The organism is Mycobacteroides saopaulense, from assembly GCF_001456355.1.
Lineage (GTDB): Bacteria > Actinomycetota > Actinomycetes > Mycobacteriales > Mycobacteriaceae > Mycobacterium > Mycobacterium saopaulense.
In genome coordinates, this window is record NZ_CP010271.1 from 284,342 (window position 1) to 394,263 (window position 109,922).

Below are 109,922 nucleotides of genomic sequence, written 5' to 3' on the forward strand. Positions count from 1 at the left end.
TGGCGTTTCCGCGGTTCGCGGTGCCGGGCAGCGTCAGCGACATCGGCAGGCTGATTCCGCTGGGGCCGTAGATGCGATCATCGTCGAACCACCAGTCCGGATCGGGCCGGGAGAAGTCGGTTCCCGTGCTGTACCAATGGTTTCCGTCGCGGACTATGAGCTCGCCGCTGCGCGGACAGCTCACCGAATCACCGGCCCAGCCGCCCCCGGCCGCCACCCAGACGACATTGGGGCTGTCGTACGCGGCCGACGTCATCAGGACGTCATCGCAGTTCGCGACGATCACCGCGTCGCGGTGCCGGGAAAGGCCCTTGCGCAGTGTGCGTTCGATGTTGTTGATCTCACCGACGCGGTCCAGCTGATCACGGCTGAGGTTCAGCAGCACGATGGCCGCGGGGGCGACCGCGTCCGCGACGTGTGGCACGTGCATCTCGTCGACTTCGAGTACGGCAACCTCGGCGTCCCGGGTGCCGGCCAGCGCGGCAACCAGACCGGCATCCATGTTGGAGCCTTCGGTGTTGGTGGCCACCGGTCCCACGGTCGCCAGTGCTGCCGCGGTCATCCGGGTGGTGGTGGACTTGCCGTTGGTGCCGGTGATCAGCACGGTGCGACGTCCGCGGCCCAGCTGTGCCAGCACCGAGCTGTCCAACTTGAGCGCGACCAGGCCGCCGATCATGGAGCCCGCGCCGCGACCGCTGATCCGGGACGCCCAGCGTGCCGAGCGTCCGGCGGCCAGTGCGATCCGGCCACGCAGCGATAGGTGCTCGATGGGCATCCGCGCAGTTTATTGGAGCGGCCGGGACCGCTGCCCGTGCGGCCGGACGAGATGGCCACACGGGCAGTGCGCGATGCCGTTTCTAGGCCAGGGCGCTCTGCAGCGAGCGCTTGACGTCGGTGACCGTGGCCAACAGAGTGGCGCTGGCCTCGGCCAGCTTCTCCTTCTGCTCGTCGGTGCCGGTGACGGCGATGACGCGCGCAAGGCCGGCGATCTCGGCCAGTCCCGAGCGCAGTTTGAGAACGTTGACGAGCTTCGGGAAAACCTTGGCGCGGAGTGCCTGCGCGGTCTGGCTGGTGATGCCCCGCTTCGCGAGCACGTTGCGGCCGAAATCGGTCAGGGTGGCCACGCCGTCCTCGGTCTTGACGACGCCGCGATGTGCCAGCCGCTCGAGAACACGCTCCACCACGGGTTCGGGCAGCAAGATCTCGCCCTCGGTCGCGTCGGAGACACGCTGCACGATCTGCGCCGCGCTGGCCGGCCCGTCAAGCAGTAGCGAGCCGGTGACCGCGCGCTTGATGCGGAAACCGAAGCCGCCCGGTCCGCCGCCGGGGCCGAATCCCGGTCCGCCGAATCCGGGGCCACCGAATCCGGGGCCGCCGAATCCGCCGAAACCAGGGCCACGTCCTTCGAAGCCTGCAAATGAATCAGACATCCAACTCTCCCTTTCTGGTGATCAGGCAGCTAGCCTGTCGCCGGCTGAACCCGTATCAACTTCCTTGATACCTGCGCCCAATCGGACATGTCAAGGTTCTTGATATGAGTATCCTGAGAATCTGCCGCGCAGTGGTAATCCATTGCACGGCAGGGGCTCACCGGGCCGGGCATCTTTGGCTTCGGGGAATGTCTCGACAGGCATGGCGAATCGCCCGGATCTACTGTGGGGTACTGCGGGCCTAAGAGCCGAGAGCCCGCGCAGGTCCTGAGAGGTTCATGCCAGGATGCTTGCGATGAGCCAATCCGATGAGGTCGAGCCGCTGGGCTACCTGATGTTCAGGGCGGGCGCCGTGATGCGTCCGCAGGTCCTTGCCGCGCTACGGCCCCTCGGGCTCGGCATGCCGGAGTTCATGTGCCTGCGGATGCTCAACGAAAGTCCCGGGCGCACCAGCGCCGAGCTGGCACGCGAACACAATGTGTCGGCGCAGGCGATGAATCAGGTTCTCAACGGGCTGCAGAACGAGGCGTTGGTGTCCCGGCCAGCTGCGCCTGCCTCGGGGCGGGCGTTACCGGCGCGGGTCACCGCCAAGGGCAGGGCACTGCTCAAACGCGTGGAATCGGCGATCTGGGCGGCCGAGGACGAGATGTTCGGCAGGCTCGGCGCCGACGATCGACGTGAGCTCAGGCGGATACTCGGGCGGCTGATCGACGCCGGTGGCGAAAACGCGTGAGCATCTCCCCAGCCAACCAGTCGGTTGGGTGGGCGGCTAGGGTAACGCGTGTGTTCCGGGCCACAGCTGAGACGACGCCACAGGACTGGGCCGCGCTCTCGGCCTGGGTGGCGCGGCAGGGACACGCTCTGGACGCCTCGGCGGCGCGACAATTCGCTGGTGGCAAGGCCAATCTGAACTATCTGGTGGCGCTCGACGACCGACCGGCGGTGTTTCGGCGCCCGCCCGCGGGCCCGATCGCCGAGGGCGCCAACGATATGGCCCGCGAATGGCGGGTGCTGTCACGGCTGAACGCGTGCTTCGCGCTGGCCCCGCGAGGGCTGCTGTACTGCGATGAGCTGGACATCGTGGCCGCGCCCTTTCAGTTCCTGGAGTACCGCGAGGGCGTGGCGATCGGGGGCGAGCTGCCGCCCGGATTGCCTGACGACGCCCCGGCTCGGATCACCGATACCCTGATCGCGGCCATGACGGCCTTGCACCGGGTGGCACCAGAGGCCGTGGGTCTGGGCGAGCTGGGTAAGCCGGAGGGGCTGCTGGAACGTCAGCTCACCGGTTGGACACGCCGCGCCGCTGCGGTCTGGCCGGACGGCCTGCCTGGGGTCGTCACGGACCTGATCTCACGTCTGCGGCGGCAGATCCCCGAGCCCGCGGGAGTTTCACTGCTGCACATGGATCTCAAGCTCGACAACATGCTCGTCGATCGGGAGACGTTGTCGCCCAATGCCATCATCGACTGGGACATGACCACCCGAGGCTGTCCGCTGTTCGATCTGGCGATTCTGGTGTCGTACTGGATGGAACCGGGCGACCCGGAGACAGTGCGCGCTATCAATCAAATGCCCACGACTGCAGTGGGATTCGGTAGCCGACAAGACGTCATCGAGGCCTATTTCGCTGCGACGGGAACCGCGCCGCGCCCGCTGCATTGGCATGTGGCCTGCGCACGGCTCCGGCTGGCCGTCGCGTGGATGCAGTTGTATCGCAAGTGGCAATCCGGCGACTTGGTCGGTGCGGATTACCCGGAGTTCCAGAACATCGCCATGGCCGTACTGGATTGGGCGGCAACACAATTCACCGAGGGAGAAATATGATCGACTTCAGCATTCCGGAAGAGCTGGCCGCCAAGGCGCAGCGGGTTCGCGAGTTCGTCACCGAGACCGTGATCCCTTACGAGCGTGACCCTCGTCTGACCGCGCACGGACCGACCGACGAGCTGCGCGACGAACTGGTCGGCAAGGCTCGCGAAGCCGGACTGCTAACCGTGCAGGCGCCGGAATCTCATGGTGGCTGGGGTCTTTCACACATCGGACAGGCGGTCATCTTCGAGGCGGCAGGCTGGTCGACCCTGGGCCCCATCGCCATGAACTGTGCGGCGCCCGATGAGGGCAACATGTTCCTGCTCGGCAAGATCACCAACGAGGAGCAGGCGGAGCGGTTCCTCAAGCCCGTCATCGAGGGGCATCAGCGCTCGGCGTTCGCGATGACCGAACCCGACGGAGCCGGATCGGACCCCTCGCAGCTCAAGACCTCGGCCATCTTTGACGGTCAGAACTTCGTCATCAACGGGCGCAAATGGCTCATCACCGGGGCACGCGGCGCCAAGACGTGGATCATCATGGCCAACCTGGAGGCCAACGACCATCTGCCGGAGGGGCCCACGCTGTTCCTGTGCGATGGAGACGCTGGGATTTCCGCAGGCGGGATTGTGATCGAACGAATCATGAACACGATGGACCGCAACTACGCAGAGGGCCATGCGGTCGTGCGATTCGACAACCTGACCCTGCCGCGTGAGGCACTGCTCGGGGAGACGGGCCAGGCATTCCGGTACGCGCAGTTGCGGCTGGCCCCGGCGCGATTGACGCACTGCATGCGTTGGCTCGGCGCCGCCTCTCGCGCTCAGGACATCGCGGTCGATTACGCGCGCACCCGGACCTCGTTCGGCAAGACCATCGGTGAGCACCAGGGAGTCTCCTTCATGCTCGCCGACAACGAGATCGCGCTGCATCAATGTCGTCTCACCATCTGGCACGCCTGCTGGATGATGGACAACGGTGCCAAGGGACGTCACGAAAGCTCGATGGCCAAGTCGTTCGTCTCCGAGGAACTGTTCAAGGTGACCGACCGGTGCGTCCAGGTGCTCGGTGGCATCGGCATCAGCGACGAGACGCCGGTGGAGATGATCTTCCGGGACATGCGTGCGTTCCGCCTCTACGACGGGCCCACCGAGGTGCACAAGTACGCCATCGGCCGGCAGGTGCTGCGTATCCCGCGCGCCTAGAGCGGCTTGTCGGTCCTACATGTCATCCTTCAGTCATGCCGATCTGGGGGCAGACGCCCGACCACAGCCCCAAGTGGGTCGTGGTTGACCTGGAGACTTCCGGCTTTCAGCCCGGTCGGGCGCGTGTCATCAGCGTCGCCGCACTGGCGCTGGATGCGGACGGAACCATCACCGACAGCGTGGTGAGCCTGCTCAATCCCGGTGTCGATCCGGGCCCGACGCATGTGCACGGTCTCACCCCGGAGATGTTGGAGGGGCAGCCGGAGTTCGCGGATATCGTCCCCGATCTCATCGCACTGCTGCGGGGGCGGACCCTGGTCGCCCACAACGTCGGATTCGACTACTCGTTCCTGGCGGCCGAGGCCGAGCTGGCCGGCGCCGAGCTGCCCACCGAGGCGGTCATGTGCACCGTCGAGCTGACCCGGCGCCTGGACCTGGACACCCCGAACCTGCGCCTGGAAACCCTGGCCGCGCACTGGGGTGTCGAGCAGCTCAAGGCCCACGACGCCTACGACGACGCCCGGGTGCTTGCCGAGGTGCTGCCGAAGGTGCTGGACCGGGCACGCGAACGCGGCACCTGGCTGCCGATCCGCGAGACCACGCGCAAACGCTGGCCCAACGGCCGTGTTACTCACGACGAGCTGCGTCCGCTGAAGACGCTGGCGTCCCGTCAGCCGTGTCACTGGCTCAACCCCGGACCGTATACCTCCGGGCAACCGCTGGTGCAGGGCATGCGGGTGGCGCTCAGTGCGGAGGTCGCCCGCACACATGAGGAACTGGTCGAACAGATCATGCAGGCCGGCCTCGCCTACGCCGACGCGGTCGACGAGGACACCTCGATGGTGATCTGTAATCATCCGAACCCCGAGCAGGGGAAGGGCTTTCATGCCAGATCTCTCGGTGTGCCGCTGGTGGACGACGAGACGTTCATGACGTTGATCGGCCGTGTTGCCGGGGGTACCGATATCGAGCAGTTCACGGTTCCCAGCCGCGCCGGAGCTCAATACTCACTGTTTTGATGAGCCCCGCCTGATGCGTCGAATCCTCGCTGCAGCGCTGACTGTTGCGCTGCTTGTCAGCGGCTGCGGGACGCGCGCGACCATCACCGCCGCGGACCTGGATGCGCCGACATCGGCCCGGCTCGATTCGGCGATCAACGAGGTGCTGAAGAGCGCCGGCGTCCCGGGGGCGATCGTCGGTGTGTGGGGTCCCAAGGGCAAGTACGTGCGCACGTTCGGAGTGTCGAACGCCGCCACTCACGCGCCGATGCAGACGGACTTCTATCACCGGATCGGTAGTGTGACGAAAACCTTCACGGTCACCGCATTGCTGCAGCTCGTCGACGAGGGCAAGCTGGGGCTCGACGATCCGATAGCCAAGTATGTGGACAAGGTCCCGAACGGGAACAAGATCACGCTGCGTGAACTCGCCCGGATGCAGAGTGGACTGTTCAACTACTCGATGTCCCTGGTCTTCAGCCGCGACCTGGAGGCCGACCCGCGTCGCCGCTACAGCACCCTGGAACTGCTGGACTACGCCTTCGCCCAGCCGCCGAATTTCCCGCCCGGGCAGGGCTATGAGTACAGCAACACCAACGCCGTGCTGCTGGGGCAGGTGGTGGAGAAGGTCAGCGGACAGACGCTGCCGGTTTTCGTGCGCGAGCACATCACCGAGCCACTCGGCATGAGCCACACCAGCTTTCCGGACACCAACATCCTCCCGGATCCGCACGCGCAGGGTTACACACAGCTGACGCCCACCGGGCCGATCATCGACAGCACCGACTGGAACCCATCGTGGGCCTCCTGGGCCGGCGCGATGGTCTCGACGCTCGATGACCTGAGGGTGTGGGTGCCGGCGTTGGCGACCGGCAAGCTCCTCGAGCCCGCAACTCAGGAACAGCGGTTGCAGACCGTGGCGATGCCTCCCGTACCCGACGACATCCGCTATGGCTTAGGGATTTTCGATGCACACGGATGGATCGGTCACAACGGCAGCATCCCCGGCTATCAGACGCTGGCCATCTACGCACCCGCCGAGCAGACCACGGTAGTGGCCCTGCTCAACACCGATGTGGCCAAGCAGCCCGCGCAGCCCAGCACGCTGTTCGGTACGGCCATCACCAAGGTGATCAGCCCGGAGCACGTCTTCCTGCTGGAGAACGCGATTCCGCAGCCTCGGTGATATCAGGCGTAGGGCAGCAACGCCATCTCGCGCGCGTTCTTGATCGCGTTGGCGACCTGCCGCTGTTGTTGCACGGTCAGGCCAGTCACCCGACGCGAACGGATCTTGCCGCGCTCGGACAGGAACAGCCGCAGGGTGTTGGTGTCCTTGTAGTCCACCGAGGAAACTCCAAGTTTGGCAAAGAGATTCGGCTTGGCGGGCTTGGTGTCGGCGAGTTTGACGCGACGATTGCGTGTGGGCTTGGTGGCCATCACCAGCTCGCTTTCCGGACGCCGGGCAGCGACCCGTCGTGCACGAGTTCACGAACTCGCACTCTGGACAAACCGAACTTGCGCAGGTAGCCGCGGGGGCGACCATCGACGGCGTCGCGATTGCGCAGCCGCACCGCACTGGCATCGCGCGGCTGCCGGGCCAGCTCGGCCTGCGCGGCCAGGCGCTGCTCGTGACTGCTCGACGGTTGGCGAATGATCTCCTTGAGCTCTGCGCGCCGTTCGGCGTAGCGCTCGACGATGACGCGGCGTTTCTCGTTCTTGGCGATCTTTGACTTCTTGGCCATCTCAGCGCTCCTCGCGGAAATCGACGTGCTTGCGCACTACGGGGTCGTACTTGCGCAGCACCATCCGGTCCGGGTCGTTACGCCGGTTCTTGCGGGTGACGTACGTATAGCCGGTGCCCGCGGTGGACCGCAGCTTCACGATGGGGCGGATCTCGTTGCGGGCCATCAGAACTTCCGTCCCTGTGCGCGCAGGCGTGCCACCACGGCCTCGATACCGTCGCGATCGATCACCTTGATGCCCTTGGTGCTGACCCGCAGCTTGATGCGGCGGTCCTCTGAGGGCAGGTAGTACGTCTTGAGCTGGATATTGGGTGACCAGCGGCGACGGGTGCGGCGGTGCGAGTGCGAAACCGCGTTACCGAAGCCCGGCGACCGTCCGGTCACCTCGCAATGCGCGGACAAGGGACCTCCATTCATTCCCGTTTGATAATGGGAATCGTTTTCGACAAGTGCTGTCCGGGACTGTACCGTGAAGCTCGTAGTAATGAAAATCGTTTGCATTTAGCTGTACGGAACCAAAGGGAGAGTCATGCGCACGCCGGTGCTACTCGTGTCCGGACAGACCGATACCGACGCGGTGGTGCAGGTCTTGGCCCACGACCCGGGAACGGTCGTCGTCACCCACAGGTTCGACGGACACATCGTGAAGCGGACCGTCACCGGCATCCGCGGCACCTCTGAAACCGTCCTGGAGCTGGCCCACGGCTGCGTGTCCTGCACGATTCGCGACGATCTGCTGGTCCTGCTGCGCAAGTTGCATCGCCGGGATGAGGTGGGCCGCATCGTGCTGCATCTGGAGCCCTGGCTGGAAGCCGATCCGATCTGTTGGGCGATCAATACCGTGCCCGTGCGGGTTGGGCCCGGATATGTCGACGGACCGGCGGCACGCGATGTCGAAATCGCCGGAGTGGTCGCGTGCATCGACAGTGCGCATTGGCTGGAGCAGGCGCTCGGAGACGACGAGCTTGCCGACGGCCGGACGCTGGCGCAGGTCGCGATCGGTCAGGCCGAGTTCGCCGACGTGCTGGTGGTGCGCAACCCCGAACCCGAGGTGCTTTCGGTACTGCGCCGTCTGGCGCCACGGGCGCGCATCACAGCTCGGATCGGCCGCGTCGAGCAGGCCCTCGACCATCTGGAGGACGACGCGCGGTGCGGCCGCGCCGATGATCCGCACGGCCCGCTGCTGGCGGGTCAACCGTCCCTGGCCGTCGACGGCCGGGTTGCGCTGGTGGAATTCAACGCGCGCAGGCCCTTTCATCCGGAACGGCTACACGCCGCGATCGACTTGCTGCTCGACGGCGTGATCCGAACCCGGGGCAGGTTGTGGCTGGCCACCCAGGATGAGCAGGCCATGTGGCTGGAGTCTGCCGGCGGTGGACTCCGAGTATCTGCTGCCGGGAAATGGCTGGCGGCAATGGATTCAGCCGAAGTTGCACGAACCGACCTGGAACGCAGGGCATTCGCCGATCTGATGTGGGATTACCGGTTCGGGGATCGCCACAACGCGATGACGGTGCTGATATGCGGCGCCGACAGTGCAGAGGTGCTCGACGCATTGCGCGGCGCTCTGCTCACCGATGCCGAAATGGCAAGCCCCGCATGCTGGGACAAGCTCAGCGATCCGTTCGGTGATTGGCACGAGGATCCCTGCGAACACGTATCCGAACTTGAGGCATTCCTTTCCTACGGCGACCACAACACAGAAGGAAACCACTGATGAAACCCGGAATTCACCCCGACTACCATCACGTCGTCTTCCAGGACGCCACCACCGGCAAGATGTTCCTGACCCGCTCGACGGTGACCAGCGCGCGCACCGTCGAGTTCGAGGGCCAGGAGTACCCGCTGATCACCGCCGAGGTGACGGCCGACTCTCACCCGTTCTGGACCGGTGATCGCCGGATCGTCGACACCGCCGGACAGGTCGAGAAGTTCCGGCGCCGTTACGGCACGCGCTAGGCGCGAGCAGCACGGTTGACCGCCGACACCACTGCCCGCAGTGAGGCGGTGGTGATCGACGGCGCGATGCCGACGCCCCATACGGTCTGGGCCTCACCGCCATGGGGGCCGACGACCATGGCTTCCACGTACGCGGCAGCCTGTGCGTCGTCGCCGGCACTCATGGCGTGCTCGGAGTAGTCCAGGACGTTCACGGTGTAGCCCACGGTGGACAACGCGTCTACGAACGCGGCCAGCGGGCCGTTGCCGCTGCCGTTGACTTCGGTTTCCTTGCCGTCGATCTTCACCACGGCGGCAATCGAATCCGTGCCACCGTCCTCCTCGGAGGCGGTCACCTTCTGGCGGATGCGCTCCAGCGGGATGATCGGTGCCAGGTACTCCTCGGCGAAGACGTCCCAGATCTCCTTGGGATTCACCTCGCCACCCTCTCCGTCGGTGATCCTCTGAATCGACTGCGCGAACTCGATCTGCAGGCGGCGCGGCAGCACCAGTCCGTGGTCGGACTTCATGATGTAGGCGACGCCACCCTTGCCGGACTGCGAGTTCACGCGGATCACGGCCTCGTAGTTGCGGCCGACATCCTTGGGGTCGATGGGCAGGTACGGGACCTGCCACAAGATGTCGTCGACGTCCGAATCGGCATCGTCCGCATCGCGTTTCATCTGGTCCAGGCCCTTGTTGATGGCGTCCTGGTGGCTGCCGGAGAAGGCGGTGTAGACCAGATCGCCACCGTACGGATGGCGCTCGGGCACCTTCAGCTGGTTGCAGTACTCGACGGTGTGCCGGATCTCGTCGATGTTGGAGAAGTCGATCTGCGGGTCCACGCCGCGGCTGAACAGGTTCAGTCCCAGCGTCACCAGGCAGACGTTTCCGGTGCGCTCGCCATTGCCGAACAGGCAACCCTCGATGCGATCCGCACCGGCCTGGAAGCCCAGTTCGGCTGCCGCGACAGCTGTTCCGCGGTCGTTATGCGGGTGCAGACTCAGGATCACCGAGTCGCGACGAGCCAGATTGCGGCTCATCCACTCGATGGAATCGGCGTACACGTTGGGGGTCGTCATCTCCACCGTCGACGGCAGATTGAAGATGATCGGGTTCTGCGGTGTCGGCTCGATGACGTCGCCGACCGCGTTGCACACTTCCAGTGCGTACTGCAGTTCGGTGCCGGTGTACGACTCCGGGGAGTACTGGAAACGCCAATGTGTATCAGGGTATTTCGCCGCTTCTTCAATGCACTTGCGGGCACCGTCGGTGGCGATCTTCTTGATCGTCTCCCTGTCGCCCCGGAACACCACGCGCCGCTGCAGAATCGACGTCGAGTTGTAGAAGTGCACGATCACGTTCGCGGCACCTTCGCAGGCCAAGAAGGTGCGTTCGATCAGCTCTGGACGGCACTGCGTCAGCACCTGGATCGTCACGTCCTCGGGGATGGCGTTCTCACTGATCAGCTCGCGGATGAAGTCGAAATCGGTCTGGCTCGCCGACGGGAATCCGACCTCGATCTCCTTGAAGCCCATCCGGATCTGCATGTCGAACATCCGGCGCTTACGGGCCGGACTCATGGGGTCGATCAGGGCCTGATTCCCGTCACGCAGGTCCACGGCCGCCCACTGCGGTGCGCGAGTGATCACCTTGTCGGGCCAGGTGCGGTCGGGCAGCTCGATCTTCTCGACTTCGTCGGCGAAGGAGCGATACCGGTGCACCGGCATCGAGCTGTTCTTCTGGGTGTTCCACGCGGGCTGGTCGGCCGGGATAGGCCCGTTCGGGGTGACGATGCTGCGCGGGGTGTAGTTGAACTCGTCTGAGGAAAAGCTGGTCATGGGAAGGCTCCGGGAGTTTGAGTGGTATCTCGACCGGCACGCCAACAACCCGCGACAGGAGGCCGGTCTGGATCAGACCCTGTCGCGGCGTCGGAGGAGGAGCGCCCGCTGCACAGACGGGACTCTACCAGCCGCGAGAAGCCCGATCATCTGGCAAGCTCGCAGAGCATGTGGGTACGCAGGGGGATGGCGGTGCTGGCGATTCTGCTGGCGGCCACCGGCTGCACGCGCACCCTTGCCGGGCAGGCACGGGGAAGTGAACCCGCGCCCGGAGCCGACTCGTTCTTCCACGGCGATCAGCCGGATTACGGCCAGAAGCTCAGTGCCCAGGAGAAGGCGACGCTCACCTATGCGCGCGCATTGCGGCGGATGGACCCCTGTGGTTTCGCGGCGAGCCTGAAGGAGTACGGAGATCCGGGTCAGGTCGTCGGTGACTTTCAGATCTGTTATGCCAGTGTCAAGATCACGGGTGATCCCGGTCTCACCGAGGTGTCCTACGAGTACTCCATGCAGGACAAGCGCACGGCACCCGAGTCGTTCCGGGTCGGTTCGGTTCCTGTCTACGAGACCGGGGAAGAGTGCGCGTACGAGGTTCCGCTAGAACTGGAGCGGCTGCCGGGAGCTCCGCCGAGTCCCACATTGCAGGCCGTGTTGTCGGTGAGTGCGTACCTCTATGGTTCGGACGAGTACTCGGACCCGGACTGTCGACTTGCCAAGCAGGTGGTGACGGCGATTGCCAAGCAGCTGCCTGCTGGATTGCCTGCGCGCTCCGCGCTGAGCGCGTATCCGATCAAACTCGCGGAACGTGATCCGTGCGAGATCCTCGGGGAGTACCCGGGAAAGGCACACGAGGTGTCCATCGACCTGCTGGGAGACCCCTTCGGTTGTGACTTCGCGCTTTCGGATTCCGGCATCGACTACACCGTGCAGCTCACGAGCAGTGTCGACGACTTCCCGGATGAGTACACCAGATCCACACGCGACGGCGTGACGTATTTCCACAACGAGGACCCGAGCCAACTGACGGGATGTCATGCGCTGGCACTGGTAGGAGATCCGTTGTACCCCAAAGACATCGGTGGCGGTGCGATGAACACCGATGCTGAGGCGTACTCCCCGGCGGTGGTCGCCAGTGCCTTCACCGAGGAGGGGCGCACCGACTGCGGACAGATGCGGGAGATTCTGGACAAGGCGGTGCGACTATTCGCAAATTCCGCTCGGTAGCACTGCTTCTGGTCGCCTTGCTGGCGATCGCAGGCTGCACGAAGGTCGTTTCTGGCAACGCGACAGGGCGCTCGCCCGCCCTCACCGGTCAGGCATTGTTCGCCGGTGAGCTGCCCACGTACGGTCAGACCTTCACGGCGAAGGAGGCCACGCTCCTGGCCTACATGCGCGCTCTTCGGCGGGTCGATCCGTGTGGTCTTCTGTTGATGCTCAAGGGTATTGGCGCGCCCACCTACATCTCGGGCGATGTGGGTGGCTGCTTCGGGTCCATCAAGGTCACCGGTACCGCCAACGCGTCGAGCGTCGGCCTGTCCCTGATACTCGGTGACTACTCACGCGAGAAACCCGAATTCACCGTCGGCCAGACGCCGGTTTATCACACCGCGGGCACGTGCCTCTACGAGTTTCCGGTCGCCATGGGCAAGCTCCCGAACGCTCCGAAGCTGACAGGGGCAAGCACGCCCGCCCTGCGGGTCGTGGTCGTCGACGGCGCGCGGAGTGCACTGGCGGCGAATTGTAAAATGGCACAACCGGTTATCGGGGTGCTGGCCACATTGAATCCAGCCGACATGCCCGTCCGTGACGCGCTGAGCGCATACCCGATCAAGATTGCCGAACGTGATCCGTGTGAGATTCTTGGTGAGTATCCGGGTCGGGCGGGTGAGGTGCGACCGTCGCTCTTCGGCGATCCATTCTCGTGCCGATTCTCTTTGCAAGACAACGAGAATCAATTCGAACTGTCCATCAGGTCGGGTGTTGATCCGCCGTCCAAGCTGCGCGGGGAAGTCCGAGACGGCGTCGAGTACTTCCATGGCCAAGACGGCAATTTGTGCACCAGCATGGTGCGCCTGGGCAAGCCGCTCTACGCCCGGGACGTTCCAGGGGGTGCGACGCAGGAGAACAGCACCCCGGAGCGAGTGTTCATCGAGGTGCTCAGCTTTTCGCTGAAGAGCGGCGACTGTGGGTCCACCCGCGCGATGATCGACAAGGCCGTACGGATCTACCGCGGTTCGTTCGACTGATGCGCGAGTCGCGACACAATGACCGGATGGACATCGGCGAGACCATGTGGGCGAGTGATGTCGTTCACGGTCGACTGACAGGAGCTCTGTGATGCCTTACGTCGAGTCGGCGCAGCGCACCCGGGAGGCGGTCACCGCCGCACGTGTGGTGCTGATGCGGGAGGGAGTGGGCCGCACCACGATGCGCGCGGTTGCGGCCGAGGCGGGTATCCCGCTGGGCACGCTCCAGTACGTGTTCCCCAGCAAGCAGGGGCTGCTCAAGGCGGTCATCGAGGACATCGTCGAAGAGATCGCCGGGGTGCTGCGCACTGCCGCAGGAACCGAGGCCGGTCTGGACGACGCAATTCGTTATGGCGTGCGGAATTTCTGGTCAAAGCTGGTCGCCGAGCACCGCAATCTGCAGCTGGTTCAGTATGAGCTCGTCACCCATGCACTTCGGGCACCCGGTCTGGAGGATCTCCCGGCCTGGCAATACGAGCGATACACCCAGGTTGTCGCCCACTGGTGCCAGGAGGCGGCGCGACGGGCCGGAGAGCGTTGTGCGGTGTCTTTCGAACGGTTGGCTCGAGTGCTTGTGGCCGGAATCGACGGGCTGATCCTGCAGCATGTCGTCAGTCCAGACCCGGCCCGTTCCGCCGAAGACCTCGATTCTCTGACCACGATGTTGATTTCACTCGCGGCGGTAACGCCCGCCTAGCGGCTCCCTTGCCCGGATCTGAACACCGCCCTATGACTAAATCAGTCATACGACTGACTTAAATAGGAGATGGCATGGCGGATGTGGATGTCGTGGTGGTCGGCGCCGGTCGGACGCACTGGGCCGGAGCTGAGGTGGCGCAACAATGGAGCGGATACATGGAACGGTGCCATCCGGTCGGGCAGGCCGCCGACGAAATTCTCGCCGAAGTGTGAGAGCGGTTAGCCGCCGAAACCGTTGCCCCAGCGCTTGGTGAACGCGATGTCGCCGAGCGCGGGTCGCTGTCGTGGAGCGTGGTCGCGTTCGACGGTCGACTCCTCGGCACCCGCGTAGCTGTTCAGGACCGGGCCGATCGCGACGACGGCGATGGGCCGCACGTTCTCGGGGATGTCGAAGACGGCGGGAGCCTCATCCACGCGAAAACCTGCCATGGGGTGGGTGTGCAGACCGTGGGAGCGTGCCTCAACCCCCAGCTGGGCGATGGCCAGGCCGGCATCGACCGCCGCGTAGACGGCGGTGTTGTCGTCATCGCCCAGGTCGGTGCTCACCAGGACGAGTGCCGCCGCAACTTTTGCATAAGAGTTTCCCCGATTGAGCAGCTCGGCCAGCGCCGCGTAGGTGGCATCGCCGCGCAGACCCACGATGTATCTGACAGGGAAACGCTTACCCCAACTGGCGGCCCAGCGACCCGCTTCGAGCAGGGCCGTCAGGGTGTCCGGGGCGAGGCTCGCATGGGGATCGAAATGCCGCGGACTCCACCGCGAGGCGATCAGCGGCTGGATCGGAACCGAGGTGATGGCGGTACGGTCGGTCGGGTTGCCCATACGGGCCAGGTTATCGAGTTGTCGTAACCCCTTATCCTGATGACTGGATCTCTCCCGACCCTGGCCGAACAGCAGGAAGGTATGACGTGGCGCTCGTCGTCCAAAAGTACGGCGGATCGTCGGTCGCAACGGCCGAACGCATCCGCAGGGTGGCCGAACGCATCGTCGAGACGAAAAAGAATGGCAACGACGTGGTCGTTGTCGTCTCGGCCATGGGTGACACCACCGACGAGCTGCTTGACCTGGCCCAACAGGTCTGCCCGGCGCCCCCGCCGCGCGAGCTGGACATGCTGCTCACCGCCGGTGAGCGGATGTCCAATGCCCTGGTCGCGATGGCCATCCACTCGCTGGGAGCCTCGGCGCGCTCGTTCACCGGCTCGCAGGCCGGCGTCATCACCACCGGCAAGCACGGCAGCGCCAAGATCATCGACGTCACCCCAGGCCGGCTGCGCACCGCCCTCGACGAGGGCCAAGTGGTGCTGGTCGCCGGGTTCCAGGGCGTGAGCCAGGACAGCAAGGACGTCACCACGCTCGGACGCGGTGGTTCCGATACCACTGCCGTCGCGCTGGCCGCCGCCCTGAACGCCGATGTCTGCGAGATCTACACCGATGTCGACGGGGTGTTCACCGCCGATCCGCGGATCGTGCCGAATGCGGCCCGACTCGACAAGGTCAGTTTCGAGGAAATGCTGGAGATGGCGGCAGCAGGGGCAAAGGTGCTCATGCTGCGCTGTGTGGAATACGCCCGGCGATACAACGTTCCGGTTCACGTGCGCTCGTCGTACACCGACAAGCCCGGCACGATCGTCAGCGGATCAATGGAGGACATTCCCGTGGAAGAAGCAATTCTCACCGGTGTCGCACACGATCGCGGCGAGGCCAAGGTCACCGTCGTCGGGATTCCCGACGTGCCGGGCTACGCCGCCAAGGTCTTCCGTGCGGTCGCCGATGCCGAGATCAACATCGACATGGTGCTGCAGAACGTCTCCAAGGTCGAGGACGGCAAGACCGACATCACCTTCACCTGCCCCAAGGAGAACGGCCCCACCGCGGTGGAGAAGCTGGACTCGCTGAAGAACGAGATCGGGTTCTCGCAGGTGCTCTACGACGACCACATCGGCAAGGTGTCGCTGGTGGGTGCCGGGATGCGCAGCCACCCGGGCGTCACCGCCACCTTCTGCGAGGCGCTGGCAGAGGCCGGCGTCAACATCGAGCTCATCTCGACCTCCGAGATCCGAATCTCGGTGCTGGTCAAGGATGACGAGCTGGATGCCGCGGTGCAGGCCATCCACAATGCCTTCGATCTCGGTAGTGACGAGGCGGCCACCGTGTACGCGGGGACCGGGCGCTAGGGCGAGCGAAGCGACGGGAGATAGATATGACTTCCATCGGTGTTGTCGGCGCCACCGGTCAGGTGGGCGCCGTCATGCGGAAACTGCTAGAAGAGCGTGACTTCCCGGCTTCCTCGGTGCGGTTCTTCGCCTCGGCTCGCTCCGAGGGTAAGAAGCTGACATTCCGCGGTCAGGAAATTGAGGTCGAGAACACCCAGACGGCCGATCCGTCCGGGCTGGACATCGCGCTGTTCTCCGCCGGGGCCACCATGTCCCGGGTGCAGGCTCCGCGCTTCGCCGAGGCCGGCGTCACCGTCATCGACAACTCCTCGGCCTGGCGCAAGGACCCGGACGTGCCGCTGGTGGTCTCCGAGGTCAACTTCGATCGCGATGTGCGCGGGGTGAAACTGCCGAAGGGCATCATCGCCAACCCAAACTGCACCACCATGGCCGCGATGCCGGTACTCAAGGTGCTGCACGATGAGGCCGGCCTGCACCGTCTCATCGTGTCGACCTATCAGGCGGTGTCGGGCAGTGGCCTGGCCGGGGTGGAGGAGTTGGCCACCCAGGTACGCGCCGGTGTCGACGGTAGTGAGCAGTTGGTGCACGACGGCTCCGCGGTGACTTTCCCGGATCCGGTGAAATACGTTGCACCCATTGCCTTCAACGTGATTCCGCTGGCCGGTTCGTTGGTAGACGACGGCTCCGGGGAAACCGACGAAGACCAGAAGCTGCGCAACGAGAGTCGCAAGATTCTCGGTATTCCGGAGCTTTTGGTGAGCGGAACATGTGTCCGAGTGCCTGTCTTCACCGGGCACTCGCTGTCGATCAACGCCGAGTTCGAGCGTGAACTCACGCCGGCGCGGGCCACGGAGCTTCTCGGCGCGGCAGCGGGAGTCACTCTTGCCGATGTGCCCACGCCGTTGGCCGCCGCGGGCGCCGACGACTCGCTGGTGGGCCGGATCCGTCAGGACCCAGGCGTTCCCGGCAATCGCGGTCTGGCGCTGTTCATCTCCGGAGACAACCTTCGGAAGGGTGCGGCGCTCAACACGATTCAGATCGCCGAACTGCTCGTCGCGGGCTGACTCACAGGAACTTCACGGGTTTTCCCGGGGCGAGACCCAGGGTGGTTGGGCCATGCTCGGGGTATGACAACACCCGATACCCCAACAGCACCTGTGCCCGCGCCTCCACCGCAGCCGGCACCGCGTTCGGCAAGTAACACACTGCTGGTCAAGGTCGCTGCCGTCGTCGGCATCGTCGCGGGCGCTTTCGTGATTCTGGGCGTCACGTTCGGCCTCGGCGTCCTGGCCGGCTCGCAATGCGGCCACCATGGTGGCCCCGGCGGTCCCGGTGGCCCTGGCGGCCCCGGTGAACGCGGTCGGCACATGATGTTCGACCGCGGCGACCAGCCGCCGATGATGTCGCCCGGTGGGTCGGTCATCATCGAGCGCGGCCCCGGTTTCATCCCGCCACCGCCGCCCGAGCGGCAGGAACGGCGTGACCAGCCGCCACCGCCTGCGCCGCCAGGGCCGTCGTCGACGGCCACCCCACGCCCCTAGCGGGTCCATAGCGATCCAGCCGAGCGGCGCCACTGGCTACCCTGTCCAGGGATGGTCGGTGGCGCCTTGGCGTCGGATAGGAGAAGAGGCGTGCAGCGTGTCAGGGGCGGCACAGTCCTACTGATCGCGCTCATGGCCCTCGTGGGCGGCCAATTTGCCTATGGCCCTGCCGCATTCGCCGATCCGTTACGGCCAGCGGCCCCACCTCTCGATCCCGGTGAGGTGGTGCGTATCGGGCCGGTCGCGGGCACCGGCACCGCGACCTCCGAATACAACCTGGGCGCAACCGATCTCTGCGAGTTCATGGTCTTCACCGGCGGCATGTTGCAGATCTGTGGCGACAGCTTCGCCGGCCAGGGCGTGGGCTACGGCGGCTGGTACTCCCCGGTGGCGTTACGCGTCGATACCGAGTCCGTGCCGGATGCTTCGGGTGTGCGTCACTCCGGAGTGTTGGGTACCGACCGCCCACTGCTGGAAGACCCGACCCCACCGGGGTTTTCCCAACTTCCTTCGGGCGTCATCGATGTCAACGGAACCAATTGGCTGTTCATCGCCGTCACCAAGAATCTGATTCCGCAGTCGACACGGCTGGTGAAGCCCGACCCCTTCCGCGCCGGGTGGCCGACCGTGCCGGGTTCGGTGCGCCCCGGCGACTATGCGGGCGGCCAACAGACACAGATCAGCGGCTATTACGACCCATTGTGGACCCCGGAGTCGCCGAAGGGCTGGGTGTACATCGTCAGCGACGCGTTCGATCGTTCGCTGCCGGCGGTCCTCTACCGGGCCAAGCCGGACACCTTCACCGACCGCGCGACCTGGCAGGGCTGGGGTGCCGATGCCCACGGGAAGTGGGCATGGGGTACGGCGGTGACGCCATTGTGGGGCGATCATCTGGGTGAGCTGAGCATGAAGATGGTCGACGGACAGGCGGTGCTGTCCTACTTCAACCAGAGCACGGGCAACGTCGAGGTACGGGTGGCTGACCGCCCGACGAGACTCGGTGCGGTGCCCGCGACCACCGTGGTGAATGCCGGCGCGTGGCCGGCGGTCGCAGACGAACTGCCTGAGTCTTGGGACAACACGTTGGCCCAGCCGTATGGCGGGTACATCGGGCCCGACTCGACGCTCGACCGGCTCAGCATCTACGTCAGCCAATGGAACACCGAGTCGCGTGACCATGCGCCCTATCGGGTGATCGAATTCGCGGTGAATCCGTTGCGGGCCGATGTGGGCTAACTAACATCCCCTTGTGACCAGAGTTGTCGACGCACGTATGAAGGCTGGTTAGGATAGCTGGCAATGATTGCTAGCGGAACCCTGATCGACATGGCTGCGGGTGAGTGGATAACCGGTGGGCAGGGTTCGCGTACCTTCGTTTGTGTGGACGCTGATGAGCTGGCAACTCGCGCGAGCGAGGCTCTGGCGTCCGGAGACGATGGTGAGGCACTGCGTCTCGCAAACGATGCGTTGGAGCTGGAGCACAAGAACTCCCTGGCTTGGCGCATCCTCGCGTACTGCCTCGGCAGCATGGGACGGCACTTCGATGCGATCGACTGCGCGCTCTCCGCGGTGCGGTACGGCAGCCACGACGCCATCAACCACTACACCCACGCATGGGCCCTCAATGGAGCCGGCAAACCGAACGAGGCGCTGACGGCGATCGGCGAGGCGCTCGATATCAAGCCGGATTTTCCCGATGCGTTGTCGATGCGCGCTATTCTTCGCCGCGAGCTCGGTGATCTTGAAGGGGCCATCGCGGACATGCGCCAGGCGAACAACTTCGACGGCCGTCTTCGCTGAGCGCGAATCATCGCTGGGGAGGGGATCTGGTGGCCGATGACGCCGTAATCGCCGAAATGCTGTCTGCCGTTGAGGCGAGCCCCGAGGTGCTCGCGCTGCGGCTGCGTGTCATCGAGCTGTTGGTTCAGCGTCGGCGCTTCGCCGAGGCTCTGAACCATTGCACCCTCGCGTTGCAGCAGGCACCGGGGGATGCCAGGGCACTGCAACTGCTCGCCGAATGCTCGGCGGGTTTGAATGCCCCGGCGCCCGAGCCCGGTGTCGCTGCGGAAGGCTTCGACTGGTCGGCCGCCGAAGACCAGGTGTCCGATATCGTCCGTCCGGCGTTCGTGGACGACGACCCCGAGCCGTTGGGGCCGGACGATGTCGGCGCGTTGGAAAAGTCCGATGTGCGCCTCGCGGATGTGGGCGGAATGGCCGATGTGAAACGGCAATTGGACCTCTCTCTGTTCGGGCCACTGCGTAACCCCGATTTGGTCAAGGCTTTTGGTGTTTCGGCCAGGGGCGGCTTGCTGCTGTACGGGCCTCCGGGATGCGGTAAGACCTTCCTGGCCCGTGCGGTCGCCGGTGAATTGGGGGCCAATTTCTACCCCGTCGGCATCTCCGATGTGATGCACCCGCTGTTCGGGCAGAGCGAGCAACGGATGCGCGAGATCTTTGAGATCGCCCGGCGGAATGCGCCATGCGTGCTCTTCTTCGACGAGCTCGATGCGCTGGGACATCGCCGTTCGCAGCTTTCGGGAAGTTCAGGCCTGCGGCCGCTGGTGAATCAGCTGCTAGCCGAACTCGATCCGGCCACGGAAAGCAACGAGGGACTCTACGTGCTGGGTGCCACCAACCACCCGTGGGATGTGGATGCAGCGCTGCGCCGGCCCGGGCGGTTCGACCGCATGATCCTGGTGACATTGCCTGACGAGGAGGCCCGCGCGGCCATCGTCAAGTATCACCTGAGGGATCGGCCGCTGGAGGGGATCAACCTCAAGGCGATCGCCAAGCGCACGGATGGGCGCTCCGGAGCCGACCTTGCGCATATCTGTAACACCGCCACGCAATTCGCCATGGCCGACTCGATCAGTAGCGGTCAGGTACGGCCGGTGCGCATGTCGGATATCGACACCGCGATCGCCCAGGTAGGGCCCAGTGCCGGCAGCTGGTTTGACACCGCGCGCAATGTCGTCGAGTTTTCCAATTCGGACGGGACCTACGACGAGCTGGCAAAGTATTTACGACACAGGCGATCTCGATGACCGCGGCCGGCGACACACCGCTGGCCCGTGCGTTGATGATTGAAGAGTTGATCGGAATAGGAAAGTACGACACGGCCGGCGCGCATCTCGGCGAGGCCTTGACGGCATGGCCGGACGCTCCAGATCTGTTGGCCACCGGCGCGTATCTGGATCTCAAGCGCGGACACTACCCAGGGGCGATGTGGTACGCGGACAATGCGTTACGTTTCGATCCCGCCAACAGCCAGGCGCAGCGGATCCGTATTTCGGTACTGCTGCGCAGCTGGAACAAGGGGCCGGCGATGGCGGCGGCCCAGCACTTGGTGCAGACTCACCCCAATCAGGCATCGAGCCACTACATGATGGCGGTGGTGCTGTACACCAGAAGACACAAGCGTGCCGCGTTGGCGGCCATCGACGAGGCATTGCGCATCGCGCCGGATGATTCTTCCTATCGAAACCTCCGCGGCCAGATCATCGGGATGCGCAGATGGAAAGGTAAGGCGCTCAAGGAATTCCGATTGGCACTGCGCGCCGACCCCGATAATGCCCATGCCATGGAGAACGTGGGCAAGGCGCAGTCGAGCCGGTGGAGGCTCTCGAGTGCGCTACGGGCCTATCTGGATCTGGCTGCCATGGACGTTCGCAGAGCCGACGATGTCCGGGCCGGTGTTTCCGAAGTGTTCAATCGAGTGGTCAAGGTGATGACCCCGGTGAATTTCCTGGCGTTGGTGATCCTCGGCGCCTCTGCCGCGATCGCCACACGGTACGGGAACCATCAGCTGCCCATCCCCGCGAGAGTGATCGCGGCGTTACTGGCGCTCGCCGCGGTCGTGCTGCCGGTCTGGCTGGTGCTCACCGTCCCACGGCGCTCCGCGAGGGCGCTGTGGTCCAGCCTGCGCCGATCGAAGCTGATCAGTTTCTGCGTGCTGCTCGGCATGGCCATCGGGCTGTGTTTGGCTGTCGTCGCACTCATCGGTTCTCAGGCCTTCACCGAGTCGGCATTGTCGCTCGTCGCGTTACCCGTCATGCTTCTGGTCGCGCTGCGACTGGTCGCGGACTTCGTGGGCTAGCCCTCCAGCGGGTGCCGCTTGAGGAACTCGTCGATCAGGGCATTGACCTCATCGGGGCGTTCCAGTGCGGCCAGGTGTCCGGTGTCCTCCATGATGACGAACTCTGCCCCGGGAATCGCCTCGGCCATGAGTTCGGTCTCGGCGACGGGAAAGGTCGGATCCTCGCGTCCGGCCACGACAAGGATCGGTGTGGTGATGCGACCGAGCAGCTCGCGCTGGTCGGGGCGCGCCGGAACCACGCTGTTGACCGCCCAGTACACGGAGTCGACGTTGAGGCCGCGCAGTTCCGCACGGATGGACTGCTCGACCTGAGGCCGTTCGCGCATGATGGTGGGCCCGACGAAGGCCTTGACGGCACGAGTGGTGAGCGGTTCACGGAATCGGCCGAGAATCCGGACGATCTCGGTGAGCAGTCGAAACTCGACCGTCTGGCGCATATTGGCGCGGGAGGCGGTGGCGTTCATCAGCACCGATGCGGCGGCCCTGTCGGGGTGCAGCGCTGCGAAGGTGCCGCCGATCATTCCGCCCCAGGAATTGCCGACGACGTGGGCGCGCGCGATGCCGAGGGAGTCCAGGATTTGTTCGATGCTGCGGGCGCAATCCTCGAAGCGGAACATGCGACTGAGCGCTTGGCTGTCGCCGTGCCCGGGCGGGTCGACGAGGATCACGGTGTACCGGTCGGCGAAGTATTGTGCCTGTTCAGACCACATGGACCCGGTCATCAGCAGGCTGGGCCAGAAGAGGATTGCGGGCCCTTGGCCGCCGACCCGCACGTGCAGGCCGCCGAGGCAGCTCTGGATGTACCGGTCGTGTAATGCCGCGGCGCCCATGCGCAGCAGGCTAGCGGCTGTGGGCAGTTGACAGGGAAGATCTACAGAATGTGGACATGCTGACCGCCCGGTTGTTGCCGCCAGTGCTACTCATCTGCTCGAACGTCTTCATGACGTTCGCCTGGTATGGCCATCTGAAATTCAAGGATCACCCGTTGTGGGTGGTCGTACTGGTCAGCTGGCTGATCGCATTCTTCGAGTACTGCCTGGCCGTTCCCGCGAATCGCCTTGGTAGCGAGGTGTATTCAGGCGCCGAACTCAAGGCCATGCAAGAGGTCATCACTTTGACGGTGTTCCTCGGCTTCGCGGTGTGGTATCTGGGTGAAAAGCTCACGCTCAATCACCTCGTGGGGTTCGTGTTGATCGCCGTGGGCGCCTATTTCGTGTTCAACGGCCCTTTCGGATGACGGATACCTGCGCCCATAGCCCTTCCGTATGCTCGACCTATGTCGAATGAGGGGCGGCAATATCGCGGTGAGGGTCGCACCAGGCGTGTGATGCGTGCCTCGGCCGGTGTTTCGGCGCTGACACTGGCGTTCGCGCCGCCCGCGCAGGCGGTAGGTCCCGAGGCGCTGGATACCGTTCTGCAGAAGCCCGCGACGGTGAGCAGGATGGTCGGTGCCGAACTGTCGGCATCGCAGACCTTCCACGCCCCGACAGCCGGAATTCAGGTGAGTGAGCCGAGTTGCGCGGACTTCGCCGATGTCGGCCTGGATCAGGTGTTCAACGGAAACCCGGGCACGCTCGTGGCGTACCGGGGCCAGTCGTCGCAGAAGTCTGCATCGGATGCGCGGTACTCGGTGAAACAGGCTGTGGGCGTGTTCAACAGCCCGATGGCAGCCGTCGATCCGGTGGTGGCGTTGATCTTCATGTCGGACTGTTACGGGCATCCGATCACGGTCACCGATGGCCAAGGTGTAACGGACACATGGACATTCACCCAGGAAAGCTCCAGCGACGGCGCCGCCGGTTGGTCGATGACCAATGAGGCGAACGACCGCACCTGCTATGTCGAGATGCGGGCGCGACAAGAAGTCATGTTCCAAGTAAAGGTGTGTTCGCCCAGAAGCGGAGAGCGAGCAGCGGCACGTATTGCCGACGCGATGGAAGCTGGTGTGTGATGGGTGTGATGGGTACGCCTCGAATTGTGCTGACGGCGGTGGCGGTCGCGGCTCTGGGGCTGACACTGACCCCGCTGGCGGGCGCCCGCCCGTCTGATCCGGGTGTCGTCAACTATGCCGTGCTTGCGCGTGGTTCGGTGAGCAATGTCATCGGTGCACAGCTGGGTTCGCACAGCGAGTTCACGCAGCCGTTCCAGGCGTTCTCGGTGGACGTTCCGGAGTGCAACAATTGGTCGGACATCGGGTTGGACGAGGTATACGCGGATCCGGATCTGGCCTCTTTTCGTGGCGCGACAACGCAGGATTCCGCCACGGATGCAACGCATTTGGTGAAGCAATCGATCGGGGTGTTCGCCAATAGCGACGCCGCCGATCGTGCGTTCCATCGAGTGGTGGATCGCACCCAGGGATGTTCCGGGCAGACGGCCACCTTGATCCTGAACGACGGCCGCCGTGAGGTGTGGACATTCACGGGACCGGCCGCCGGCGCTGCCGACGCCGCGTGGATGAAGGAGGAGGCGGGCCTTGACCGCCGCTGCTTCACTCAGACGCGCAAGCGTGAAAACGTGCTGCTGCAGGCCAAGGTCTGCCAGCCCGGCAACGGCAGCCTCGCGGTGAACGTATTGGCCAACACCATGCAGAACGGCCTGGGCCAGTAAGGGGTAGTTATGGGGGGATTGCTTCTTTTTCTGGGGTTGATCGTCGTCCCGTTTTTGTTGTGGTCGATTTTTGATCCGAAGAGCCAGTGGCAGGTGCTGTCTTCCTGGAAATACCGAAACCCCGAAGCCAACGAGCCCAGCGAGGCCGCCTACGCGATGACGCGGATCGGTGGTGTGGTGGGCCTGGTCGTGCTGGTGGTGGTCGGGTACAAGATGGTGCAGGCGGACCGCAAGTATCGAGAGCTGACGCCGCCGGCCAGCTCTGCGTCGATCACAAGCCCGCTGGACGGTCGAGCGTGCGGATCGTGTCGATATCCGGCCGGAAAACGACACGATCCGCACACTCGATCGGTCTTTACACCGACGCGGCAGCCTCGTTGAGCTCATTGAGGGTGTTGGTTGCCTCCAGGTACTCCTGCACCCAACGCTCGATCACCGCGGCTGACTTCTCCACCTTGGTGAACTGGCCGACGACCTGGCCGATGGGGTTGAAGGCGACGTCGATCGTCTGGTCAGGGAACTTGTGCGTGGCGGCGACGGCCATCCCGGAAACCATGTACTGCAACGGCATTCCCAGCGGCTCCGGGTTGCCCTCGGTCTGCCAGGCCTCGGTCCAGTCGTTCTTGAGCATCCGGCATGGCTTGCCGGTGAAGGACCGGCTGCGCACGGTGTCGCGGCTGGTGGCCTTGGCGTAGGTCTCCTGCTGCACCGCGGTGTTCTCGGCCTCTTCGACCATGAGCCACTGCGAGCCGCTCCAGGCACCCTGCGCGCCCATGGCCAGTGCCGCAGCGATCTGGTAGCCGCTGCCGATGCCTCCGGCGGCCAGCACCGGCACCGGGGCGATCTCCTTGACCACCTGAGGCCACAGCACGATCGAGCCGACCTCACCGCAGTGGCCACCGCCTTCACCGCCCTGGGCGATGACGATGTCCACCCCGGCGTCGGCGTGCTTGCGGGCCTGTTTCGGCGAGCCACACAGCGCCGCGACCTTGCGGCCGGCGTCGTGGATGTGCTTGATCATGTCTGGCGGAGGCGTGCCCAGCGCGTTGGCGATCAGCGTCATCTTGGGGTGGCGCAGCGCGATCTCCACCTGCGGGGTCGCGGTGGCCTCGGTCCAGCCCAGCAGCTGCAGGGCGTTGTCGTTGCCCTCTTCGACGGGCACTCCGTGGTCGGCCAGCAGCTTGCGGCCGAAATCCAGGTGTTCCTGCGGAACCATCGACTGGAGCATCTTGGTGAGCTCCTCGGCCGACATGTTCGCGTCCATGCCCTCGTATTTGTTGGGAATGACGATGTCGACGCCGTAGGGGTGATCGCCGATGTGCTCGTCGATCCAGTTGAGTTCGATCTCAAGCTGCTCGGGGGTGAATCCGACGGCGCCCAAGACGCCGAAGCCACCGGCCTTGCTCACCGCGACGACCACGTCGCGACAGTGGGTGAAGGCGAAAATCGGGAACTCGATACCGAGCTCGTCGCAGATGGGGGTATGCATGGCCATTCCTTGGGTGGGGCGGGTGATGGAGTGAAATGCTACGTCAAAAAACTGGAACGTGTTCTAGTTTAGCTGAGGTTGTGCGCACGCGAGCGGTGGCTTCCCTACACTCACGCTGACCTAATCGCACGAGCCGGGAGTAGCCAGCGCATGTTTCCGCATATGGGAGTGCCGGACGCGGCCAATACCGCCTGGGTGCTGACGAGTGCCGCACTGGTACTCCTGATGACCCCGGCGCTGGCCTTCTTCTACGGCGGCATGGTGCGCGCCAAGAGCGTCCTCAACATGATGATGATGTGCTTTTCGGCCGTTGCCGTCGTGTGGGTGCTCTGGGTGGCTTTCGGATACTCGATGGCGTTCGGTACCGATATCGGCGGCGGCCTGCTTGGCGATCCGTTCCAGTTCGCCGGGCTGCAGCACCTCTTCGAGGGCGATTACAAGGCACCCTCGGTGCCGCTATGGGGCCCGACCAACATCCCGGCACTGGTCTTCGTCATGTTCCAGGCCGGGTTCGCCATGGTGACCGTGGCGCTCATCGCGGGTGCGGTGGCCGATCGCATGCGCTTCCTGCCCTGGATCGCCTTCACCGCGTTGTGGGCCACCCTGGTGTACTTCCCGGTGGCGCACTGGGTGTTCGCGGTTGCGGGCACCACCGCCGACAAGGGCGGGTGGCTGGCCAATCTCGGCGTCATCGACTTCGCCGGTGGTACCGCGGTGGAGATCAATTCGGGTGCCGCCGGTCTGGCGCTGGCCATCGTTCTGGGCAAGCGGCGCGGTTGGCCGCGCGAGGCGATGCGTCCGCATAACCTGCCCGCCGTCATGTTGGGTGCCGGGCTGCTGTGGTTCGGCTGGTTCGGGTTCAACGCCGGATCGGCGTTGGCGGCAGACGGCGCCGCGGCGATTGTCATCGCCAACACCCTCGGTGCCGGAGCCATGTCGATGGCGGCGTGGCTGGTGGTCGAAAAGGTCCGCCACGGCAAGCCGACGTCATTCGGTGCGGCCTCGGGTGTGGTCGCCGGTCTGGTCGCCATCACGCCCTCGTGTGCGGCGGTGACCCCGATCGGCGCGCTGGTCGTCGGTGCGGTGGCCGGCGCGGTCAGTTCTCTTGCGATCGAGTTGAAGTACCGGCTGGGATACGACGATTCGCTCGATGTGGTGGGCGTGCATTTGGTCGGCGGTGTCATCGGGACGCTGATGATCGGCATCGTCGGCAGCGCCGCGGCGCCCTCGGGTGTCGATGGATTGCTGTATGGCGGTGGCTTGCACCAATTCTGGCTGCAGCTCGTGGCCGTCGCCGTGGTCCTTACCTACTCGGTCGCGGTTACCGGGCTCATCGGGCTGGGCCTGAGGCACTCCATGGGAATCCGGTCGCATCCGCAGCACGAGTCCGATGGTCTCGACGATGCCGAGCACGCGGAGTCTGCCTACGAGCTGGCTACCACGCGCGGCGGTGGGCTCATCAACCCTGGGCGTTGAACCTGCCGATACCCGGCACGAAACGTCCGACTTGGGCGCCGTACTCGCGATAGGCCGCGCCGTGCGCCGCGAGCAGGTAGGGTTCCTCGACCACGCGCACCTGTAGCTGGATGGATACGAGGAGCAGCGCAAAGCCGCTGAGGGCCAGGGGGTTCGGAGTCATCAGGGCAGATCCGGCGGCGAACGTCAGCATCGCCGTGAAGATCGGGTTGCGCACCCGGCCGAAGACACCGGTGCTCACCAACGCGGTGGTCTCCCGGGTGTCGACGCCCACTCGCCATGACTCGCCCATCGTCTGCTGGGCCCCGATCGTCGCGACGATTCCCGTGACCGCGAGCGCGATGCCGGTGAGCTGAATCGGCCGATGATCAAGGGTGCCAACGGGTGCGACGAAGCCGGCCAGCTGCAGGACCGGTGCGAGCAGGGCGGCCACCATCGCGGCGATAAACCCCACACCCGCCAGCCACTCGCGTGAGCCGGGCCGTCCGTGGAATCCGCGGAACCCGGTGGAGCCGGTAGCGCGCCATTGCCGATAGCTCTTCCAGCCCAGCCCGGCGGCAATGAAGACCAGATACAGGACGAGCGCTGCCACGGCCATGGACTCCCTCTCTATAAATGCATACATTCGCATAGAACAATATTTGAGATAGGTTGTCAATATCCTGGCGGGACGTACCCGCTGCTCGTCTAGGCTCTTGCGCTTATGAGGTTTGTTCCGGGGGTGGCGGTATTCATCTGTGTGCTGGCGATGACCGCGGCGTCTGCGGGTACTGCCTCGGCAAATCCCGACGAACTGCCGGTGCAGACAGAAGCATTGCCCAGTCTGATGCTTGAGCCCGCGGACGCGAGTCCCGTCATGGGGGCCAGCATGTTTGTGTCCGGGGATTGGGCCGTGCTGGCATCGGATCGGACAGACAGGCCCGAATGCGGGAGTGTGGTTTTCGCGTCGGCGGCGAGCTATGAATCGTCCAATTACTTGTCCGGCCGGTTCCGGTCGTTGACGGACAACCCGAGTTGGACGCGCCTGGTGGAACAGAGCATGGTGATCTTTCCCGAGTGGTCGGATGCGACGGACTTCGCGCTCGGCGAGGCGGATCGTTGGCGCGCCTGCGAGAACCAGCGGGTCACTTCGCTCTTGCTGCAGCCGGACGGAAGCACACGCCGCGAATGGGTGCAGCTGCGCAAGATCGTCCAGGTGCAGGAGGTTCTGGTGGTCGGCTACACGTGGCCGACGGATTTCGGCGGAGTCATCTACTGCCAGCACGCGCTTGCGCCGTTGCGCAATGTGGCTATCGACGTGCGGGCGTGCGCGGAACGGGACGGTAGCCGCGCCCTCGATCTCATCCTGGGCCTGCTGCCTCGGGTGGCTCGGGCATAGCTGCGGCGAAAGACGCTGCGAGAAAACCGGTCTCGATCGAGTACCCTCAAGTTCGTGCCCGACAGAGACGGACTCATTGTCTGCGGCGAGACGTTGGTCGATGTCGTGCCCGCGGCGGACGGGCTGTGGCGCACGGTGCCAGGAGGCGGCCCGTACAACACCGCGATCGCCGCGGCCAGGCTTGGCACCCGGACCGCCCTTCTGACACAGGTCTCCCGCGACACATTCGGGCGCCAGTGCGTGCAGAACCTGCTCAGGGCGAGCGTCGACGAGTCGTTGGTCATGCGCCATGATGTTCCGGCGACCTTGGCCGTCGCCGACCTCGACGAACACGGAGCCGCCCAGTATCAGTTCTATTGGCAGGGAACCGTCAATGATGTTGCGCTTCCGCCACTTCCCGATCCGGTGTGCGCGCCGGCGGCGATCTGGGCGGGCTCGATCGCCAGCGTGCTCTGGCCGGGACGCGAGGCGCTGCGCGCGTGGATCGTGCTGCACTACGCAGATATTCCGCTCACCTTCGATGTGAATGTGCGCCCGACGCTCATCCCCCATAGGGAGACCTACGTGGAACGCCTCGCCCCGTGGTTGTCCCTCGCGCAAGTGGCACGGGCCAGCGTGGACGACCTTGAGTTCTTGTATCCGGGTGCACCGGTGGAGAGCGTGGTCGAGGCGTGGTTCGACGCGTACTCACGCATCGAGATCGCGTTGATCACCTGCGGTGCGGCGGGTTCGCTGGCCTTCCGGCGGGGTGAATCGTCGACGCTGAATGTTCCCGCCCACGAGATCACCGTCGTGGACACTGTCGGGGCCGGTGACTCCTACACCGGTGCCTTCCTCGACGGGTTCTATCAGCGCGGGCTCGATCTTTCCGAGGCGTTGCATCGCGCGGCGGTGGCGGCGGCGATCACCTGCACCCGGCCCGGAGCCCAGCCGCCCGATGCCGCGGAGCTGGCCAACGAGCTGCGCCGCACGACGTCCTAGAGTTCAATACACAGGAATCGGAGGGCCGAGGCGAGGGGAACGCATGCGATCGGTGGCGGGGGCACTGCTGGTGACTCTGGCTGCCACGACACCGGCCGTGGCGGCCGCCGACCCGTCGCCCGATGTGCCGCCCTCGGCGATCGAGCGTCTGATGTTCACCCAGCGGGAGGCCGAGCGCGTCATGGGTGTGGGGCTGCCCAATGTGCAACGGCAGAGCGCCACCTTCGCCCTGGATACCGATCGACCGGACTGCGGAAGCGTCGTGCTGGCATCGGTGTCGAGCTACGACCGGGCGCCCTATACGGCCGCGCACTCGCAGGCGCTCTGGGATCACCCCGGCTGGTTCACCTTGGTCGATCAGAGTGTGGCGGTGTTCAGCACCGCCGAGGAGGCTCGCGACTTCGCGCGCGGCGAGGCCGACCGTTGGCGCAAGTGCGAACATCAGTCGATCAACGTCTCCGAACTGGCCATGGACGGCACCACACTTGAGGCGACCGTGGACATCCGTGAAATCACGCAGGCCGACAACGTGCTGGCCGTCAGCTACGGAAGAAATGATTCGGCGTATGCGTCCTGTCAGCATGTGCTCCTCGGGGAGCGCAACGTAGCCATCGATATCCGCACGTGCTCAACGGTTTCCAAGAACAATGGCGAGCGAGCGTTCGAGTTGATGAAGATCGTCGGTCCGCGGGTGTGGGAGGCATAAACCATGAGGATGCCGGCAATGATGATCGCCTTGACGGCGGCATTGACGATGGCAGCGCCCGCTGCTGCCGAGCAGGGTTCGCCGATACCGCCCGCCGCGATCGACGATCTGATGGTGACACCGCAGGAGGCGTCGTCCGTGATGCGGACAGACTTCCCGATCGTCGACCGGTTCAATGCGCTCTCAGATCTCACGACGGACAGGCCGGACTGCGGCAGTGTGATTCGCCCGTCAATCGCCACCTATGACCGAGGGCCGTACACGGCCGCGCACGAGCAGTACCTACTGGACAGTTCGCCGTGGAACGTCCAGGTGGTACAAAGCATCGCTCTCTTCCCGACGGACGACGAGGCGCGCGACTTCGCCTCCACCGAGATGAACATGTGGTTGAAGTGTGCGAAGCAGACGGTGCACGACTCCTCCCAGTGGCGGTACGTCATCGGGTCGTTGCACCGCGACGATGACGCGGTGGTCGGCTCGTACGTGATGATTACGAACGACGGAGTGCGCATGTCCTGCTCCCGTCTGCTCGCGAGAGTGCGCAACACCGCGACCGATCTGCGTGCCTGCTCGGCCGGTCCCGAAAGCTATCAGCGGCTGCTGGGCATCACGAAGATCATCGGGCCCCGGTACGACGCCGCCTAGATGCCCACCGCACGACGGGGATTGACGGAGGTTTGACGGGTGGCCACCTGCAGGTCGGCGTGTGCCACCGCGAACCGATACAGCTCGGCCATGCTCGCCGTGCTGCCCGCGATCGTGCCATCGGGCAGCCGGGCCTCGCCGCAAGTGACGGTCACCGGGAGCTGCCCCAATTGATAGGCACCGTCCGGCATCCCGGCCGCACACATCGCGTCGGTGACCAGTGCGATCCGATCCGGGCCCACCGCCGCCAGCACCATGCGATAGATCGCGGGATGGATATGCACGCCGTCGGCGATCAACTCGATGGTGACCGCGGGGCTCTCCAGCAACGCTGGAATGGGACCGGGCTCGCGGTGATGGATCGGCCGCATGGCGTTGAAGAGATGGGTGGCGACGGTGGCGCCTGCCGAAATCGCATCCAAGGTCTGCTCATACGTGGCATCGGTGTGTCCTATCGCAGCCACCACGCCCCGCTCGACCAGCAGTTCGATGGCCGGTATCGCCCTGGGTAGTTCGGGCGCGATCGTGACCATCCGAATGTGCCCGGCCCCGGCGTCGAGCAGTCGCTCCAACTCGCCAAGGTCCGGTTCGCGCAACAGCCGCGGATCGTGCGCACCGGCGTATCGCGGCGAAAGCCAGGGGCCTTCGAGATGAATCCCGGCGATACCCGCCGTGCCCGCCATGTCGGCGAGCACCTCTACGGCGCTGAGCATGTCGTCGGGCGCGAGGGTCACCAGACTGGCCAGTAGGCCGTCGGTGCCGTGGGACCGGTGCCAGTCCGCGGCAATCCGGTTGGCCTCCGGATCGTTTCCGAATGACGCGCCGCCACCGCCGTGCACGTGCATGTCGAAGAACTCGGCAGCAGCCACGTCAAGGCCTCACAGTGTTTCGGTCACCTTCGACAAACCACGTGGCACATCCGGGTTTTCGCCACGCCCGATCGCCAGCTGCATGGCAAGAAGCTGCAGCGGAATGATCGCGAGCATCGGGGAAAGCTCCTCAAGCGTGGGTTCGAGCGTCACGCCCAATCCCGTCGCTGCCACCGCATCCGCCGATCCGATGCAACACACATCGGCGCCGCGGCCGGCCAGCCGGTGCAGCACATCGTTCATGGCCCGGCCACCGACTCCGTCGGGCACGATCGCGATCACCGGCACCTGCGGATCGACCATCGCCAGCGGCCCGTGTAGCAGATCCGCACCCGAGAATGCTTGAGCAGAAAGATAACTCGTCTCCATCAGCTTGAGCGCGGACTCGCGTGCCGTCGGGTAGGAGTAGCCGCGTCCGGTGGTGACCAGGCGCGAGGCGAAGCGGTAGCGGGTGGCCAGCTGTTGCACGACGGCGCTGTGCAGGACCTCCTGGCCGCGTTCCGGCAGCAGGTCGGCTGCGGTGTTGTCGCGGCCCGCCACATCGGTGAGCAGGAGGTATAGCGCCAGCAGTTGCGCGGTGTACGACTTGGTGGCGGCAACGGCGAGTTCGGGTCCGGCGAGTATGTCCACATGGTGCTCGGCCGCCGTCGCCAGCGGAGACCGAGCCGCGTTGGTCACCGCGACCGTGAGGGCGCCCTGCTGGCGTGCCACGGAAAGCGTCTGCACCAGGTCCGGGGAACCTCCCGATTGGCTGACGCCGATTACCAGCACACCCGAAAGATCGGGCCGTGCACCGTAGGTCGTCATGGTCGAGGGCGAGGCCAGCCCGGCGGGGACCTGCCAGATGATCTCGGTGAGGTACTTGCCGTACAACGCGGCGTGGTCGCTGGTCCCGCGCGCGACGAAGAGCACGAAGCGGGGCTGGTACTCGATGATCTTGGCCGCCACTTCCGCGATCGCGGACCGGCCGTCGGAGAGCAACCGACTCCATACGGTCGGCTGTTGGCGGATCTCGTCAGCCATATGCGTTCCCGCGGTCATGCCTTCTCCAATCCCTCGACGTCGACCCCGGCCAGGGCCAATGCTCCGAACACCGGTTCACGTTGCAGCACAGCGATATCCGTAACACCTGTGGTGCGTGTTCGTTCGATGATATCGGCGACCAGGCCCGGTTGGTTGACCAGCAGGCCACCGCCGAGCACCACCGGCAGCCCAGGACCCAATCGTAGGCAGACACCCTCGATCAAAGCGGCCAAGTCGATGGCTGTTTGCCTGGTGATCACCTGCGCGGCCTCGTCCCCGGTCGCGGCGAGGTCGAAAACGAGCCCTGCCATCTTGGCCCAGTACCGCCGCTCGGAGTGGGCATAGAAATGGTCGAGCAGTTGAGCGGGTTCGGTCACACCGCATTCGGATGTGAATCTCCGCGAGAGAGCATCAGGAGGATCGCCCCTGTCAGATAAAGAGAGAGCATGCCGCACAGCAGATCTCGATACTCCGTAGCCGCTGCCGTCATCCCCCAGTAAATATCCCCAACCGCCGACTCGCGCGGTGGTGCCGTCGGCGCGCTTTCCCCACGCCACGGACCCGGTACCGGAGATCACGGCTATGCCCGCGGACAAACCACCGGCCGCCAAGATCAGCTGCGTGTCGTGCACGGCGGTGATGTGGGCGTGCGGCGCGTACGGTCGCAGCAGCCGGACAAGGGTCTGCGCTCCCGCTGCGGTGTCCACTCCGGCAGATCCGGCGCTCACTCGGGAGATGTCGTCCCGGTTCAGTTCGGAAAAGATGTCGGCGAAAGCGGTTTTCGCTTGTGCCTCGGTCACCGATTGAAGGTTCGCGCTGCCGGCCAGTGCCTCGCCGATCACTTTGCCGTTCGCGACGGCCAGCGCGCGGGTCTTGGATCCGCCGATGTCGATCCCGACTATCACGTCTCGGGCCACTTGCCCCCGCTTTCCCAGAAGTGCCGGATCTCCTCAAGATTGCGCCCCTTGGTCTCCGGGGCCAACAGGTAGACGAACACGAGGGCCACCAGCGCGAGGATTCCGAAGACCCCGAAGGCCGCGACACCGCCGAGCGTTGTCAACAGCGTCAGGAAGTACATGGAGACAACGGCGTTGGCCACCAGGTCGGACGTCAGCATGGCGCTGGCACCGTAGGAGCGCAGCCGTGCGGGGAAACTCTCCCCGGCGTACACCCACACCAGTGACCCGAATCCGAAGGTGAAGCCGACTGCGATGAGCACGATTCCCAGGAACCCGAGAACCGTCAGCACGCCACCGAATGATGATCCGCCGACCGCGAATACGCCGACCAGCAGCGCGTCGGCAACGATCATGATGCTGATACCGATCATGAGGATGGGGCGGCGGCCCATCCGGTCGATGGTCGACATCGAGATGAAGACCGCTAGTAGTGCTGCCACCTGAACAAGTGCCGGCAGACCGAGCTTGGCGAAGTACCCCGACATACCCATCGCCTCGAAGATGCGAGGGCCGTAGTAGACCACTGCGTTGATGCCGGTGATTTGGATGAAGAACCCAAGGCCGACAACGAAGAAGGTCGCTCTGCTGTAAGGCGCAGTGACCATCTCCTTCAACCGTGCCAGCACGGAGCCGCCGCCTTCGGCCTGTAGCGCGTCGGCGATCTCGTCGAGCTCGTGCTCGACGTCGATGTCGGGATCCACCGTGGCGAGGATTTCGCGCGCCCGCGCACGATCACCACGCATCATGTACCAGCGTGCGGTATCGGGAAGCTTTCGCAGCGCGATCAGCACCAGCACGGCCGGGATGGCGGCCAGGCCCAGCATCAACCGCCAGCTGCCGGTGGATGCCAATGCCCAGGCGATGAGATATCCGGCGATGATCCCTGTCACGCAGGCGAGCTGGTAGAGCACCAGCATCGAGCCGCGGATCTTGGTGGGGGAGGACTCGGCGACGAACACCGGGACCACCACCACCGAGATACCTACCGTCAGGCCGAGCAGGAATCGGGCGGCGACCAGGGTGTTCAGGTCCACGGCAAGCGCCGACAACAGCGAGAACAAGCCAAATGTAGCTGCCACCAACACCATTGACCGTTTGCGGCCGATTCGGTTGGACAGCGGCCCACCGATGAGCGCACCCACGATCTCGCCGATCACCACCGCGGTGGCGGCCACCTGTTGATCCTGGGTGGACAGGTGCAGGTCCTCGGTGAGGAACAACAGGGCTCCGGCGATGTTCGAGGAGTCGTAGCCGTAGATGACTCCCACTGCCGCCGCGGTCACGGCCACCATCACGCCCAGACGCGACGTCGACCGGAGGTCGGTGATCAGACTCATCCCACGTATTAGACACTGATGAGCGCCTGCGTGAAGAAGATTAGACACTGATGAGCGCCTGCGTGAAGAGGATTGGAACCGAGCGTGCGGCGGGTACGGGTTCATGGGAGGTGGATGTGCAGATCGGCGTTGTGGCTCCGGTGGAGCTCGGGGTGACCGCGGAGCCTGACAAGATCCTCGAATTCGCGCGTGCCGCAGAGCGGCTGGGATTCAGCGAGATTTCCGTGGTGGAGCATGCCGTCGTCATCGCAGACACGCGGAGCGTCTATCCCTACTCGCCGACCGGGCAGTCTCATCTGCCCGATGACGTCGACATCCCCGACCCGCTTGAGCTGCTGGCCTTCCTCGCCGGTGCGACCGCGACGCTCGGGCTGTCCACCGGCGTGCTGGTGCTGCCCGACCACCACCCGGTGGTGCTGGCCAAACGCCTGGCCACGTTGGACCGGCTGAGTCGTGGGCGGTTGCGGATCTGCCTCGGCGTCGGATGGATGCGTGAGGAGATCGAGGCGTGCGGCGGTGACTTCGATCGCCGGGGCCGGGCCACCGACGAAGCAATCGCGGTGATGCGGGCCCTGTGGTCCGCCGACGGCCCCGCCGCGTATGACGGGGAGTTCTACCGGTTCCAGAACGCCTACTCGTACCCCAAACCTGCCCAATCGCAGGGTGTTCCGCTGTACATCGGCGGACATAGCAAGGCGGCGGCACGACGGGCCGGGCGACTGGGAAGCGGATTCCAGCCGCTGGGCCTGGCCGGTGAAGACCTGACGGCCGCGGTCGGCGTCATGCGAGCGGCAGCAGCCGATGCCGGCCGTGATCCCGCGAGCGTCGATCTTGTGCTCGGGCATGGTCTGCATCGGGTGGACCGTGCGGTACTGGATCACGCCGAACAGACGGGTGCGGGGCGCATGCTGCTCTCCGCGTCGCGACGCGCCACCACGCTCGAGGCCGTGCTCGACGAGATGGCCCAGTGCGCTACCCGACTCGAACTGGCCGGTCCTCGCTGAACACCACCACGGGCTCGCGGCGGGTGAACACCCATCCTGCGGGTCCACGCTCGTAGTCGTCGAGATACCGCACCGCCATCGTGTTATCGCGGTACTCGTCGCCGCGAAGGTAGATGTGATGTGCCATGCAGTAGACCTCGCCGCTGGCGGTGTCGCCGTCGACCTCCGCGGTCTGTTGCCCGATGAGGTGATACGTCGCGTGCAGCGGCTTGAGCGCGGTGACGATCGAATCCGCGATGGCCTCGCGGCCCTGCAGGGCCGCCGCATCGCCCTTGCGTAGCAGTGCAGGCGGGCGCACCAGCTCGGCGTCGGCGGAGAACAGGGCGACCAGGGCATCGACGTCACGGCGGTCCGCCGCACTGGCATACCGGGCGACGAGATCTTGGATGGCGAGTCGGTCATCGGTCACGGGTACAAAGCCTATGGGGCCTCGATCTCCCAACCAACCGATCGGTTATGGTGCGGCTCATGGATATCAATGGTGTGTCTGCAATCGTCACGGGTGGCGCCTCGGGTCTTGGTGCCGCAACTGCTCGCCTGCTCGCTGAGCAGGGCGCCAAGGTCGTCATCGCCGACGTTCAGGACGAAAAGGGCGAGGCTTTGGCCAAGGAACTCGGTGGCGCTTTCGTGCACACCGATGTCACCAGCGAGACCGACGGCATCGCCGCCGTCGACGCCGCCAAGGAACTCGGCCCGGTACGCGTCCTGATCAACTGCGCGGGCGTCGGCTGGCCCGGCCGCACCATCGGCAAGGACGGTCAGTACGCCTCGGCCCACTCGCTGGACATCTTCTCCAAGGTCATCGGCATCAACTTGATCGGCTCGTTCAACCTCATCCGCCTCGCGGCCACCGCCATCAGCCAGGAAGAGCCGGTTGACGAGTTCGGTGAGCGCGGCGCCATCGTCAACACCGCCTCGGTTGCGGCGTTCGACGGCCAGATCGGACAGGCCGCCTACTCGGCGTCCAAGGGCGGCATCGTCGGCATGACCCTCCCGATCGCGCGCGATCTGTCGGTCGTCGGCATCCGCGTCAACACCATCGCACCGGGTCTTATCGATACTCCGATCTACGGCGAGGGCGACTCCGCGCAACAGTTCAAGGACCGCCTGGCACCGAACGTGCTGTACCCGCAGCGCCTGGGTAACCCCGAAGAATTCGCCTCGCTGGCTCTGGAGCTTGTCACCAACAGCTACATGAACGCCGAGACAATTCGCATCGACGGTGGGGCCCGCCTCCAGCCGAAGTAGCGGTACTTGTCGGTGGCCTATGGAACATTGGAGAGATGGCCACCACTTCGACAGTGGAGACGCTGTCGAACGCGGACGAGGCTGCCGAGCACATTGCTCGGCAGGCCTTCGCCGACGCACAGGTAGGCACGGTCGGGCTGGAGTTGGAATCCCACACCGTCGAGCTGACGGTTCCCCATCGCAGGGTCGCCTGGAATCGGCTCGGTGAGATCGCGGATTCGGTTCCCGATCTCCCCGGTTCCAGCGCGATCACGTTCGAGCCCGGCGGTGCCGTGGAGCTTTCCGGTCCTCCGCACGCAGACGTATGGTCCGCGATCTCTTCGATGCGGGCCGACTATTCGATCCTGACCTCGACGTATCGTGCCGCCGGGGTCGCGCTTGCCAGCCTGGGCACCGATCCGTTGCGCGCACCAGAGCGCGTCAATCCCGGAGCCCGGTATGCGGCGATGGCCAGCCATTTCGGTGCTCTCGGGTTCGGCGAGACCGCGCTGCAGATGATGACGTGTACGGCCTCGCTGCAGGTCAACGTGCAGGCCGGGACGCCGGGCCAGTGGCGGGACAGATTCGCGCTGGCGCAGCAGCTCGGTCCGACCATGGCAGCGCTGTCGGCCTCGTCACCGATGCTCGCAGGGCGCCGTACCGGCTATCGGAACACCCGGCAATGGATTTGGGACAACTTGGATCCGGGGCGCTGCGCTCCGGTCGAGATCGGCAACGACCCGACGGAATCCTGGGTCAGATACGCCCTGCGAGCACCCGTGATGCTGGTGCGAAACAAGGAGGGCGCGGATGCGGTTGTCACCCATGTGCCGTTCCAATCCTGGGCCGACGGGTCCGTACCGCTCGGCGGGCGTGCTCCGACCACCGAAGACCTCGACTACCACCTGACCACGTTGTTCCCGCCGGTCCGGCCCCGCCGCTGGCTGGAGTTGCGGTACTTGGACGCCGCGCCCGATTGGTGGTGGCCCGCGCTGGCGTTCACGGCGGTTGCCGCGCTCGACGATGTGCGCGTCGCCGACATTGCCGCGGAGGCGGTTGAACCGGTCGGTGAGGCATGGGATGCGGCGGCTCGGATCGGTCTGGAAGATTGTGCCCTGCATGCGGCCGGGCACCGCCTGGTGTCGGCGGCCTGTGCGGTGGCGCCGCCAGAGTTGGCGGCGGACATGGCATTCCTGTTGGAGCGTGTCGAACAAGGCCGATGTCCGGCAGACGATTTCATCGACAATGTCGCGGAATACGGTGTGGAGAAGGCATTTTCGGGAGCATCGCAATGAGTCGGGAAGAGTTGGCGCGCGACCTGGAAGCCGCGCGCGTGCGCACGCTGACGATCACCGACCATGACGACACCGAACTGCATCGTCAGTACGACCCGCTGATGAGCCCACTGGTATGGGACCTCGCACATATCGGGCAGCAGGAAGAACTGTGGCTGTTGCGCGGCGGAGATCCACGCAGGCCGGGCATGCTGCCCGGCGAGATCGAGTCGCTGTACGACGCCTTTCGTCACACCCGGGCCAGCAGGGTGCAACTGCCGCTGCTGTCCCCGGCACAGGCGCGCTCCTTCTGTCACGAAGTACGCGGCAGGGTTTTGGATCGGTTGGAGGCGTTGCCCTCCGATGGTTCTGCGCGTGCGGACGAGTTCATCTACGCCATGGTGTTGAGCCATGAGCATCAACACGACGAAACCATGTTGCAGGCCTTGTCGATTCGCCGCGGCGCAGCGCTGTTGGAGCACGTCGACTCGTTGCCGTCGGGACGGTCCGGCGTAGCGGGAACCTCTGTGCTGGTGCCCGAGGGTCCGTTCGTTCTCGGCGTCGATCCGGTCGACGAGCCGTTCTCGCTCGACAACGAGCGACCGGCACACACCGTGCACCTCAAGAGTTTCCGGATCGGTACGGTTCCGGTGACCAACGCCGAATGGTGGGCTTTCATCGCCGGTGACGGCTATCGGCGCCAGGAATTCTGGACCGAGGCCGGGTGGACGCACCGATGCGCGGAGAACCTGACCGCGCCCATGTTCTGGAACGACGGTGGAACGCTCACCCGGTTCGGGCGTGAGCTGGAGATCATGCCCGACGAGCCGGTGCAACACGTCACCTTTCACGAGGCGCAGGCGTATGCGGCCTGGGCTGGTGCGCGGCTGCCGACCGAGGCCGAGTGGGAGAAGGCCTGCGTCTGGGACCCGGAAATTGGTGCGCGGCGGCGCTTTCCGTGGGGCTCGGATTCCCCGAGCCGCGACCGGGCCAATCTTGGCGGTGGTGCATTGGGGCCCGCCCCAGTGGGGGCCTATCCGAAGTCTGCGTCGGCCTACGGTGCCGAGCAGATGCTCGGTGATGTGTGGGAGTGGACGACGTCTCCGCTGCGGCCCTGGCCCGGTTTCACCCCGATGATCTACCAGCAGTACAGCGAGCCGTTCTTCGAGGGCTCCGGGGCCGGTGATTACCGCGTGCTGCGCGGCGGCTCCTGGGCGGTGGCGCCGTCGATCATGCGGCCCAGCTTCCGGAACTGGGATCACCCGATCCGGCGACAGATCTTCAGTGGCCTGCGTCTGGCCTGGGACGTCTAGCATGTGTCGTCATCTGGGCTGGCTGGGTGAGCCTCGGAGCCTGGCGTCGCTGATGCTCGACCCGCCGCACGGCCTGCTGGTGCAGTCGTATTCGCCACGGCGCCAAAAACACGGCCTGGTGAACGCCGATGGATGGGGTGCCGGATTCTTCACCGACGGCGCACCGCGCCGGTGGCGTAGTGCGCGGCCGCTGTGGGGCGATGCTTCCTTTGCCTCGGTGGCTCCCGTGCTGCGCAGCGGATGCGTCGTGGCCGCAGTTCGATCGGCCAGCGTCGGGATGCCCATCGACGAGTCTGCGGCCGCTCCGTTCACGGACGGGACATGGATGTTGTCGCACAACGGAATCGTCGATCGCGCCGCGGTGGGCGAGGTGTTCGGCGCCGAATCCGTGGTGGACAGTGCGGTGCTGGCGGCACGCGTGTTCGCCTCCGGGCCGGAGAATCTGGGGGAGACGGTGCGGCAGGTCGGTGCTGCCGATCCGGGGGCTCGACTGAATATTCTGGTGGCCAACGGACATGAGTTGATCGCTACGACCTGGGGTGACACCCTGTCGATTTTGGAGGCCGCCGACGGTGTGGTGGTGGCGAGCGAGCCGTACGACGACGACCCGTCTTGGGTCGACATCCCGGACCGGCAATTGGTGCGGGTACGCGATGGGAAGGTGGAAGTAGAAGGATTATGACTCCATTGTCTGCCCTGACTCTCGAGAATCACCTGGCTTCCGGCGCGGCGGCAGCAGCCCTACGGCGTGATGTGCGGCAGGGTTTGACGGCAGAGGCGAAATCGCTTCCCCCTAAATGGTTTTACGACGAGGTAGGCAGTGATCTGTTCGACGAGATCACCCGACTCCCGGAGTACTACCCCACACGTACCGAGGCAGGCCTGCTGCGCGTGCACGCCGCAGATATCGCGGCGGCCTCCGGAGCCGACACCTTGGTCGAGTTGGGCAGCGGCACCTCCGAGAAGACGCGGATGCTGCTGGATGCGTTGGGCCCCAGCACCTTCATTCCTTTCGATGTGGACTCCGGGGTGCTGCGTGCGGCGGGAGACGCGCTGGTCGCGGAGTATCCCGGAATGCGGGTTCGTGCCGTATGCGGTGACTTCGAGAAGGACCTCGGGCAGATTCCCCGGGACGGCCGGCGCCTGGTGGCCTTCCTCGGGTCGACGATCGGGAATCTGACCACGCAGCCGCGGGCACGCTTCCTGGCCGATGTCGCGACCACGCTGCGACCGGGTGAAATGCTGTTGTTGGGCACGGACTTGGTCAAGGACACCGCACGGCTGGTGCGTGCCTACGATGACAGTGCCGGTGTCACCGCCGCCTTCAACCGCAATGTGCTGGCCGTGATCAATCGTGAGCTCGACGCAGATTTCGACCTGGACACCTTTGAACACGTCGCGTTGTGGAATGACGACGAGGAGCGCATGGAGATGTGGTTGCGTTCGACATGCGATCAACAGGTCAGCATCGAAGCATTGGACCTGACGGTGCACTTCGATACGGGGGAGATGATGCTGACCGAGGTGTCGTGCAAGTTCCGGCGCGAGGGCGTGGCCCGGGAGTTGGCGGCAGCGGGCCTGCATCAGACTCACTGGTGGACTGATGATTCCGATGACTTCGGGCTGTCGCTCGCGGTGAAGCGGTGAGCCTGGGAGACCAGTGGCGCCAGGTCCGGCCGCCGGTCCTCGGTGTGCACCTGGACTCGGCGGCATGTTCACGACAGAGCCTCGAGACCATCCGGGCGGTGGCTCAGCACGCCGAGCATGAGGCGCAGATCGGTGGATACGTGGCGCAGGAGGCCGCGACGCCGGTGCTGGACGCCGGGCGCGCGGCGGTGCGCCAGTTGACGGGCATGCCCGAGGCGCAGGTGCAGTTCACCACCGGCGCGGCAGACGCACTGCGCACGCTTCTGCAGGGATGGCCCGCCGACGCCGGACGCACTATCGCCTGCCTGCCAGGTGAATTCGGTCCGAATCTGATGCTCATGCACCACTTCGGATTCACTCCGGTGTGGCTGCCGGTCGATGGGGACGGTCGCGCCGATCTCGAGGGGATCGAGGTGTTCCTGCGTCGTGAAAAGATCGACCTGGTGCATGTGACGGCCCTCGGCAGTCACCGCGGCACGGTGCAACCTGCCGCCGAGATGGTGGCGATGGCGCGAGCGGCCGGAATCCCTGTCGTCGTCGACTCCGCGCAGGCCCTGGGGCATATCGACTGCACCCATGGCGCCGATGCCATGTATGCGCCGTCGCGTAAATGGTTGGCCGGCCCGCGCGGGGTGGGCGTACTCGCCATCAACCCGTCTCTGGCGCATCTGATTCCGCAATGGGCGGGTCATGTGGAGGCCCACGTGGCGGGCTGGGTGGGGCTGTCGGTCGCGGTCGGTCGGCATCTGGCTGCCGGTCCCGAGCAGGTTCAGGGCGCATTGGCCGAGCGTGGTCGATCTGCCCGAAAGATACTGGGAGAACTCAAGGACTGGCGGGTGGTGGAAGCAGTCGACGAGCCCAGCGCCATCACCACGATCGAGCCCGTCGGCGACATCGACGTTGTCGCGGTGCGCGCAGGCCTGATCGAGGAACACGCGATCGTGACGACCGCTGCCGAGACGATGCGTGCGCCGTTCGTCATGACCAAGCCGGTGCTGCGGATCAGCCCGCACGTGGACGGCACGGACGAGGAGCTGGAGTTGTTGGCGAAGGCGTTGGCCCCCCTTCGCCGAGCGTAACGGCACGCAGAGAATCCGGACGAATTGTCTGCGTGTGGTTACGTTCGCGGCCTCTAGATCAGTTCCCAGGTGTGTACTGGCTCGTTGGAATGCATGTGTTCGCAGTACATCCGGAGCATTTCGGTGAGCGCTGCCCTGCGGTTCGCCCCGCGTTCCTCCAGCGCGCCGACGGTTCGCGTCTGCCAGGCCGCGCCATTGATGCCCGACTTCGCCCGCGCCTCGATGACGCCGAGATAGCGGTCTCGCACCTCCGGGGCCACGCCCCAGCGGCGCAGTCCCTCGTGCGCCATAGGTAACAGGTGCCGCAGTGTGAGTTCGTCGGCGGTGATCTCGCCGACCCCGGGCCAGTAGATTCTGGCTTCCGTGCCGTGGCGTGCTCCTTCGAGGAAATTGTCATGTGCCGCAGCGAAAGTCATCTTCGTCCAGACCGGGCGGTCATCTTCGGACAAGGCCCGCAGTGCACCGTAGTAGAACGCGGCATTGGCCATCACGTCGATGACCGTCGGTCCGGCGGGCAGCACCCGGTTCTCCACGCGCAGATGCGGGGTGCCGTCGACGACGTCATAGATCGGCCGGTTCCAGCGATACACGGTGCCGTTGTGTAGACGCAGTTCCTGTAGCCGAGGCGCCCTGCCCGCCGCGAGTTCGGCAACCGGGTCCTCGTCGGAGATCTCCGGCAGTAGGGACGGGAAGTAGAGAACGTTCTCCTCGAACAGGTCGAAGATCGAGGTGATCCAGCGCTCGCCGAACCACACGCGGGGGCGGACCCCTTGCACCTTGAGCTCTTGTGGGCGGGTGTCGGTGGACTGGGTGAAGAGTTCGATCCGGGTTTCCGCCCACAGGGACTTGCCGAAGAAAAAAGGTGAGTTGGCGCCCAGGGCCAGCTGCGGACCGGCCAGCAGTTGGGCGGCGTTCCAGTTGGCGGCGAAGTCGTCCGGTGCCACCTGCAGGTGCAACTGGATGCTTGTGCACGCCGACTCCGGTGCGATCGAGGGAGATCTGATGCTCAGGCGCTCCGGACCGGCGATGTCGATCTGCATGTCCTCGCCGCGTGCGGTGAACACGGCGTCGTTCAGGGCCCGGTAACGAGACGACGGGCTCATCCACGCGCCGTCCAGATGGCCGGGCATCACCGTCGGCAAGATGCCGATCATCACGATGTGCGCGCCGCGATCGCCGGCCCGTTGTTCGGCGGCATTGAGGCTGGCTCGCACGTCTTCCTCGAGTTCGAGGGCCGCCGAGCCGGGAAGCGCGCGGGGCGGCACGTTCAGTTCGATGTTGTAGGCGCCCAGTTCGGTCTGAAAGGCAGGGTCGGCGATCGAGGCGAGGACCTCGGTGTTGGTCATCGCCGGTTGGTAGTCGCTGTCGACGAGGTTGAACTCGATTTCCATGCCGGTCAGTGGCCGTTCGAAGTCGAATCGGGACTCCGAGAGCATGGTTTCGAAGACGTCCAGGCAGTTCTGCACCTTGGTGCGATAGGCCCGGCGGTGCTCACCGGTGAACTGGGTGCGTGCGACTTCGTCGCCCATGGGTCGTATTGTTCCCCAACTGGAGCCCAGGACCTGGTGATTTATCCGCACCTGGCCTGGCGGGATTCGGCAAAAAAAGTTCAAAAACATGGAACCAAATCGGCACCAGTGCCGTCGTATCTGATCAGAGGCACATTCCGGCGATGAACCGCGCCGTCACGTGCGCGCGGGACCGGTTCCTTGGGGAGGTATCTATGAGCGACACCATGAAGGCCAACGGTGCCGAGATGGCACGTCTGGCCAGTCGCGTGGCAGGACGTGCGAAGGACGCATTCCCTGAGGTCGACTTCGAGGCGGCGGCCAACGCGGTCGCCGGTACCGAGTTCGCCGAGGTGCTGCGCGCGGTCAGCGCGGCACTTAAGCGGGCCGGGGGCGGTGCTTCCGAGCGCATCGAGAGCATCTCGAACTTTGTCCAGAACAGCTCGGGGTCGTTGACGGGCCAGGATGCCGTCAACGGCAAGCAGGTCACGAGGGCCGGGGAGGTCAGGCTGTGAGGCCGACGATTTCGCAGCTGCGCGGGTGGGACGTTGCCAACCTGGACGCCGCCGCAAAGGCAATCGAGGACGCCAGCAAGAACTTGGATCTGTCGATCGACGGGGTGGTTCGCGACCTGGACTCGGCAGAGTCGTTTTGGAAGGGCAAGGCCTTTCAGTCCGCCTACGATCAGGCCTCGAGTGAGCAGTCGTCCACGAACCGGCTCTCGTTCGCGATCAGCAGCGTCGCCGAGGCGGTTCGCGGCGGGCACTCCTCACTGACCGCGGCGCGCGACAAGGTGTTGGCACTGGTGGACGAGGCCTACTCCAAGGGCTTGCAGGTCGCCGACGACGGCACCGTCACCGCTCCAGAGGGCAACCGGGATCTGCAGGCCGAGGCTCGGCGACTGACCGACGCGATTCGGCAGGCACTCAAGTCGCTTGAAGAGGCCGATCGCACCTCCTCCAACGATCTGCGCAAGGCCTCGGCGAACGTCGACGCCGAGCACAACGCCGCCAGCACCCAGCCCGCGGCGTTCACACCGGCCAGCACCGGGGGTGCGGCAGCCGGTTCCATGAGGGCGGGCAGCGGTGGATTCGGTGGCGGCAGCGGCGGCGGAGGTTTCGGCGGTGGCAGTGGGGGCGGCCACGGCGGTGGTGGGTTCGGCGGAGGCCATGGTGGCGGTGGAGGCCACAGCGTGCCCGACGGCAGCTACTCCAACACGGGTGCTCCGTCGCTGCGCCCTTCGGGCCCGTCGGTATTCATGAATCTCGACGCAGGCCAGATGGAAGTCGCCCGCAAAATCATCGAAGAAGGTCTGCGGCGTGGGCTTTCTCCCGAGGCGATTCAGATCGCGTTGGCGACCGCGCTCACCGAGTCGGGCCTGCGGAGTCTCGCGAACTCGTCGGTGCCGGACTCCATGATGCTGGCCAATGATGGTGTGGGACATGATCATGACTCGGTGGGTCCGTTCCAGCAGCGTCAAAGCTGGGGAGCCACAGCCGATTTGATGGATCCGACGAAGTCGGCCGGCAAGTTCTATGACCAACTGGTCAAGGTGTCGGGGTGGCAGGACATGAGTGTCGCCCAAGCCGCGCAGTCGGTTCAGCGCTCAGCGTTCCCCGATGCGTATGCAAAGTACGAGGCACAGGCCGCGCAGATCTTCCACCAGGTGACCGGCCGATAGCCGCTTTCCGGCTCGTCTGACTGTGGTGCAATGTGGGCATGCCCACGCCGCGACGCACTCAGGAGGAGCGTTCGGCGGCGATGCAGGCCCGGTTGCTTGAAGCGACCATCGACTGCCTCGTCGAGTTCGGGTACTCCGGCACCACCACCTCGCGCATCGCAAGCCGGGCCGGTGTCACCCGCGGCGCGTTGATCCATCATTTCCAGTCCAAGTCGGAGCTGATGGCCGAATCGGTGCGACACCTCGCATTCAAGCGGACCCAGGCCGTGCTCGAAGAGCTGATGGCGATGGACCAGTCCGCCGACCCGATCGAGCGCTATCTCGACGTGCTATGGCGGATTCATCAGGGGCCGCTGTTCGTCGCGGTGGTCGAATTGCTCATCGCAGCGCGGACCGAGCCGGATCTGCGGGTGCACCTGGACCAGTTCGAAAAGATGGTGCTGCACAATCTGTCGGCGCTCAACGTGCTGGACGATGACGACCCGATCTCGTCCAAAGATCGGCGTGACTTCGGCCTGCTTGCCATGGACATCATTCGCGGTCTGTTGATCAGCAGCCTGACCGCTTCCCAGGAAACTCGTGATCGCCGCTGGTCCCGGGCCAAGGAGATGCTGGAGCTGCGGCTTCGCGGCCCGGCCCCCGCTGCGCAGAAACAAACTGCACTGTAGGTAAATGCCCCGGGTGTTCCGGGTGAGTTTGACGCGCGTTCACCATGCACATCGTTGGGTGTTTAGGCACTTCTGCGCTATCGCAATACATTTGTACCGCACCCTTACATTCAGGATAGAACGTATGTTACGTTGGCGAAGCCCCCATCGAAGTGTGTGCAAAAGGAGCTTGCAACCATGCCCCCAAAGGGATCGTCAAAGGTTTTGGAAAAGGTCTACGTCATCGGCGTCGGGATGACGAAATTCGAAAAACCCGGACGACGTGAGGGCTGGGATTACCCGGCCATGGCCAAGGAGTCGGGCACCAACGCGCTGAACGACGCCGGCATCGACTACGACAAGGTGGAAGCCGCCTATGTCGGGTACTGCGCGGGAGAATCCACCTCCGGTCAGCGCGCCGTCTATGAGCTCGGTATGACCGGCATCCCGGTCACCAACGTCAACAACAACTGTTCGACGGGGTCGACCGCGCTGTTCAACGCGGCCCAGGCCATTCGCGGCGGACTTGCCGATGTCACGCTTGCCCTGGGGTTCGAGAAGATGCAGCCCGGCTCACTAGGTGCCACCTTCACCGACCGCGAGCAGCCGATGCAGCGGCATATCGAGGCGCTCGCCGGGTTGTTCGACTTCGCTTTCCCGCCCGCGCCCTGGATGTTCGGCGCGGCCGGGCGCGAGCACATGCAGAAGTACGGCACCACCGCCGAGCACTTCGCCAAGATCGGCCACAAGAACCACAAGCATTCGGTGAACAACCCCTACGCGCAGTTCCAGGAGGAGTACACCCTTCAGGACATCTTGGACGCCAAGGAGATCTACGCGCCGCTGACCAAGCTGCAGTGCTCGCCGACCTCGGACGGTTCGGGTGCGGCCATCCTGGCCTCGGAGCGGTTCGTCGAGGAGAACGGGCTCGGTGACCGTGCCGTGGAGATCGTGGGCCAGGCCATGACCACCGACATCCCGGGCACCCTGGAATCCAAGTCGGCGATCACGCTGGTCGGGTTCGACATGGCCAAGCTCGCGGCGCAGAAGGTCTATGAACAGGCGCAGATTTCAGCCGACGACGTCGATGTCATCGAGTTGCATGACTGCTTCTCCGCCAACGAACTGATCACCTATGAGGCGCTCGGGCTGTGTGCCGAGGGTGAGGGCGGCAAGCTGGTCGACAACGGCGACACCACCTACGGTGGTCGCTGGGTGGTCAACCCCTCGGGCGGACTGATCTCCAAGGGGCATCCTCTCGGTGCCACCGGCCTGGCGCAGTGTGCCGAGCTCACCTGGCAGTTGCGCGGCGACGCCGACAAGCGTCAGGTGGTCGACGCGAAGGTGGCGCTGCAGCACAACCTCGGCCTCGGTGGCGCCTGCGTGGTCACCGCCTACAAGCCGGCCAATCGCTGAAAGGGGTTGGCTGATAATGGCTGATACCAAGTACCCCTTCAACAACGACGGCCTGGATCAGTGGGGCGCCGAGGAAACCATCGAGGTCGACAAGGACCGCCTGATCGCCTACGCCGAGGCCACCAACGACCCGATCGAAGAACACCGCAAGGGCGAGGTGGCGGCTCCGGTCTTCGCGATCGTGCCCATCTTCCAGTCCCTCGTCGGTACCACCATGAGTGTCGTTCCCTACCAGCTGATTCCGCGTGTGGTGCACGGTGAGCAGTTCTTCAAATTCCACCGGCCGATCAAGCCGGGTGACGCCTTGGTGGCCAAGTCGAAGATGACCGGCTACGAGGGTATGGAGAACGGCACTCGCGGCACCGTGTATGCCGAAACACGGGATGCTGCGGGTGATCTGGTGAACGAGCAGTACGTCACGTTCTTCTTCCGCAAGTACGACGTGGGTGAGACGCGCGGCGAACTGGGCCCGAATTTCGTGCTGGACGAGTCGGTCAAGGCCAACTCGCCCACCGCGTCGTTGACTCAGCACGTCGATGACGACCAGACCTTCCGGTACGGGCCGGCGGCCGGTGATCCCATGCCGATCCACCTCGACAACGACGCCGCGGTGGCGGCCGGATTGCCCGGCATCATCGCGCATGGCTTGTGCACCATGGCATTTACTTCATGGGCGGCGCTGACCGAGTTGGCGGACTCACGCACCGAACGTCTCAAGGAGCTTGCGGTGCGCTTCGCCAAGCCGGTGCTGCCCGGGCAGGACATCACCACCAACTTCTGGACCAACGGTGCCGCCGGCACCTTCTCGTACGAGACCAATGTCGGCGAGGACCTCGTCATCAAAAACGGCCACGCCGTAATCGCTTAGCAGCACAGGAAGGGAATCAACATGGGACAACTTGACGGTCGGGTCGCGGTCATCACCGGTGCCGGACGTGGCATCGGCCGTGAGCACGCGCTGCTCTTCGCCAAGGAGGGCGCATCGGTGGTCGTCAACGACCTCGGTGGCGCCAACGACGGCTCGGGATCGGATGCCGGGCCCGCGCAGGAAGTGGTCGACGAGATCACTGCGGCGGGTGGCAAAGCCGTTGCCAATACCGACAACATCTCCACCTGGGCCGGTGCCTCGAACCTGGTGAACCAGGCCGTGGAGACCTTCGGTCAGCTGGATGCCGTCGTGAACAACGCGGGTATCCTGCGGGATGGATTTGTCGCCGGCCTCGAGGAAGACCAGTGGGACGCAGTTATCCAGGTGCACCTCAAGGGACACTTCGCGGTGCTGCGCCACGCGGCCGAGTACTGGAAGGCGCAGTCCAAGGCCGGTGCGGATGTCAAGGCAACCGTGGTCAACACGGCATCGGATTCCGGTGTGACGCTGCCGAACCCGGGACAGGGCAACTACGGCGCGGCCAAGGCCGGTATCGCGGCGCTGTCCTGTGTCGCGGCCGCCGAGCTGGAGCGGTACGGGGTCAAGGTGAATGCGATCGCCCCGGTCGCGCGTACCCGCCTCACGCTGGCCACCCCGGGCATGGGCGCGATCTTCGCGGCTCCGGTGGATGAAGGCCAGTTCGATATGTTCAGCCCTGCCAACATCTCTCCGCTGGTGGCGTACCTGAGCACCGAGAAGAACCCATGGACCGGCCAGGTGTTCAAGGTGACCGGTGGTTCCATCCAGCGGCTCAAGGGCTGGTCGGTGACCGATACCGCCGAGACCGACGGACCGTGGAGCATCGACCTGGTGCGCGAGAGCGTCGAACCCTGGAAGTAAGGACGTCTGTCGCAGGCGGGTCGCCGATCAGGCGGCCCGCCTTGTCGGTTTGTCCCGATGCCATCGGCTCCGCGCGGAATGATGCGCCGAGAAGCCCTCATTCGGGTGGGTTCCCAGCCGACCTTCGGGACTGTCGAGCTGCGTAAAGACGTCGAAATCCTCTGGTGACAAGCTGAAGTCGAATATCTGGAGGTTCTCGGTCAGCCTATGAGGTGAGCAGGTTTTGGGGATTACCACGTGACCGAGCTCGATATGCCATCGCAAGATCAGCTGCGCTGTTGTCTTGTTGTGCTTGGCGGCCAGCGCGGTCAGGGGGGAGCCTTCTTCCGTGCCGATGCCCTGGGCCAGCGGACTCCACGCCTCGGTCACGATCTCGCGTTCGGCGTTGAACTGCCGTAACTCTCGCTGCTGGAAGTACGGGTGCAGCTCCACCTGGTTGACGACGGGCAGCACGCCGGTCTCGTCCACGATGGCGTGTACATGCTCCGGCTCGAAGTTGGATACCCCGATGGCGCGGATCGCGCCGGAGAGATACAGCTGCACAATCTTCTGCCAGGCGGTCACGTATTGCCCGTGATCCGGTGCGGGCCAATGGATGAGGAACAGGTCGACGTAGTCGGTGCCAAGGGCCTCCAGGCTTCGGGTGAATGCCCGGGCGACATCATGGAAATCCTCCACCCACAACTTCGTGGTGATGAAAACCTCTTCCCGGGGCACGCCGGAACCGGAGATCCCGAGACCAACGCCCCGTTCATTGCCGTACCTGGTGGCGGTGTCGATATGCCGGTATCCGGCATCAATAGCTTGTCGGACAACGATTTCCGCGTCGTTCTCGGGTATGGCGGCAACGCCCAGGCCTAACTGGGGGATGTCGACGCCATTGTGGAAGCGGACGTGCGGAACGGTGCATGGTGACACGAGGGGACTCCAATCACTCTGCGATCAAGGGAGCAGTGGAATTGATATCCGGGTGCGACACAGCCTTGTGACAGTTGAAACTGTAGAACTGCCAGTTGAAAAGAGCACCTGTAACCGTGCTCACAGAAATGCTGTGAGGTAGCTGAAATAGCTGAATAGCAAGGGTTTTCGGTGTGCGGACGAGCCGGGGGTTTACACGATCCTTACGTGACTCGTGGTGATGCGGTATTCCAATTCAACGTGTTATTAACTGCCAGGCGCCAATTCGCGAGCTCGGTGGCGCGGGTATCGGCGGCCAGACGAGGTGTCCATTGGCCCGCGCGGTGGCCGTGGCGGCGCAGCTCTTCCTTGTCCTTCCAGAATCCGACCGACAGCCCGGCGGCGTAGGCGGCGCCCAGCGATACGGTCTCGGCGACGGTGGTGCGCAGAATAGGGACGTCGACCACGTCAGCCAAGGTCTGCATCAGCAGGTTGTTGGCGGTCATCCCCCCGTCGACCTGCAGGCTGGATAGCGAGACTCCGGCATCGACCTGCATCACGTCGATGACATCGTGCACTTGCCACGCGGTCGCTTCCAGCACGGCACGTGCGAGATGCCCCTTGGTGACATAGGCCGTCAGCCCGGCGATCACGCCGCGTGCCGCGGGCTCCCAGTACGGCGCGAACATTCCGTAGAAGGCCGGCACGATGTAACAGCCCCCGTTGTCGGGAACACTGAGGGCAAGCGTCTCCACCTCCGAGGGGACGTTGATCAGTCCGAGGCCGTCGCGTAGCCACTGCACCAGCGACCCGGTGGTGGCGATGGATCCCTCCAGCGCGTAGACCGGCGGCTCGTCGCGGATCTGATAGCCCACCGTGGTGACCATGCCGTTGCCCGAACACACCGGTGCATCACCGGTGTTGAGCAGCACGAAGCCGCCGGTTCCCAAGGTGCACTTGCCTTCCCCGGGTAGGAAACATGTATGCCCGAACAGGGCGGCCTGCTGATCGCCGATCATGGCGCCGATCGGGATTCCCGGCGCGACCGTGCGCGTTTGCCCGAAATCGCTAACGCAGGGCCGTATTTCGGGGAGCAGTGAGCGGGGAATGTCCATGATGGACAGCAACTCATCGTTCCACTGCAAGGTTCGCAGGTCCATCAGCATGGTGCGGCTGGCGTTGGTGACGTCGGTGACGTGTGCGCCGCCGTCAGCTCCGCCGGTCAGGTTCCATGCCACCCAGGTGTCCATCGTCCCGAACATCAGCTCGCCGGCATGAGCTCTGGCCTTGAGCGCCGGATCGGAATCCAGCAGCCACCGGATTTTCGGGCCGGAGAAGTACGTCTCGAAGGAAAGTCCCGATAGCTCGCGCACCCGGTCGCCGTGCTCGGAGGCGAGCTGCCGTACCAGGGTCTCGGTGCGCGCATCGGTCCAGACGATGGACCGTGCCACGGGCCGCCCGGTTTCACGGTCCCACAGCACCGTGGATTCCCGCTGATTGGTGATGCCGAGGGCGGCGATATCGGCCGACTCGGCGTCGGCGGTAGAGATCGATTCTTCCAGAACACGTTTGGTGGTGCGCCAGATCTCCGACGCGTCGTGCTCAACCCAGCCGGGGCGCGGGTGATGTTGGCGATGCTCGTACTGCGCTACCGAAACCAGCTGTCCGTCGTGGTCGAACAGGATGCAGCGTGTCGAGGTGGTGCCCTGGTCGATTGCCGCGACATAACGCGTCATCGAGGCACCCGGTATCCGAAGTTGGCCGAGATCACCCGCGCCACGCGCGTCACCTCCTGCACCAGTCGGGATCTGGGTGCGAGCCGATGATCACAGACCCGCTCGATCGGCCCGCTGATCCCGATCGCCGCGACGACCAAACCGCCGCGCGCCCGGATCGGTGCGGCGATACCGGCGTCGTCGACCCACAGCTCGCCGACATCGCAGGCCCATCCCGATGTCCGTGTCGCGGTCAGTTGACGGCTCAATTGTGTTGGTGTACTGACGGTTCGATACGTCATGGGCTCAAGAGATGCAGCCAGGGCTGCATCGGCCGCCGCGGGCCGAAATGCCAGTAGCACCTTGCCGAGCGCACAGGAATAGGCGGGCCAGCGGGTGCCGACTTCCACGGTGTCACGGGATGCGTTGGGGCCGAACACGTGATGAGCGATCACCGCGTCGGTGCCGTCCAGCACGGCGACATGCACGGTTTCCGACGATCGGGCCGCCAGGGAGTCGGCGTAGTTCAGTGACTGGGCCCGAATCGCGCTGGCGCTGTGCTCGACGGGCAGTCCGGCGATGACCCCGGACTGGAAGTACCGGCTGGTGCCCGGATCCTGACCGACGAATCCGACCTCGTAGAGCGTGCGAATCAGTCCGTGGGCGGTGGGCTTGGGCAGCCCCAGCGCACGCGCCACCTGGCCGACACCCAGTGGTTCGGGGCTATCGGCCAGCACTCGCAGGATCGCCGCCGCTCGCTCGACTGCCTGCACAGAACCGGGCATCGATGCCCAGGCTAGCCAGAAATCGGCAAGATCGTTCGACAATGCCGAATGCCGTCTATTGTGACCCGTGACACCTGCTCTTAGGTTCGGTGACATGAGGCACATGGGCCAGCTGGCCGCGGAGTTCGTCGGCACGCTGATTCTGATCTTGTTCGGGGTCGGTGTGGTGGCCCAGGTGGTCACGGCGGGTGACCAGGACTACGGCAATCACAACTCCATCGCCTGGGCCTGGGGCATCGGCGTCACCCTGGGCATTTTCGTGGCCGCCCGGGTATCCGGTGCCCACCTGAACCCGGCCGTCACCGTGGCATTGGCGGCCTTTCGTGATTTCCCGGGGAAGCAGGTGTTGCCCTTCATCGCCGCCCAGACCGCCGGAGCATTTGTGGCGGCGCTACTGGTGCGGTGGAACTACGGCAGCGTGCTGACCGCCGTCGATCCGGAGCACACCATGGCCACACAAGGTGTGTTCTCCACGCTGCCGGGTAACGGCGCGCTCGATGTCAGTCTGTGGGGTGGCCTGCGCGACCAGATCATCGGCACGGCCATCTTGTTGTTTCTGATCTTCGCGATCACCGACAGGCGCAACATCCGGATGCCGGAGAGCCTGGCACCGTTCGCGATCGGCGGTGTGGTCGTGGGGCTCGGCATGGCGTGGGGGTCGATCGCCGGGTATGCGATCAACCCGGCCCGCGATTTCGGACCGCGACTGGCGTCCTATCTCACCGGATTCGATACTGCGTTTGTGGACCAGCACGGCGCGCAGTACTGGTGGGTGCCCATTGTCGGACCGCTCATCGGCGGTCTGCTGGGGGCCGCGCTGTACCGATACCTGGTGCAACCGTTCCTGCCCGCAGACGACGATTTTCTCGCTCAATCCCCATCGCACACAGAGGAGTTTGCCAATGGCTGATTTCGTGGCATCGATCGATCAGGGCACCACCAGCACGCGTGCCATGATCTTCAACCACGCCGGCGAGGTGATGGGGCGCCACCAGCTGGAGCATCAGCAGATCTTGCCGCAGGCAGGTTGGGTGGAGCACAACCCCGTGGAAATCTGGGAGCGCACCGCTTCGGTGCTGACCACCGCGTTGAACTCGACCGGCCTCGGCTCCATCGACCTTGCCGCGCTGGGCATTACCAATCAGCGTGAGACAACGCTGGTGTGGAACAAGCACACCGGTCGGCCGTACTACAACGCCATCGTGTGGCAGGACACCCGTACCGACCGCATTGCCTCGGCGCTGGATCGCGACGGCCGCGGCGACGTGATCCGGCGCAAGGCGGGGTTGCCACCCGCGACATACTTCTCTGGCGGCAAGATCCAGTGGATTCTGGAGAACATCGACGGGGTGCGCCGCGACGCGGAGAACGGGGAAGCCATCTTCGGTACCACCGATAGCTGGCTGCTGTGGAACCTGACCGGGGGAGTCGACGGCGGGGTGCATGTCACCGACGTCACCAACGCCAGTCGCACCATGTTGATGAACCTGGAGACGTTGGACTGGGACGACGAGCTACTAGGCTTCTTCGGGGTGCCCCGGCAGATGCTGCCGCAGATCCGACCTTCGTCCTCGCCTGAGCCGTATGGCGTTACCCAACTTTCGGGCCCAATGCGGGGCGAGGTGCCTCTCACCGGCGATCTGGGCGACCAGCAGGCGGCCATGGTCGGTCAGGTCTGTCTGGAGGCCGGGGAGGCGAAGAACACCTACGGCACCGGCAACTTCCTGCTGCTCAACACCGGCGAGGATCTGGTGCGCTCCAAGAACGGGCTGTTGACCACGGTGTGCTACCAGTTTGCCGACAACAAACCCGTATACGCCCTGGAAGGCTCGATCGCGGTGACCGGATCTGCCGTGCAATGGTTGCGCGATCAGCTGGGGATCATCAGCGGCGCCGCCGAGAGCGAGGATTTGGCGCGGCAGGTGCCGGACAGCGGAGGCATGTACTTTGTCCCCGCATTCTCGGGATTGTTTGCACCGTACTGGCGTTCGGACGCACGCGGGGCCATCGTGGGCATGTCGCGGTTCAACACCAATGCGCATCTGGCGCGTGCCACCTTGGAAGCGATCTGCTACCAGAGCCGCGAAGTGGTCGAGGCCATGGAGGCCGATTCGGGTGTCCACCTCGAGGTGCTCAAGGTCGACGGCGGTATCACCGCCAACAAGCTCTGCATGCAGATCCAGGCCGATACTCTCGGTGTGGATGTCGTCAAACCCGTTGTCGCCGAGACCACTGCGCTCGGTGCGGCCTATGCGGCGGGTCTGGCGGTCGGCTTCTGGAAGGACGCCGACGACCTGCGACAGAACTGGCTGGAAGACGAGCGGTGGAGCTCGTCGATCACCGAACAGCAGCGTGCCGAAGGGTTCTCGGGTTGGAAGAAGGCCGTCCAGCGCACCCTGGATTGGGTTGATGTCTCATGAGCGACAAAATCGAACCGTTGAGTCCGGCAGGCCGCGCGCAAGCGCTGGCTCGGCTGGAGGCCGAGGAGCTGGACATTCTCGTCATCGGAGGCGGAGTCACCGGATCGGGTATTGCGCTCGATGCGATAACCCGGGGTTTGACAACAGGTTTGGTCGAGGCGCGGGACTACGCGGCGGGTACCTCCAGCCGTTCGTCGAAGCTGTTCCACGGCGGTCTGCGGTATCTCGAACAGTTCAACTTCTCGCTGGTGTTCGAGGCTTTGCGCGAGCGTCAGTTGGTGCTCAAGACCCTGGCGCCGCACCTGGCGCACCCGGTACCGTTCCTGTACCCGCTGTCGGCGACGGTGATCGACAGAGCGTATGCGGGGCTGGGTATCGGGGTGTACGACATCATGGGTGCAGGCCGCGGGGTGCCCTCGCACATGCGGCATCTGGGTCGGCACAAGACCATCGAGGCGTTCCCGTCGGTCAACCGGGCGAACGTGCGCGGTGCGATCAAGTTCTACGAGGGCCAGGTGGACGATGCCCGGCACACCATGACTCTGGCGCGAACCGCCGCCCGATACGGTGCGGTCTGCGCGACGAGCACCCGCGTGATCGGCTTTCTGCGCGAGCGGGACGAGGTTGTCGGTGTTCGGGTACGTGACCTGGAAAGCGGTCGTGAGTTCGAGGTCCGCGCCCGGCAGACCATCAACGCCGCCGGTGTGTGGACCGACGAGATTCAGCAGATGGTCGGTGGCCGAGGGCAGTTCAATGTGCGGGCCTCCAAGGGTGTGCACATCCTGGTGCCCAGGGCCCGCATCAACTCGTCGGCGGGCATCATCACCCGCACCGAGAAGAGCCTGCTTTTCGTCATCCCGTGGGGCAGTCATTGGATCATCGGAACCACCGATACCGACTGGGATCTGGACCTGGCGCACCCCGCGGCCAGCCAATCCGACATCGACTACCTCCTGGAACATGCGAACACGCTGTTGGCCGACCCACTGGATCGCGATGACGTGGTCGGTGTGTATGCCGGTCTGCGCCCGCTACTTTCGGGTGAATCCGATTCGACGAGCAAGCTGTCACGTGAGCACGCGGTGGCGAGCCCGGTCAAGGGTCTGACCATGATCGCGGGCGGCAAGTACACCACATACCGCGTGATGGCCAAGGATGCCGTCGACCATGCCGTGCACGGTCTGGAGCGGATGGTGCCACCATCGATCACCGAGCGGGTGCCGCTGTTGGGAGCCGAAGGCTATGGCGCGCTGTGGAACGCGCGCGAGCGGGTGGCGGCACGCAACGGCCTGCGGGTGAACACCGTCGAGCATCTACTCGGCCGATATGGATCGATGATCGACGAGGTGCTCGGACTCATCGACAGTGATCCAAAGCTGGGCATGCCGATGGACAGCGCCCCGTCGTATATGAAGGCTGAAATCGTCTATGCCGCGAGCCATGAGGGCGCCCTGCATCTGGACGATGTGCTTGCCCGCAGGACACGGATATCCATCGAGACGTGGGATCGTGGCGATGCCGCGGCCCGGGAGGCCGCCGAGTTGGTGGCTCCGGTCCTTGGCTGGGATGCGACCGACATCGACCGCGAGATTGAGCATTATCAGAAACGCGTTGCCGCCGAACGTGAATCGCAACGTGCACCGGATGACAGAACCGCCGACGCGGCCCGCCTCGGCGCCCCCGATGTACGGGGGGCCGTGACGGGCCACGTGGGTTGAGCTCTTAGGCCGGTCTCACTCCGTTTCTCCTAAGATGCCGTAGATCTGCTTGCGGGCAGAGTTCACGATCTCGATGATCCGCTGCTGCTGTTCGGGGGAGGCGGCGTGCGCCGACTGCGCGACCGCGCCCATCAGCTGACCGAGCGCCGAGCGAAGGTCGAGCACCGATGGATCGGCGTCCTCGTTGATCTTCTCCCAGGGCGGGGTGTCCAGCTTCTCCGCGGATTCACTTCCCTCAGCAGTGAGTTCGAACTGCTTGCGGCTGCCGCTGCCCTCGGTTTCGGCGATGAGGCCCTCGTCGACGAGCAGTTGCAGTGTCGGGTAGACCGAGCCGGGGCTCGGCCGCCAGATGTTGTTGCTCCGCTCGGCGATCTCACGGATCATCTCGTAGCCGTGCATCGGGCGTTCGGTGAGCAGCGCCAGGATGGCGGCCCGGACGTCGCCGCGTTGGCCACGTCCACGTCCGCGTCCACGCGGTTGATCACCGAAACCAAACCCGAAACCAGGTCCGAAGCCACGGCCGAAACCGGGCCCGAACCCGCGGTCCATGAACGCGCCGGGCCCGCGACGGCCCGCCCAGGCCTGTTCGCGGAATTCGCCGCGGGGGTCGCATTCGTGCTGACGGCCGCCGTGGCGGCGGCCTCTTTGACCTGGTCCGCGCCGTGTCGGGTCGAAACCGAAGCCAAAACCAAAGGGTGTGTCGGGCCGGAACTGTCCGGCCCTTTCCTCGTGGGAAGTCATGTGTGCTCCTTAGTGCTCAGGGGAGGCGGTATCGCCTCTCGATAGATAACGATATATCGGAATCGATCGTGATGCAACGAAAACTTTCGGGACCGATTCGAAGGGCTGTTCCCCGCTGCGCGTCGTAGGGTGACCGCCATGACCGTGAAGTGGCTGGAAGCGCCCGAGGACCATGACTACGCGGCGGCCGTCGACTACCTGTCCCTGGTCGGTGAGGCCGATACGGTGAAGCGGACCGTCAAGGCGCTACGCAACGCAACCCTGGAGTATCGGAAGGCCAAGGACATCCTGCGCGCGGCGCATCTGGAGATGCTGCCTAAAACCAACGCGCATGTGGCCCGCGACCTGGCGAAGATCGCCAAGGACAAGTCGTTGTCCCCGATCCTGCTTGTGCGTGGTGACGCCCGCAGCGGAGCCCGCCTGGAAATCGCGGACGGGTATCACCGCGTCTGTGCCAGTTACATATCCGACGAAAATACCGATATCCCTTGCCACCTGGTGTCCTGGCAGTGATTTCATGAGCGGCTTCGGGTTTCCGACCCTGGCGATTATCGTCGTCGTCGGGCTGATCGGACCGCTGCTGGCGCTCAATACGCGGCTGCGGATCCCGGTGGTGATCGGCGAACTGATTGCCGGAATCGTGATCGGGCGTACCGGGTTCGGCTGGATCGACGCTTTCGATCCGACGTTCAAGATGTTCGCCGATGTCGGCTTCGCGCTGGTCATGTTCGTCGCGGGCACGCATGTGCCGATACGTGACAAGACCATGGTGGCCGCGCTACCTCGGGCGGCGCTGCGCGCCATCGTGGTGGGTGCGGTGGGGGCGGTGCTGGGTGTATTGCTGGCCAATGCATTTCACACTGGGCACGCGCCGCTGTACGCGGTGCTCATCGCGTCCTCGTCGGCGGCGCTGGTGCTGCCGATCATCGACTCGTTGAGTCTTGAGGGCCCCAAGGTGCTGAGCATGACGGCCCAGGTGGCCATCGCCGATACCGCATCAATCATCTTGTTGCCCTTGGTGATCGACCTCAAGCACGCGCCCCGGGCCGCGGTCGGGGCCGTCGCGGTGGCCGCGTGCGCGGGCCTCGTCTTCGTGATCTTGCGCGCTCTCGACCAAGCGGGGCTGCTCGATCGGTTCCACGACTATTCGAAGCAACGCCGGGTGGCGATGGAGCTGCGGATCAGCCTGGCCATCGTCTTCGGCCTCGCGGCGCTGGCCGTGGCGACCCACGTGTCGATCATGTTGGCGGGCTTCGCCCTGGGTTTGGTCGTGGCGGGTATCGGCGAGCCGCGCCGCCTGGCCAAACAGCTCTTCGGATTCACCGAGGGCTTCTTTTCGCCGTTGTTCTTCGTCTGGCTGGGCGCGTCCCTGCACGTGCGTGAGCTCGGTGAGAACCCCAAGCTGATGTTGTTGGGGCTGGGCTTGGGCGCGGCCGCCGTGCTGGCACATCTGGTTATCCGGCTGCTGGGCCAGCCGGTGTCACTGGGAGCACTGGCCTCGGCGCAGCTGGGTGTGCCCATCGCGGCGGCGGCGATCGGTGAGCAGCAGCAGTCGTTGATGCACGGTGAGGCCGCGGCGCTCATCCTCGGCGCCCTGGTGACGATCGTCGCGGCGACCCTGGGCGGTTCGATCTACGCGAAAACCGCGGCTGATGCTCAGCCGGGGGTGGCGAAACCCGAAGGCGATTCGCAGGATTCCGGGGCTGCCGGAGCCGCCGGTGGTGCGGCCGAGGGTGGCAACGGCGTCGGCGGATAGGCGGGCTGCATCTGTTCCAGCGCGCGGTAGTGGCGTTCGGCAAGCACCGCCGCGAGCATGAACTGCGGAGGAGTGCCCGGCGGCGGAGGAGGTTCGATGCTGGCGAGCACATCGGTGGAGATCTGGTAGAGCATCTGTTCCCGGGTATGCGGTGCCAATTGTCCTGCGCGATTGAGGAACTGGCGAGCCAGATTGGCTTGCTCGGTAGTGAGTCCGGACAGTTGCAGGGTCTGTGCCCAGGCCGCGAGCGGCGGCGGCATCACCGGCGGCGGGGGGAGCTTGGGGCCTCGCTCGCTGATCACCATGGTGCCCGCGAAGATGTCCCCGAGGCGCTTGCCCTTGGACGACACCAGGCTGGTGATCACGGCGGGTGCACCCATGAACATGTAGATCTCCACCACGGCCGCCAGGGCGCGGATGACGGCCTGGCGGAGGCGTTCCGGGCCTCCGTCGTCGGATACCACGCGCAGCCCCATGATCATCTTGCCCAGGGAGCGGCCCCGGGTCGACATCTCCCAGACCACCGGATAGCCGACCAGAGCCAGCACCGAGTAGACGATGCTGAGCGCTCCGGCCAGGGCCTCGTCGAACTGCGAGAGTGAGAACGCGACGACGAAGATCCCGGCGTACAGCACGATCACCTGGACGAAGATATCGATGAACGCGGATACCACCCGCACCGGAAGCTGGGCCACCTTGACGTCCAAGACAACCGCATCGCCCGTCACCAACTCCGACATGATCCGAGACTACTAGTATTTGCCAGATGGACGTGGACGCATTCGTCGCCACTCATCGGGGGACATGGGACCGGCTGGAGGAGCTGGTCAAGCGCAGGCGGAGCTTGAGCGGGCCCGAGATCGATGAGCTGGTCGAGCTGTACCAGAAGGTGTCCACGCATCTGTCCACCGTGCGCTCGGCATCGGGTGATCCGGCCTTGGTGGGGCGGCTCTCGATGTTGGTTGCTCGGGCACGTTCGGCCGTCACGGGAGAACATGCCCCGTTGTGGCGCCACTTCATCCGCTTCTGGACGGTGTCCTTTCCGGTGGTCGCCTACCGCAGCTGGCGGTGGTGGCTGGGTGCGACGGTCGGGTCGATGGCGGTGGCGATCGCGGTCGGCATCTGGGTGATGCATTCGCCGGAGCTGCAATCGGTGATCGGTACACCTGACGAGATCGCACACCTGGTGAACGAGGACTTCGAGAACTACTACAGTGAGCACCCTGCCGCGGCCTTCGCACTGCACGTCTGGATCAACAACTCCTGGGTGGCCGCGCAGTGCATCATCTTCGCCGTGCTGCTGGGCATTCCGATCCCGCTCGTGTTGTTCCTGAACGCGGCGAATGTGGGCGTGGCCGGCGGATTGATGATCGCCGCCGGGCGCGGCGATGTGTTCTTCGGTCTCATCCTTCCCCACGGACTGTTGGAGCTGACGGCCGTCTTCCTGGCCGCCGGTGCCGGAATGCGGTTGGGGTGGAAGGTGATTGATCCGGGCGACCGGCCCCGTGGCCAGGTTTTGGCCGAGCAGGGCCGGGCCGTCATGTCCGTGGCCGGAGGGCTGGTCGGGGTGCTGCTGGTCAGCGGGCTCATCGAGGCGCTGGTCACTCCGTCGCCCCTGCCGACCTTCGCCCGCATCGGAATCGGTGTGATCGCCGAGGGCTTGTTCCTGGCTTACGTCGTGATTCTGGGCCGGCGCGGGGTGGCCGCCAACGAATCGGGCGACATCGAGAACGCTCCCGACTACGCGCCGGCCGTCTGAGCGCTACAGCCGACCGGAGGCCTTCAGCGACAGGTATCTGTCGGCAAGCGCGGGGGCGATTTCCTCGGGTGGTGCGTCCACAACCTCGACACCCTGGCGGCGCAGCAGTGTGACGATCCGGCGTCTGCCCTCGCGGGTGCGTTCGGCCGCTGCCGCGTCATACACCTGCTCGACATCGAGTGACCTGATGTTCCCTGGCCCCGTCGACTTCTCGGGCATCACCATGTCCTCGACCCGCGGATCGCTGACCGCGGCGACCAACAGGTGGTGATGGGTGGTCAACTGAGGAAGCAGCGGCAGCAGGCCCTCTTCCAATGCGGCGGGGTTCAGGTCGGTGAGCAGCACGATGAGCGACCGGTGACGGGACCTGCGGCGGATGGTCGCCACGAGATCGCGGGCATCGGACTCGATGAGCGAGGGCTCTAGGGGCGCCATCGCGTTGACCACCAGTGGCAGCAGCTCGTTACGCGAAGCGCCGGACACCTGGGAGCGCACCACGCGGTCGTGCGCCAGGAAATCCACGCGGTCGCCGGCGCGAGATGCCAATGCCACCAACAGCAGTGCGGCGTCCATGACCCAATCCAGCCGAGGCCACCCGGACGGATCCCCCGAGGTCGGGTCGACACCGATGCGGCCCGCCGAGGTACGGCCGGTGTCCAACACGACGAGGATGCGCCGGTCCCGCTCCGGGCGCCAGGTGCGCACCACCACGTCGTTGCGACGGGCGGAGGCACGCCAATCGATGGACCGGACGTCGTCACCGACCACATACTCACGCAAAGAGTCGAATTCGGTGCCCTGGCCGCGGATCAGCACCGGGATGGCACCTTCCAGCTCACGCAGTTTGGCCAGCCGGGACGGCAGATGTTTGCGACTGAGGAACGGTGGCAGCACCCGTAGCTGCCACGGCACATCGTGGCGTCCTTGACGGCCGGCCAGGCCCAGCGGGCCGACCGTGCGTGCCGTGACGGTCGCCGGCTTGTGGTCGCCACGACGCAAGGGACGCAGGGAGGTGACGACTTGGGTGCGTTCACCTCGGCGCAGATCCATCCGGTGCGCGCGGGGCGTGGCCCGCATGCTCGGTGCCCAGCTGTCGCGCACCCAGCCGCGCACCCGGCGGCCCGGGTTCTGGATCATCAGCGCGATGTCCGCGGATTCGCCGAGTCTGATGGAGTCGGGTCCGGAACGGGTGAAGGCGAGCCGTCGTGGACTGGCGGCGGCGGCGATGTCGAGGACAACCAAGACCGCGAGGGCAAGTAGTAGCAGCCAGAACAAGCGAACCGGCCATGGGGACACCAGGATCAGCAGCGCGCTGAGCAGCGCGACCAATGCCGTACGCCCGGTCAGAATCACTAGCGCGGCACCGGAACCGTGACGAGGATGCCGTCCAGAACCCGGTCGGAGGTGGCGCCCTCCAACTCGGCCTCGGGACGCAGTCCGATGCGATGGCGCAGGGTCGGACGCGCCATGGCCTTCACGTCGTCGGGCGTCACGTAGTTGCGGCCGGAAAGCCACGCCCAGGCGCGCGATGTCGCCAACAGTGCCGTCGCCGCGCGCGGTGAGGCGCCGAGCTGAAGTGAGGGTGATTGCCGGGTGGCACGGATGACGTCGACCACATAGGCGAGCACTTCGGGGGCCACCAACACGCGGCCCACCGCGGCCCGGCCTGCCTCCAGGTCTGCTGCCGAGGCCACCGGCGTCACATGCGACAGGTTGCGGGGGTCGAAGCCGTGTGCGTGTCGCTCCAGGATGGCGATCTCCTGATCACGCTCCGGCAGCGAGACATTGAGCTTCATCAGAAAACGATCCAGCTGCGCTTCGGGCAGCTGGTAGGTGCCCTCGTACTCGATGGGGTTCTGCGTCGCAGCGACGATGAACGGATCCGGCAATGGACGTGGGGTGCCGTCGACGGTCACCTGTCGCTCCTCCATGGCCTCCAGTAGCGCTGCCTGAGTCTTGGGCGGAGTGCGGTTGATTTCGTCGGCCAGTAGCAGATTGGTGAACACCGGACCGGCGCGGAATTCGAAAGCCGCCGTGCGTGCGTCGTAGACCAGTGACCCGGTGACGTCGCCGGGCATGAGGTCGGGGGTGAACTGCACCCGCTTGAACTCCAGGGAAAGCGCGGCCGAGAGTGTACGTACCAAAAGGGTTTTCGCGACACCGGGCACACCTTCCAGCAGCACGTGCCCGCGGCACAGCAGCGCGACAACCAGCCCGCTGACCACCGAATCCTGTCCGACGACCACGGTGGCGATTTGTTCACGCAACGCGGCCAGCGCGTTGCGTGCAGCGTCCTCGGTGGTAGTTGCCTGTGTCACGATTCGCGTACCTGCCTTTCCAGAATGTCAAGCTGCTGAGTCACATTGGTGAGCTGTTGGTCATCCGACGGAACGGGGCCGAACAGCAGATGGTGAATCTCCGCGGGGTCACGCCCGACACGTTGCGCCACGGTGGTGGCGATGACCTGTGGTGCTCCGTCGATGGGCAGGCCGAGCCGGCGCACGATCCGATACCGCGCAGCCTCGCGTAACGCATCGGAGGCCAGGTCGCGCGCGCGACGCGACCGGTACAGCCGACCGCGACCCTCGGTGGTTTCCGAGGCGCGCACGATCACCGGAAGTTTCTCGGCGACAACGGGGCCCAGGCGCCGGCCGCGCCAGATGGCCAGCAGCAGCACGACGATGCAGAGCTGCCAGATGGCCATGTTGACCTGGTCGGGGATCAGATCACCCATTGATTTCGGCTGGGCGCTGGTACCGACCTTCGGCCGCTCGGGGATGTACCAAACCAGGTGCGAGGATCGTCCGGCGAGGTTCATGGCGAGGGCCGCGTTGCCCTGTTTAGCCAGTTGCAGATTGGTCAGCAGGGTGTCATCACCGAGCACGGTGACGGTGCGGTTCCCGTCCCGATAGCGCATCAGCGCGCCTCCGTAGCAGCTGATCTGGCCCGGTCCGGGGTTGGTGTATGCGTAGGTGGGGCCGATGTACGTCTGAATTGCGCCGGCTCGCTGAGCTTCTCGCAGACCGCAGTCCGGCTCGACGACCTTCTTGCTCTGATAGGAGGTGATGCGTACCTGCGCGGCCAACCGCTCCCGGGTGTCGGAATAGGGCGCGAGCAGCAGGCGGTCCCCCGGCAGTCCGACAAGGACATCCAGTATCTCGCTGGAGATGTTCCCGTTGTCCAGCACCATGAGCTGGCTGCCGGGGCGTGTGGCCGCGCGGACCTCGTCGATCGTGGTGGCCCGTATCACCGTGACATCGCGGTCGCGAAGTAGTTGAGCCAATGCGTGCCCGCCGCGCTGGGTGACGGCTTCTGGATCGAGATAGCCTTCGGGCCGTGGCGATTTGGTGACAAGTAGGGCGGTGACGACGATGCCGACCAATGCGGCCAGTATCCACCCCCAGGTTCGCCAGCGGTCCCGTAGGCGCGGTGAGGTCGCGGTACCGGTGGTCACCGCACCGTCTCCCACCCCGTCGTGACACCGGACTCCGTGGATGCCTCCGGGATCGGCGCCTCGCGAATGTGGTCATCCAGGTCGGCGATCTGCCGATAGGACTGTTCGGTACCGGGTCGCTCGCCGTAGCTCACATCGTTGAAGATTTCCGCGCCGGACCGGAATTCCTTTGCCAGTGAGGGCAATTCCTTTCCTGCGTCGGCGGCCAGCTCGTTGGCGGTTCGGCCCGGCACCGGGGTGAGGATCGTGCGTTCTTCGAGCTGACGTGCCACGGCCCGCAGCCGGTGCCGAATGGCCGAGGACCAATCATCCTGGGATGCGGCGCGTTCGGCTGCCGCCCGATGCTCGGCCGCGGTGAGCTCCCCGGATTCGAACAGACCGAAGTCGGCACCACCCGCCGTCCGGACCGCGCGGCGGGCGATACGGACCAACAGCACCACGGTGGCGATCACGATGAGCGTGGTCACCAGAATGGTGAACCAGCCGCCGGGAAGCGAGCTGGCGCGGAACTCCAGGTCGTCCAGGCGTTCGATGATCCAATTGACCAGCCGGTCGAGCGGCGAAGGATGTTCGTAGATCGGTTTGGCCAGCTCGCGTTGGGCAGCGTCGGCCGCCGAGTCGCGATCGATGTCGACGGCCGGCATTACACCTGAACCGGGGGGCGGGTGGGCAGCCACAACTGATCGGGGTCGATGCCCGGCTGGCCGAAGCGTTCTCGGGTTATGGCCTCGGTCTGCAAGACGAGATCGAATGCCTCCGTACGCATCCGCTGATCGGTGTACAGCAACACGTTCACCGCGGCGTTGAAGGGCAGGGTGATGATTTGGGCGACCATGACACCGACGGTTGTCAGCGCCAGACCGAGGATCATCGACGTAGCGCTGCTGTGTGAGGTGCCCATGCCCATGGCGATCTGCCCGCCGATGCTGAAGGGCATGCCCAGGATGCCTGCCACAACGCCGACGATGATCGATGTGAGTATCAAGATGCCCAGCAGACGCCAGTAGCCCTTGCGCACCAACGACATTGATCGGCCCAGCGCCCCGAAGACAGTCTGGCGTTCCAGGATCAGCACGGGTGAGGCCAGGGCGAAGACGGGAATGAGATAGAAGTACAGCGCCAGGAAGGCGAACGTCAGCGCGAAACCGGCTGGCACTGCGGCCATCGGCCCGACGGCGAGCGCAAGCCCGACGACGACGGCGATACCGGCCGCCAGCGGCATGGCCAGCAGCAGTCCCGAGATGACCGCGAGTCCGATGAGGGCCCAGATGCGCGGCTTGGCGCGCTGCCATGCCGCTTGGGGGGTGGTCTGTTCGCCGAAAACGGCGCGCCCGACGGTCACCGTCAGCATGCCGCTGAGCACGATGGTGACCAGCATGGTGACCACGTAGCCGATGACTGCCCCGCCGACGTAGCCGATGCCGAATGCGGCGGCGAATGCGTCGTCGCTATTGGCGTCGAAGCCGCCCACGCCGCCGAGAAGCGCGGCAATGGGACCTGCTTGCAGCGCGAAGTTCAGCAGCTGGCTGATGACCACGACGACGGCAGTGAGGCCGACGGTGGCCTTGGGGTTGGCGCGGATGGCGGCGACGGCCCCGTTGTAGAGAGCGGACAGGTCCAGCGGCCGCAGTGGGATCGCGCCCGGTTTGAGCGCCGGTGGCTCCCGTGTCACCCAGTAGGGAACCGGTGGTGGCTGGTAGCCCGGTGGCGGCGGCTGATGTCCGAAGCCCGGCGGCGGATATCCCTGCGGCGGGGGAGGGTAATAGCCAGGGGCAGGAGGGGGGTAGGCCGGCGGCGGTCCTGGGGGTAGCGGAGCGGGATTGACGCCCCCCTCGTCGTTGCTCATTTTACCATTTTGGCGGTTGGGAGCGTTCCTGGCAATTGCCTCCTCATTTCCATGTCAGTTCCCTTGACATATGTCAGGCGAATTGACATTATGGAGTCATGACTGAGAAGACTGCCAGCGAGGAATCCGATCTGATGTTTGAGGCCGCATATCGCGGCGAGCGTCCCGACGGTTTGGGTGCCCGGCCGCCGTGGAGCATCGGTGAGCCGCAGCCCGAGATCGCGACACTGATCGCCGAGGGCAAGGTGCGTGGAGAGGTGCTCGACGCGGGCTGCGGTGAGGCCGCGACCTCGCTCTACCTCGCCGAGGTGGGGCACGTCACCGTCGGGCTGGACTCCGCGCCCAAGGCCATCGAATTGGCGAAAGGCTATGCGGCCGAACGGGGGCTGACGAATGCCAGCTTCGCGGTCGCGGACATCTCGGCGTTCACCGGATACGACGGGCGCTTCGACACCATCATCGATTCGACACTGTTTCACTCGATGCCCGTCGAACTGCGCGAGGGTTATCAACGTTCCATCGTCCGCGCCGCCGCGCCCGGTGCGCGCTACTACGTCTTGGTGTTCGATCGCGCCGCGTTCCCGGATGAATCACCGATCAACGCCGTCACCGAAAACGAACTGCGGGATGTGGTTTCGAAATACTGGGCCATCGACGAGATTCGTCCGGCGAAGATCTATGCGAACTTCAACGGATTTGAATCAGGTGTCGCACGCGGCTTCGCGCGGCATCAGGTCGAGCCCGATGGCCGGGCGTCCGTTGCGGCGTGGTTGCTTTCGGCACATCTGGCGGGCTAGAAGCCCGGGGTGAACCGTTCGGGGCGGTGGTAGTCGTTGGTGCGGGACTGGCCCGTGTCGAGGTGCGGCGGCGGAATCCACTCGGTGAACCCGTCGCTTCGGCGTTTTCTGGTGCTCCAGCCCTGTTGGAGTAATCGGTGATGCGGACCGCAGGCGAAGGTCAGATTGTCGATGTTGGTGGGTCCGTCGTCGCACCAGTCGTCGACGTGATGCACCTGGCAGAGGTAGCCGGGCACCGTACACCCGGGCGCGGTGCAACCGCGATCCCTGGCATGTAAGACGATTCGTTGATCGGCAGTGGCGATCCTTTTGGATCTTCCCAGATGGAGGGGACGGCCGTCGTCGTCAAATATTGCGAGGTAATGCAAGGCATGGGCGGCCATCCGGATCAGGTCGGGGATGGGCACCAGGTTGCCGCTGCCCGAGACCGCATGGCCAGAAGCGCGCTGCAGCTCGCTTAGCGTCGTCGAGACCACCACCGTGACGGGCAGTCCGTGGTGTGAGCCCAGCGTGCCGGAGGCCAGGGTGCCGCGTAGGCACGCACGCAGTGCGTCGTGGTTACGCTGGGCCGCCGTACGTGCGTCTCTTTCGGCGGCCACCGAGTCGGGTTCGCCTTCTGTAATGGGGGATTCGTCGCGGGGATCGCACATGCCCGGCGCCGCCAGCTTGCTCATTACCGCGTCCAGGTAGGCCCGGGTCTCTGGATCTAGAAGACCGCTGATCGGGCTCATCCCGTCGGTGCCCGGGCGTCCGATCGATAGGTAACGCCTGCGGGCGCGATCGATGTCGGAGAACTGACCGTCGGGATTGATCAGAGCCGCGATCCGATTGGCGCCAGCACGGAGTTGTTCCGGGCCGAACTCAGTTCCCATCGATGCCAGCTGCTCCTCGGCGGCCTCACGGGTGTTGGTGTCGACCGTCGCGGGTAGTCCGTCGAAGAATCTGCGAATGACCCGTATGTGTTCGTCACCGAGACGGCCTTCATGCAATGCGCGCGCAGTGTGCGGAAGTAGAGGGGGCAGAGGCTCGCCCGTGAATGCGCGCCGGGGACCGAGGTGCGCAGCATCTGCCAGGCGACGACGGGCGGTCGCAGTGCTTATCGATACATGCCGTGCCAAGACGTCGGCGAATGACGTTCCGCCCAGCGCGACGGGTGATCCGCGTTCGACCAGCCGCGCCAGTAGCGAGTGCGAAGCTGCTGTGATCTTGCGCTGTGCGATTTCCAGTTGTCTTAGCGCCGAGAGTAACTCGGGGATGTTGAGGTCATCGAACGACGATTCGACGACAGCGGCGGCCGTCATCAGTAGATCGTCGATCGAGTACATGTCTGAAGGTTATGAATGAAGACCGACAGCTGATCGAGGTTATCCACAACCGCGACTGCATCCACAAAGTTAGGCGAATCCCTTGTGGAATATCAGAAGTTGCGGTAGTCGCGCACCGGCATCCGCGATCCGCGCCGGGCGGGTTTCGGGGCGAAGAGCTCGATGAGCCGGATGACTCGATAGCGTTGCCCGGCATAGGGTTCCAGAAGCTCGAGCATGCCGGCGTCGTCGGTTTTGTGGCCGGTGAGTGTGAAGCCGACCTGACCGGCGATGTGGTAGTCGCCGACAGGGACGGCGTCGGGATCACCGAGGGCGCGTATTCGGATCTCGGCTTCGGTCCACGGCCCGATGCCGTGAATGGCGGTCAGATGCTCGGGTTTGGTTTCCACGTCGATGTTGGCGGCCGCGCGGATGGTGCGCATGCGTACCGGTTCGGCGCCGGACTTGTGCCATTCCCAGGACGGTATGTCGAGCCATTCCCGTTGAGGCGGAGGCACCTTGGCGCCGCCAAGCTCGATACCTACCCGGGTGATGAGATACCGCCAGGCACGCCAGGCTTCCGCGCCGGGCACCTTCTGTTCCAGCACGGCCGGGACAAGGGCTTCCCAGACACGGTCGGTCGCCCCGAGACGCACGCCCTTGGCGCCCTGGACCAACGCGGTGACCGCGTCGTGTCGGGGTGTCAGTGCCTCGGGTTCATCGTCGGCGCCAAGCAGGCGGGGTAGGCGGTCAAGCAGCCATTCGCCGCCGTCGCCGTACGCGCGGCCGACGACCGTCTTGTCTTCGCGCGAGATCGTCAGCACCCCAGGGCCATCGGGCGTGTACGAGCCGCGGATAATGGATCCGCCAGGGGACACCCGGTAGGTCGGGTCGGTCGATCCGCGGCGGTGGATGCCGAGGGTTCGGCGAATATCCAACGGCCACGGTGGAATCCACTCGCGGATTAGTGGGGCTGCTAGGCCGCCGGGCAGAACTTCCAGCCGCCGGTCTCCTTCTTGAACTCGATGTCGTGCTTGCCCTTGGCGTCGGTGATGTGGATTACGGCGGTGTCGCCGTTGATGTCGAGGCCGGTGATCTTCGACGGGCCGTTATCGGCCTTGGTCAGGGAGTTGAGGTCGGGGGCCTGGCCGCTGCCGGCGATGTCCTTGAACGCCTCGCGGTATTTGGCGCAGAAGAAGGTGAGCATCTTCTTGAAGTCGTTGGCCTTGGCGGCCTCGGCCATGCCGGAGATGGTCTGTTTGATGGCCTTGACGTCCTGCTCGTCGGTGGAACCGGAGGAGTGGGGCGATTCGACGATCTGGTCGCCGGCAGACGTCCGGGTGCTCTGGGTGCTGGAGTTGGTGGTGGTCAAGCCCAGGACCAGTAGGGCGATGAGGAACAGGCCCAGGGAGCCGCCGACGATGGCCAGCGCCTTCTGCTGTGGGGACAGGGGCGGCCGGGGTGGCTTCGGGGCGGGCGCGTAGCCGCCAGCAGGGGTGCCGTACGGGCTGGGCTGGGGATATCCGGAGAACTGCTGCGGCTGAGTCTGCTGGAACTGGCCGTGGGGGTACTGCGGTTGCGTCATCTGTGTATCTGTCCTAGCGCGGCTTCGGTCATGGCGTTCCCTGCCAGTGTGCCGGATGGGGCGGCCCAGGTGGGGTGATAGTGACCGGCTGACAAGGCCCCACGCGCCTTCCCGGCAGCTCCGAGATGCAGGCTTTGGCAGCGTGCGCTGTTAGTCTCCGAAGAACGCCGGAATTGGGTCGCGGGGAGGCGTGCTCGACCGGTTGATCGCAATGAAGCGCGAAAGAGCTGGTAGCGAGCTTGACGGAGAGAGTTGTGCGCGGCGGAGAGATCAAGGCCTTAACGGGACTTCGGATCATCGCCGCGTTCTGGGTGGTCCTCTTCCACTTCCGCCCTCTGCTGGAGCAAGCGATCCCCGGATTCCGCTCCGCACTGAACCCGATCCTCAACTGCGGGGCACAGGGCGTTGACCTCTTCTTCATCCTCAGCGGATTCGTGCTGACGTGGAATTACCTCGACAGGATGGGCCACCGCTGGTCCACCCGCGAGACCCTGCACTTCCTGTGGCTGCGGCTGGCCCGGGTGTGGCCGGTCTACCTGGTCACCATGCATCTGGCCGCGCTGTGGGTCATCTTCACGATGCACGTCGGGCATGTGCCCGAACGCATCGACACCTTTGATGCCACCAACTACGTGCGCCAGCTGTTCATGGTGCAGCTGTGGTTCCGTCCGTACTTCGACCTGTCCAGCTGGAACGGTCCGGCCTGGTCGATCAGCGCCGAATGGCTGGCTTACCTGCTCTTCGGCGGCCTGGTCCTGGTCATTTTCCGGATGGCGCACGCCACCCGCGCCCGCAGCCTGATGGTGCTGGCCGTGGTGGCCTCGCTGCCGCCGGTGATGCTGCTGCTGCTGACCGGGCAGTTCTACACCCCGTGGAGCTGGCTGCCGCGCATCGTCATGCAGTTCACCGCCGGTGCGCTCGCCTGCGCGGCGGTGAGCCGGTTGAAGCTGTCGCACCGTTCCCGCCACATCGCCGGCTACGCGGCGCTGCTGATCGTGGCGGCGATCGTGGGCGCGTTGTACTTCCTGGACGCACACCCGATCTCCGGGGTCGTCGATAGCAGTGGCGTGGTGGACGTGCTGTTCGTGCCGCTGGTGATGGCGCTGGCGGTCGGCATCGGCCCGCTGCCGACCCTGCTGTCCACGCGCATCATGGTCTACGGCGGACAGATCTCCTTCGGGCTGTACATGGTCCACGAGCTGGTGCACGTCTCCTGGACGTGGGCCACCAAGCAATTCGAACTCTCGTTACTGGACCCCGGCGGCGGCTGGATCGTGCTCGGACTGCTGGTGCTGGCCGTGGTGTTGTCCATGGCGCTGTACCACTGGGTCGAGGAACCCGGGCGCCGGTGGATGCGCCGGATGATCGGCGTCACCAAGCCCGCGATCACCGACCACCATGCCGAGCACAACGGGCATAGACATCGCGTGCCCGAGAACCTGACCGAGCCTGAACGGGAACCGGTCGCCGCAAGTTCCGCAGGTGTAACGGCTCGTTAGTTTCAAACGAATAACGCTGTGCCACAGCCGGGTTTGAGTGCCCGTAAAATGCTGGGGACAGTGGAGGTAGCAGTGGTCCGTCTGGCCGCGTTCGTCGTCGCGTTTGCGTTTCTCTTTGGTGTGGCTGCCGAGCACCCGCAGCCGGTGCGGCCATACCGGCTGGCCTACTCCGGGTCGGGTCTGAACCACGTCGCGGTCGTCAGCGATTCGTACACCACCGGCACCAAGGAAGGTGGGCTGGGCGCCAGGTCATGGACCTCGCTGGCCTGGCGCATCTTGAACCGTGAGGGCGTGCGGGTCAGCGCCGACGTGGCGGCCGAGGGCCGCGCGGGATATGGGGTGCGTGGCGACCACGGCAGCGTCTTCGCCGACCTCACTGGCCGGGTGGTGCATCCCGACGACGAGTTGGTGGTGTTCTTCGGCTCGCGCAACGACCAGGGTGTCGACCCCGACGCGTACGCCGAGGCGACGCGCAGCACACTCGAGTCGGCCCGGCGCATGGCTCCGGCGGCCAAGCTGCTGGTCATCGGGCCGCCCTGGCCGACGGCCGACGTTCCGGAGGTCGTCAGCCAGCTGCGCGACATCCTCTACACCCAGGCGCGCGCCGTGGGAGCGTCCTGGGTGGATCCGCTGGCCGAGCGCTGGTTCGTCGGGCGCCCCGACCTGATCGGCTCGGACGGCGTGCACCCCAACGACGCCGGGCATGCCTATATGGCCGACAAGATCGCCCCGCTCATCGGCACCCGACTGACTCGTCGGCTCTGAGACTGGAGGTCGCTGGTAGCGTGCCGGAATGACGCGAATTGCAGTGTTGGCTGGTATTGCCTTGTCGGCGTTCGTTTTTGCGAGTTGCGGCTCGACACCCACGGAGCAGACGCCCGTACGGACACCGTCGGCGCTGCCCGAGCCTTCGCACAAGGTGGTGCCGCCCGGCGGCGTCTACTGGAACCCGGTCACCCAACAGCCGGAGGACAAGCCCACCGAGATCGTGCTGACTCCCGCCGATGCCGGCGACATGCTGGTGGACATCACCTGGGACAGCTGGACGCAGCAGCGGGCCAGCGGGAAGGCAGTCCGCGCGACCAAGGACTGTGTGCCCGACTGCGCGACGGGCGGCACCACCCGCCGCGACGTGACGCTGGAGTTCAACGCTTCGCAGTCGCTGCCGGATGACAGCGGGTGGTGGCAGTTCACCAAGCTGGTGATCACCGGTCGCGACGGCAAGTCCGAGACGATCGACATGCCGGTGACCGCGCGGTAGCACCCGACCGGTCTAGTCGGCGATCACGTCCAAGGTGCCGAACAGGGTGAGCCCCGCGGCCTGAGCCAGCGCGCTGGACGCCGCGTTGGTCACTTGGCATCGGTACTGCGGTTCGTAGCCCTGCGCGCAGGCATGGCGGAACACGGTGCGCACCAGTCGACGGGCATGCCCCTTGCCCCGGAAGATCGGCAGCGTCAGTACCCCGAGATCCATGATTGCCGCGTTCTCCCACTGGTAGATGCTGGAGACGGCGACCAGCCGGCCGTTGTCGAAGGAGCCGAACACCGCCCAGTGATCCAGTTCCACCTGGGCGTTGTCCAAATCCTGTTCTGACGCAGCCGATTCGAAGGCCGCGAAGATGGCGTGATCGTCTGCCGTCAGCCGGCGGATGTCTCCGGTCGGAGTCTCGGCGACAAGTGCGGCACGAGCATCGTCGCTGAAGTAGAACAGATTGTCTGCGCCGTGCATCGACATGCCCGCGTTGTCGAGGTGTGCCCTGAAGGCAGACTCCGAAACAGCCTGGGCACCTTCGATTCCCACGCGCTCGACGAGATCCGGGACGAGCGCGACGCTGGTCGTGCCGGAGACGGTGCGGAGCACCATCAGTCGGCTGTCCTCGTCGAGGTCGGGACAGACCGCGAGTTGGAAGTCATCGGCGCTTTGTAGGACGGTGCCGCGACCGAGGTAGGTGTGCCAGAAATCGGTGATGATGGGAGAGAAGTCAGGCATCGGTTCTATCTTGTTGGCGGTAATCGGTTATGGCGCAGCCGACCTAGCGGCAAAGAATCAGGCCGCCTGGTCCGGAAAGGACGCGGGCGGCCTGATCTGTTGAGAGTTACTGGCGCGTTAGCCCATCAAAGATGTGAGCAGAGGGTTGCCCGAGGTCTCGGCACGCTTCTCGGGGTCGGTGCAGTCCTTCCACTTGCCGTTCTCCTGCACGAATTCGCGCTGCTGATTGGCGGTCACGTCGTGGCCCTGCGCGGTTACCCCGGCGGTCGCCGTGGAGCCGGTGACGTTGATGTCGTGGACGTCGTAGGTGACGCCGGACAGCACCTCCTTGGCTGCTGCGCGGAACGACGAACGGTAGGCCTTTTCGTCATTGTTCTGGATCGCGGTGGTCAGCGCCTGAGTGGTGGGAGCGGAAACCCCGGCCGCGGAAGCGACGGCGTTGATCATTCCCGGGCCGTACCCGGCGACCTGACCGATCGGGGGGATCTGGTCGTCTGCGGACTTCGAGGCAATCGTGCCGCGGTACTTGTCGCAGAAGAATGTCGAGAGCGTGGCGTTGTCGAGCGACTTGATGGCCGAAGCCTCGCCCGAGATGATCTGCCGGATCTGCTGGTCGTCGGCAGGTGCGGCGGCGGCCAGTGCCGACCCGCTGAATGCAGCGGCCAGTGCGATCACACCGGCGCCCACAAGGCGATTCTTCATGTAGAGCTCCCATTCGTCGGGTTTTGACAAACCTTACCGAAAGAAATGTCGTGTGCTTCCGCTTAGCCGTTACCGGTACATGGCGACCAGCAGCACCACCGCTGCGAGCAGGCCGATCAGCATGACGGCCTTGCGCAGCTTCCAGAACAGAAGCAAAGCGATGGCAATGGCCGCGAGGGCGACAGGGTTCGACGCGAGTTCGGAGACGGCCATGCATCCACCATGTCACGGCGCCGGGAGTGTGAGCCGGTCCGCCATACGGACGAAAAAGGCCCCGACCTGGTTATCCCTGGTCAGGGCCTTACTTCTAGCGGCGGGGTATTCGGCGCTGTGCGCCTCCTACCCTCTCCCTCGCCTCAAGTGAACGAGCAAGCTCACTCACCTCTCAGCTCAGTCGGGGTGGCGGGATTCGAACCCACGACCTCTTCGTCCCGAACGAAGCGCGCTACCAAGCTGCGCCACACCCCGCTTTGAAGCCACGCAAGGGTATCGCATCGGGGCCGTCGGTCGCGAATGCGTTGATCGGCAGGCCTCTGACCGGCATGACGTGTCGCCGAACCTGGGGGTTCAGACCCAGAGACCGGTGTCCTCGAACTCGGCCAGGCGTACCGAAGGACCCGACAGGTCGAAGCCCTGTTCGGCGACCCATTGGTCGTCGAAGTAGGTGTCGGAGTACCGCTCACCACTATCGGCCAGCAGCGTCACCACCGAGCCGCCCACACCGGTGGAGACCATCTCGGAGATCAGCCGGAACGCGCCGCCCAGATTGGTTCCCGTCGACGCACCGACCCGGCGTCCCAGCACCGCGCTGGCGTGCCGCGTGAGCGCCACCGAGGTCGTATCGGGTATCTGCTCCATGCGGTCCACCACGGTCGGCAGGAACGACGGCTCCACGCGGGGCCGTCCGATGCCCTCGATGCGCGACGAAACCCCGGTCACCACATCGCGTCTCTCAAGATATGAGGGGTAGAAGGCCGAATTCTCGGGATCGACCACGCACAGTTGGGTGGGATAGCGCCGATACCGGATATAGCGGCCGATGGTCGCGCTGGTGCCGCCGGTGCCCGCCCCGACCACGATCCACGTTGGTAGCGGATGTTTTTCGTGCTGCATCTGGGTGAAGATCGACTCTGCGATGTTGTTGTTGCCGCGCCAGTCGGTCGCCCGTTCGGCGTTGGTGAACTGGTCCAGGTAATGCCCGCCGGTCTCGTCGGCAAGCCGCTGCGCCTCGGCATACACCTGCTGTGCCTCATCGACGAAATGGCAACGGCCACCCTGTGATTCGATCAGAGCGATCTTGCTGGGGCTCGTCGACGCCGTCATCACCGCGATGAACGGCAATCCCAGCAACTGCGCGAAGTAGGCCTCGGAGACCGCGGTCGAGCCGGAGGATGCCTCCACGATCGTGGTGTTCTCGCCGATGAACCCGTTGCACAGCGCGTACAGGAAAAGCGAACGCGCTAAACGATGTTTGAGGCTTCCGGTGATGTGCGTGGACTCGTCCTTGAGATACAGCTGTACGTCCACGCTGTCGGCCCAGGCCGCAGGCAGCGGGTAGCGCAGCAGATGGGTGTCGGCGCTGCGACGGGCATCGGCCTCGATCAGCCGGACCGCGTTATCGGCCCACGCGCGGCTCACGTCACTGCACGGTGGCGCTGGGCGACCGGTCGCCGGACTTGGCGTCGGACCCCTGGTCGCCGACGCGGGCCGGCACCAGGGTCAGCAGCGTCGCCTCCGGACGGCAGAAGAAGCGCATCGGGGCGAACGGAGAGGTCCCGATACCCGCCGACACGTGCAACTGCATGTGCGAACCCCACCGCGACGGACCCTTCACCCGGGAACGATCCAGCTCGCAGTTGGTGACGATCGCTCCATAGAACGGCAAGCACAGCTGCCCACCGTGGGTGTGACCGGCCATCACCAGCTGGTAGCCGTCCTCGGCGAAGCGGTCCAGCACCCGCGGCTCGGGTGAGTGGGTGAGCCCCAGCCGCAGTGTCGCCAGCGGGTTGGGCATGCCGGCGATGGTGTCGTAGCGATCCCGGTGCAGATGCGGGTCGTCGACGCCCGCGGCCGCGATCCGCACCCCGGCCACCTCAAGCTCGTGGCGGGTGTGGGTCATGTCGTGCCAACCACGCTCGGTGAACGCGGCGCGCAAATCCTGCCAGGGCAGGGGTTCGCCGTGCTTGCGCTCGTCGCTCTTGTACAGGTACTTGGCCGGATTCTTGAGCCGCGGACCGAAGTAGTCGTTGCTTCCGAAGACGAAAAGCCCTGGCACTGAAAGCAAATCGCCGAGCGCCTGCACCACCGAGGACACCGCCTTGGGGTGGGCCAGGTTGTCGCCGGTGTTGACCACCAGATCAGGCTGCCACTGGGCCAGCTCACGCAGCCAGGCCTGCTTGAGACGCTGCCCGGGCCGCATGTGGATATCGCTGATGTGCAGCACCCGCAGCGGGGAAGCGCCGGGATCGAGTACATCCATCGTTGCCTCGCGGACCGTGAACGCGTTGCGTTCGATGATCGACGCGTATCCGATGCCAAGCGCGGCCGAACCTGCTGAGTACGCGGCCGCCCGCTTGATAACCGTGTTCAGTGACGCGGAAGACGTGCTCATCATCCGAGAGTAACTCCGAAAGCTGAGCGACCCCTGATCACCAGCGCAAAACGTGGCGAATTTCTCCTCACGGAGGAGCCCAGCGCGAAGACCGCGAGCTAGATCACGGGGGCGGGGCCAGCACCGGCACCGTGATCGGCGGCAGGCCGGGGATATTCACGATGGTGGTGGTCATTTCACCGCCGCCAACAGGCGGCAGGCCCGGAATGACGATGGGCGGTGGGGCCGGCGGGATGCCGTTACTGAGCAGGATGGTGACGATGGACCCGGGGATGGTGGTTCCGGACGGGCTGGTGCCGACGACCTCGTTGAACGGTGCCGTGCTGTTCACCGTGCTGGCTTGATCGGCGACCCGGAATCCGGCCTTTTTGAGAACGTCACGTGCCTCGGGTTCGCGCAGTCCGTTGATGCTGGGCACCTTGGAACCCGGGCCGCCCTCCACATACCGCGGTTCGGTGGGCGGCAGGGCCGTGGGGCCGTAGTTCTCGGCGATCGGTTTCATCGCCTCGAACCAGGCCCGGGCCGGCTCGTTACCGCCGTAGAGGTTTCCGTCCCCGCACTTGCGCAGCGGGAAGGAACACAGATCGCCGGGGGCCGTCGAATCGTCGAAGATGTAGCTGGCTCCGGCCAAGTTGTTGGTGAATCCGAGGAATGCCGAAGACCGATGCGCTTCAGTGGTTCCCGTCTTACTGGACAGCGGCAGGTTCCACCCGACCGATCCCGCCGAACCCGCGGCAGTGCCGCCGGGCTGATCGTCCTTACTCAGGGCATTGGCCAGGGTGTTGGCCAGGCCCGGCGGCACCACCTGCTCGCATGCCTCGGTGGTCGTCGGCACCTCTTTACCGTGCCGGTCGAAGACCTTGTCGATGGGATTGGGTGGGCACCATTTGCCGCCGGAGGCCAGAGTGGCTGCCACATTGGATAGTTCGAGGGCATTCACCTGGATGGGTCCCAGGGTGAATGAACCAAGGTTGTACTTCTTGATGTACTCCGCCAGGCTTTCGTCGCCCTCGGGGTCATAGGGCTTGGCGGTACCCGCTTGAGCGTAGGAGCGCATGCCCAGCTTGACGGCCATATCGACGGCCTTCGAGACGCCGATCGACTGAATCAGCTTGGCGAACGCGGTGTTCGGCGAGGTGGCCAGCGCGTCGGTGACGCTCATCGGGGACCGGTAGTTGCCGACGTTCTTGACGCACCAGTTGTCTTTGGGACAGCCCTTGGTGCCGTCGCTGCTGCCCAGGCCCTTGGCTGAGAAGGTGGGCGGCACGTCGAGCACGGTGTTGATACCCATGCCCATATCCATGGCCGCGGCGACCGTGAAAATCTTGAAGATCGATCCGGCGCCGTCGCCAACCAGCGAGAACGGTTGCGGCTGCATGGTCTCGTTGGCCGCGCCGTCCAGTCCATAGGTGCGACTGGAGGCCATGGCCATGATGGGGTGGGCGGTCTGTCCCGGCTTGATGACGCTCATGACGTCGGCGACACCGTTGAGACCAGGGTCGGCGACGTGGGAGACCGCCTGTTTCACCGAGTTCTGCACATCGGGATCCAGGGTGGTGCGGATGAGATATCCGCCCTTCATCACCTGGTCCTTGCTGATGCCGGACTTGGCCAGGTAGTCGAGCACGTAATCGCAGAAGAACGCGCGATCGCCCGCGGCGATGCAGCCGCGCGGCAGCTCGTTGGGCTGAGGCAGCACCCCGAGGGGCTGCGCCTTGGCCGCCAGCAGCTCGCCCTTCTTTTCCGGGGCGTTGGCGATCATGGTGTCGAGCACCAGGTTGCGGCGCGCCAGCGCGCGCTCGGGGTTCACGTAGGGATTGAGGCCGGAGGTGGACTGCACCATGCCCGCCAGCAGCGCCGCCTGCTGCCAGTTCAGGTCCTTGGCGTCGACACCGAAGTAGGTCTGCGCGGCGTCCTGCACACCGAAGGAGTTGTTACCGAACGACACCAGGTTCAGGTATCGGGTCAGGATCTCCTGCTTGGTGAAGGTGCGGTCCAGGCGCAGCGCCATGCGGATCTCGCGCAGCTTGCGCGCGGGAGTGGTCTCGATGGCGGCCTTGCGCTCCGCGTCGGTCTTTGCCACCACCAGCAGCTGGTAGTTCTTCACATACTGCTGCTCGATGGTGGAACCACCACGGGTGTCCTCGTCGCCGGAGGCGTAGCCGGCCAAACCGCCCAACGTGCCCTTCCAGTCGACACCGTTGTGCGAGGTAAAGCGCTTGTCCTCGATGGACAGCAGGGCGAGCTTCATGGTGTCGGCGATCTGGTCGGCCGGCACCTCGAAACGTCGCTGTGTGTACAGGTAGGCGATCTTGTTGCCCCTGGCGTCTTCCACGGTGGTGACCGCGGGCACCTCGCCCTCGAGCAGCTGAGTGGAGCCGTTGGCCACCACATCGGATGCGCGATTGGATGCCAGCCCGAATCCACCCGCGAAGGGGAACATCAGTCCGGCCAAGATCACCGCCGCGATGAGAGCGCAGCCCCCGAGCTTCGCGAGAGTCACGGAGGGGGGTATCTGGGGGGACAGCCGTTCTGGCATAGGCACAGGGTACGTGGCGTGCTCACAGGTGTCTGCGGGGTCTGTGATTGGTAACGCGAGGCCGCCGCGGGGCGATGAAAAGACGTTGTCGGCACAACCGTCCCAAAAAATTCGGACTAGATGTTGCGCTGGAGACCCCTGACCACTAACTTGATCTCACGGTGTGATTCAAGTTACACACTGAGCGGACTGTGGCCCACGCCTCTCACCGGGGCCACGTGTGACAGAAGGGATAGCCAGTGTCAGCTTCACGGCCAGCCACGAGTGCATTGCATACAGCGGGATCGATCGATGGTGGAGAAGCGCGCATTGCATGGGTTTCCCAGGCCAGATGCAGACAAGGCGACCCCGATGAACTGTTCGTTCGCGGAGCGGCGCAGCGTAAGGCCGCGGTCATCTGCCGGCACTGCCCGGTGATGATGGAATGCGGTGCCGACGCGCTGGACAACCGGGTGGAGTTCGGTGTCTGGGGCGGACTGACCGAGCGGCAGCGCCGCGCAATGCTCAAGGCTCACCCCGAGGTGGAGTCCTGGGCGGACTTCTTCGCCGCGCAGCGCAAGCACAAGAGCGCGGTCTAGTTCCTTTTCGTCGAGTGTCGACTTGTCGGGGAGTTCTCTCGAACTTCTACCCGAGAAGTCGACACTCGACGTGTATCTGGGCTAAGACGCGACGCCGGTGATCTGATCGGCGATGGCGCGCAGCGCGTCCACGTCGGAGACGTCGAACGGAAGCGACGGCACCCCGACGATCGGGACCGTCGGATTGGCGCTGGTGAATCGTGACAACAGCCGGATCTCGCGCTTGGCAGTCGCCGCACGCTCCGCGTGAATCCGCAGCACCGCTCCGGGCAGGCTGTACTCGCCCGATTCCTCCAGATTGTCGGCGACGTCGACGGCACGCTCCACGGTCAGGCTCGACAGCGTGGGATGGGTCCGGTTGAGGATGAGTCCGGCCAGCGGCATGCCCTCCTGGGTCAACCGCTCGACAAAGAACGTGGCCTCGCGCAGGGCATCGGGCTCGGCGGCCGACACCACGACGAACTGGGTGCTGCGCCTGCGCAGCAGTTCATAGGTGCGGTCTGCCTTCTCGCGGAAACCGCCGAACGTGGAGTCCAGGGACTGCACGAACATCGAAGCATCGGAAAGCAACTGCGAGCCGAGCACCGTCGACAGCGCCTTCATCGCCAGCCCGACCGCGCCGGTGACGATGCGCCCCAGACCCCGGCTGGAGCCCAGCAGCATCTTCCACAGGCGTCCATCCATGAAGCTGCCCAACCGCTTTGGCGCGTCCAGGAAGTCCAGCGCGTTGCGGGAAGGGGGTGTGTCCACCACGATCAGGTCCCACTTGTCTTCATGGAGGAGCTGTCCCAGCTTCTCCATGGCCATGTACTCCTGCGTGCCCGACATGGAGGTGGCGACCGTCTGATAGAACTTGTTGTCCAGAATCGCCTGTGCGCGTTCGGTTCCCGCGTGCTGGATCACCAGCTCGTCGAAGGTGCGGCGCATATCCAGCATCATGGCGAACAGCTCGCCCTTGAGTCCGTCCACCTGTACCTGCTGCGGCACGTTGCCCAACGCCTCGATGCCCAGCGACTGCGCCAGCCGGCGCGCGGGGTCGATGGTCAGCACCACGACGGTGCGGCCGTACTCCGCCGCGCGCAGCGCCACCGACGCCGCGGTGGTGGTCTTGCCGACGCCGCCTGCGCCGCAGCAGACGATGACGCGATTCTTACGGTCCTCCAGGAGAGCCGCCATGTCCAAGACGGCTGGTGTGTTGCTCATCGGACTCCCTGTTCTGCCAGGCTCTCGGCCAACTCGTACAGGCTGCCCAGGTCGACACCGTCGGCCAGGGTGGGCAATTCCAGTCGCGGGACCTGCAACTCACCGAGCAGATCCTCACTCTCGGCGCGCGCCTGCATCCGGGTGGCGTGTTCGATGGTCTCGGTGAGTAGACCGGCGAAGTCGGCGTCGGAGAGGGTTACGTTGTTCTCGCTCAACGCCGTCCGCACCGCGTCGGCGTCCACCACTCCCTCGGCGGCCTTGGCCAGGTCGTCGGCGGAAAGATGCTGCTCCACGGTCCGGTTGACGATGACGCTGCCCACCGGCAGGCCCATCTCGCTCAGTTCGGCGATGGCCTCGGCGGTCTCCTGCATGGGCAGCGCCTCAAGCAGGGTCACCAGGTGGATGGCCGTCTGGTCCGAGTGCAGCAGCCTGCGCACTCCCTCGGACTGTGAGTGGATGGGTCCGCCCTTGGCGACGTCGGACAGTGCCGAGGTCACATCCAGGAAGCGGGCGATCCGCCCGGTGGGCGGGGCGTCGACCACCACCGCGTCATACACGTGCCGTCCGGACTTGTCGGTGCGGACGATGCACTCCTTGATCTTTCCGGTGAGGATGACGTCCCGGATTCCGGGCGCGATCGTGGTGGCGAATTCGATCGCGCCGATCCGCTTCATGGCACGCCCCGCCAGCCCGAGGTTGTAGAACATCTCGAGGTATTCCATGAACGCCGTTTCGATCTCGATGGCGAGTGCGTTCACCACTCCGCCGCCCTCGGCGGTGGCGATCTTGAGCTCCTTGGGGGCCAGCGGTGGGACGTCGAAAAGCTGGGCGATGCCCTGCCGGTTTTCGACCTCGACCAGCAGCACCTTGCGGCCGCCCGCGGCCAGCGCGAGGGCCAACGCCGCGGCGATGGTGGACTTTCCGGTCCCACCCTTGCCGGTCACGAAGTGCAGTCGTGCACTCGCGACTCGGGCGGGCCAGGCGTTGGCTGGAGTCCCTGCGTCGTTGTCAGGGGAAGTGTTGACCACGCACGCATGCTAACTGTCCGCCATCGGACCCGACGACACAACGTCTGTGCTTGTCCTAGGGTTCAGATATGACCGAACGCACCGCGTGGGAGTACGCGACCGTCCCGCTGTTGACACACGCCACCAAGCAGATCCTGGACCAATGGGGAAGTGACGGCTGGGAGCTGGTGAGCGTGCTGCCGGGGCCCACCGGTGAACAGCATGTCGCGTACCTGAAGAGGTCGAAGTGAGCTCGCACAGCGCCCGGCTGGCCGAGCTGGGAATCGAACTGCCCGCCGTTGCCGCACCCCTGGCCGCGTACCAGCCCGCGGTCCGCAGCGGCAGCCACGTCTACACCTCCGGGCAGCTGCCCATCGTGGGCGGAGACCTGGTCACCGCGGGCAAGGTTGGTGCCGACGTGTCTCCGGAAGATGCCAAGGCGCTGGCCCGCATCTGCGCGCTCAATGCGGTGGCGGCAGTGGACGCACTCGTCGGCATCGACAACGTCGTCAAGGTGGTCAAGGTCGTCGGATTCGTCGCGTCGGCACCGGGATTCACCGGCCAGCCCGGCGTGGTGAACGGCGCCTCGGAACTGTTGGGTGAGGTCTTCGGAGACGCCGGGGTACATGCGCGCTCGGCAGTGGGTGTTGCCGAGCTGCCGATCAATGCCCCGGTGGAAGTCGAGATCTTGGTAGAAGTTCGAGAGGAAGTGCGCGGAGAGTGACCTATCCCGCCTACGGGCAGCTGCGGCCAGTGACCGAGACGGCCTCGGTACTGCTGGCCAACAACCCGGGGATGATGACGCTCGAAGGCACCAACACCTGGGTATTGCGCGCGCCGGGTAGCGACGAGATCGTCATCGTCGACCCCGGTCCGGGCGTCGCCACCGGTGACCCCGACGTGCACGTCGAGGAGCTCGCGAAGATCGGCAAGGTGGCATTGGTGTTGGTGAGCCATCGCCATTTCGACCACACCGGCGGCGTCGACCGGCTGGTCGAGCTGACCGGCGCCCCGGTGCGCGCCGCGGACCCGGTCTGGCTGCGCGGCGATTCGGTGGCGCTGACCGACGGTGAGTGCATCGACGTCGCGGGTCTGTCCATCTCGGTGCTGTCGACCCCCGGGCACAGCGATGATTCGGTGTCCTTCGTGCTGGATGACGCGGTGCTGACCGCGGACACCATCCTGGGACGGGGCACGACGGTCATCGCCCAGGACGGCGGCGGCCTCGGCGACTACTTGGAGTCGCTGAAACGCCTTGAGGGCCTGGGCAAGCGCACCGTGCTGCCCGGTCACGGCCCGGAGCTGGGCGATCTCTCGGCGGTCTCGGCCGAATACCTGGCACACCGCGAGCAGCGCCTCGACCAGGTGCGCGGGGCGCTGGCGGCGTTGGGGGAGGACGCCTCGGCTCGCCAGGTGGTGGAACACGTCTACACCGACGTCGATCCGTCGCTGTGGGGTGCCGCCGAATGGTCGGTGCAGGCGCAGCTGGATTACCTGCGCTCCGTCTAGCCAGCGGTGAACTCGATTCCGTTAGCCCTCGCGGGCTCACTGAGCTGGGGCATCAGCGACTTCATCGGCGGGCATGCGAGCAAGCGGCGCTCGACGCTGGCGGTGCTCGCGCTGAGCCGACCCGTCGGGTTGGTGGTGGTGAGTCTGGTCGCCGTGGTGACGTCGTCCACCCACTTCGACGGCCGCACGCTGCTGGGAATGCTTTCCGGCCCAGCGGCTTTAACGGCTCTCTACGCGTTGTATCGCGCCCTTGCCATCGGCCCGATGGGCGTGGTGTCACCCATCGCCGCGGTGGGTGCGGTGGTACCGGTGATATGGGGTGCCATGATCGGGCAGTCGCTCTCGGGTCTGACCTATCTGGGGCTTGCCGGCACCCTCGCCGGCGTCATGCTGGCCTCGGCCTCAGAGGGGCTGGACGGGCAGCGCCCGGGGCGGCAGGTCCTCGTGTGGTCGTTCTTCTGCATGGTCATGTTCGGGGTCTGCATGATTCTGCTCGCGGAGGCGGGCCGATATCACCCCGTTGAGGCAGTCGTGGTTTCCCGCGCCACCGAGGTGACGGTGATCCTCGTACTCGGAGCCTTCAGCTGGAAGAGCCTGCGCGAGAACCTGCGTCCGCCATTTGGCGTGGTGCCCTTCGCCGGGGTGCTCGACACCTCGGCGCTCCTGTTGTTCACCTACGCCTCCGCGCACGGAAGTCTCGGCGTCGCCGCGGTGCTGTCCTCGCTGTACCCGGTGGTGACGGTGCTCATCGCCCGTGTGGTGCTCCATGAGCGCCTCAGTCGAGTCCAGCAGGCCGGTGCCGTGTTGACGCTGGTGTGCGTCGCCGTGGTGGCGTTCAGCGCGTCGAGATGACACTCATGCTGGATTTGGGCCCAATCCACTCGCATAGATGTCATCTCGGCGAGCGGTAGAACTAACGCGCGCGGCGGGCCAGACGCTCGGAGTCCGAGATGAGGACGCTCTTGCCCTCCAGTCGGATCCAGCCACGATGCGCGAAGTCGGCCAGCGCCTTGTTCACGGTCTCGCGTGAGGCACCCACCAGCTGAGCGATCTCTTCCTGCGTCAGGTCGTGCGTCACGCGCAGCGCGCCGCCCTCCTGGGTGCCGAACCGCTGGGCCAGCTGCAGCAGCTGCTTGGCCACGCGGCCGGGCACGTCGGTGAAGATCAAATCCGCGAGATTGTTGTTGGTGCGGCGCAGGCGGCGGGCCAACACGCGCAGTAGCTGCTCGGCGATCTCCGGACGATCGGCGATCCAGGCGCGCAAGGCGTCCCGGTCCATCGACACCGCGCGCACCTCGGTGATGGTGGTGGCGCTGGACGTCCGCGGCCCCGGGTCGAAGATCGACAGCTCGCCGAACATGTCCGACGGCCCCATGATCGTCAGCAGATTCTCACGGCCGTCGGGAGACCGGCGCCCGATCTTCACCTTGCCGGTGATGATGATGTACAGACGATCGCCAGGCTCGCCCTCGGCGAACACCGTGTGCCCGCGCGGGAAGTCCACCGGCTGTAGCTGCTTGGTCAGCGCCGAGACGGCGCTCGGTTCGACACCCTGGAAGATTCCGGCCCTGGCCAGGATCTCGTCCACGTTTGCCCCTTACCCAAATTGTTAGTCATGCTTGCGCTGGCCTGCTCACCTCGACATGAGTCTAGAGGCCAGGTCGCCAAAGAACGTGATCCAAGCTACACCGCTGCGCCACCGGCACGCAGTGAATCCACTACCGAATGCCGTGAACGCATGGAAGAAATACCCTCTTCCCGCAGGCTAGGGCCCCCTGCCGCGCGTGGAGGCTTGGCCGACGAGCCGTTGATTCGCGGCTCGCTGTAGCCGTGTGCGGTGGCTTGGTAAACCGCCTCCAGGGACGGTTCGATGCGTTGCAGTTGGCGCTGGTGCAAACCCTCGATGGCCGACGGCATGCCGTCGCGGGCGAGGCGACTCATATCCGACGGACTCGCCTGGTCCAGAAAATCGGCGACCTCGCTGGGTTGCAAGGTATGCCGCATCAACCCGGCTTCCAGCTTTCCCAGCCCAAGGCTGGCAAGCATGAGAAGTCCGGGTACCAATAAACCGAATAGGCCCGACACGGGTTGAAGTAAACACGGCCAAGATCTCGACCAGGTCACGAAAAACAACCGGTTTGTCCTGCGCAAGGGTGCAATCGGTGCGCGGGGCCCCCGCAGCCTCCCGCTACCCTGGGATTGTGTCTGCGACCGGATCTGCCGCTAAGCCCAGAGCGAAATCGTCGGCGAAGACGCCAGACCTGGTCCGGTCCTGGAAGCCTGAGACGCACCCCGTGCTGGTCCGTCGTGCGCGACGGATGAATCGCACTCTGGCGCAGGCATTTCCGCATGTCTATTGCGAGCTCGACTTCACCAATCCGCTCGAATTGGCGGTGGCCACCATCTTGTCGGCCCAATGCACCGATGTCCGCGTCAACATGGTGACGCCCGCGTTGTTCGCCAAGTACCGCACCGCCGAGGACTACGCCGGCGCCAACCGGGCCGAACTCGAAGAGATGATTCGCACCACCGGCTTCTATCGGAACAAGACGAACTCGATCATCGGCCTGGGCACCCAACTGGTGGAGCGATACGGCGGCGAGGTGCCGCCGCGGCTCAAGGATTTGATCACCCTCCCCGGCATCGGACGCAAGACAGCAAATGTTGTCCTGGGCAATGCCTTTGACATCCCGGGCATCACTGTGGACACGCATTTCGGCCGGCTGGTGCGTCGCTGGCGGTGGACCGAGGAAGAAGATCCGGTCAAGGTCGAACACATCGTCGGTGATCTCATCGAGCGCAAGGAATGGACCCTGCTCAGCCACCGGGTGATCTTCCACGGTCGGCGTGTGTGCCATGCGCGCAAGCCCGCCTGCGGTGTTTGTGTGCTGGCCAAGGATTGTCCGTCCTACGGGCTGGGCCCGACGGATCCGGAGCTGGCCGCACCGCTGGTGAAGGGGCCCGAGACCGAGCACCTGCTGGCTCTGGCCGGGTTGTGACGTGGCTCGGCTCAATACCGGGGCGCGATGGACGATTGTGGGGGTGGTGCTGGTCGCCGCGCTGATCGCCGTCATGTTGTCGCAGCAACACGATCAGCAGCGGCGCCTGCCACAGGGGCAGGAACCCGTGGCCGCCCGAGAACGCCGAGACGCCGACACCCCCGAGGCCCTCGCCGAGCTGCGCCGCCAGGCGCAGCTGCCGCCCTGTCCGACAGCAGGTGCCAACCCGGGCATGGGTGAACTCGCCGGGATAACCCTGGAATGCAGCGGGGTCAGGGTGCCGGTGGGGCCGGTGCTCGCCGGGCGCCAGGTGGTGCTGAATCTGTGGGCCTACTGGTGCGGCCCCTGCGCCGACGAATTGCCCGCCATGGCCGAATTGCAGCGCCGTGCAGGCGACAGGCTCTCCGTGGTCACGGTGCACCAAGACGAGAACGAGGCTGCCGGCTTGGCCAAGCTCACCGAGCTCCACGTCAGGCTGCCGATGATCCAGGACGGGGCCCGTCGGATCGCGGCGGCGTTGAAGTCGCCGAATGTCATGCCCACCACCATTTTGATCCGCGCGGACGGTAGCGTTGCCCGGGTGCTACCGCGTTCGTTCACTTCGGCGGATGAGATCGGGGCCGAGGTGGAACAAGCGTTGGGAATGAGGTTCTAGGTCGTGACTGCCGATGAGCCGTTGGCGCGCAGAGGATTGGCGACGGCACCGCTGACGCCCGGCGCTGCCCCCGACTGGATGCGACCGCTGGTGGACAACGCCGCGGGTGTCAAGGATGTCTATGGCCGCGGTGTGCACCCGGCAATCAAGGCCGTGCTCCGGGCGCGCAAGCTGCCGTCGTCCGGCCGTCCGGCGGCCGTACTTGTGCTCGTATCCGCCGATGGTGCGGTCACCGACCCGACCGATGCGGACCTGCTCTTGACGGTGCGCGCGTCGACCCTGCGGCAGCACAGCGGCCAGGTCTCGTTCCCAGGAGGTGCCACCGACCCGGGCGATGAAGGACCGGTAGGGACCGCCTTGCGTGAGGCCCAGGAGGAGACGGGACTCGACCCGGTGCGTGTGCAACCGCTGACGGTGATGGACCCGCTGTTCATCCCACCGTCCGGTTTCCACGTGTCGCCGGTGCTCGCGTACTCGCCGGATCCCGGTCCCGTCCTGGCCGTAGACCCGGGCGAGACCGCCGAGGTATCGCGAGTCAAGATCGGCGACCTCGTCAACCCGGCGAATCGGATCATGGTGACCAAGAAGACATTTGGCATCCGCTACAGCGGCCCCGCCTTCTTGCTCCCGGGGATGCTGGTGTGGGGCTTCACCGGTCAGATCATCTCGGCGATGCTCGAGGTGTCCGGCTGGGCCCAGCCGTGGGACACTCGTAACCTTCGTGATCTTGATGAGCTGCTGGCCGAGCACCTGGGAGGGTCGGTATGAATCTGAATCCGTCGCAGTGGCTCGATATCGGTGTCATAGCCGTCGCGTTCATCGCCGCCGTATCCGGATGGCGCTCAGGCGCTTTGGGCTCCCTGATGTCCTTCGTCGGGGTGATCCTGGGAGCGGTGGCCGGCATCATGTTGGCCCCACATGTGGTGGCCAACATCGAAGGCTCTCGCACCAAGCTGTTCGCCTCCTTGCTGTTGATCCTGGTGCTGGTGGTCATCGGCGAGGTCGCGGGCGTGGTGCTGGGCCGAGCCATGCGCGGCGCGATCAGGAACCGCGCATTGCGTGCCGGCGATTCGGTGATCGGGGTGGTGCTGCAGGTGGCCGCGGTGCTGGTCGCCGCGTGGCTGCTGTCCATCCCGATGCAGAGCTCCAATCAGCCGAATATCTCTGCGGCGGCGCGTGATTCGAAGGTGCTCAGCCAGGTCGACAAGTACGCCCCGGACCAGTTGCGCAAGGTGCCCAACGACCTGTCGAAGCTGCTGGACACCTCCGGGTTGCCCAGTGTGTTGCAGCCGTTCGGCAAGACGCCGATCGCCGCGGTGGACGCGCCCGACACAGCCCTGGCCGACGGGCCGGTGGTGCGCGGCGCCGAGCCGAGCGTCGTCAAGATCAAGGGCATCGCCCGTAGCTGCCAAAAATCGCTGGAGGGAACCGGATTCGTCATCGCCCCGCATCGGGTGATGTCGAACGCGCACGTTGTGGCCGGCACCAACAGCGTGACCGTCGAGTCGGCGGGGCAGACCTTCGATGCCACCGTGGTGGCCTACGACCCGAACGCCGACATCTCGATCCTCGCGGTTCCGGACATGCCGGCGGCACCCCTGGTCTTCGCGCCCAAGCCCGCCAAGACAGGTGACGACGCCATCGTGCTGGGCTACCCGGGCGGCGGAAACTACAAGGCGACACCGGCGCGCGTGCGCGAGATCATCGAACTGAACGGCCCCGACATCTACCGCTCCACCACGGTGACCCGCGAGGTGTACACCGTGCGAGGTTCAGTGCTGCAGGGCAATTCGGGCGGCCCGCTGATCGACACCGAAGGTCGCGTGCTCGGCGTCGTGTTCGGGGCGGCGATCGACGATGACGACACCGGATTCGCACTGACGGCCAAGCAGGTCAAGGATCAGCTCGCCAAGGCCGACCTTGTCGACCCCGTCGCCACCGGCAGCTGCATTTCCGCGCCCGAGGCCAACAAGTCACCGGAGCAGCCCGTCAGCGGTCCGCAGTCACCGGCGCCCAATAAAGCCCCGTAGGTGTTCGTTGACGGTGGCCGGGTCCTCCTCGTGGACATAGTGGCCCACCCCGCGTAGCGCCACGAACTGTCCGTTGGGTGCGTACGGCAGCGACCGGTGCACCGGATCGGCGAGCACATAGGGGTCTGCCTCACCGCGCAGGTGAAGCATGGGGACGGACAGTTCACGATTCATCGAGCGCATGAAACGCCAGCCTTCGCTGCGCAATTGGCTGCGCACCGCCCAGCGCTGATACTCCAGTGCGCAATGGGCCACACCGGGGATGGCGATCGCGGTGCGCAGGTGCTTGATGGTGTCGGCGAAATCGTCGGTGGCGGTCCACTGCTCGCCCGCGCGCGAGCGCACCAGACGTTCCAGCTCGGCGCCGCGGTGACGTGTCAGGGTGCGCTCGGGCAGGATCGGCATCTGGTAACGCATGAGCGAGGGCAGCAGCGCCCCACCCTGGCCGGTTCCCCGGAATGTGGATGTGCGTAAGGCGATCGGGTGCGGCGAGCTGACTACCGCGATGGCGTCGACGAGGCGTGGATGCAAGTTGGCGGTGGCCCAGCAGACCAGTCCGCCCTCGGCATGCCCCACCAGCGTCGCCGAGCTGTGACCGAGGGCGCGGATCAGCCCGGCGGTGTCTCCGGCCAATGTCCAACCGTCGTAGCCGCGCGGAGGTTTGTCACTACCCCCGTAGCCGCGCAGATCGACGGCCACCACCCGGGCGTCCGTCAGCTCACGCAGCTGATGCCGCCAGGACCACCAGAACGAGCCGAATCCGTGCAGGAGCAATACCAGCGGTCTGCTGGTAACGGCGACGGTCGAGGCGTCCGGGGTCTCGGCTTCCACCCCGTGAAAGCGAATTCCGTTGGCATGTACGTCGAAATGGCGCCACGGCCCGACGATGCGGACCACGGACGGATCAGGGTGACGGGCCGTCTGGTCGAACAGCATGGATGTGTCGGTGCCGAGCCGACGTCAGGTGGTTACCAGCCCGACGGGTCGGCCGGTTTGGTCGACTTCGTCAGTGCGGGAGCCTCGTCGTCACGTGAGGCGAAGACGGTGCGTGTCTCCTTGACGCTCTCGATGGTTGCCTGGGGCCCGCGGATGCGTCTGACCTGCAAATAGCCGATCAGTACCGCGAGGATCGCGACGAACACCATGGCGGCGAAGATGATCAGGTAGGCGGCCCAGGCGGGCAGCCACACCTTGAGTACCTCGGCGGCGAAAAAGAAGAAGAAGAACGTCGAGTAGAACAGGACCACCAGGGCCGCGATGAAGAAGATGCTGCCCGCGACGCCCTTCTTGACGTCCCGGATGACCTCGGCGCGGGCGAGCTCCACCTCGGCACGCACCAGGGCGGAAACCTGAGTGGTTGCATCACGGACCAGATTGCCAATGGTGGGTTCGCCGGTGCCGGTCGCATTCGGATCGGACAGTGGGATGGCGGCGACGGTGATCGGAACACCATTGCTGTCTGTGCGGTAGTTGCGGCTTCCAGGGCTGCTCACTGTGCTCCCTCCGTGTCCCTCGCGGGTCCGGTGTGATGTCGTCCGGCCTATGTTGCCACGTCGGTGGCGCCGGGGGCGCGGCGCGTCTGGCCTGGGGGCGTTGTTACCCAATCGATAGCACTGTGACAGAAGTGACCAGTGTGAATCTTGATTAGAATGACGGCAGGCGTGGCCGACGGGGGATGAGATGCGGCCGGAATGAGAAAGGCTGCATGACATGAGGTCACCCGGGCGGCGTATGCGGTACGTCTTGCCGGTCCTGATGGTGCTGTTTGGCCTCGTCGCGGGCGTGATTCCGGCCGCCGCGGCTCCCGCCGCGGGCGCCGATGACAAGGTGCCCATGGGCGGGGGCGCCGGCCTGATCATCAACGGCGACACCCTGTGCACGCTGACGACGATCGGCCACGACAACAAGGGCAACTTGGTGGGATTCACCTCGGCGCACTGCGGCGGCGCAGGTTCGCAGGTGGCCTCGGAGGACTTTCCCAAGAAGGGCGTGCTCGGCAAGTTCGTCAACGGCAACGAGCAGTACGACTACGCGACCATCCAGTTCGACCCGGAGAAGGTGCAGCCGGTGAACACCTACAAGGGATTCACCATCACCGGAATCGGACCAGACCCCCAGCCGGGTGACATCGCGTGCAAGCTGGGGCGCACCACCGGCAACTCATGCGGTGTGACCTTCGGCGCCGGGGCCGAACCCGGCACCTTCATCAACCAGGTCTGCGGACAGCCCGGGGACTCGGGTGCGCCGGTCACCGTGAACGGACAACTGGTCGGAATGATTCACGGTGCCGCCACCAAGCTGCCGGTGTGCATCGTCAAATACATCCCGCTGCACACGCCGACCACCACGTACTCGATCAACACCGTGTTGGCCGATATCAACGCCAAGAACCGAACCGCCGGAGTGGGTTTCACCCCGGTCGGCTAGCTACTTGCTGGCCCTGATCGCCTCGAACACGCTGGGGTCTACCAGTGTCGAGGTGTCGCCCAGCTCGCGTCCCTCGGCCACATCGCGCAGTAGCCTGCGCATGATCTTGCCGCTGCGGGTCTTGGGCAGTTCGGGCACCACGTGAATCTCGCGTGGCTTGGCGATGGGTGAAATCTCCTTGGAAACTTGGGCTTTCAGGTGTGAGACAAGCTCGTCGCCCTCGACGGTATGGCTGGCCTTCAGGATCACGAACGCCACGATGGCCTGACCGGTCGTGTCATCGGAGGCTCCTACGACGGCGGCCTCGGCGACACCGTCGTGCCCGACCAGTGCCGATTCCACCTCGGCGGTAGAGATCCGATGACCGGAGATGTTCATGACGTCGTCGATGCGGCCCAGCACCCAGATGGCGCCATCGCCGTCGTAGCGTGCGCCGTCCCCGGCGAAGTACCAGCCCTTCTCGGCGTAGCGGGACCAGTAGGTCTCCTTGAACCGCTCCGGGTCGCCCCAGATGCCGCGCAGCATGGACGGCCACGGCTGATCGAGCACCAGATAACCGGTGACCGGCTCGTCGCCGCTCGCGGGCTCCAGCCGATTCCCGTCGTCGTCCACGATTTTCGCCGAGATACCGGGCAAGGCACGCATCGCCGAACCGGGCTTGGTGTCGGTGACACCGGGTAGCGGGGAGATCATCGCCGAGCCGGTTTCCGTCTGCCACCAGGTGTCGACGATGGGGGTGCGGTTGCCTCCGATGACCTCGCGGTACCAGCGCCAGGCCTCGGGATTGATCGGTTCGCCGACGCTGCCGAGCAGTCGTAGGCTCGACAGATCGTGCGCGAACGGGATTTCCCGGCCCCACTTCATGAACGTCCGCACCAGTGTGGGGGCGATGTAATAGATGGTGACACCGTACTTTTCGATGATCTCGAAATGCCGGTGCTCGTTCGGTGAGGTGGGTGTGCCCTCGTAGACCACCTGCGTGGCGCCGTTGGACAGCGGACCGTAGACGATGTAGGTGTGGCCGGTGACCCAGCCGATATCGGCTGTGCACCAGTACACGTCGGTCTCGGGTTTGAGATCGAAGATGTTGAAATGCGTGTACGAGGTCTGGGTCAGGTATCCACCCGAGGTGTGCACGATGCCCTTGGGCTTGCCGGTCGTTCCCGAGGTGTACAGCAGGAACAACGGATGCTCGGAATCGAATGCCTCAGGTACGTGGGTGGTGTCGGCCTCTGCCACCGTCTCGTGCCACCACAGGTCGCGCCCCTGGGTCCAGTCGACGGGAATCTCGGTGCGGCGCACCACCAGAACATGTTCGACCGAACTCGGCTCGCCGCCCAGTGCTTCGTCGACACCGGCCTTCAATGGGGCGGCGCTGCCACGGCGCCATTGACCGTCTGCGGTGATGACCAGCTTGGCCTGGGCGTCGTCGATCCGCGCGCGCAACGCTGCGGCGGAGAATCCGGCGAAGACCACCGAGTGCATGAGGCCCAGTCGCGCACATGCCAGCATCGCCACGATGGCCTCGGGCAGCATCGGCATGTAGATGGCCACCCGGTCACCGGAAACCAAACCGAGCTCGGTCAGGTAGTTGGCCGCCTGGCTCACCTGAGCCAGCAGTTCGGCATAGGTGATGGTGCGGGTGTCGCCGGGTTCGCCCTCCCAGTGGATGGCGACGCGGTCACCGTTGCCGGCCTCCACATGCCGGTCGACGCAGTTGTACGCGACGTTGAGCTTGCCGCCCACGAACCACTTCGCGAACGGGGCGTCCGACCAGTCGAGGACCTCGCCGAAGGGCTCCTGCCAGTGCAGGCGGTCCGCCTGCCGCGCCCAGAACCCGAGTCGATCCTCCTCGGCCGCCTGATAGAGGTCGGCGGTCGCATTCGCCGTCGCGGTGAACTCCGGCGACGGCGGATAGCTGTCCGGCTCGGTGCTGACTTCGGTCATCTGATCTGGCCTTTCTGCCCTAGACAGGTCCCAGGCAAAGCCTAGTGGGCGGTCTCGGTTACCGAGAAGTAATTGCACCCGCGGTGCAGATCCTGGCGCGGCGGTGTGTCGATGAAGAGACATCGGCGCGTTACCCGCCTATGGTTCGTCCTACCTATTTCAGCTACCGAAGGGAAGGGTGAGCATGCGATTCCGCCAACTGGCCGTTGCGTTGCTTGTTGGCGTTGCCGCGATCCTTCCCGCCGGCTGCGGTGACCTGGTGACGCCGGCGCCTCCGGGCTACTTCAGCATGTACATCACCGAACCCGAGCACACCCTGGTCCCCGGGAACACCACCGAAAATCAGGGTGGTCGGATTCTGCGCTCGCTATTCACCGCCCTGGTCGAGTTCAACAACGACACCGCGGCCGTGGAATACACCGGGGTGGCCGAATCGATCACCAGCCACGACAACGTCAACTGGACGATAAAGCTCAAGCCCGGATGGACCTTCCACAACGGCGAACCGGTGACGGCACAGTCTTATGTGGACGCGTGGAACTACACCGCCCTGAGCACCAACGCGCAGGGCTCCTCGAGCTTCCTGGCCAACGTCGACGGGTTCGACGATCTGCAGGGCGATCCGAAAAACAAGATCCCCCCGCGGGCCACGCAGATGCGCGGTCTGCATGTCGTGGACGACGTGACATTCACGGTGCGGCTGAACACACCGTTCGCGATCTACCCGATGACGCTGGGGTACACCGCATTCCTGCCGCTGCCCAAGGCCTTCTATCGGGACCCGGCCAAGTTCGGGGTGCATCCCATCGGCAACGGTCCGTTCAAGGCGGACGGCGATTGGGTACGCGGCGTCGGGTTCACACTCAGCCGCTACGACCAGTACGCCGGCGACAAGAAGGCCAAGGCCAAGGGCCTGATCTGGCGGGTGTACACCGAGGGGCTGACCGCCTACACCGATATGCAAGCCGGGGCCCTCGACATCCAGCTCGACCTGCCCGATTCCGCCTACGAAAACGCCAGGGCCGAATTCGGATCGGCCTTCCTGGAGCGTCCCCGCCCGGACATCACCTCGCTGGGTTTCCCGATGTACGACCCGCGATATGGCGATGTGCGTGTGCGCCAGGCGATTTCCATGGCCATCGACCGCGAGGCGATCACGCAGGTGATTTTCTCCGGCACCCGTACTCCGGCCACCTCCTACGGTTCGGCGGTGGTCTACGGCTACCGCAAGGGGGCGTGCGGAAAGCTGTGCGAACTGCATGTCGACGAGGCCAACAAGCTGCTCGACGAGGCCCACTTCGACCGGAGCAAGCCCATCGAGCTGTGGTACAGCTCGTCGAGCACCGGGGCGCTGTCCTGGGTGCAGGCCATCGGAAATCAATTGCAGTCCAACCTGAAAGTGCCCTACACCCTCAAGAGCCTGCCCTGGTCGCAGTTCTTGCCGCTGCAGGACAGCAAGGGGATGACGGGTCCGTTCCGGTCGGGCTGGGTGATGGACTATCCGTCGATCTACAACTTCTTGGAGTCGCTGTACGGCACAGTCGCGCTGCCGCCCGCCGGATCGAATTACGTGTTCTACAGCAATCCGGCGTTCGATGAGCTGCTGCGCCAGGGCAACAACCAGCCGACCGTGGAACTGGCCACCAAGGCGTATCAGAAGGCCGAAGACCTGTTGTTCAAGGACCTTCCGGCCGCACCGCTGTTCTACGAGGTCAACCAGGCGGTGCACTCCAAGCGGGTGAGCAATGTCAAGATCAGCATCCAGGACTGCATCGAATACACCGATGTGGAGGTCGTCCAGTGACCACCAAAATTCTGGACGTTCGGAGGCTTTGGCAAAACGCGGGCCTGTTCCGGTACGTCGTGAAGCGGCTGCTGCTGGCCATCCCGGTACTCATCGGCACCTCTCTGCTCATCTACAGCCTGGTGTACGCATTGCCGGGCGACCCCATTCGTGCGCTTGCAGGAGATCGTCCGTTCACCCCCGAGGTGATGGCGCAACTGCGTGAGCGCTTCCATCTCAACGATCCGTTCCTGGTGCGCTACGGCAAGTACATTGTGGGCTTCCTGCACGGCGACTTCGGCACCGACTTTCAGGAACGTCCTGTCGCGCAGACCGTTTCGCAGCGCCTACCGGTGACCTTGCGGCTCACGGTGGTGGCCGTGGCCTTCGAGACGATCATCGGCATCACCGCCGGAGTGTTGTGTGCGGTGCGCCGCGGATCGTTCTACGACAACCTGGTTCTGGTCACGACGACCCTGCTGGTCTCGATGCCAGTGTTCGTGCTCGGCTTCCTGGCGCAATACCTGTTCGGATTCAAGCTCGGCTGGTTCCCCATCGCCGGCATCCGTGACGGGTGGTACAGCTTTTTGTTGCCAGGTCTGGTACTGGCCTCGCTATCCATGGCCTATGTCGCCCGTCTGACCCGGACCTCGATGCTGGAGACGATGGATGCCGACTTCGTGCGCACCGCCCGGGCCAAGGGCATCTCCGAACCGCGCATTCTATTGCGGCACACCCTGCGTAACAGCCTGATTCCCGTTGTCACGTTCATCGGCGCCGACGTGGGCGCACTGCTGGCCGGCGCCGTCGTCACCGAATCGGTGTTCAACATTCCCGGACTGGGCCGTGCGACGTTCGATGCCGTGCGAAACCAGGAGGGTGCCGTCGTGGTGAGCATCCTGACGTTGATCGTGTTCTTCTACATCTTCTTCAATCTCGTCGTCGACATCTTGTATGCGTTACTGGATCCGAGGATTCGCTATGAGTGACCCGATACACGCCCCGGGTCCGGTCTCGGGCCCCGACGCCGCTGCCGAATCGCTGGTAGAGCAGGCCGATCTGTGGGGTAATGCGTGGAAGTACCTGCGCCGCAGCGGCTTCTTCATCACCGGGTCGATTCTGTTGACCGTCCTGGTGTTGATGGCGTTGGCCCCGCAGCTGTTCACCTTCGGAAAGAACCCGCGCGACTGCGACCTCTATCAGGCCCGTAAGGGAATCAGCGCGGCTCACTGGCTGGGCACGGACCTGCAGGGGTGCGACTACTACGCCAATGTGGTGTACGGGGCCCGGGTCTCGCTCACGATCGGACTCATCGCGATGGTGGGTGTCTTGCTCATCGGAGTCGTCGTCGGGGCGCTGGCCGGGTACTTCGGGGGCTTCGCCGATTCCGCGTTGTCGCGGTTGACCGATGTCTTCTATGGCATTCCCACGATTCTGGGTGGCATGATCCTGCTGTCGGTGGTCGGTCATCGCACGGTCTGGAGCGTCGCCGGTGCGCTCATCGTCTTCGGCTGGATGACCTCCATGCGGCTGGTGCGCTCCAGCGTGATGACCATCAAGCAGAGCGACTACGTCCAGGCCGCCATCGCGCTTGGGGCACCGACCTGGCGAATCCTGTTGCGCCACATACTGCCCAACGCGTTGGCGCCGGTGCTCGTGTACGCCACCATTGCGGTTGGCAGCTTCATCGCCGCAGAAGCCACGCTGACCTACATGGGTATCGGGTTGGAGCTGCCGGAAATTTCGTGGGGGCTGCAGATCAACGATGGGCAGTCCCGCTTCGCCACCACGCCCAGACTGGTCATCGTTCCGGCGCTGTTCCTCTCGGCCGCCGTGCTGGGCTTCATCATGGTGGGCGATGCCCTCCGCGACGCGCTCGATCCGCGGAGGAGGTAGGTCCGGGTGTCCGCAGATGCAGTGGTGGAGATCAGGGATCTCTCGGTTGATTTCGAGGTCGACAAGCAGTGGGTGCCGGCCGTCAAGGGTGTCTCCTTAGCGGTGGCCAAGGGTGAGGTGCTCGCCATCGTCGGCGAATCCGGGTCGGGAAAATCGACCACGGCCATGGCGATACCGGCGCTGTTGCCCTCGAGTGCACGGGTTGGTGGCAGCGTCAAACTCAACGGCTCCGAACTGCTCGGCGCCACCAATGACGAGCTGCGCGCCGTGCGCGGCAAGGACGTCGCCGTCATCTTCCAGGAGCCGATGACGGCACTGAACCCGGTGTACACCGTCGGGTGGCAGATCGCCGAAGCCGTTCGCGCGCACAAGAAGATGACGCGCAGACAAGCACGTGATCGTGCCATCGAGCTGCTCGAACTGGTTGACATGCCCGAGCCGCAGAAACGGGTCAAGCACTATCCACATCAGCTTTCCGGCGGGCAGCGCCAACGCGCGATGATCGCGCAGGCCCTCGCCCTGGACCCCGGGCTGCTCATCGCCGACGAGCCCACCACGGCACTGGACGTGACCGTCCAGGCCGAAATCCTGGACCTGATGCGCGATCTGCGGCACCGCATCGATGCCGGCATCATTTTGATCACCCACGACATGGGTGTGGTCGCGGACATGGCTGACCGCATCATGGTGATGAAGGACGGAGAGGTTTTCGAGGAGGGCGATGCCGAGGGCATCTTCCATCGTGCGCAGCAGCCGTACACGCAGCAGCTGCTGGCCTCGGTGCCGCACCTGGGCGCCACACTGAACCAGAGCGATGAATCCTCCATACCGCCAACCAATCTGGCGCTGAGCGTGGAGCACGCCGTCATCGAATACCCGGGCAAGGGCGGAAGCTTCCGGGCCATCGACGATGTGTCCTTCTCCATCGGTAGGGGTGAGGTGGTCGGCCTCGTCGGCGAATCGGGATCGGGGAAATCCACGATCGGCCGGGCCGCCGTGGGGCTGTTGAAGGTGACTTCTGGCACCATTTGTGTTGCCGGACAAGATATTTCTGCCGCCAATCGCAAGCAGCTGCGCGATATCCGGAGCAAGGTCGGGGTGGTCTTCCAGGATCCGGGATCCTCGCTGAATCCGCGCTGGCCGATCGGCCAGTCGATCGCCGAACCGCTGACGCTGCACACCGAGATGGATCGTACCCAGCGGGAAAGCAGGGTCAAGACGCTGCTGGAGCAGGTGCAGTTGCCTGCGGCCATGCGAAACCGCTTCCCTCATCAGCTCTCCGGTGGGCAGCGTCAGCGTGTCGGCATCGCACGGGCACTGGCGCTGGAGCCGACCCTGCTGATCGCCGACGAACCGACCTCGGCGCTTGACGTTTCGGTGCAGGCGCGGGTGCTGGAATTGTTCGCCGAGCTGCAGCGCGAGCATGGCTTCGCCTGTCTGTTCATCAGCCATGATCTGGCGGTGGTGGAGTTGGTGGCGAGCCGCATCGCGGTGCTCAACCACGGGCGCCTCGCCGAATTCGGCTCGGATACACAGGTATTGACAGCGCCCAGGGATGACTACACCAAGAGGCTGCTGGCGGCGGTGCCGGTTCCTGACCCGGAGCAGCAGCGGATCCGGCGCGAGGAGCGCAAGGCGCTGCGATAGGCGTTGAGTACTGTTGATCGATCATGACTGACCCACTCGCGCCGTTGGCGACCCTGCCGGGAGTATCCGAAGCCGCCGAATCGGCCCGTGATGCGTTGAGCAAGGTGCATCGGCACCGCGCCAATCTGCGTGGATGGCCGGTGACCGCGGCAGAGGCGGCGGTACGAGCGGCTAGGTCCTCGTCGGCACTGGACGGCGGCACGATGAAGCTGAGTGCCGATGGTGCGGTAGAAGACCCGATACTGGCCGGCGCACTGCGTGTAGGACAGGCGCTCGACGGCGATGCGCTGACACAGCTTGCGGCGGTGTGGTCGCGCGCGCCGTTGCAGGCGTTGGCACGTCTACACGTGTTGGCCGCCACCGGAATGGCGGACGAGGACACCCTGGGGCGCCCACGCCCCGGCGTCGATACCGATCGTCTAGAGCTTTTGGCGCAACTGATCTCGGGCGGGACCTCGGTGCCGGCGCCGATTCTCGCAGCGGTGACGCATGGTGAGCTGTTGGCGCTGAACCCATTTGGCTCTGCCGACGGCGTCGTCGCACGTGCCGCGTCCCGATTGGTGACGGTGTCGCGTGGTCTTGATCCGCATGCTCTCGGCGTGCCCGAGGTGATGTGGATGCGTCAGTCCGGCAAGTATCGGGAGCTGTCCCTGGCCTTCGCAGTCGGGACACCGGACGCCATTGCTGCGTGGATTGTCTTCTGCTGCGAGGCATTAACGGCCGGGGCGGCCGAAGCGACATCGATTGCCGATACTGCGGCCGGTTGACGGGCGCGGTGCGGACATAAAAACGGGCGACGGTCCGAATGAATCGGCCCGCCGCCCGTTAGCACGGATCCTCCGGTTACCAAGCGTGCAATGTGGGTTGTGTGGGTGGCCTCGGCGATTTCACGACGCTTCTAACTCGGACTTCACCCAAGAAGTCTGATGAGTTGTCACTGTTCGCGATTACGCAGGCCCACAACGCTTCTGCCCTTGTCGCGGCGTGCTCCGCGTGGGTGCCGTGGTCCGTGCTGGGACTCCCGCTTCGGGAGATCGGTCCTTCTCTTCCGGATCGACCTTGGCCTCGTCGGGCTTCCGTACCTACTTTCTACACCGAGACGGGAGTCACATCAAGGGTCAATTCGTACGGTCATCGTATTGTTACGCGCGCGCCAAAAGTGACACGTGTGCACTACTACGGACGCAGCTTGCGAATCAACGAATAGGTAAGTGCCCCAGCGGCGATCGCGCTCAGGCCCACGGCTGCCGTGGTAGCGGCCGCGGCGCCGGACGGAACCGGTATCCGGTCGCCGAGCGAGACGGGCCGCGAGAACGTCAGCACCGGCCATCCCCGCGCCATAGATTCCTTGCGCAGCGCGCGATCTGGGTTCACGGCTGTCGGGTGACCGACAGACTCCAGCATCGGGAGGTCGGTGATGGAATCGGAGTAGGCGTAGCAGTGCTCCAGCGGATAGCCCTCACGCTTGGCGAGCTCTTGGATTGCGGCGACCTTGCCTTCCCCGTAGCAGTAGAAGGCGACGTCTCCGGTGTACTTGCCATCCTCCACGACCATGCGCGTGGCCATGGCGTGGGTCGCACCAAGGGCGCGCGCGATGGGTGCGACGATCTCTTCTCCGGAGGCGGAGACCACGACGACATCGCGGCCGCAGAGCTTGTGGTCGGCGATCAGATCGGCGGCCTCGGCGAACACCAGGGGATCCACGATGTCGTGCAGCGTCTCGGCCACGATCGCCTTCACCTGCTCGACATCCCAGCCCGTGCACATGTTGGTGATATGGGTGCGCATGCGGTCCATCTGGTCGTGGTCGGCGCCGGACAGCAAGAAGAAGAACTGCGCGTAGCTTGATTTTAAGACGGCTCGTCTATTTATGAGGCCCTGGTCGAAGAATGGCTTGCTGAAGGCGAGCGTGCTCGATTTGGCGATCACGGTCTTGTCGAGGTCGAAGAAGGCCGCCGTTTTGGGAGCCGGTTCGGCGCCGGCGGGCTGGCTGATGGCCGCGGCATCCCGGTCTTCAAGAGAAGGAGAGGGTCCGGGTGCCGTTGCGTGATCGGTCACAGCTTGAGGATAGATCTCGCCGACGGCGGTGCAGCGTCCATCTGGAAAGTCGCAGTTCAGCCGGGGTGGTCTGGTAACGCCTAGATGCCAGAAGAAGGGTTGCCTTTCTTTCCCTTTTTTCGGCTGATTGGTCTTGCCACCCTCACCCGGTTCGTGTGTATAGTGGGGTTACTCGGCTATGCCGAGTGTGTCTCAGCCCGACCCCCCGGGGCTGATGCACGACGACCCTCGCCTCCTCCCCCCCTGGCGAGGGTCGTCCTCTTTTCTGGGGACGTTCATCACCGATTTTTGCGGTTCAATGCGGATCTATCCACAGATCCGCATCCATCCACAATCTCGACGAGGGCTCTGGCCCGCCCGGCGCGCAACCTCGATGGTGGAGTGCGTGGAGGAGCGTGTGGGGGAACCGATCGTCGTCGCCGTGAGTGACCGACGGCTCGGCAACGAGATCGAGCGGATCGTCGCCGCGACGGGCCGGCCTCTGATCGTCGCTACCGATGCGGGTTCGATCAGCCGTCAGGCCTGGGCTCGGGCGGGTGCGGTCGTGCTCGACGGCACGGACCCGTCGGTTGATGCCGTGGCGCAGCTGCCCCGGCGGGCGCGGGTCTTGCTGATCTGCCGAGACGAGCCGACGAACGAGGCGTGGCGTCGGGCGGTCGCGGTGGGTGCCGAGCAGGTGCTGACCTTGCCCGAGGATGAGGCCGCGCTCATCGATGCGTGTTCCTCGATACCGGCGCCTACCGCGACAGGGCGTGCCCCGGTGATCGCGGTGGTGGGTGGCCGTGGAGGTGCCGGAGCATCTGTTCTGTGTGCGGCTATTGGTCTTTGCGCGCCCAGCGGCGCGCTGATCGTGGACGCGGATCCGTATGGCGGCGGAATCGATCTGCTGCTCGGATGGGAGGACATCGCCGGTCTGCGCTGGCCGGATGTCGACATGCGCAGCGGGCGAGTGCGCTTCGATGCCCTGCGCCGTGCACTGCCACACCGCCGTGGACTTGTTGTCCTGTCAGGCGATCGGGCCGGCGGCGGAGGTAACCCGGAAGCGATCGGCGGCGTGATCGACAGTGCACGGGAAGCCGGAGTTCCGGTGGTCGTTGATCTTCCGCGGCGCCTCGGGGCGACAAGCATGGCGGCACTGGAGCGCGCTGATCTGGTGGTCGTCGTGACACCGGCTGAAGTACGGGCGTGCGCTGCGTCGGCGCTTGTGGCCGCCGCGGTCCAGAACGTCAACGCGAATATCGGTGTTGTCGTGCGCGGCCCGGCGCCCAGTGGACTGCGCCCGGCCGAGGTGGCAGACATCGTCGGGGTGCCACTGATCGCCGCGATGAGGCCCGAACCGAATCTTCACAGTCGACTCGACAACGGCGGCCTGCGGCTCTCGCGACGTTCACCCCTTGCAGGTGCGGCCCGGTCGGTGCTGGCACTGGTGTCACATGAGGGCAAGGGGGTGGCGGCGTGACGGGATCACTGATCGACCGTGTCCGCGAACGGCTGGCCACCGAGAACGTGGCACTGTTACCCACCTCGGTGGCGGCGGTGATACGCGCTGAATCCGGTGGGGTACTGGGTGATAGCGATGTGTTGCACAACATAAAGGAGCTTCAGAGTGAGCTGACCGGTGTCGGCATACTCGAACCGCTGCTGGGTGCCGAGGGCACAACCGACGTCTTGGTCACCGCGCCGGATCGGGTCTGGGTGGATGACGGTAAAGGGTTACGGCTCACCTCAGTTCGATTCGCCGATGAGGCGGCGGTGCGCCGCCTCGCCCAACGCCTGGCTCTCGCGGTGGGCCGGCGCCTCGATGATGCGCAGCCGTTCGTCGACGGGCAGCTGAGTGGCGTTGGGCCTCCGCGTTCGGTGGTACGCCTGCACGCGGTGCTGGCCCCTATAGCGACTGGCGGGACATGTATCTCGCTGCGTGTATTACGCCCCACCGTCAAGGGATTGGACCAGCTCATCTCCGACGGCACGGTTGCCGAGGATGCTGGAAGATTGCTTCGCGGGATGTTGGCGGCCCGCTTGGCATTCCTGGTCACCGGGGGCACTGGCGCGGGAAAGACCACGTTGTTATCCGCGTTACTCGGGGCGGTTGACCCATCGGAACGCATTATCTGCGCCGAAGACGCCGCAGAGCTCGCACCTCGTCACCCGCATGTGGTCACGTTGGCGGCGCGTGCCGTCAACGTGGAAGGGGCAGGGGAGGTGACGCTACGCCAGCTGGTGCGTCAAGCGCTGCGGATGCGGCCCGACCGCATCGTGGTGGGGGAGGTGCGCGGCGCTGAGGTGGTCGAACTACTCACCGCTCTCAACACCGGTCATGACGGCGGCGCCGGCACAGTCCACGCAAATGCGCCGGCAGAGGTTCCCGCGCGATTGGAGGCACTTGGCGCACTCGGTGGGCTTGACCGTGCCGCGCTCCATTCACAATTTGCCGCAGCGATTCAATGTGTATGTCATATAAGGCGACTCGGAAACATTCGGCGACTCACCGAGATTGCGGTGGTCTGTAAGAGTGAGGATGGAATCGCGCGGGTGACGCCCGCATGGAACGTCGACAGGGGGCGTGGTCCCGGCGCGGAGCTGCTGGATGCGTTGATAGCGCGGAGGGCGGCATGACAGCACATGCTCTGCTACTGCTTGCCCTGGCGTTATTCGTTACGCCGCAGAGGCGCTCGCACCGGGGACAGCGGGGTGGTCCGAGTCCCACGCGATGGAGCTGGAAGTTTTGGGCGGCGCCACTGGGCGGCCTGGGGTTGCTGGCGGTGTGGTTGTTGCCCTGTTCGGTGGTACTGGCGGTGGGCGTTGCGGGCGCAACCTTGGGTGTGCGGTGGCGCCGTCGTCTCCGATCGAAGGTCCAATCGGAAGAACTGATCGCCATGGAGTCCGGGCTCGATGTGATCGTCGGTGAACTCAGGGTTGGCGTCCACCCGGTGTGCGCGTTCGAAGCCGCCGCGGCGGAACTCGGGGAAACAGCCGGCGAGGTGTTCGCCGCTGTGGCCGCACGTGCACGGCTGGGGGTCAATCTTGACCCGGTCGTGCCGCGATCGGGACCGGCTTCGTCGCAATGGGGTCGAATCAGTCGCGGCTGGACACTGGCGCAGCGCCACGGCCTGGCGATCGCCGATCTGCTCGCCGCTTGCAAGACGGATCTTCAAGAACGGCAGAGGTTTACCGCGCGGGTTGCCGCAGGACTTGCTGGGCCGCGAGCGACGGCGGCAGTCCTCGCGGGCTTGCCGGTAGCGGGCATCGGATTAGGACAGATGATCGGAGCCAGACCGCTGACCGTGCTGTGCTCGGGCGGCGCGGGCGGGGCGTTACTCGTCGTCGGAGTGATGCTGGCGTGTGTCGGTCTGCTGTGGTCCGATCGAATCACCGGGAAGGCACTGAGATGACCGCAGCGCTGTTGATCCTTGCGGCGGCCATCATGATCTCGCCCAGGGCATTGCGTGCCCGAGCGAGGAGTTCGCATGGTCATCCGGCTGCCACCGGCGGCTGTGACGTCGATGAAAAGGGGCTCTTGGGAATGGCGTTCAGCCTCGACATGTTGAGCGTATGCCTCCGGTCCGGGATGCCGGTGGCGAGTGCCGCGTTGGTGGTGGCGTCTTCCGCACCATCCGAGCTTGCTCGGATCCTCAGCCGCGCAGGGGAGATGCTGGCGCTGGGTGCACCGTCATCAATGGCCTGGGCTGACAGCGGGGCGCCGGACGACCTGGGATATGAACAGAGGCAGGCACTGACCAGACTGGCCCGGCGTTCGGCGGACTCCGGCGCGGTGATGGCCGAAGGTGTCGCCGCGCTGGCCGCGCAATGTCGTCGGGACGCCCTGGATTCGGCGGTGGCCACGGCGGAACGGGCCGGCGTGCTCATCGGCGCGCCGCTGGGATTGTGTTTTCTGCCGTCATTTGTCTGCTTGGGCATCGTGCCTGTCGTCATGGGATTGGCGCGTGACGTGTTCAGCGACGGTGTGCTGTGACCCGTAGAACGGCTACGGGCCGGAAAGGGAGGGAATCCATTGATGCACAACATAATGGCGGCGGTTCGCCGCCGCATGGTGGTGGTTGTCGAGTCGGAGGACGGCATGTCAACCGTGGAGTACGCCATCGGGACGATTGCCGCGGCGGCGTTCGGGGCGATTCTCTACACGGTGGTCACCGGGGACTCGATCGTCAGTGCGCTCACCAACATCATCACGCGCGCCCTCAACACCAGTGTTTAGGCGACGACACCGGAGCCGTCACCGTCGAGGCCGCATTCGGCATCGCAGCTTTGGTGGCGGTACTTCTGCTGTGCGCCGCGGGGATTCAGGCGGTGTCGATGCAGGTGCGCTGTGTGGACGCCTCGCGTGAGGCGGCCAGGCTGGTGGCACGTGGTGACGATGCAGACGCGAGATCGGCCGCGCGGCGGATCGCTCCGCAGGGCGCCATGGTCGAGTTTCGGCGCGATGGTGACTACGCGCTGGCACGGGTCACGGCGAAGAGTCGGCTCCTGCCGGCCATTACGATTGCTGCCGAGTCGATTTCGGCGATGGAACCCGAGGGCTGAAGACGGTTCCGCGACCATCGTCGCGGTGGCGATGATGGTGGTCCTGTTGGCGCTGACCGCAGGTGCCGCAGCGGTGGGCTCGGCCGTGGTGGCGCGGCATCGGGCGCAGGCCGCAGCGGACCTTTCGGCGCTCAGCGGCGCGCAGCACGCGCTCTACGGGACTGCCCCTGCATGTGCGGAGGCGGACAAAGTTGCTCGAAAGATGGGCGCCGCCGTTACGAGCTGTGCGGTTGAGGAGCTCGATGTGGTTGTCACCGTGGCTGTTCGGGTGATGCTGGGGCGGTTCGGTATGGGGCCGGCTCGTGCCGGGGCCCGCGCGGGACCGGTCAGCCCTTAGTTGTCGATTGCGGTGTATCGAGGTACGGAGCCACCGCGGCGTAGAAGATCTCGACGTAGATGTCGATCATGTGTTGGCGGTCCAGGTCGGGGCGGGACTGCCACCAATGCCCGAGGCGTTCGGCCGCACCGGACATGGCGTGCGAGAGTCCTTCGGCGAAAAGCTTGGGTACCTCGGGATGATCCTTGGTGATCAGCGCGTAGGTGGTCTCGATGTTGTCCAACCGCAGCGTGGAGAGTTCTTCGCGCGATTCGGACGGCAGCACCGCGGCGCTGCCGTAGATAAGTTCCCACCGCTCGGGATGAGTCTCCAAGAGCTCGAAGAACACGTCGGCGGCGGTGGCGAACTGGTCGCGCACGGTCAGCGTGGGATCCACCCGCTGTATCAGCGTCTGCGCGAAGTCCGCCTGCGCGCGCCGCGCGCATTCCAGATATGCGCCGTCCTTGGTTGTGAAGTGGCGGTAGGCGATGGGCTTGGTGACGCCCGCCGCCTGGGCGATATCACCCAATGACACCGCGGCGAAGCCGCGCTCGAAGAACAACTGCTCGGCGGTATCCAGCAGGTGCTCGCGGCGCTCCGCCCACGGTCGACGCGAGCCCACGCCGGACGTCGAGGCTGCCTCCATGAGTCGACAGTCTAGCCGACTTGTTACTTTCGGTAACAAGGGCTATGTTACCGAAGGTAACAACGATGACGAGCGACAAGGAGGATCGCGTGTCCGCTATCCATCCCGTCCCAGCAGGGCGTCCTCAGCTATGAGTCGACACCAACAGTCCCGTGGCCGTACCGGGCGAATTCTCGGCACATTGTGGATGCCCCTGGTAGCGCTCGTCGTCATCGCGATCGTGGGTTTTGGAGTCAACCGGATTCGCGAGAAATCGCAGGCCATCAGTCATCCGTCGGATGTGCGACCCATCCCCGCGACGGTTGTTCAGATCAACCCCAAGGCCGTCACGTATGAGCTTTTCGGCAACCTTGGAAACGGCGGGAAGGTGTCCTATGCCAACCTCAACAGCGAACCGGTTGACGTGGTGCTGACCTCGTTGCCGTGGTCGGTCTCCGAGACCACGATGTCCTCGGCAGCATCGCTGAGCCTGGTCGCGCAGGTCGACGGCGACTCGCTGGGGTGCCGGATTCGGGTCAATGGCGAGGTTCGTGACGAGCAGGTCGTCGACCATGCCAGCGCAGCAGTCGCATGCACGGTGACGGCAGCATGACGCCGGGACAGCAGCCACCCGCGAACGACGAGGACACCGGTCCGGTGCCGGTTCCGCCTCAGCCCGTACCGCACCCCGCGCCTCCGACCGAACCGCAGAAGCACCCGCTGCCCGCCAGATTGCTACGGGTGCTTGCTATTCCGGTGTTGATCTTCTGGGTGGTGGCGGCCGCGGCCCTGAACATCTTCGTGCCGACCCTAGAAGAGACGACGGCAGCCAACGCCAAGGCGATGATTCCGCGCGACGCGCCGTCATCGGCGGCGGCGATCACTCAGGGGCAGGACTTCAAGGAATCCGACTACACCAGCATGGCCGTCATCTTGCTGGAGGCCGAGGGCCGCCCGCTCGGCGAACAAGACCATCGGTACTACGACCAGATGGTCCGTGCCCTGCTCGAAGACAACGAGCACGTCCAGTCCTTGATGGATCTGTGGGGCGATCCGGTGACCCGGTCGGGTCAGCAGAGCGCCGATGCACAGGCCGCGACCTTGACGGTGCGACCGGCCGGAGACCTGGGTGACGCCGATTCGAACAGGTCGATCAAGGCCATCCGCGGCATCGTCGAGAAGCTCGACAAGGACAAACCCGAGGGACTCAAGGTCTACGTCAGCGGCCCCGCGCCTCTGGCCTCGGACACTCTCAACGCCGCCGACGAGAGCATGGTCACCCTGACGATTGTCACCATCGTCGTGATCATCATCATGCTGCTGATCGCCTACCGGTCGATCACCCGAGCGATCATCCCGCTCTTCGGTGTGTTGATCACCCTGGCGACGGCGCGTGGTGTCGTCTCACTGCTGGTCGAAAATCACGTCATCGGCATCTCGTCGTTCGCGATGAACATGGCCGTATCGCTGGTGTTGGGTGTCGCCACCGACTACGGAATTTTCTACCTGGGCCGCTTTCAGGAAGCCCGGCGCGCCGGACAAGACCGGGAAACGGCGTACTACACCTCGGTACGCAGTGTGGCCCATGTCGTTCTGGGCTCGGGTATCGCGATATCGGGCGCCTGCCTGTGCCTGAGTCTGACCACGCTCGACTACTTCCGCACCCTGGGCCCGCCGTGTTTCGTGGCGATGGTCGTCGCCGTCATCGCGGCGCTGACCCTGGGGCCAGCGCTGCTCACCCTGGGCAGCAAGGTGCCCTGGCTGTCCGAGCCGGCCAAGACCAGCCCCGTCTGGCGCAAGCTCGGCACCGCCATCGCCAAATGGCCCGCTGCGATGATTGCGGTTGCGGCACTGGTGATCCCGTTGTGCATTGCCAACCTGGCCACCTACACGGTGAGCTACAACGATCGCGACTACGCACCCAAGAGCGTGGAATCCTCCCAGGGTTACGCGGCGGCAGACCGGCACTTCCAGCCGAGCCAGCTCTCCATCGACACCCTGTACATCAAGGCCGATCACGATATGCGCAACACCACCGACATGATCAGCCTGGACCGGGTAGCCAAGAACATCGTGCGCACGCCGGGTATTTCTATGGTGCAGAGCATCACCCGTCCCAATGGACGGCCGCTGGAACACGCGTCACTGCCCTACGCGATGGGCTCCATGGGAACCAAGATCGGTCAGAATCTCGGGTTCCTGAAAGACCGCGTCGCAGATGTCGACACCATGGCCGCCCGGATGGGCGACATGATGGACGCCACCAAGAAGATGTCGGACATCACGAGTCAATTGTCCGCGGGCACCCACATGTCCATGGAGGCCTCTCAGGGGCTGAAGGTCGCGATGGACAAGACCCGAGACAACCTGGCCAATTTCGATGATTTCTTCCGGCCGCTGCGCAACTACCTGTACTGGGAACCGCACTGCTTCGACATCCCGGTCTGTTGGGCGATGCGCTCACTGAACGAGTCGATCGACAACATCGACGAAGCGACCTCGCAACTGGGCCCCATGGTCGACGGGTTGAGCATGGTCGACGCCGCGACCCCACAGATGATCGCCCAGCTCAACGCGACGGTGCAGAACATGGCCGTCATGCAGCAGCTGACCTTGACGATGCAAAGCCTCTTCCACGCCACCATCGCGCAGTTGGAGCCGATGATCGACCCGATGGTCGACATGGGTAGGGCATTCGACAACGCGAAGAACGACGACTTCTTCTTCATGCCGCCGGAGTCCTTCAAGACCAACGATTTTCAGGTTGGCTTGAAGTTCATGATGACGCCCGACGGCACGGGCGCCCGTGTCCTGATCTATCACGAC

General features: G+C 65.1%; 118 protein-coding genes, 1 tRNA gene and 1 pseudogene (2 of these 120 running past the window's edge). 74 read left to right on the forward strand and 46 right to left on the reverse strand.

Translation table 11 applies throughout. The features are described from left to right. Positions 1-775, reverse strand: the 5' portion of a protein-coding gene (locus MYCSP_RS01425; protein WP_088413051.1) for a Mur ligase family protein. 494 nt of this gene lie to the left of the window's left edge; 775 of the gene's 1,269 nt are visible here — the first part of the coding sequence; it begins with the start codon at positions 773-775; the stop codon falls past the left edge of the window. An 82-nt stretch (positions 776-857) separates the two neighbouring features. Beyond that, positions 858-1,430: a hypothetical protein gene (locus MYCSP_RS01430; protein WP_083015182.1), complete on the reverse strand. Its 573-nt coding sequence runs from the start codon at positions 1,428-1,430 to the stop codon at positions 858-860. Positions 1,431-1,716: 286 nt separating this feature from the next. Here MYCSP_RS01430 and MYCSP_RS01435 point away from each other — a divergent pair, with 286 nt between their 5' ends. Genes MYCSP_RS01435 through MYCSP_RS01455 form a run of 5 tightly spaced genes read left to right on the forward strand, consistent with a single transcriptional unit; the run spans position 1,717 to position 6,628 of the window. Beyond that, complete coding sequence (locus MYCSP_RS01435; RefSeq protein ID WP_083015179.1) at positions 1,717-2,163, forward strand: MarR family winged helix-turn-helix transcriptional regulator; 447 nt, start codon at positions 1,717-1,719, stop codon at positions 2,161-2,163. A gap of 2 nt (positions 2,164-2,165) precedes the next feature. After that, on the forward strand, positions 2,166-3,254 hold the full coding sequence (locus tag MYCSP_RS01440) for a phosphotransferase family protein (protein WP_088415359.1): 1,089 nt from the start codon (positions 2,166-2,168) through the stop codon (positions 3,252-3,254). Continuing rightward, complete coding sequence (locus tag MYCSP_RS01445; protein ID WP_083015176.1) at positions 3,251-4,444, forward strand: acyl-CoA dehydrogenase family protein; 1,194 nt, start codon at positions 3,251-3,253, stop codon at positions 4,442-4,444. The genes MYCSP_RS01440 and MYCSP_RS01445 overlap by 4 nt, the downstream gene beginning before the upstream one ends. A gap of 35 nt (positions 4,445-4,479) precedes the next feature. Beyond that, positions 4,480-5,463 (forward strand): DEDDh family exonuclease, encoded by a 984-nt coding sequence (locus MYCSP_RS01450; protein WP_083015173.1) that lies wholly within the window; start codon positions 4,480-4,482, stop codon positions 5,461-5,463. Between the two features lie 13 nt (positions 5,464-5,476). Continuing rightward, positions 5,477-6,628, forward strand: coding sequence for a serine hydrolase domain-containing protein (locus tag MYCSP_RS01455; RefSeq protein ID WP_088413053.1), 1,152 nt, complete (start codon positions 5,477-5,479; stop codon positions 6,626-6,628). Positions 6,629-6,630: 2 nt separating this feature from the next. Here MYCSP_RS01455 and rpsR read toward each other — a convergent pair whose 3' ends face one another. From rpsR to rpmB, 4 genes are read right to left on the reverse strand one after another with little or no spacing between them, the layout of a single operon-like run. Beyond that, a complete protein-coding gene (gene rpsR / locus MYCSP_RS01460) occupies positions 6,631-6,879 on the reverse strand; it encodes a 30S ribosomal protein S18 (RefSeq protein ID WP_070912267.1) in 249 nt (82 codons plus the stop codon). Next, entirely contained in the window at positions 6,879-7,184 is a 306-nt protein-coding gene (gene rpsN / locus MYCSP_RS01465; protein WP_070912268.1) for a 30S ribosomal protein S14, read from the reverse strand. The genes rpsR and rpsN overlap by 1 nt, the downstream gene beginning before the upstream one ends. Before the next feature lies 1 nt (position 7,185). Continuing rightward, complete coding sequence (rpmG, locus tag MYCSP_RS01470; RefSeq protein ID WP_005063154.1) at positions 7,186-7,350, reverse strand: 50S ribosomal protein L33; 165 nt, start codon at positions 7,348-7,350, stop codon at positions 7,186-7,188. After that, the gene (gene rpmB / locus MYCSP_RS01475; RefSeq protein ID WP_005083638.1) at positions 7,350-7,586 is read right to left on the reverse strand and encodes a 50S ribosomal protein L28; all 237 of its coding nucleotides are present in this window, start codon (positions 7,584-7,586) and stop codon (positions 7,350-7,352) included. The genes rpmG and rpmB overlap by 1 nt, the downstream gene beginning before the upstream one ends. Before the next feature lie 127 nt (positions 7,587-7,713). On the opposite strand from rpmB, the gene mrf reads away from it, so the two are divergent. Further along, the gene (gene mrf, locus MYCSP_RS01480) at positions 7,714-8,901 is read left to right on the forward strand and encodes a ribosome hibernation factor-recruiting GTPase MRF (RefSeq protein ID WP_088413054.1); all 1,188 of its coding nucleotides are present in this window, start codon (positions 7,714-7,716) and stop codon (positions 8,899-8,901) included. After that, complete coding sequence (locus MYCSP_RS01485; protein ID WP_088413055.1) at positions 8,901-9,143, forward strand: type B 50S ribosomal protein L31; 243 nt, start codon at positions 8,901-8,903, stop codon at positions 9,141-9,143. The genes mrf and MYCSP_RS01485 overlap by 1 nt, the downstream gene beginning before the upstream one ends. On the opposite strand, the gene leuA is transcribed toward MYCSP_RS01485, so the two are convergent. Then, complete coding sequence (gene leuA / locus MYCSP_RS01490) at positions 9,140-10,963, reverse strand: 2-isopropylmalate synthase (protein WP_088413056.1); 1,824 nt, start codon at positions 10,961-10,963, stop codon at positions 9,140-9,142. The genes MYCSP_RS01485 and leuA overlap by 4 nt on opposite strands. A gap of 186 nt (positions 10,964-11,149) precedes the next feature. On the opposite strand from leuA, the gene MYCSP_RS01495 reads away from it, so the two are divergent. From MYCSP_RS01495 to MYCSP_RS23260, 4 genes are all read left to right on the forward strand, one after another. Beyond that, on the forward strand, positions 11,150-12,187 hold the full coding sequence (locus MYCSP_RS01495) for a hypothetical protein (protein WP_088413057.1): 1,038 nt from the start codon (positions 11,150-11,152) through the stop codon (positions 12,185-12,187). Positions 12,188-12,351: 164 nt separating this feature from the next. After that, positions 12,352-13,209 (forward strand): hypothetical protein, encoded by an 858-nt coding sequence (locus MYCSP_RS01500; RefSeq protein ID WP_088415361.1) that lies wholly within the window; start codon positions 12,352-12,354, stop codon positions 13,207-13,209. A gap of 91 nt (positions 13,210-13,300) precedes the next feature. Beyond that, positions 13,301-13,906 carry a TetR/AcrR family transcriptional regulator gene (locus MYCSP_RS01505; RefSeq protein WP_088413058.1) on the forward strand — a complete coding sequence of 202 codons (606 nt, stop codon included), beginning with the start codon at positions 13,301-13,303 and terminating at the stop codon, positions 13,904-13,906. Positions 13,907-13,980: 74 nt separating this feature from the next. Beyond that, entirely contained in the window at positions 13,981-14,121 is a 141-nt protein-coding gene (locus tag MYCSP_RS23260; RefSeq protein ID WP_167346505.1) for a hypothetical protein, read from the forward strand. A 6-nt stretch (positions 14,122-14,127) separates the two neighbouring features. On the opposite strand, the gene MYCSP_RS01510 is transcribed toward MYCSP_RS23260, so the two are convergent. Continuing rightward, on the reverse strand, positions 14,128-14,730 hold the full coding sequence (locus MYCSP_RS01510; RefSeq protein ID WP_088413059.1) for a nitroreductase family protein: 603 nt from the start codon (positions 14,728-14,730) through the stop codon (positions 14,128-14,130). 86 nt (positions 14,731-14,816) lie between these two features. Between MYCSP_RS01510 and MYCSP_RS01515 the strand changes: the two genes are divergently transcribed. From MYCSP_RS01515 to MYCSP_RS01545, 7 genes are all read left to right on the forward strand, one after another. Then, positions 14,817-16,082 carry an aspartate kinase gene (locus MYCSP_RS01515; protein WP_070912275.1) on the forward strand — a complete coding sequence of 422 codons (1,266 nt, stop codon included), beginning with the start codon at positions 14,817-14,819 and terminating at the stop codon, positions 16,080-16,082. A gap of 26 nt (positions 16,083-16,108) precedes the next feature. Then, a complete protein-coding gene (locus MYCSP_RS01520) occupies positions 16,109-17,146 on the forward strand; it encodes an aspartate-semialdehyde dehydrogenase (protein WP_088413060.1) in 1,038 nt (345 codons plus the stop codon). A gap of 63 nt (positions 17,147-17,209) precedes the next feature. Beyond that, entirely contained in the window at positions 17,210-17,623 is a 414-nt protein-coding gene (locus MYCSP_RS01525) for a hypothetical protein (RefSeq protein ID WP_157886140.1), read from the forward strand. Between the two features lie 132 nt (positions 17,624-17,755). Beyond that, positions 17,756-18,859 carry a DUF4185 domain-containing protein gene (locus tag MYCSP_RS01530; protein ID WP_407661682.1) on the forward strand — a complete coding sequence of 368 codons (1,104 nt, stop codon included), beginning with the start codon at positions 17,756-17,758 and terminating at the stop codon, positions 18,857-18,859. Between the two features lie 90 nt (positions 18,860-18,949). Next, positions 18,950-19,423, forward strand: coding sequence for a tetratricopeptide repeat protein (locus MYCSP_RS01535; protein ID WP_157886141.1), 474 nt, complete (start codon positions 18,950-18,952; stop codon positions 19,421-19,423). A 29-nt stretch (positions 19,424-19,452) separates the two neighbouring features. Then, positions 19,453-20,667: an ATP-binding protein gene (locus tag MYCSP_RS01540; RefSeq protein WP_083015138.1), complete on the forward strand. Its 1,215-nt coding sequence runs from the start codon at positions 19,453-19,455 to the stop codon at positions 20,665-20,667. Further along, on the forward strand, positions 20,664-21,719 hold the full coding sequence (locus MYCSP_RS01545) for a tetratricopeptide repeat protein (protein WP_088413062.1): 1,056 nt from the start codon (positions 20,664-20,666) through the stop codon (positions 21,717-21,719). Before MYCSP_RS01540 ends, MYCSP_RS01545 begins: the two co-directional genes overlap by 4 nt. Here the strand turns inward: MYCSP_RS01545 and MYCSP_RS01550 are convergent. Beyond that, positions 21,716-22,549: an alpha/beta fold hydrolase gene (locus MYCSP_RS01550; RefSeq protein WP_083015132.1), complete on the reverse strand. Its 834-nt coding sequence runs from the start codon at positions 22,547-22,549 to the stop codon at positions 21,716-21,718. The genes MYCSP_RS01545 and MYCSP_RS01550 overlap by 4 nt on opposite strands. 56 nt (positions 22,550-22,605) lie before the next feature. On the opposite strand from MYCSP_RS01550, the gene MYCSP_RS01555 reads away from it, so the two are divergent. The 4 genes from MYCSP_RS01555 to MYCSP_RS01570 all read left to right on the forward strand — a co-directional run bounded on the left by MYCSP_RS01555 (position 22,606) and on the right by MYCSP_RS01570 (position 24,710). After that, complete coding sequence (locus tag MYCSP_RS01555) at positions 22,606-22,956, forward strand: DMT family protein (protein WP_088413063.1); 351 nt, start codon at positions 22,606-22,608, stop codon at positions 22,954-22,956. A 90-nt stretch (positions 22,957-23,046) separates the two neighbouring features. Beyond that, complete coding sequence (locus MYCSP_RS01560; protein WP_088415363.1) at positions 23,047-23,670, forward strand: sensor domain-containing protein; 624 nt, start codon at positions 23,047-23,049, stop codon at positions 23,668-23,670. Positions 23,671-23,678: 8 nt separating this feature from the next. Then, positions 23,679-24,329 (forward strand): sensor domain-containing protein, encoded by a 651-nt coding sequence (locus MYCSP_RS01565; RefSeq protein WP_083015352.1) that lies wholly within the window; start codon positions 23,679-23,681, stop codon positions 24,327-24,329. A gap of 9 nt (positions 24,330-24,338) precedes the next feature. Then, positions 24,339-24,710 (forward strand): DUF6199 family natural product biosynthesis protein, encoded by a 372-nt coding sequence (locus MYCSP_RS01570; protein WP_088413064.1) that lies wholly within the window; start codon positions 24,339-24,341, stop codon positions 24,708-24,710. On the opposite strand, the gene MYCSP_RS01575 is transcribed toward MYCSP_RS01570, so the two are convergent. Next, a complete protein-coding gene (locus tag MYCSP_RS01575; RefSeq protein ID WP_088415365.1) occupies positions 24,685-25,818 on the reverse strand; it encodes a nitronate monooxygenase in 1,134 nt (377 codons plus the stop codon). The genes MYCSP_RS01570 and MYCSP_RS01575 overlap by 26 nt on opposite strands. Positions 25,819-25,968: 150 nt before the next feature. Here MYCSP_RS01575 and MYCSP_RS01580 point away from each other — a divergent pair, with 150 nt between their 5' ends. Next, positions 25,969-27,294: an ammonium transporter gene (locus MYCSP_RS01580; protein ID WP_083015130.1), complete on the forward strand. Its 1,326-nt coding sequence runs from the start codon at positions 25,969-25,971 to the stop codon at positions 27,292-27,294. Here the strand turns inward: MYCSP_RS01580 and MYCSP_RS01585 are convergent. Further along, positions 27,278-27,892: a methyltransferase family protein gene (locus tag MYCSP_RS01585; protein WP_083015127.1), complete on the reverse strand. Its 615-nt coding sequence runs from the start codon at positions 27,890-27,892 to the stop codon at positions 27,278-27,280. The two genes, MYCSP_RS01580 and MYCSP_RS01585, sit on opposite strands and share 17 nt — an antisense overlap. 123 nt (positions 27,893-28,015) lie before the next feature. On the opposite strand from MYCSP_RS01585, the gene MYCSP_RS01590 reads away from it, so the two are divergent. The 4 genes from MYCSP_RS01590 to MYCSP_RS01605 are packed head-to-tail and all read left to right on the forward strand — an operon-like array spanning position 28,016 to position 31,004. Then, positions 28,016-28,672: a sensor domain-containing protein gene (locus MYCSP_RS01590; RefSeq protein ID WP_162266296.1), complete on the forward strand. Its 657-nt coding sequence runs from the start codon at positions 28,016-28,018 to the stop codon at positions 28,670-28,672. 54 nt (positions 28,673-28,726) lie between these two features. Further along, complete coding sequence (locus MYCSP_RS01595; RefSeq protein WP_083015120.1) at positions 28,727-29,653, forward strand: PfkB family carbohydrate kinase; 927 nt, start codon at positions 28,727-28,729, stop codon at positions 29,651-29,653. 43 nt (positions 29,654-29,696) lie between these two features. Beyond that, positions 29,697-30,359: a sensor domain-containing protein gene (locus MYCSP_RS01600; protein ID WP_083015116.1), complete on the forward strand. Its 663-nt coding sequence runs from the start codon at positions 29,697-29,699 to the stop codon at positions 30,357-30,359. A gap of 18 nt (positions 30,360-30,377) precedes the next feature. Then, positions 30,378-31,004 (forward strand): sensor domain-containing protein, encoded by a 627-nt coding sequence (locus MYCSP_RS01605; RefSeq protein WP_088415367.1) that lies wholly within the window; start codon positions 30,378-30,380, stop codon positions 31,002-31,004. On the opposite strand, the gene nagA is transcribed toward MYCSP_RS01605, so the two are convergent. The 4 genes from nagA to MYCSP_RS01625 are packed head-to-tail and all read right to left on the reverse strand — an operon-like array spanning position 31,001 to position 35,192. Further along, positions 31,001-31,873: an N-acetylglucosamine-6-phosphate deacetylase gene (gene nagA / locus MYCSP_RS01610; protein ID WP_209435424.1), complete on the reverse strand. Its 873-nt coding sequence runs from the start codon at positions 31,871-31,873 to the stop codon at positions 31,001-31,003. The two genes, MYCSP_RS01605 and nagA, sit on opposite strands and share 4 nt — an antisense overlap. Positions 31,874-31,882: 9 nt before the next feature. Next, positions 31,883-32,896, reverse strand: a complete 1,014-nt coding sequence (locus MYCSP_RS01615; protein WP_070912489.1) for an SIS domain-containing protein — start codon at positions 32,894-32,896, stop codon at positions 31,883-31,885. Positions 32,897-32,910: 14 nt separating this feature from the next. Continuing rightward, positions 32,911-33,813 carry an N-acetylglucosamine kinase gene (locus MYCSP_RS01620; RefSeq protein ID WP_088413065.1) on the reverse strand — a complete coding sequence of 301 codons (903 nt, stop codon included), beginning with the start codon at positions 33,811-33,813 and terminating at the stop codon, positions 32,911-32,913. After that, complete coding sequence (locus MYCSP_RS01625) at positions 33,798-35,192, reverse strand: sugar porter family MFS transporter (protein WP_088413066.1); 1,395 nt, start codon at positions 35,190-35,192, stop codon at positions 33,798-33,800. Before MYCSP_RS01625 ends, MYCSP_RS01620 begins: the two co-directional genes overlap by 16 nt. Before the next feature lie 116 nt (positions 35,193-35,308). Here MYCSP_RS01625 and MYCSP_RS01630 point away from each other — a divergent pair, with 116 nt between their 5' ends. Then, a complete protein-coding gene (locus MYCSP_RS01630) occupies positions 35,309-36,196 on the forward strand; it encodes an LLM class F420-dependent oxidoreductase (RefSeq protein WP_088415371.1) in 888 nt (295 codons plus the stop codon). Here the strand turns inward: MYCSP_RS01630 and MYCSP_RS01635 are convergent. Continuing rightward, entirely contained in the window at positions 36,165-36,605 is a 441-nt protein-coding gene (locus MYCSP_RS01635) for a nuclear transport factor 2 family protein (RefSeq protein ID WP_088413067.1), read from the reverse strand. The genes MYCSP_RS01630 and MYCSP_RS01635 overlap by 32 nt on opposite strands. A 59-nt stretch (positions 36,606-36,664) precedes the next feature. On the opposite strand from MYCSP_RS01635, the gene MYCSP_RS01640 reads away from it, so the two are divergent. From MYCSP_RS01640 to egtE, 6 genes are read left to right on the forward strand one after another with little or no spacing between them, the layout of a single operon-like run. Next, complete coding sequence (locus tag MYCSP_RS01640; RefSeq protein WP_070912491.1) at positions 36,665-37,444, forward strand: SDR family NAD(P)-dependent oxidoreductase; 780 nt, start codon at positions 36,665-36,667, stop codon at positions 37,442-37,444. A 35-nt stretch (positions 37,445-37,479) separates the two neighbouring features. Further along, entirely contained in the window at positions 37,480-38,718 is a 1,239-nt protein-coding gene (gene egtA, locus MYCSP_RS01645; protein WP_088413068.1) for an ergothioneine biosynthesis glutamate--cysteine ligase EgtA, read from the forward strand. After that, entirely contained in the window at positions 38,715-40,010 is a 1,296-nt protein-coding gene (gene egtB, locus MYCSP_RS01650; RefSeq protein WP_083015102.1) for an ergothioneine biosynthesis protein EgtB, read from the forward strand. Before egtA ends, egtB begins: the two co-directional genes overlap by 4 nt. 1 nt (position 40,011) lies before the next feature. Beyond that, positions 40,012-40,692: an ergothioneine biosynthesis protein EgtC gene (egtC, locus tag MYCSP_RS01655; protein ID WP_083015098.1), complete on the forward strand. Its 681-nt coding sequence runs from the start codon at positions 40,012-40,014 to the stop codon at positions 40,690-40,692. A 14-nt stretch (positions 40,693-40,706) separates the two neighbouring features. Beyond that, on the forward strand, positions 40,707-41,657 hold the full coding sequence (gene egtD, locus MYCSP_RS01660; RefSeq protein WP_207565769.1) for an L-histidine N(alpha)-methyltransferase: 951 nt from the start codon (positions 40,707-40,709) through the stop codon (positions 41,655-41,657). After that, positions 41,654-42,736, forward strand: coding sequence for an ergothioneine biosynthesis PLP-dependent enzyme EgtE (gene egtE / locus MYCSP_RS01665; RefSeq protein WP_088413069.1), 1,083 nt, complete (start codon positions 41,654-41,656; stop codon positions 42,734-42,736). Before egtD ends, egtE begins: the two co-directional genes overlap by 4 nt. Before the next feature lie 53 nt (positions 42,737-42,789). Here the strand turns inward: egtE and MYCSP_RS01670 are convergent, their stop codons facing one another. Next, positions 42,790-44,265: a glutamate-cysteine ligase family protein gene (locus MYCSP_RS01670; protein ID WP_083015089.1), complete on the reverse strand. Its 1,476-nt coding sequence runs from the start codon at positions 44,263-44,265 to the stop codon at positions 42,790-42,792. A gap of 194 nt (positions 44,266-44,459) precedes the next feature. On the opposite strand from MYCSP_RS01670, the gene MYCSP_RS01675 reads away from it, so the two are divergent. The 6 genes from MYCSP_RS01675 (at position 44,460) to MYCSP_RS01700 (ending at position 49,756) form a co-directional block, all read left to right on the forward strand. Continuing rightward, positions 44,460-44,759: a hypothetical protein gene (locus MYCSP_RS01675; RefSeq protein WP_070912299.1), complete on the forward strand. Its 300-nt coding sequence runs from the start codon at positions 44,460-44,462 to the stop codon at positions 44,757-44,759. After that, complete coding sequence (locus MYCSP_RS23390; RefSeq protein ID WP_088413070.1) at positions 44,756-45,925, forward strand: hypothetical protein; 1,170 nt, start codon at positions 44,756-44,758, stop codon at positions 45,923-45,925. The genes MYCSP_RS01675 and MYCSP_RS23390 overlap by 4 nt, the downstream gene beginning before the upstream one ends. A gap of 38 nt (positions 45,926-45,963) precedes the next feature. Further along, complete coding sequence (locus tag MYCSP_RS01685) at positions 45,964-46,593, forward strand: TetR/AcrR family transcriptional regulator (protein ID WP_083015084.1); 630 nt, start codon at positions 45,964-45,966, stop codon at positions 46,591-46,593. A gap of 204 nt (positions 46,594-46,797) precedes the next feature. Further along, the gene (locus MYCSP_RS01690; RefSeq protein WP_209435434.1) at positions 46,798-47,988 is read left to right on the forward strand and encodes a lipid-transfer protein; all 1,191 of its coding nucleotides are present in this window, start codon (positions 46,798-46,800) and stop codon (positions 47,986-47,988) included. Between the two features lie 16 nt (positions 47,989-48,004). Beyond that, complete coding sequence (locus MYCSP_RS01695) at positions 48,005-48,856, forward strand: MaoC/PaaZ C-terminal domain-containing protein (protein ID WP_088413072.1); 852 nt, start codon at positions 48,005-48,007, stop codon at positions 48,854-48,856. A 21-nt stretch (positions 48,857-48,877) separates the two neighbouring features. Next, positions 48,878-49,756: an SDR family oxidoreductase gene (locus tag MYCSP_RS01700; protein ID WP_070912303.1), complete on the forward strand. Its 879-nt coding sequence runs from the start codon at positions 48,878-48,880 to the stop codon at positions 49,754-49,756. A gap of 27 nt (positions 49,757-49,783) precedes the next feature. Here the strand turns inward: MYCSP_RS01700 and MYCSP_RS01705 are convergent, their stop codons facing one another. The 3 genes from MYCSP_RS01705 to MYCSP_RS01715 form a co-directional block, all read right to left on the reverse strand. Continuing rightward, complete coding sequence (locus MYCSP_RS01705; protein WP_088413073.1) at positions 49,784-50,674, reverse strand: aldo/keto reductase; 891 nt, start codon at positions 50,672-50,674, stop codon at positions 49,784-49,786. A gap of 203 nt (positions 50,675-50,877) precedes the next feature. Continuing rightward, positions 50,878-52,389 (reverse strand): glycerol kinase GlpK, encoded by a 1,512-nt coding sequence (gene glpK, locus MYCSP_RS01710; protein WP_083015071.1) that lies wholly within the window; start codon positions 52,387-52,389, stop codon positions 50,878-50,880. Then, positions 52,386-53,153 carry an IclR family transcriptional regulator gene (locus MYCSP_RS01715; RefSeq protein ID WP_083015333.1) on the reverse strand — a complete coding sequence of 256 codons (768 nt, stop codon included), beginning with the start codon at positions 53,151-53,153 and terminating at the stop codon, positions 52,386-52,388. The genes glpK (MYCSP_RS01710) and MYCSP_RS01715 overlap by 4 nt, the downstream gene beginning before the upstream one ends. A gap of 103 nt (positions 53,154-53,256) precedes the next feature. On the opposite strand from MYCSP_RS01715, the gene MYCSP_RS01720 reads away from it, so the two are divergent. Genes MYCSP_RS01720 through MYCSP_RS01730 form a run of 3 tightly spaced genes read left to right on the forward strand, consistent with a single transcriptional unit; the run spans position 53,257 to position 57,291 of the window. Continuing rightward, positions 53,257-54,063: an MIP/aquaporin family protein gene (locus MYCSP_RS01720; protein WP_083015067.1), complete on the forward strand. Its 807-nt coding sequence runs from the start codon at positions 53,257-53,259 to the stop codon at positions 54,061-54,063. After that, a complete protein-coding gene (gene glpK / locus MYCSP_RS01725; protein ID WP_083015063.1) occupies positions 54,056-55,573 on the forward strand; it encodes a glycerol kinase GlpK in 1,518 nt (505 codons plus the stop codon). The genes MYCSP_RS01720 and glpK (MYCSP_RS01725) overlap by 8 nt, the downstream gene beginning before the upstream one ends. After that, positions 55,570-57,291: a glycerol-3-phosphate dehydrogenase/oxidase gene (locus MYCSP_RS01730; RefSeq protein ID WP_088413074.1), complete on the forward strand. Its 1,722-nt coding sequence runs from the start codon at positions 55,570-55,572 to the stop codon at positions 57,289-57,291. The genes glpK (MYCSP_RS01725) and MYCSP_RS01730 overlap by 4 nt, the downstream gene beginning before the upstream one ends. A gap of 15 nt (positions 57,292-57,306) precedes the next feature. Here MYCSP_RS01730 and MYCSP_RS01735 read toward each other — a convergent pair whose 3' ends face one another. Beyond that, positions 57,307-58,032, reverse strand: coding sequence for a PadR family transcriptional regulator (locus MYCSP_RS01735; RefSeq protein WP_088413075.1), 726 nt, complete (start codon positions 58,030-58,032; stop codon positions 57,307-57,309). Positions 58,033-58,170: 138 nt separating this feature from the next. Here MYCSP_RS01735 and MYCSP_RS01740 point away from each other — a divergent pair, with 138 nt between their 5' ends. Beyond that, a complete protein-coding gene (locus tag MYCSP_RS01740; RefSeq protein WP_070912493.1) occupies positions 58,171-58,545 on the forward strand; it encodes a hypothetical protein in 375 nt (124 codons plus the stop codon). A 4-nt stretch (positions 58,546-58,549) separates the two neighbouring features. Then, positions 58,550-59,788 (forward strand): cation:proton antiporter, encoded by a 1,239-nt coding sequence (locus MYCSP_RS01745; protein WP_088413076.1) that lies wholly within the window; start codon positions 58,550-58,552, stop codon positions 59,786-59,788. Here MYCSP_RS01745 and MYCSP_RS01750 read toward each other — a convergent pair. Next, the gene (locus MYCSP_RS01750; RefSeq protein WP_235629511.1) at positions 59,689-60,468 is read right to left on the reverse strand and encodes an RDD family protein; all 780 of its coding nucleotides are present in this window, start codon (positions 60,466-60,468) and stop codon (positions 59,689-59,691) included. The genes MYCSP_RS01745 and MYCSP_RS01750 overlap by 100 nt on opposite strands. Positions 60,469-60,554: 86 nt before the next feature. Here MYCSP_RS01750 and MYCSP_RS01755 point away from each other — a divergent pair, with 86 nt between their 5' ends. Then, a complete protein-coding gene (locus MYCSP_RS01755; RefSeq protein ID WP_083015048.1) occupies positions 60,555-61,547 on the forward strand; it encodes a stage II sporulation protein M in 993 nt (330 codons plus the stop codon). Positions 61,548-61,550: 3 nt separating this feature from the next. On the opposite strand, the gene MYCSP_RS01760 is transcribed toward MYCSP_RS01755, so the two are convergent. From MYCSP_RS01760 to MYCSP_RS01780, 5 genes are read right to left on the reverse strand one after another with little or no spacing between them, the layout of a single operon-like run. Beyond that, the gene (locus MYCSP_RS01760) at positions 61,551-62,900 is read right to left on the reverse strand and encodes a DUF58 domain-containing protein (protein ID WP_083015045.1); all 1,350 of its coding nucleotides are present in this window, start codon (positions 62,898-62,900) and stop codon (positions 61,551-61,553) included. Beyond that, complete coding sequence (locus MYCSP_RS01765) at positions 62,900-63,865, reverse strand: AAA family ATPase (RefSeq protein ID WP_083015042.1); 966 nt, start codon at positions 63,863-63,865, stop codon at positions 62,900-62,902. The genes MYCSP_RS01760 and MYCSP_RS01765 overlap by 1 nt, the downstream gene beginning before the upstream one ends. After that, a complete protein-coding gene (locus MYCSP_RS01770; RefSeq protein ID WP_083015329.1) occupies positions 63,862-65,001 on the reverse strand; it encodes a DUF4350 domain-containing protein in 1,140 nt (379 codons plus the stop codon). Before MYCSP_RS01770 ends, MYCSP_RS01765 begins: the two co-directional genes overlap by 4 nt. After that, a complete protein-coding gene (locus MYCSP_RS01775) occupies positions 64,998-65,645 on the reverse strand; it encodes a DUF4129 domain-containing protein (RefSeq protein ID WP_083015038.1) in 648 nt (215 codons plus the stop codon). Before MYCSP_RS01775 ends, MYCSP_RS01770 begins: the two co-directional genes overlap by 4 nt. Further along, on the reverse strand, positions 65,645-66,673 hold the full coding sequence (locus MYCSP_RS01780; protein ID WP_162266297.1) for a glycerophosphoryl diester phosphodiesterase membrane domain-containing protein: 1,029 nt from the start codon (positions 66,671-66,673) through the stop codon (positions 65,645-65,647). Before MYCSP_RS01780 ends, MYCSP_RS01775 begins: the two co-directional genes overlap by 1 nt. A gap of 272 nt (positions 66,674-66,945) precedes the next feature. Between MYCSP_RS01780 and MYCSP_RS01785 the strand changes: the two genes are divergently transcribed. Beyond that, positions 66,946-67,644, forward strand: a complete 699-nt coding sequence (locus MYCSP_RS01785) for a class I SAM-dependent methyltransferase (protein ID WP_083020261.1) — start codon at positions 66,946-66,948, stop codon at positions 67,642-67,644. Here MYCSP_RS01785 and MYCSP_RS01790 read toward each other — a convergent pair. The 3 genes from MYCSP_RS01790 to MYCSP_RS01800 form a co-directional block, all read right to left on the reverse strand. Continuing rightward, on the reverse strand, positions 67,641-68,969 hold the full coding sequence (locus MYCSP_RS01790) for an HNH endonuclease signature motif containing protein (protein WP_088413079.1): 1,329 nt from the start codon (positions 68,967-68,969) through the stop codon (positions 67,641-67,643). The two genes, MYCSP_RS01785 and MYCSP_RS01790, sit on opposite strands and share 4 nt — an antisense overlap. Before the next feature lie 92 nt (positions 68,970-69,061). Next, positions 69,062-69,886: a DNA-3-methyladenine glycosylase family protein gene (locus tag MYCSP_RS01795; protein WP_070912321.1), complete on the reverse strand. Its 825-nt coding sequence runs from the start codon at positions 69,884-69,886 to the stop codon at positions 69,062-69,064. A 38-nt stretch (positions 69,887-69,924) separates the two neighbouring features. Further along, positions 69,925-70,533 (reverse strand): hypothetical protein, encoded by a 609-nt coding sequence (locus tag MYCSP_RS01800; protein WP_088413080.1) that lies wholly within the window; start codon positions 70,531-70,533, stop codon positions 69,925-69,927. A 254-nt stretch (positions 70,534-70,787) separates the two neighbouring features. Between MYCSP_RS01800 and MYCSP_RS01805 the strand changes: the two genes are divergently transcribed. From MYCSP_RS01805 to MYCSP_RS01815, 3 genes are all read left to right on the forward strand, one after another. Beyond that, entirely contained in the window at positions 70,788-72,032 is a 1,245-nt protein-coding gene (locus tag MYCSP_RS01805) for an acyltransferase family protein (protein WP_088413081.1), read from the forward strand. A gap of 72 nt (positions 72,033-72,104) precedes the next feature. After that, a complete protein-coding gene (locus MYCSP_RS01810; protein ID WP_070912324.1) occupies positions 72,105-72,797 on the forward strand; it encodes an Rv0518 family GDSL lipase in 693 nt (230 codons plus the stop codon). Positions 72,798-72,825: 28 nt separating this feature from the next. Next, positions 72,826-73,293 (forward strand): hypothetical protein, encoded by a 468-nt coding sequence (locus MYCSP_RS01815; protein ID WP_083019443.1) that lies wholly within the window; start codon positions 72,826-72,828, stop codon positions 73,291-73,293. Positions 73,294-73,305: 12 nt separating this feature from the next. On the opposite strand, the gene MYCSP_RS01820 is transcribed toward MYCSP_RS01815, so the two are convergent. The 7 genes from MYCSP_RS01820 to ponA2 all read right to left on the reverse strand — a co-directional run bounded on the left by MYCSP_RS01820 (position 73,306) and on the right by ponA2 (position 79,874). Next, the gene (locus MYCSP_RS01820; RefSeq protein ID WP_083019445.1) at positions 73,306-74,022 is read right to left on the reverse strand and encodes a GNAT family N-acetyltransferase; all 717 of its coding nucleotides are present in this window, start codon (positions 74,020-74,022) and stop codon (positions 73,306-73,308) included. 117 nt (positions 74,023-74,139) lie between these two features. Beyond that, positions 74,140-74,724 carry a hypothetical protein gene (locus MYCSP_RS01825; RefSeq protein ID WP_070912327.1) on the reverse strand — a complete coding sequence of 195 codons (585 nt, stop codon included), beginning with the start codon at positions 74,722-74,724 and terminating at the stop codon, positions 74,140-74,142. 69 nt (positions 74,725-74,793) lie between these two features. Next, positions 74,794-74,937, reverse strand: a complete 144-nt coding sequence (locus MYCSP_RS23270; RefSeq protein ID WP_165757512.1) for a hypothetical protein — start codon at positions 74,935-74,937, stop codon at positions 74,794-74,796. 181 nt (positions 74,938-75,118) lie between these two features. Continuing rightward, positions 75,119-75,192 (reverse strand) — tRNA-Pro (locus MYCSP_RS01830). A 99-nt stretch (positions 75,193-75,291) separates the two neighbouring features. After that, positions 75,292-76,362 carry an L-cysteine desulfhydrase Cds1 gene (gene cds1 / locus MYCSP_RS01835; RefSeq protein WP_088413082.1) on the reverse strand — a complete coding sequence of 357 codons (1,071 nt, stop codon included), beginning with the start codon at positions 76,360-76,362 and terminating at the stop codon, positions 75,292-75,294. A gap of 1 nt (position 76,363) precedes the next feature. After that, a complete protein-coding gene (locus MYCSP_RS01840; protein ID WP_088413083.1) occupies positions 76,364-77,338 on the reverse strand; it encodes a metallophosphoesterase in 975 nt (324 codons plus the stop codon). A gap of 100 nt (positions 77,339-77,438) precedes the next feature. Further along, a complete protein-coding gene (gene ponA2, locus MYCSP_RS01845) occupies positions 77,439-79,874 on the reverse strand; it encodes a transglycosylase/D,D-transpeptidase PonA2 (RefSeq protein WP_083019451.1) in 2,436 nt (811 codons plus the stop codon). A 239-nt stretch (positions 79,875-80,113) separates the two neighbouring features. On the opposite strand from ponA2, the gene MYCSP_RS01850 reads away from it, so the two are divergent. Beyond that, entirely contained in the window at positions 80,114-80,452 is a 339-nt protein-coding gene (locus tag MYCSP_RS01850) for a WhiB family transcriptional regulator (protein WP_083019453.1), read from the forward strand. Positions 80,453-80,533: 81 nt separating this feature from the next. Here MYCSP_RS01850 and MYCSP_RS01855 read toward each other — a convergent pair whose 3' ends face one another. Both MYCSP_RS01855 and MYCSP_RS01860 read right to left on the reverse strand, forming a co-directional pair. Beyond that, positions 80,534-81,655: an ArsA family ATPase gene (locus MYCSP_RS01855; RefSeq protein WP_083019455.1), complete on the reverse strand. Its 1,122-nt coding sequence runs from the start codon at positions 81,653-81,655 to the stop codon at positions 80,534-80,536. Beyond that, complete coding sequence (locus MYCSP_RS01860; protein ID WP_088413084.1) at positions 81,652-82,683, reverse strand: ArsA family ATPase; 1,032 nt, start codon at positions 82,681-82,683, stop codon at positions 81,652-81,654. The genes MYCSP_RS01855 and MYCSP_RS01860 overlap by 4 nt, the downstream gene beginning before the upstream one ends. Positions 82,684-82,751: 68 nt before the next feature. On the opposite strand from MYCSP_RS01860, the gene MYCSP_RS01865 reads away from it, so the two are divergent. Genes MYCSP_RS01865 through MYCSP_RS01880 form a run of 4 tightly spaced genes read left to right on the forward strand, consistent with a single transcriptional unit; the run spans position 82,752 to position 85,023 of the window. Next, complete coding sequence (locus MYCSP_RS01865) at positions 82,752-82,913, forward strand: DUF4177 domain-containing protein (protein WP_005063257.1); 162 nt, start codon at positions 82,752-82,754, stop codon at positions 82,911-82,913. Then, complete coding sequence (locus MYCSP_RS01870; protein ID WP_083019457.1) at positions 82,910-83,386, forward strand: RidA family protein; 477 nt, start codon at positions 82,910-82,912, stop codon at positions 83,384-83,386. Before MYCSP_RS01865 ends, MYCSP_RS01870 begins: the two co-directional genes overlap by 4 nt. Further along, positions 83,383-84,171 (forward strand): MBL fold metallo-hydrolase, encoded by a 789-nt coding sequence (locus MYCSP_RS01875; RefSeq protein WP_088413085.1) that lies wholly within the window; start codon positions 83,383-83,385, stop codon positions 84,169-84,171. The genes MYCSP_RS01870 and MYCSP_RS01875 overlap by 4 nt, the downstream gene beginning before the upstream one ends. Before the next feature lie 6 nt (positions 84,172-84,177). After that, positions 84,178-85,023, forward strand: a complete 846-nt coding sequence (locus tag MYCSP_RS01880) for a DMT family transporter (RefSeq protein WP_088413086.1) — start codon at positions 84,178-84,180, stop codon at positions 85,021-85,023. 61 nt (positions 85,024-85,084) lie between these two features. Here the strand turns inward: MYCSP_RS01880 and crp are convergent, their stop codons facing one another. Both crp and MYCSP_RS01890 read right to left on the reverse strand, forming a co-directional pair. Next, positions 85,085-85,759 carry a cAMP-activated global transcriptional regulator CRP gene (gene crp / locus MYCSP_RS01885; RefSeq protein ID WP_005063269.1) on the reverse strand — a complete coding sequence of 225 codons (675 nt, stop codon included), beginning with the start codon at positions 85,757-85,759 and terminating at the stop codon, positions 85,085-85,087. Positions 85,760-85,854: 95 nt separating this feature from the next. Next, the gene (locus MYCSP_RS01890) at positions 85,855-86,217 is read right to left on the reverse strand and encodes a hypothetical protein (RefSeq protein ID WP_070912338.1); all 363 of its coding nucleotides are present in this window, start codon (positions 86,215-86,217) and stop codon (positions 85,855-85,857) included. 155 nt (positions 86,218-86,372) lie between these two features. Here MYCSP_RS01890 and nth point away from each other — a divergent pair, with 155 nt between their 5' ends. From nth to marP, 4 genes are read left to right on the forward strand one after another with little or no spacing between them, the layout of a single operon-like run. Then, a complete protein-coding gene (gene nth / locus MYCSP_RS01895) occupies positions 86,373-87,170 on the forward strand; it encodes an endonuclease III (RefSeq protein WP_088415373.1) in 798 nt (265 codons plus the stop codon). A 1-nt stretch (position 87,171) separates the two neighbouring features. Then, positions 87,172-87,825: a TlpA family protein disulfide reductase gene (locus tag MYCSP_RS01900; protein WP_088413087.1), complete on the forward strand. Its 654-nt coding sequence runs from the start codon at positions 87,172-87,174 to the stop codon at positions 87,823-87,825. A gap of 3 nt (positions 87,826-87,828) precedes the next feature. After that, positions 87,829-88,593, forward strand: a complete 765-nt coding sequence (locus tag MYCSP_RS01905; RefSeq protein ID WP_083019465.1) for an NUDIX hydrolase — start codon at positions 87,829-87,831, stop codon at positions 88,591-88,593. Continuing rightward, positions 88,590-89,855: an acid resistance serine protease MarP gene (gene marP, locus MYCSP_RS01910; RefSeq protein ID WP_083019467.1), complete on the forward strand. Its 1,266-nt coding sequence runs from the start codon at positions 88,590-88,592 to the stop codon at positions 89,853-89,855. The genes MYCSP_RS01905 and marP overlap by 4 nt, the downstream gene beginning before the upstream one ends. On the opposite strand, the gene MYCSP_RS01915 is transcribed toward marP, so the two are convergent. Together MYCSP_RS01915 and MYCSP_RS01920 are read right to left on the reverse strand one after the other, a co-directional pair. Beyond that, entirely contained in the window at positions 89,829-90,791 is a 963-nt protein-coding gene (locus MYCSP_RS01915; protein ID WP_083019469.1) for an alpha/beta fold hydrolase, read from the reverse strand. The two genes, marP and MYCSP_RS01915, sit on opposite strands and share 27 nt — an antisense overlap. A 32-nt stretch (positions 90,792-90,823) precedes the next feature. Beyond that, complete coding sequence (locus MYCSP_RS01920; protein WP_070912343.1) at positions 90,824-91,348, reverse strand: phage holin family protein; 525 nt, start codon at positions 91,346-91,348, stop codon at positions 90,824-90,826. 238 nt (positions 91,349-91,586) lie between these two features. Between MYCSP_RS01920 and MYCSP_RS01925 the strand changes: the two genes are divergently transcribed. After that, positions 91,587-92,282, forward strand: coding sequence for a chymotrypsin family serine protease (locus MYCSP_RS01925; protein ID WP_083019471.1), 696 nt, complete (start codon positions 91,587-91,589; stop codon positions 92,280-92,282). On the opposite strand, the gene acs is transcribed toward MYCSP_RS01925, so the two are convergent. Then, positions 92,283-94,229 (reverse strand): acetate--CoA ligase, encoded by a 1,947-nt coding sequence (acs, locus tag MYCSP_RS01930; protein ID WP_083019473.1) that lies wholly within the window; start codon positions 94,227-94,229, stop codon positions 92,283-92,285. It lies immediately after the preceding gene. Between the two features lie 184 nt (positions 94,230-94,413). Between acs and MYCSP_RS01935 the strand changes: the two genes are divergently transcribed. The 5 genes from MYCSP_RS01935 to MYCSP_RS01955 are packed head-to-tail and all read left to right on the forward strand — an operon-like array spanning position 94,414 to position 100,322. Then, positions 94,414-96,033, forward strand: a complete 1,620-nt coding sequence (locus MYCSP_RS01935) for a peptide ABC transporter substrate-binding protein (RefSeq protein WP_088413088.1) — start codon at positions 94,414-94,416, stop codon at positions 96,031-96,033. Next, positions 96,030-97,001 carry an ABC transporter permease gene (locus MYCSP_RS01940; protein WP_070912347.1) on the forward strand — a complete coding sequence of 324 codons (972 nt, stop codon included), beginning with the start codon at positions 96,030-96,032 and terminating at the stop codon, positions 96,999-97,001. Before MYCSP_RS01935 ends, MYCSP_RS01940 begins: the two co-directional genes overlap by 4 nt. Next, the gene (locus MYCSP_RS01945) at positions 96,994-97,908 is read left to right on the forward strand and encodes an ABC transporter permease (RefSeq protein WP_083019477.1); all 915 of its coding nucleotides are present in this window, start codon (positions 96,994-96,996) and stop codon (positions 97,906-97,908) included. The genes MYCSP_RS01940 and MYCSP_RS01945 overlap by 8 nt, the downstream gene beginning before the upstream one ends. A gap of 21 nt (positions 97,909-97,929) precedes the next feature. Then, positions 97,930-99,555 (forward strand): ABC transporter ATP-binding protein, encoded by a 1,626-nt coding sequence (locus MYCSP_RS01950; RefSeq protein ID WP_088415375.1) that lies wholly within the window; start codon positions 97,930-97,932, stop codon positions 99,553-99,555. A 23-nt stretch (positions 99,556-99,578) separates the two neighbouring features. Beyond that, complete coding sequence (locus tag MYCSP_RS01955) at positions 99,579-100,322, forward strand: Fic family protein (protein WP_070912349.1); 744 nt, start codon at positions 99,579-99,581, stop codon at positions 100,320-100,322. Between the two features lie 409 nt (positions 100,323-100,731). On the opposite strand, the pseudogene MYCSP_RS01960 reads toward MYCSP_RS01955, so the two are convergent. Continuing rightward, positions 100,732-101,520, reverse strand: a pseudogene (locus MYCSP_RS01960) (HAD-IB family hydrolase); the annotation flags it as partial. 478 nt (positions 101,521-101,998) lie between these two features. Between MYCSP_RS01960 and ssd the strand changes: the two are divergent. The 7 genes from ssd to MYCSP_RS01995 are packed head-to-tail and all read left to right on the forward strand — an operon-like array spanning position 101,999 to position 106,492. Then, positions 101,999-103,072 carry a septum site-determining protein Ssd gene (ssd, locus tag MYCSP_RS01970; RefSeq protein WP_088415377.1) on the forward strand — a complete coding sequence of 358 codons (1,074 nt, stop codon included), beginning with the start codon at positions 101,999-102,001 and terminating at the stop codon, positions 103,070-103,072. Continuing rightward, a complete protein-coding gene (locus MYCSP_RS01975) occupies positions 103,069-104,229 on the forward strand; it encodes a TadA family conjugal transfer-associated ATPase (RefSeq protein WP_088413089.1) in 1,161 nt (386 codons plus the stop codon). The genes ssd and MYCSP_RS01975 overlap by 4 nt, the downstream gene beginning before the upstream one ends. Beyond that, positions 104,226-105,005 (forward strand): type II secretion system F family protein, encoded by a 780-nt coding sequence (locus MYCSP_RS01980; protein ID WP_083017365.1) that lies wholly within the window; start codon positions 104,226-104,228, stop codon positions 105,003-105,005. Before MYCSP_RS01975 ends, MYCSP_RS01980 begins: the two co-directional genes overlap by 4 nt. After that, on the forward strand, positions 105,002-105,586 hold the full coding sequence (locus MYCSP_RS01985; protein WP_083017367.1) for a type II secretion system F family protein: 585 nt from the start codon (positions 105,002-105,004) through the stop codon (positions 105,584-105,586). Before MYCSP_RS01980 ends, MYCSP_RS01985 begins: the two co-directional genes overlap by 4 nt. 51 nt (positions 105,587-105,637) lie before the next feature. After that, positions 105,638-105,829, forward strand: a complete 192-nt coding sequence (locus MYCSP_RS01990; RefSeq protein ID WP_083017468.1) for a DUF4244 domain-containing protein — start codon at positions 105,638-105,640, stop codon at positions 105,827-105,829. A gap of 41 nt (positions 105,830-105,870) precedes the next feature. Continuing rightward, positions 105,871-106,155 (forward strand): TadE family type IV pilus minor pilin, encoded by a 285-nt coding sequence (locus MYCSP_RS23450; RefSeq protein WP_234795563.1) that lies wholly within the window; start codon positions 105,871-105,873, stop codon positions 106,153-106,155. Then, on the forward strand, positions 106,055-106,492 hold the full coding sequence (locus MYCSP_RS01995) for an Rv3654c family TadE-like protein (RefSeq protein WP_234809185.1): 438 nt from the start codon (positions 106,055-106,057) through the stop codon (positions 106,490-106,492). The genes MYCSP_RS23450 and MYCSP_RS01995 overlap by 101 nt, the downstream gene beginning before the upstream one ends. Here MYCSP_RS01995 and MYCSP_RS02000 read toward each other — a convergent pair. Beyond that, positions 106,482-107,117: a TetR/AcrR family transcriptional regulator gene (locus MYCSP_RS02000; protein ID WP_083017369.1), complete on the reverse strand. Its 636-nt coding sequence runs from the start codon at positions 107,115-107,117 to the stop codon at positions 106,482-106,484. The two genes, MYCSP_RS01995 and MYCSP_RS02000, sit on opposite strands and share 11 nt — an antisense overlap. Before the next feature lie 187 nt (positions 107,118-107,304). On the opposite strand from MYCSP_RS02000, the gene MYCSP_RS02005 reads away from it, so the two are divergent. Both MYCSP_RS02005 and MYCSP_RS02010 read left to right on the forward strand, forming a co-directional pair. Continuing rightward, positions 107,305-107,709, forward strand: coding sequence for an MmpS family transport accessory protein (locus MYCSP_RS02005; RefSeq protein ID WP_088413091.1), 405 nt, complete (start codon positions 107,305-107,307; stop codon positions 107,707-107,709). After that, positions 107,706-109,922: the 5' portion of an MMPL/RND family transporter gene (locus MYCSP_RS02010; protein ID WP_088415379.1), read on the forward strand. The gene runs 741 nt beyond the window's last position; 2,217 of the gene's 2,958 nt are visible here — the first part of the coding sequence; it begins with the start codon at positions 107,706-107,708; the stop codon falls past the right edge of the window. The genes MYCSP_RS02005 and MYCSP_RS02010 overlap by 4 nt, the downstream gene beginning before the upstream one ends.

What these genes read in the sequence shown, in the direction of transcription:
- MYCSP_RS01430 (WP_083015182.1), bottom strand. Translation starts at nt 1,430, where the DNA reads ATGTCTGATTCATTTGCAGGCTTCGAAGGACGTGGCCCTGGTTTCGGC.
- MYCSP_RS01435 (WP_083015179.1), top strand. Translation starts at nt 1,717, where the DNA reads ATGCTTGCGATGAGCCAATCCGATGAGGTCGAGCCGCTGGGCTACCTG.
- MYCSP_RS01445 (WP_083015176.1), top strand. Translation starts at nt 3,251, where the DNA reads ATGATCGACTTCAGCATTCCGGAAGAGCTGGCCGCCAAGGCGCAGCGG.
- MYCSP_RS01450 (WP_083015173.1), top strand. Translation starts at nt 4,480, where the DNA reads ATGCCGATCTGGGGGCAGACGCCCGACCACAGCCCCAAGTGGGTCGTG.
- MYCSP_RS01455 (WP_088413053.1), top strand. Translation starts at nt 5,477, where the DNA reads ATGCGTCGAATCCTCGCTGCAGCGCTGACTGTTGCGCTGCTTGTCAGC.
- rpsR (WP_070912267.1), bottom strand. Translation starts at nt 6,879, where the DNA reads ATGGCCACCAAGCCCACACGCAATCGTCGCGTCAAACTCGCCGACACC.
- rpsN (WP_070912268.1), bottom strand. Translation starts at nt 7,184, where the DNA reads ATGGCCAAGAAGTCAAAGATCGCCAAGAACGAGAAACGCCGCGTCATC.
- rpmG (WP_005063154.1), bottom strand. Translation starts at nt 7,350, where the DNA reads ATGGCCCGCAACGAGATCCGCCCCATCGTGAAGCTGCGGTCCACCGCG.
- mrf (WP_088413054.1), top strand. Translation starts at nt 7,714, where the DNA reads ATGCGCACGCCGGTGCTACTCGTGTCCGGACAGACCGATACCGACGCG.
- MYCSP_RS01485 (WP_088413055.1), top strand. Translation starts at nt 8,901, where the DNA reads ATGAAACCCGGAATTCACCCCGACTACCATCACGTCGTCTTCCAGGAC.
- leuA (WP_088413056.1), bottom strand. Translation starts at nt 10,963, where the DNA reads ATGACCAGCTTTTCCTCAGACGAGTTCAACTACACCCCGCGCAGCATC.
- MYCSP_RS01495 (WP_088413057.1), top strand. Translation starts at nt 11,150, where the DNA reads ATGGCGGTGCTGGCGATTCTGCTGGCGGCCACCGGCTGCACGCGCACC.
- MYCSP_RS01500 (WP_088415361.1), top strand. Translation starts at nt 12,352, where the DNA reads ATGCGCGCTCTTCGGCGGGTCGATCCGTGTGGTCTTCTGTTGATGCTC.
- MYCSP_RS01505 (WP_088413058.1), top strand. Translation starts at nt 13,301, where the DNA reads ATGCCTTACGTCGAGTCGGCGCAGCGCACCCGGGAGGCGGTCACCGCC.
- MYCSP_RS23260 (WP_167346505.1), top strand. Translation starts at nt 13,981, where the DNA reads ATGGCGGATGTGGATGTCGTGGTGGTCGGCGCCGGTCGGACGCACTGG.
- MYCSP_RS01510 (WP_088413059.1), bottom strand. Translation starts at nt 14,730, where the DNA reads ATGGGCAACCCGACCGACCGTACCGCCATCACCTCGGTTCCGATCCAG.
- MYCSP_RS01520 (WP_088413060.1), top strand. Translation starts at nt 16,109, where the DNA reads ATGACTTCCATCGGTGTTGTCGGCGCCACCGGTCAGGTGGGCGCCGTC.
- MYCSP_RS01525 (WP_157886140.1), top strand. Translation starts at nt 17,210, where the DNA reads ATGACAACACCCGATACCCCAACAGCACCTGTGCCCGCGCCTCCACCG.
- MYCSP_RS01530 (WP_407661682.1), top strand. Translation starts at nt 17,756, where the DNA reads ATGGCCCTCGTGGGCGGCCAATTTGCCTATGGCCCTGCCGCATTCGCC.
- MYCSP_RS01535 (WP_157886141.1), top strand. Translation starts at nt 18,950, where the DNA reads ATGGCTGCGGGTGAGTGGATAACCGGTGGGCAGGGTTCGCGTACCTTC.
- MYCSP_RS01545 (WP_088413062.1), top strand. Translation starts at nt 20,664, where the DNA reads ATGACCGCGGCCGGCGACACACCGCTGGCCCGTGCGTTGATGATTGAA.
- MYCSP_RS01550 (WP_083015132.1), bottom strand. Translation starts at nt 22,549, where the DNA reads ATGGGCGCCGCGGCATTACACGACCGGTACATCCAGAGCTGCCTCGGC.
- MYCSP_RS01555 (WP_088413063.1), top strand. Translation starts at nt 22,606, where the DNA reads ATGCTGACCGCCCGGTTGTTGCCGCCAGTGCTACTCATCTGCTCGAAC.
- MYCSP_RS01560 (WP_088415363.1), top strand. Translation starts at nt 23,047, where the DNA reads ATGCGTGCCTCGGCCGGTGTTTCGGCGCTGACACTGGCGTTCGCGCCG.
- MYCSP_RS01565 (WP_083015352.1), top strand. Translation starts at nt 23,679, where the DNA reads ATGGGTACGCCTCGAATTGTGCTGACGGCGGTGGCGGTCGCGGCTCTG.
- MYCSP_RS01570 (WP_088413064.1), top strand. Translation starts at nt 24,339, where the DNA reads ATGGGGGGATTGCTTCTTTTTCTGGGGTTGATCGTCGTCCCGTTTTTG.
- MYCSP_RS01575 (WP_088415365.1), bottom strand. Translation starts at nt 25,818, where the DNA reads ATGCATACCCCCATCTGCGACGAGCTCGGTATCGAGTTCCCGATTTTC.
- MYCSP_RS01580 (WP_083015130.1), top strand. Translation starts at nt 25,969, where the DNA reads ATGTTTCCGCATATGGGAGTGCCGGACGCGGCCAATACCGCCTGGGTG.
- MYCSP_RS01585 (WP_083015127.1), bottom strand. Translation starts at nt 27,892, where the DNA reads ATGGCCGTGGCAGCGCTCGTCCTGTATCTGGTCTTCATTGCCGCCGGG.
- MYCSP_RS01600 (WP_083015116.1), top strand. Translation starts at nt 29,697, where the DNA reads ATGCGATCGGTGGCGGGGGCACTGCTGGTGACTCTGGCTGCCACGACA.
- MYCSP_RS01605 (WP_088415367.1), top strand. Translation starts at nt 30,378, where the DNA reads ATGATGATCGCCTTGACGGCGGCATTGACGATGGCAGCGCCCGCTGCT.
- MYCSP_RS01615 (WP_070912489.1), bottom strand. Translation starts at nt 32,896, where the DNA reads ATGGCTGACGAGATCCGCCAACAGCCGACCGTATGGAGTCGGTTGCTC.
- MYCSP_RS01625 (WP_088413066.1), bottom strand. Translation starts at nt 35,192, where the DNA reads ATGAGTCTGATCACCGACCTCCGGTCGACGTCGCGTCTGGGCGTGATG.
- MYCSP_RS01640 (WP_070912491.1), top strand. Translation starts at nt 36,665, where the DNA reads ATGGATATCAATGGTGTGTCTGCAATCGTCACGGGTGGCGCCTCGGGT.
- egtA (WP_088413068.1), top strand. Translation starts at nt 37,480, where the DNA reads ATGGCCACCACTTCGACAGTGGAGACGCTGTCGAACGCGGACGAGGCT.
- egtB (WP_083015102.1), top strand. Translation starts at nt 38,715, where the DNA reads ATGAGTCGGGAAGAGTTGGCGCGCGACCTGGAAGCCGCGCGCGTGCGC.
- egtC (WP_083015098.1), top strand. Translation starts at nt 40,012, where the DNA reads ATGTGTCGTCATCTGGGCTGGCTGGGTGAGCCTCGGAGCCTGGCGTCG.
- MYCSP_RS01670 (WP_083015089.1), bottom strand. Translation starts at nt 44,265, where the DNA reads ATGGGCGACGAAGTCGCACGCACCCAGTTCACCGGTGAGCACCGCCGG.
- MYCSP_RS01675 (WP_070912299.1), top strand. Translation starts at nt 44,460, where the DNA reads ATGAGCGACACCATGAAGGCCAACGGTGCCGAGATGGCACGTCTGGCC.
- MYCSP_RS01685 (WP_083015084.1), top strand. Translation starts at nt 45,964, where the DNA reads ATGCCCACGCCGCGACGCACTCAGGAGGAGCGTTCGGCGGCGATGCAG.
- MYCSP_RS01695 (WP_088413072.1), top strand. Translation starts at nt 48,005, where the DNA reads ATGGCTGATACCAAGTACCCCTTCAACAACGACGGCCTGGATCAGTGG.
- MYCSP_RS01700 (WP_070912303.1), top strand. Translation starts at nt 48,878, where the DNA reads ATGGGACAACTTGACGGTCGGGTCGCGGTCATCACCGGTGCCGGACGT.
- glpK (WP_083015071.1), bottom strand. Translation starts at nt 52,389, where the DNA reads ATGACGCGTTATGTCGCGGCAATCGACCAGGGCACCACCTCGACACGC.
- MYCSP_RS01715 (WP_083015333.1), bottom strand. Translation starts at nt 53,153, where the DNA reads ATGCCCGGTTCTGTGCAGGCAGTCGAGCGAGCGGCGGCGATCCTGCGA.
- MYCSP_RS01720 (WP_083015067.1), top strand. Translation starts at nt 53,257, where the DNA reads ATGGGCCAGCTGGCCGCGGAGTTCGTCGGCACGCTGATTCTGATCTTG.
- glpK (WP_083015063.1), top strand. Translation starts at nt 54,056, where the DNA reads ATGGCTGATTTCGTGGCATCGATCGATCAGGGCACCACCAGCACGCGT.
- MYCSP_RS01730 (WP_088413074.1), top strand. Translation starts at nt 55,570, where the DNA reads ATGAGCGACAAAATCGAACCGTTGAGTCCGGCAGGCCGCGCGCAAGCG.
- MYCSP_RS01735 (WP_088413075.1), bottom strand. Translation starts at nt 58,032, where the DNA reads ATGACTTCCCACGAGGAAAGGGCCGGACAGTTCCGGCCCGACACACCC.
- MYCSP_RS01740 (WP_070912493.1), top strand. Translation starts at nt 58,171, where the DNA reads ATGACCGTGAAGTGGCTGGAAGCGCCCGAGGACCATGACTACGCGGCG.
- MYCSP_RS01745 (WP_088413076.1), top strand. Translation starts at nt 58,550, where the DNA reads ATGAGCGGCTTCGGGTTTCCGACCCTGGCGATTATCGTCGTCGTCGGG.
- MYCSP_RS01755 (WP_083015048.1), top strand. Translation starts at nt 60,555, where the DNA reads ATGGACGTGGACGCATTCGTCGCCACTCATCGGGGGACATGGGACCGG.
- MYCSP_RS01775 (WP_083015038.1), bottom strand. Translation starts at nt 65,645, where the DNA reads ATGCCGGCCGTCGACATCGATCGCGACTCGGCGGCCGACGCTGCCCAA.
- MYCSP_RS01785 (WP_083020261.1), top strand. Translation starts at nt 66,946, where the DNA reads ATGACTGAGAAGACTGCCAGCGAGGAATCCGATCTGATGTTTGAGGCC.
- MYCSP_RS01790 (WP_088413079.1), bottom strand. Translation starts at nt 68,969, where the DNA reads ATGTACTCGATCGACGATCTACTGATGACGGCCGCCGCTGTCGTCGAA.
- MYCSP_RS01800 (WP_088413080.1), bottom strand. Translation starts at nt 70,533, where the DNA reads ATGACGCAACCGCAGTACCCCCACGGCCAGTTCCAGCAGACTCAGCCG.
- MYCSP_RS01815 (WP_083019443.1), top strand. Translation starts at nt 72,826, where the DNA reads ATGACGCGAATTGCAGTGTTGGCTGGTATTGCCTTGTCGGCGTTCGTT.
- MYCSP_RS01820 (WP_083019445.1), bottom strand. Translation starts at nt 74,022, where the DNA reads ATGCCTGACTTCTCTCCCATCATCACCGATTTCTGGCACACCTACCTC.
- MYCSP_RS01825 (WP_070912327.1), bottom strand. Translation starts at nt 74,724, where the DNA reads ATGAAGAATCGCCTTGTGGGCGCCGGTGTGATCGCACTGGCCGCTGCA.
- MYCSP_RS23270 (WP_165757512.1), bottom strand. Translation starts at nt 74,937, where the DNA reads ATGGCCGTCTCCGAACTCGCGTCGAACCCTGTCGCCCTCGCGGCCATT.
- MYCSP_RS01840 (WP_088413083.1), bottom strand. Translation starts at nt 77,338, where the DNA reads ATGATGAGCACGTCTTCCGCGTCACTGAACACGGTTATCAAGCGGGCG.
- ponA2 (WP_083019451.1), bottom strand. Translation starts at nt 79,874, where the DNA reads ATGCCAGAACGGCTGTCCCCCCAGATACCCCCCTCCGTGACTCTCGCG.
- MYCSP_RS01855 (WP_083019455.1), bottom strand. Translation starts at nt 81,655, where the DNA reads ATGAGCAACACACCAGCCGTCTTGGACATGGCGGCTCTCCTGGAGGAC.
- MYCSP_RS01865 (WP_005063257.1), top strand. Translation starts at nt 82,752, where the DNA reads ATGACCGAACGCACCGCGTGGGAGTACGCGACCGTCCCGCTGTTGACA.
- MYCSP_RS01890 (WP_070912338.1), bottom strand. Translation starts at nt 86,217, where the DNA reads ATGCTTGCCAGCCTTGGGCTGGGAAAGCTGGAAGCCGGGTTGATGCGG.
- marP (WP_083019467.1), top strand. Translation starts at nt 88,590, where the DNA reads ATGAATCTGAATCCGTCGCAGTGGCTCGATATCGGTGTCATAGCCGTC.
- MYCSP_RS01915 (WP_083019469.1), bottom strand. Translation starts at nt 90,791, where the DNA reads ATGCTGTTCGACCAGACGGCCCGTCACCCTGATCCGTCCGTGGTCCGC.
- MYCSP_RS01925 (WP_083019471.1), top strand. Translation starts at nt 91,587, where the DNA reads ATGCGGTACGTCTTGCCGGTCCTGATGGTGCTGTTTGGCCTCGTCGCG.
- acs (WP_083019473.1), bottom strand. Translation starts at nt 94,229, where the DNA reads ATGACCGAAGTCAGCACCGAGCCGGACAGCTATCCGCCGTCGCCGGAG.
- MYCSP_RS01935 (WP_088413088.1), top strand. Translation starts at nt 94,414, where the DNA reads ATGCGATTCCGCCAACTGGCCGTTGCGTTGCTTGTTGGCGTTGCCGCG.
- MYCSP_RS01945 (WP_083019477.1), top strand. Translation starts at nt 96,994, where the DNA reads ATGAGTGACCCGATACACGCCCCGGGTCCGGTCTCGGGCCCCGACGCC.
- MYCSP_RS01955 (WP_070912349.1), top strand. Translation starts at nt 99,579, where the DNA reads ATGACTGACCCACTCGCGCCGTTGGCGACCCTGCCGGGAGTATCCGAA.
- MYCSP_RS01980 (WP_083017365.1), top strand. Translation starts at nt 104,226, where the DNA reads ATGACAGCACATGCTCTGCTACTGCTTGCCCTGGCGTTATTCGTTACG.
- MYCSP_RS01985 (WP_083017367.1), top strand. Translation starts at nt 105,002, where the DNA reads ATGACCGCAGCGCTGTTGATCCTTGCGGCGGCCATCATGATCTCGCCC.
- MYCSP_RS01995 (WP_234809185.1), top strand. Translation starts at nt 106,055, where the DNA reads ATGGTGACTACGCGCTGGCACGGGTCACGGCGAAGAGTCGGCTCCTGC.
- MYCSP_RS02000 (WP_083017369.1), bottom strand. Translation starts at nt 107,117, where the DNA reads ATGGAGGCAGCCTCGACGTCCGGCGTGGGCTCGCGTCGACCGTGGGCG.
- MYCSP_RS02005 (WP_088413091.1), top strand. Translation starts at nt 107,305, where the DNA reads ATGCCCCTGGTAGCGCTCGTCGTCATCGCGATCGTGGGTTTTGGAGTC.